Source organism: Herbaspirillum sp. C7C2 (assembly GCF_022627865.1).
GTDB classification, from domain to species: domain Bacteria; phylum Pseudomonadota; class Gammaproteobacteria; order Burkholderiales; family Burkholderiaceae_D; genus Herbaspirillum; species Herbaspirillum frisingense.
This window is the reverse complement of record NZ_JABXGI010000011.1, coordinates 1-113,053: the sequence shown is the minus strand read 5'-3', so window position 1 is coordinate 113,053 and position 113,053 is coordinate 1. Positions and strand designations below refer to the sequence as shown.

The window sequence follows — 113,053 nt, the reverse complement described above, 5'->3', positions numbered from 1 at the left end:
GTCAGGTTCTGCGCGCCCGAATCACGCAGGGCGGCGATCAACGCCTCGGGGATGCCACACAGGCCAAAGCCGCCGACCGCAATGGTCTGACCGTCCTTGACGATGTCTTTCAACGCGGTGGCCGCGTCTGGATACACTTTGTTCACGAGTCTCCTTTCGGCTCTTGTCTTGCGAGCAGGGTTGCAAGCTGCTGGTGGGGATACCAGCTCAAACAGGGATGGCATCGGAGCTTCTCTTTCGCGCTGCGCCATGGCAATGCCGGGCTCCGATTAGCGCCAATTATCATAGGTCAGGTGAAATAAGCCATACAATACGGTAAAAATACCTGGCGCAATGCAGCATAACATCGACCGCAGGGGCGGTGCGCCGGGTTCGAGGGACCTTGCCGGCTACTTGCGGCACATCGCGCAGCATTACTCATGACCCAGCCACTTGCCATCGACTTCGAACAGGTTTTCATGCACGCGCCCATCGGCATGTGCGTCTCGCACAATCGCATCATCCAGCAGGGCAACCTGGCGATGGCGGCGATGTTCGGCTACGAGGTGGAACAGTTGCGGCAGACGTCCTTCCAGGAAATCTATCCCACCGCCGACGAGTTCGAACGCACCGGCCTGCGCCTGGTCCCCATCCTCAATGAAAAGGGGTTCTATTCGGACGAGCGCATCATGAAGCGTTCCAACGACGAGATGTTCTGGTGCCATGTCACCGGCCACGCCCTGAACCGCGACAACCCGCATGCCGCCGGCATCTGGACCTTCGAGGACGTGAGCGCCAAGCGCCCCATCGCGCCCGGCCTGACGCCACGCGAACGCGAGATCGCCGCGCTGCTGGTGGAAGGCAAGACCAGCAAGCTCATTGCCCGCCAGGTGGAACTGAGCCCGCGCACGGTGGAAATGCATCGCGCCCGCCTGATGCGCAAGTTCGCCGCCTCCACCTCCTCCGAACTGGTACACAAGCTGCTCAGCATCACCCCCTGAACGGGTCCGACCCTGGTCTGACCTGCTCCGCTCAGAACGGTTGCCCGGCGAAGCGCTGGGCCAGGAAATCAAGCATGGTGCGCAAGGTCGCCGGCATATGCTTGCGCGAGGCGTAGACGCCATACATCCCCAACTGCAGCGGCTCGAAGTCCGGCAGCAACTGCACCAGCCGGCCACTGGCCACCAGCGGCGCCACCGCATAGGCCGGCATGTGGCCGATACCGACTCCGGCCAGCACCGCCTGCAGCAGTACCGTCACTTCATTGGCACTGATGCTGCCGCCCACGGCCACGCTCTGGCTCTGCGGCGCTGTCCTTTTCTTGCCGCCCTTTCCAGTTGCCTTCTTCGGATCGAACTGCCACAGGCTACGCCCCACATAGGAGTGGGTCAGGCAATTGTGCAGGGCCAGTTCTTCCACCTTGCGCGGGGTGCCGTGGTGGGCCAGGTAATCCGGCGCGGCGCAGATGATCGAGCGGCACACGCCCAGCGGTCGGGCAATGAGGTTGGGTTCCAGCCGGTTGGTCATGCGGATGGCCAGGTCGATGCGTTCTTCCACCAGGTTCACCGTGCGGTCCAGCGCCAGCAGGTCCACCGCCACACCGGGATAGCGGCGCCCGTAGTCGACCACCGCCTGGATCAGCTGGGTCTGCGCAAAGGAGGTGCTGGCGGTGATGCGCAAAAGCCCACGCGGGGTTTCGTCGGGCGTGTCCAGCGCGTGGCGCATGTCATCGGAAAACTCCAGCATCTGGCGGCAACGCGGCAATATCTCGTTGCCGGCCGGCGTGAGCGACAGGCGCCGCGTGGTCCGGTGCAGCAGGCGCGCCCCGACCCAGTCCTCCAGCTCGGCGACATAGCGCGACACCACCGGCCGCGACAGGTCCAGCTGCCCGGCCGCCGCCGACAGGCTGCCGCCGTCCACCACCGCCACGAATACCTGCATGGCCATCAAGCGATCCATGGTGCCGCCTTTCGATCTGCACGTTTTTGGAAACAAATTGTGATCGATTATGCTGTTTTTCGAAAACAAAAGCGATCCTATGATGGCGACTGTGCGACACCCTGTGCCGCTCCTCGTGCTCCCATCACCACCTCGAAAGGAAACCTCATGAAAATCGCACTCATCGGCGCCTCCGGCAATGTCGGCAGCCGCATCGTGGACGAAGCCCTGCGTCGCGGCCACAATCTCGTCGCCATCGCCCGCGATGCCGGCAAGATCGCCCAGCGCACCGGCGTGACCGTGGTCGCGGCCGACGTCAAGGACGCCACCAGCCTGGCATCGGCCATCAAGGGCGCCGACGTGGTCGTCTCCAGCGGCCGTTTCACCAGCTTCGGCGCGGCCGACCTGCTGCCGGCCGTGAAGGCGGCGGGCGTCAAGCGCCTGGCCATCGTCGGCGGCGCCGGCAGCCTGGAAATCGCGCCTGGCAAAGCCCTGATCGACACTCCGGAATTCCCGGAAGAATACAAGCCGGAAGCCGCCGGCGGCCGTGACTTCCTGAACGCCCTGCGCGGCGAGCAGGAACTGGAGTGGAGCTTCCTGTCGCCCTCGGCCCTGTTCATCGCCGGCGAACGCACCGGCCAGTTCCGCCTGGGCCAGGACCAGTTGCTGGTCGGCGCCGATGGCAAGAGCTGGATCTCCTATGAAGACTTCGCCGTCGCCCTGCTGGACGAACTGGAACAACCGAAGCACGTCCGCGCGCGTTTCACGGTAGGCTACTAAGCCAGGCAATACCCCGGGCCTGATGGTGAAACATCCTCAGGCCCGACATCGATTCATCCAAGAGGAACCCCATCATGACCACCCCCGCCACCGCTCACGACACCGTGCTCCACTACATCCACGATCCGCTGTGCGGCTGGTGCTATGGGGCTGCGCCGCTGGTGGCCGCAGCCCGCGCCGTACTGCCGGTGCAGGCGCATGGTGGCGGCATGATGGCCGGCCGCAACCGCCGCCGTGTCGACGCGCAGTTGCGCGACTACGTGATGCCGCACGACCATCGCATCGCGCAGATGACCGGACAGGCATTCGGCGAGGACTATTTCAATGGACTGCTCAAGGACACCGATGCCGTCTTCGATTCGGCGCCACCGATAGCCGCCGTGCTGGCGGTGCAATCCATCCAGGGCGAGACAGCCGGACTGGACATGCTGGCGGCCATCCAGCGTGCGCATTACCAGCAGGGACGACGGATTTCGGAGGTGAGCACGCTGACCGAACTGGCCCAGGCGCTGGGCATTGACGCTGCTACCTTCGCTGCCGAACTGCAGCGCGTGGAGCAGGAAGAACTGGACAACCACATCGCGGCCAGCCGTGAATTGCTGAACTACGTCGGCGGACGCGGCTTCCCGACCTTCATCTTGCAGCGGGGCGATACGCTGGAAGTGCTGGACGCCGGTCGCTGGCTGGGGCAGGCCGAGCAGTGGGCCGCCTACCTGCGTGACGAAACCGGCACGACCAGCACGACATTGCCAGCGCAGGAAAGCACGCCGCCCCAATGCGATGTGCAGACCGGCCGCTGCGACTGATCACGACCGTCAGACCGGCAAGCCCAGTGCGCGCAATTGCAAGCGGGTCTGCTCCGCCTGGACGTGATGAATGCCCTGCCAGCCCAGCGCCCGGCAGGCGTCGATATTCTTTTGCGCGTCGTCGATGAAGACCAGCTGCTGCGGCTGCAGTGCCGGCAGGTGGCGTCCATAACGCTCCAGCGCGATCTCGTAGATGCGCGGCTCGGGCTTGATGCAACGCTCGTCGCCTGACACGACGATGTCCAGGAACAGCTGCATGAAGTCGTGATTGTCCCGTGCATGCGGATAGGTCTCGGCGGACCAGTTGGTCAGGCCGAATACCGGCACCTGCTGCGCATGCAGTTCACGCAGCAGCGCCACGCCCTCGGGGAGCGGTCCGCGCAGCATCTCCACCCAACGACCATAGAAGGCCCGGATCAAGGCTTCGTGCTGCGGATGCTGCCGTACCAGCAGCTCGGTCGCATCGGCCAGCGTGCGACCACCATCCTGCTGTACGTTCCATTCGGGTGAGCAGATATGGGTGAGGAAATGGTTGCGCTCTTCTTCATCGGCGATCAGCTGGCGATACAGATGCTGGGGATTCCAGTCGAACAGTACGCCGCCGAAATCGAAGACGACGGCGCGGATGCCGCTTGGTGCTGAAAAAGTCATGGTGGATGTCCTGTCAAATGGTCTGGAAGGCTTTCCGTCGCGTGGTCTGAAACGGTCCGATCACCGCACGCCGACGCCGTCGAGGAACAGGTCGATCAAATGGGCGATCCGCGATTTTGTCGCACTGCCTTGTTCGATGCTGAGGGAAATCGCAGTCACCATGCAGACGAGATCCTCGACCGAGACGTCCCGCCGAATGGCGCCCGCCTTTTGTGCGCGCAAGAGCAGGCGTTGCGCTTCCTCGCCGCTGGCGTGACAACCCGGTGTGCCGCTCTTGAGGACCGTACCCAGCGCCGCCGCCAGCCCCCGGTAGTGCGACGCATGCGCCACGAGATCCTTCACGAAGGCGCGCACGGAAGCATCGGGGTCGAGCTTGTCGTCACGTCCCCGGCTCGCCTCGGCCAGCGCCATCAGGCGCTCATCGTTGGTTGCGGCAAGCAGCGCCTCCCGGGTGGGAAAGCGGCGATACAGCGTGCCGATCCCGACTTTGGCGCGCTTGGCGATGTCGTCGAGCGAGGCATCTGCTCCCCGTTCCAGGAACACTTCTTCGGCTGCCGCAAGGATGCGCTCGCGATTGCGCGCGGCATCGGCCCTTAACGAGGGTTCTTCTGTCAGGGGGAATTTGTTCGTCATATTCAAATGCGCTTGCAAAAGTGGATGATATCTCCACATAATAAGTGGAGCAATTCTCCACTTATGAAAGGGACAAAGATGGCAAAGCGATTCGACGACAAGGTTGTGGTGGTCACCGGTGGCAGCGAAGGCATTGGCCTGGCCACCGCCAAGCTGTTTGCAGCCGAGGGCGCCCGGGTCTATGTGACCGGTCGCAGGGCCGACAAACTTGATGCGGCAGTCCGGGAAATTGGCCACGGTGCGGTCGGTGTATCAGGGGATGCTGCCAATCCAGGCGATCTGGATCGCCTCTACGCACGCATCCAGGCGGAGCAAGGAAGACTCGACGTGCTCTTCGCCAACGCCGGGACCGCCTCGGCCGATGCCAAGCCACTGGGACTGATCGATGAAGCGGACTTCGATCAGATCTTCAATCTGAATGTACGCGGATTGCTGTTCAGTGTGCAAAAGGCGCTGCCCTTGATGTCCTCAGGCGGCGCAATTGTCCTCAATGGTTCCGTGGCCGGGGTCAAAGGCTTCCCGGGACAATCGCTGTACAACGCGAGCAAGGCCGCTGTGCGCTCCTTTGCGCGCAGCTGGACCGCGGATCTGAAGGACCGTCAGATCCGCGTGAATGTGGTGGCGCCTGGAGGAACCGAGACCCGCCTGATGCGTGACTACCTTGAAGCGCGTCCTGGGGTGGAGGACGCACTCAGGCAGCTAATCCCCGCAGGACGCCTGGGGGAACCGGATGAAGTAGGACGTGCGGTACTGTTCCTGGCGTCGCCCGAGAGCAGTTACATCGCCGGTGTCGAGTTGTTCGTCGATGGTGGTTCCGTCGCCGTGTGAGACAGTTGGCTGCGCTTGTTCATCACACTTCGCCCGTCAATTCTGCGCACTTGATCCATAACTGCTCGGCACGTACCGGATCGAACGCATAGGGGCGTACGCCCGCGCTGAAAGCGCTGACGACGGCATCGTCAGCAAGCGGGGCAGCGATTGCGCAGTCTTCGCAGTAACGTCCGCCGATGGTCTCGGCATCCGCGACGACGCCGGCCCAAAGCGTCGTCGCGGCGCCTTGTGCGGGGGTCTTGACCTCGAAGGGCGCATTTCCCAGCGCCAGGTGTTGTTCATGCATCGAGGCAAAGGCACTCTCGAACACTTCAGGCGCGATATTGCGCGTCAGCTCGGTCAGGATGACACCCGGGTGGACGCTCGCCGCGCGCACGCCACGATGTCGATGCCGCGCGTCGAAGGCCACGGCCAGCAAGGCGTCGCCGGTCTTGGAGCGGCCGTATGCAAGCCAGGGATCGTAAGGGGTATGCGTGAAGTTCGGATCGTCGAGATCGACATCGCCGAACCGGTGCCCGTTGGAGGAGAGCATGATCAGTCTTGCTCCCGCTACCATCAGCGGTGCCAGCCGGTGGACCAATACGAAGTGTCCCAGGACGTTGGTGCCGAACTGGAGCTCGAAGCCATCCGGCGTCACGCCGAAGGGTGGGGCCATGATGCCGGCATTGGCAATGACGAGGTCGAAGGTTTTTCCTGCGGCGACCATGCTGTCGGTCACGGCTCGGACCGATGCCAGATCGGCAAGGTCCATCCGGATGATCTCAAGGCTGCCGCCTGAGGCTTCTGCCGCATCCCGCACCACCTGCGTGGCGCCACGTGCCTTGTCGAGGTCGCGCACGGTGCCGATGACGTCGGCGCCATGGGCCACGAGGGCGCGGGCCGTCTCGATTCCCAGCCCTGCCGAGACACCCGTGATGAAGACCCGTTTGCCGCGCAGGTCCGTGCCGGCCAATACTTCATCCGTTGTCGATTTTGCGTTGAAATGTGCGCTGTTCAAGATGTTCTCCTGTTGAGTTCAGAGGCATGCGACACCGCATGCCTCTTGCCAAGATACGCTTTGGGCTTGACGGATTTTCGCCAAAACAGCGCAATTTATCGCCTGATCCGCTCAATTCATTGAACATGTCCGATTCAGCTGGCACACTGAAGATATGAAAGATCTCCTTCATCAAATGAGCCGCCGCGTACTGCGCCACGAAGACCCGAAGAGCCTGGACACAGCCATTCCGCGACTGGCCGTCGGCGTCTTCCGGCAAGCGGAGCCGAGCATGATGGCCATCGGCGCCGGCGTATGCCTGATCTTGCAGGGCGCCAAGCAGATGATGGTGAACAAGAAGATGCTGCGCTACAGTGCGGGCGCCTGCTTCGCTTCGCTGATCGATTTACCGACGACCTGTTGCATATTCGAGATGGAGGGCGACCAGCCCTACGTCGGCACCGGCCTGACGCTGGACCACGGCATCCTCACCTCCCTGATCGCCGACATGCCGGCCGCCCCGCACAAAAAAGAGCCGGCAGCCTTCAACATCGAGCGGGTCTCGCGCGACGTACTTGAAGCCTGGGACCACTTGCTGGCCCTGCTGGATACGCCGGACGATATTGCCGTGCTGGCCGCATCGCGTGAGCGCGAGCTCATGTACCGGCTGTTGCAAAGCCCGCACGGACCGTTGCTGCGGCAAATCGGCCGCGAGGAGGGACGACTGACGCAGGTCAGAAAAGCGATCGACTGGATGCGTCATCACTACGATGAATCCTTCCCGATCAAGACCGTCGCCGACATCGCTGGCATGAGCATTGCGTCCTTCAACCGCCACTTCCGCGCGGCCACCTCGATGAGCCCCCTGCAATACCATAAGACGCTGCGACTGCAGGCGGCCCGACGTCTGCTGGCCTCTGACGTGGACGCCACCCGGACCGCCTACGCGGTGGGATATGAAAGCCCGTCGCAATTCAGCCGTGAATATTCCCGATTGTTCGGCCATCCGCCGAAACGGGATGCTTCCCGCCTGCGTGAAAATCTGGTGGATGTATCCAATGTCGTCGTTTGATGCTGCTGGCCATCCCTGGCGCATCACACTGGCCCGGCGCAGTGTGGGCATTGGCGCTGCTGGGCATGAGAGCATGGTGCCATTGGGGCAGCCGGACTTCCGCGCTATCGATCTTGCGCATGGGTGGCTGCCATGGATGAAACCCGTCGGGTCAGCCACCAGAACAGCAACGCCAGCAGGCTGACCGCGGCACCCAGCAGGCATACCGCTTGCCAGCCCGCATGGGCATAGGTGGCCGTCGCGCCGATCGCTCCCAGGCCGCTGCCGACGGCATAGAACAGCATGTAGAGACCGATCAGGCGACTGTAGGCGTCGCGCCGGGTCAGGAAAATCATGCTCTGGCTGGTGACGTGGAGCGCCTGCGCGCCTATGTCGAGCAAGATGATGCCGACCACCAGCGCCACCAGCGACCACGCCATCAAGGACAGCGGCCACCAGGCCAGCAGCAGGAGTACCAGTGCGACGGCACTGGTACGCTCTCCCTGTCCACGGTCGGCCCATTGCCCGGCACGCGCGGCGGCCAGTGCACCGATGGCGCCGACCAGGCCGAAGGCGCCGATGGCGGTATGTGAAAACCCATAGGGTGGCGCGCTCAAGGGCAGCACCAGGGCGCTCCAGAAGATATTGAGTGCGGCGAACATCAACATGGCCAGCACACCCCGGACTTGCAGGACCTTTTCCTGCAGCAGCAGCGTGAGCATGGAAGCGATCAGACGCAGATAGCCCATTTCGTCGGGCACGGCGGCCAGGGCCGGAAGCCTTCTCCACAGCGGCAGGGCAATGGCCAGCATCAGCGCGGCAGCGGTCAGGTAGACACCGCGCCAGCCTGCGAGGTCGCTGACGCCTCCCGCATAGACCCTGGCCAGCAGCAGACCGACGAACACACCGCTTTGTGCCGCGCCGACAACCCGCCCTCGTTCATGCGCAGCCGAAGCGCTGGCGGCATAGGCGATCAACCCCTGTGTCATCGCCGTACCCAGCAAGCCGACGGCGAGGACGCCGATCAACAGGACCGGCGCGCTCTGGGCCAGACCGACGACCACCAGCGCGACCACCAACGCCAATAGCTGTATCGCCATGAGACGCCGTCGATCCATCCGGTCACCCAGCGGCACCAGCAGCAACAAGGCCACCGCGCAACCGATCTGGGTCGCGGTGACGACGCCGCCGATAGCAGCGTGGCTGATGCCGAAGTCTCTCGAAAGGGCATCGAGCAGCGGTTGCGCGTAATAGACATTGGCCACGCTCAGGCCGCTGGCGATGGCGAACAGCCATAGCATGCTGCGCGGCATATCGGCGCGCCGGACCGGTGCAGCGACTCGGTTCGGCGCTGACGCCGGAGTATCCTTGATCATGGCATTCATCCAATCTGGTTGCAAATCGAAACTCATTGAATGCTAGATGATGTGGTTTTATAATGCAACCAGATTGATCACCGTCCCGGCTCGGGGAGATGCCATGCCAAACAATAGCGTCCTGACTGACGAACCCTGTCCCGTTGCGCGCAGCGTCGACGTGATCGGGGATCGGTGGTCCTTGCTGATCGTGCGCGATGCTTTCGACGGCGCTTGTCGCTTCGGCGAACTGCAGCGCAATCTGGGCGTGGCCCGCAACATCCTCTCCGACAGGCTGCGCAAGCTGGTCGAAGCCGGCATCCTCGACATGCAGGCCGCCTCGGATGGCACGGCCTATCAGCAATACGTACTCACCGCCAAGGGCGAAAGCCTGTTCCCCGTCGTGGTGGCGCTACGGCAATGGGGCGAGCAACATCTGTTCAAGCGCGGCGAACGCCATTCGGTGCTCATCGACAAACGCACCGGCAAGCCGATTCCGCTGATGAAGCCGACCGCCAGGGACGGCGGCGGATTGCCCCCCAGCGCGACCGAAGTACGAAAGCTCGCCTGAGCGAACCAAGCCATTGCTATTCGGCCCTGCTTGGACTATGGTTGTATTACGCAACTATATGAAAGCTGCGGCAACGGGCCGTCTTCATGTCGTCGAGGACTCCGCAAGGCTTCACGCATGGCCTTGCCGACCTGTTGCGCTTCAATTTGCCGCGAAACCCGATGACTGGCGGCGTCGATCAGGGAGAATCCATGCAAACGGCGAATGTGCTTTCGCGGATCGGCTTCGTGGGAGCGGGCCGCGTCGCCCAGACACTGGCGGCCGCCTTCGCCCAGGCGAGGCATCGCGTGGCGGCGGTGCATAGCAGAAGCGATGCCAATCTCGCCCAATTCCATGCGCGCTGTCCCGAGCCCATCATGGCCGGCTCGCCTCAGGAAGTCGCTGAACTATCCTCTCTTGTCTTCTTGACCGTGAGCGATGATGCGATCAGGCCGGTCTGTGAAGAGGTTTCGTGGGCAGCCGGGACAGCCGTCGTTCACTGCTCCGGCGCCACGGAAGTATCGGCCCTGGTGAGCGCCAGGCAAGCCGGCGCCCTGGTGGGAGGATTTCATCCCATGCAGATGTTCGCCAATCCCGATGTCGCTCTGGCCGGGCTGCCGGGATGCACGGTCGGGATTGAGGCCGAAGAAGGCTTGCTGGCGACATTGGAGTCCTTGGCGAAAAGTATCGGATGCGTCCCGTTGCCGCTCCCCGCCGGTATCCGCCCGCTCTATCACGCCTCGGCCTATTACGTCGGCCCCTTCCTGATCGCACTGTTGAAAGAGGGGGCCAAGCTGTGGGCGGGCTTTGGCGCATCTGAGCGGCAGTCCATGGCGGCCCTGATACCGCTTCTGCGAGGCACCGTGGCGGCCGTGCAGGATGCCGGCCTGGCCAAAGGAATGGGGGGATGCATCGCACGTGGGGATATGGGAACGATCCAGAAACATCTGGCTTCGCTGGAGCACGTGGATTCAAGCGCCGCCGACCTGTACCGCAAGCTGGCACTGCGCAACATTCCCCTGGCCTTGGAGCGCGGCAGCATCGATCCGGGACGGGCAAGGCAGATCGAGACACTGCTCGACAGCACGGACAAGCCGGTTCGATAGTGCCTTGCGGCCGGGACCGTTCTGGTTACACCCGCGGCTTCAAGTGGTGCCTGTTGCGCACGATAGAAGGCCTACAGCCCCCGCAGGAAATCAAACAACTCCGGCACATCCGCATACCCCACATTGAAACGGAAGCTGGTCTTGTCCGGTGCCGACAGATGGAAGAAATCCCCTGGCGCCAGCCAGATGCCCTTCTGCCTGGCGCGGTCGGCGATCTCGCGGGCCGACAGGTCGCAGCTCTCGATGGTGGCCCAGGTGAACATGCCGCCACGCGCCGGCGTGAAAGGTGTCAGGCCGGCGTCGCTCAACTTGGCGTTGAGAGTGGCCTGGGCGTTGAGCAGGGTCGCATTGAGGGTCTGCACATGGCGCCGGTGATGGCCTTCGGTGAGGACGTTGTGCACCAGTCGTTCGTTGATCTCCGAATTGGTCAGCGTCAGCACCATCTTGGTATGTACGATCTGCCGCGCCAGTTCGCGCTGGCAGGCGATGTAGCCCACCCGCAGCGAAGGCGCGATGGTCTTGGAATAGCTGCCCACGTAGATCACCCGCTGCAGGCCATCCAGTGCGGCCAGCATGGGGTCGGTGGCCTGGCCGAGTTCGCGGAAGATGTCGTCTTCCACCACCCAGAAGCCATGCCGCTCGGCCGCCTGCAGCACACGCATGGCGCAGGCCGGGGTGTAGGAGGTGCCGGTCGGGTTCTGCAGCACGCTGGTGGTGAAGAACATCTTGGGCCGGTGCACCCGGGCCAGCGTTTCCAGCTGCTCGGTATCGACCCCGCCCGGAGTACGCGGCACGCCGATCACGTTCAGCCCGGCCAGGCGCAGCATGGCGATCAGGTTGCAGTAGCCGGGGTCGTCGATCATGACCGTGTCGCCGGGCTGGGTCATGGTGCGGATGACCAGGTCGAGGGCCTGGGTGGCGCCGTGGGTGGTGAGCACCTGTTCGATGCCCAGCTCCAATGCCCAGTGGCCGAGGAATTGCGTGATCAGCTGGCGCAGCGGGGCATAGCCGTAGGGGTGGCCATAGCCCACCTGCTGCGCGCCGGGCGAGCGGATGATGCGACGCTCGGCCTGGTGCAGGCCTTCGTCGTTGAGCCACTTGCCGGGTAGCCAGCCGCAACCGGCCTTGATGGGCACGCGTTCATCGGCAAACATTTCCGAGAGCAGCCAGGCCGAGTCGATCACCGGTTCATGCGGGACGAACACGGCGCGAGCGCCCGTCTGGCCAGCGCGTGCGGCCACGAAGAAGCCGGCGCCACGGCGTGCCAGCAACATGCCGCGTGCCACCAGTTGTTCATAGGCTTCGACCACGGTGGAGGCACCGATGGCGTGGCTCTGGGCGAACTGACGGACCGAGGGCAGGCGTTCGCCGGAGCGCAGTTCGCCGGCCTCGATCAACCCGGCCAGGCCGTCGGCGACCTGCTCGACCAGGCGGGCCGCGGTATTGCGTTGCAGATCGAGTTGCAGGGGCGCTCGCGGGAGCTTGGCCATGCTGATCCTTTCGGGCGAGATGCCGCCCATGATGTCCACTGCATTGCTGCAATCGGAAGATGTGTGTTGTGAAAACCTGAACTGTATTGCTCCGCCGACGGCGGCGAGGCGGACTCACCATTGTGCTCCCCTCCCCTTCTGAATAAAGGCTGCTGGGCCATCGACGCCAGTCGGCCGGGCAATGTCGTTCCCGGCGGATAGCTCAATACAGTTTATCGCACTGAACAATACAGTTTCAGATCAAAATCAAAAGTGTAGCTAACAATACTGCCAGTGTCTGGCAATAATCAAGCACTCCCTGCTGGTTTCTCCTTTTACCTTTTCCATCGGTGCCTGCCATGTCCAGTCAAGACCATTCGCATCCTTCCAGCCTGTCGGCCTACTGGATGCCCTTTACCGCCAACCGCAACTTCAAGGCCGCGCCGCGCATGCTGGTCTCGGCCGAGGGCATGCATTACCGCGATGACGCCGGCAATGCCATCCTGGACGGCACCGCCGGCCTGTGGTGCGTGCCGCTGGGCCACGCCCATCCCAAGATCGTCTCGGCCGTGCAAAAGTCGGTGGCCACGCTGGACTACGCGCCCTCCTTCCAGCTGGGTCACCCCAGCGCCTTCGAACTGGCCGAACGCCTCAAGGCCTATACCGGCAACCGCTTTGCCAATGTGTTCTATACCGGCTCCGGTTCGGAAGCGGTGGATACGGCGCTCAAGATCGCGCTGGCCTATCACCGCGCCAAGGGCAATGCCACCCGCACCCGCCTGATCGGCCGCGAGCGCGGCTACCACGGCGTGGGCTTCGGCGGCATGTCGGTGGGCGGCATCGGCGGCAATCGCAAGACCTTCAGCACCGCGCTGCTGCAGGGTGTGGACCACCTGCCGCACACCCATAACCTGGAAAAGAACGCCTTCACCAAGGGCGAGCCGGAATACGGCGCGCACCTGGCCGACGAGCTGGAACGCATCGTCGCCCTGCATGACGCTTCCAACATCGCCGCCGTCATCGTCGAGCCGGTGGCAGGTTCCACCGGCGTGCTGATCCCGCCCAAGGGTTACCTCAAGCGTCTGCGCGAGCTGTGCACCAAGCACGGCATCCTGCTGATCTTCGACGAAGTGATCACCGGCTTCGGCCGCCTGGGTACGCCGTTCGCCTCCGACTATTTCGATGTCGAACCGGACATCTTCACCACCGCCAAGGGCCTGACCAACGGCGTGGTGCCGATGGGCGCGGTGTTCGTGAAGAAGGAAATCCACGACGCCTTCATGAACGGCCCGGACGGCATCGAGCTCTTCCACGGCTACACCTATTCCGGCCACCCGCTGGCCTGCGCCGCCGGCCTGGCTTCGCTGGACGTGTTCGAGACCGAAGGCGTGTTGGACAATGCCCAGGCCGTGGCCGACTACTTCCAGGAAGCGGCGCACGCGCTGCGCGGCCTGCCGCATGTGATCGACGTGCGCACCATCGGCCTGATCGCCGGTATCGAACTGTCGTCCATCCCGGGCCGCGTCGGCGCCCGTGCCTATGACGCCTTCGTGCGCGCCTTCAACGACGGCATCCTGATCCGCGTGACCGGCGACATCATCGCCCTGTCGCCGCCGCTGATCATCAACAAGCAGCAGATAGACGAACTGTTCGGCAAGCTGGCGGCCATCCTCAAGACCCTGGCCTGATCCCTCACTACGACGCAAGAAAGATTCATGGAAAAGATTGCACACTACATCGGCGGCCAGCGCGTCGATACCAAGAGCGGGCGCTACGCCGATGTCTTCAACCCGGCGCAGGGCGTGCCGGTGGCACAGGTGGCGCTGGGTACGGTCGATGAGGTCGATGCCGCAGTGAAGGCGGGCGTAGCGGCTTTCCCGGCCTGGTCCAATACGCCGCCGCTGACCCGGGCGCGGGTGCTGTTCCGCTTCCTGCACCTGATCCAGCAACGGGCCGACGACTTCGCCCGCATCATCGTGCGCGAGCACGGCAAGACCTTCTCGGATGCCCAAGGCGAGGTGGCGCGCGGCATCGAGATCGTCGAGTTCGCTGCCGGCATTCCGCAGATGCTCAAGGGGGAATACACCGACCAGATCGCCCGTGGCATCGACGCCTGGTCGATGCGCCAGGCACTGGGCGTGGTGGCCGGCATCACGCCGTTCAACTTCCCGGCCATGGTGCCGATGTGGATGTTCCCCATCGCCATCGCCTGTGGCAACTGCTTCGTGCTGAAGCCTTCCGAACGTGACCCCTCGGCCGCGCTGCTGATTGCCGACCTGCTGCAGGAAGCCGGCCTGCCGGACGGCGTCTTCAACGTCATCCAGGGTGACAAGGTGACCGTCGATGCGCTGCTGGATCACCCGCAGGTCAAGGCCATCAGCTTCGTCGGCTCGACCCCGATTGCCGAATACATCTATGCCCGTGGCTCGGCCAAGGGCAAGCGCGTGCAGGCCCTGGGCGGCGCCAAGAACCACATGGTGGTCATGCCCGACGCCGACATGCAGCTGGCCGTGGACGCCCTCATGGGTGCGGCCTATGGCTCGGCCGGCGAGCGCTGCATGGCGATCTCGGTGGCAGTCGCCGTCGGCAGCGCCGGTGACGAACTGGTGGCGGCCCTGGCCGAACGCGCTCGCAAGCTGAAGATCAACGAAGGCATGGCCGCCGGTGCCGAGATGGGTCCGGTGGTGACGGCTGCCGCCAAGGAACGCATCGAAGGCCTGATCGGCCGTGGTGTCGAAGAAGGCGCCACGCTGGTGGTGGATGGCCGTGGCTATCAGGTGCCGGGCTTCGAGAAGGGCTTCTTCGTGGGCGGCACCCTGCTCGACCAAGTCACGCCGGAGATGACGGTGTACAAGGAAGAAATCTTCGGCCCGGTGCTGTGCGTGCTACGTTGTCCCGACATCGCCAGCGCGGTGGAACTGATCAACGCCCACGAGTATGGCAATGGCGTGGCGGTCTATACCCGCGACGGTGGCGTGGCGCGCGAGTTCGTGCGCCAGATCGAGGTCGGCATGGTGGGGGTGAACGTACCGCTGCCGGTGCCGATGGCCTTCAGCAGCTTCGGCGGCTGGAAGCGCAGTCTCTTCGGCGACCATCACATGTACGGACCGGAGGGCGTGCGCTTCTACACCCGGGCCAAGGCGGTGATGCAGCGCTGGCCCAATACCGCCAGCGCAGGTGCGGAATTCGCTTTCCCGCAGATGAAATAAACAGGACAGACGGCATGAAATTTTCATGCCGTTTTTCTTTTGTGCGGACGCAGGCGCAGGTATGCTGAGGCAGCATCCAGGAATGGCATGAAGCAACTCACGCAAGCAATGGTGCAGAAAACGTCAGCCGCTGGTGCAAACAAGGAGACCCTGAACCCACAGGATAAGAATCGTCAGTGCGGCCTGCACCAAAAGCAGATACGCTGGCGAAAAGCTTAGAAAATACAGACCGTCGTGGCAGATCGGTGGACACACACCGACAGCACGGGACAACGGCAAACTATCTGGAGACACGCTCATCGGAGCGGCAGGAGGAGCCCTCATGCAGGCTCACGCCACGCGGCGCAAATGCGCGCCGCTGCTGCGTTTTTTGCAATCACGATCTCTGCTTTCCGCGCTTGTCGGAAGGCAGCACACCCCTATGGTTCCAGGCTTTTCCGCCGGTTTGTGGCGGTGGCTTCTTCACGTCTGCGCAATCCATCGATGTTCACCATTTCCTAAGTTTCATGGGAGCGATGGGCATGGAAATTGCGTTGATGGGCAGTAATGCAGTGTTGCGCATTTCCATGGATGTCATCTGTCTGTCATCTGTCAATCGTTAGCTTCGAGGGAGAAACAAGCATGATCAGCCGTCGCAATTTCCTGAAACTGTCCGCCCTGGCCGCACCCGGCGCACTGACCTACCACGATGTGTTTGCCCAGGCAGAGAGCATCGCCTTCGGTTGCCCGGTGCCGATGTCGGGCCCCTTCGCGGCCAACGGCAAGTTCGCCGACATGGGCATGAAGCTGGCCCTGCAGAAGTACGGCAAGGTGCTGGGCAAGAGCACCAGCTATACCAACCTCGACACCGAAGGCAAGCCGGCCACGGCCGTGCGCAAGATGCAGGAAACCATCGAGAAGGGCACCCGCTTCTTCGCCGGCGGCATCCTCTCCGGCGAGGCCCTGGCCATGGGCAAGGAAGCCGACAAGGCCGGTGCGGTCTTCATCACCACCGCCGGTGCCGACGAGATCACCGGCAGCGACTGCAACCGCTCCACCTTCCGCTGGTCGGTGCCGACCTTCGGTGCCATCGAGCAGACCGTGCGTCCGCTGCTGGAAAAGCTGCCCAACGCCAAGCGCTGGTACACCATCACGCCGCAGTACGTATTCGGCGAAGGCCTGCTGTCTGCGGCCAAGAACATCTTCAAGGAAAAGGGCATCGAACACGTCGGCAACAGTTACCACTCGCTGACCGAGAAGGAGTTCTCCGGCTATCTGACCAATGCCATGGCGGCCAAGCCGGACGTGCTGCTGCTGCTGAACTTCGGCTCGCAGTCCTCGGACACGCTGCGCCAGGCGGTCAGCTTCGGCATGAAGAACAACTGCACCATCCTCATGGCCTGGGCCTCGGGGCTGGAACAGTTCGAGACCCTGGGTGCGGACATCTGCGACGGCGTCTACTTCGGCGCGCAGTATTGGCATGCCATCGATTCGCCCTTCAACAAGGAATTCGTCAAGCTGGTCAACGACAACCTGAAGATCGATCCGAACTACAGCCTGGCCGGTTCCTACATCTGTACCAAGATCATCCTGGACGCCATCATCAAGGCCAACAGCACCGACCCCAAGGCCGTCATTGCGGCCATGGAAGGCATGAAGTACGAGGGCCTGACCGGTACCGAGGAAATCCGCAAGGGCGACCACCAGGTGATCAAGAACTACTACCTGCTCAAGGGCAAGGCCAAGTCCAAGATGGCCAACAAGAACGACTACGCGGATATCGTCTCCTCCGGCAAGTCCTTCCTGCCGCTGGAAAAGACGCAGTGCAAGCTGTGATGACCTTTGCCCTGAGGCTCAGCGAGTCAGAAACCGTTCGGACTGAGTAGCCGCCCTAGCGGCGTATCGAAGACGCGACACCCGGCGCAACCAGGACGGAGCGCCTTCGATACGACCCTGCGGGTCTACTCAGTCCGAACGGTGACCGAGGCATTACCGAACTTCCTTGTTCCCCTCACGAGGTTCCATGAACATCTATCTGCTGCAGATCGCCAATGGCGTAGGCATCGGCATGCTCTACTTCCTGCTGGCGGTGGGCCTGTCGATCGTCTTCGGCCTGCTGCGCTTCGTCAATTTCTCGCATGGCGCCTTCTTCCTGCTGGGCGCCTACCTGTGCTTCCAGGTCACCGACCTGGGGCTGAACTTCTGGTGGTCGCTGCTGCTGGCCCCGCTGGCCGTGGGCCTGTTCGCCTGGGTGGTGGAGCGCTTCGTGCTGCGCCACGTGTATGCACTGCCGCATCATTTCCACATCCTCTTCACGGTTGGCATGGCCCTGGTGATCCAGGAAGCGGTGATTTCCGTCTGGGGACCGCTGGGCAACAATGTCTCGCCGCCCGACGTGCTGCAGGGGGTGGTGATGTGGAGCGGTTTCGTCTATCCCAAGTACCGGCTCTTTGTCATCGGCCTGACCGCCGTGATGGCGCTGCTGCTGTGGTGGGTGCTGGAAGGTACGCGCCTGGGGTCGATCGTGCGCGCCGGTTCGGAATCGACCGAGATGGTGTCGCTGCTGGGCCTGAACATCAACCGCATCTTCAGCCTGGTGTTTGCGCTGGGGGCGGCCACCGCCGGCCTGGCGGGCGCACTGGCGGCGCCGATCCGGGGTGCTGACCCCTTCATGGGGGTGGAGGCGCTGGGGATTGCCTTCGTGGTGGTGGTGGTCGGCGGGCTGGGCAGCTTCTGGGGGGCGCTGATCGGCGGCATCCTGGTGGGCATCGTACAGAGCGTGATGAGCACGGTCTGGTCCGAGGGCGCACACCTGATGATCTATGTCGCCATGGCGGCCGTCATGCTGCTGCGTCCGAATGGCCTGCTGGGCCGGCCGGGCGCGGCCTGAGCTTTTCTGCACGGGAGTTTCCATGAAACAGATTGCGCATTTCCGTTACACCCTGCTGGCCGCCGCCGTGGTGCTGCTGTTGCCGCTGCTGCTCAGTTCCGGCACGCTGGCCACCGAAGTGCTGGTGTTCGCGCTGGCCGCGCTGGGCTGCAACCTGCTGCTGGGCTATACCGGACTGATGTCCTTCGGCCAGGGCATCTTCTTCGGCGTGGGCAGCTATACGGCCGGCGTGGTGCTGCTGCAGCTGAAGCTGGCGCTGCTGCCCTCGCTGGCGCTGGCGGCACTGGGCGGCGCCCTGGTGGCCCTGCTGGTGGGCTGGTTCTCGATCCGCCAGCGCGGCACCTACTTCGTGATGCTGACGCTGGCCTTCGCCCAGATGTTCTACTTCCTGGCCTATACGATGAAGGACGTCACCGGCGGTGACAACGGCCTGCTGGATATTCCGCGTCCGCCGCTGTCGCTGTTCGGCCTGACACTGCTGCCGACCACCTCGTCGTGGCAGTACTACACGGTGGTGGCCATCCTGTTCGTGCTGGTGTTCTGGCTGCTGCAGCGGGTGGTCGATTCGGTGCTGGGCAAGACCCTGCTGGCGGTGCGCGAGAACGAGGCGCGTGCCTCGGCGCTGGGCTATGACGTGCGGCTGCTGAAGCTGGCGGCCTTCGTCATCTCGGGTGCGGTCACGGGGCTGGCCGGTGGCCTGCACGCGATGATGACCGGGGTGGCGCCGCTGTCCAACATCGAATACCACACCAGCGAGGCGATCCTGGTGATGACCGTCATCGGCGGCACCGGCAACCTGTTCGCCTCGCTGCTGGGTGCCAGCTTCTACGTGCTGGTGGGCAACTGGCTTTCCAGCCTGTGGCCGCGCTGGCTGATGTTGCTGGGCCTGCTGCTGATCGCGGTGAGCCTGTACATGCAGAAAGGCCTGTTCGGTCTGGCGATGAAGATCATCGACAGCGTACGCGGCACCAAGGCCAGGGAGGCCGAGCCGCAGGCCGCCGTCACCCAGGAGAAGCACCCATGAGCCGCCCCATCCTGCAAGCGGTCAACGTGACCAAGCGCTACGGCAAGTTCACCGCCGTCAACGGCATCACGCTCGATATCGAAGGCGGCACCGTGCATTCGGTGATCGGCCCCAATGGCGCGGGCAAGACCACGCTGTTCCATACCCTGACCGGGACCACGCCCATCACCGAAGGCAGCATCCTGGTGGAGGGCGAGGAAGTGTCGCACCTGCCGGGCAACCGGCGCGTGCAGAAGGGACTGGCGCGCTCGTTCCAGGTGACCAGCCTGTTCCCCAACCTGAGCGTGCGCGAAAACCTGCGGCTGGCAGCACAGGGTCGCGCTCCATTGGCCGCACTCAATCCCTGGAAGCGGGCCGAGCAGTTCGAAGCGGCCTGCGCGCTGGCCGATACGCTGCTGACGCGCCTGTCGTTGCAGACGGTGGCCGAACGCGCCTGCGCCGAACTGTCGCACGGCCAGCAGCGCCGCCTGGAAGTGGGCATGGCCATGGCCGGGCGACCCAAGGTGATCTTCCTGGATGAGCCGACCTCGGGCATGGGCATCGACGACATCGCCGAGATGAAGCAGTTGATCCACGGCCTGCGCCACGACTATACGGTGGTGCTGATCGAACACAACATGGACATCGTGATGGACATTTCCGACCGCATCACCGTGATGCAGCTGGGCCAGATCCTGGCGCAGGGCAAGCCGGCCGAGATCCGCAACGACGAACGGGTAAGGCTTGCCTACCTGGGCAGCATGATCACCGGAGGCAAGGCATGATCCTGCAAGTACAAGACGTTCACGGCTACTATGGCAAGAGCCACATCCTGCAGGGCATCTCGCTGGAGGTCGATGCCGGCGAGGTGGTGACGCTGCTGGGGCGCAATGGCGCCGGCAAGACCACCACCCTGAAGAGCATCGTCGGCGTGGTGCCACCGGCGCAGGGACAAGTCCTGTTCGAGGGCCAGCGTATCAGTGGCCTGCCTTCGTACAAGATCGCCGCGCGCGGGGTATGCCTGGTGCCGGAGCATCGCGGCATCTTCAAGCTGCTGACCGTGGAAGAGAACCTGACCATGGCCGCGCGCAAGGAGTCGGCCTGGGGGCTGGAAGAAATCTACACCATCTTCCCGCGCCTGAAGGAGCGCCGCAGGAACGGCGGCGGCCAGCTCTCCGGTGGCGAGCAGCAGATGCTGGCCATCGCGCGGGCACTGATGACGCATCCCCGTGTGCTGATGCTGGACGAGCCGGTGGAAGGCCTGGCACCGGTGATCGTGGACGAGATCGTGGCGCAGATCAAGGAGATCAAGGCCACCGGGATGTCCATCATCCTGGTGGAGCAGAACCTGGAAGTCTGTACGCAACTGGCGGACCGCCATTACATCGTCGAACAGGGACGCATCGTCTATAGCGGCAGCAATGCGGACTTCCTGGCCGACGACCGCGTCAAGGACCGTTATCTGGGCGTCAATCTGGCGGCATGAATGACGATGGAGCGTCCTTCGATACGCCGCTGCGCGGCTACTCAGGTCGAACGGGGTGGGGATGGCTTTACGCACGCGTGGTGGCGTCCCCTCCTCCCGTTCGGCCTGAGTAGGCCGAAGGCCGTATCGAAGGATTGCCGGTAGCAAAATCAAACAAGGAATCCATGATGGAAATGAAGACCGAAATTACCCCCCTGCGCGTCGATGGCGCGCGACTGTGGGATTCACTGATGGAGCTGGCCAGGATCGGCGGCACGCAAAAGGGGGGCGTGTGCCGCCTGGCGCTGACCGACCTGGACAAGCAGGGCCGTGACCTGGTCACCTCCTGGGCGCGTGCCGAGGGCATGAGCGTAGTGGTGGACCAGATCGGCAACATCTTCATGCGCCGGCCCGGCCGCAACAATGCCTTGCCGCCGGTGATGACCGGTTCGCACATCGATACCCAGCCGACCGGCGGCAAGTTCGACGGCAACTATGGCGTGCTGTCAGGCATCGAGGTGATCCGCACGCTGAACCAGCACGGCATCCAGACCGAGGCGCCCATCGAGGTGGCGGTCTGGACCAACGAGGAAGGCTCGCGCTTCGTGCCGGTGATGATGGGCTCGGGCGTCTTCTGCGGCGCCTTTACGCTGGAACATGCCTACAACGCCACCGATATCGACGGCAAGAAGGTGCGCGATGAACTGGAGCGCATCGGCTACATCGGCGACCAGGTCTGCGGTGACCATCCCATCGGCGCCTACTACGAGGCCCACATCGAACAGGGGCCGGTGCTGGAAAACGCCGACACCGTCATCGGCGTGGTGCCGGCGGTGCTGGGGCTGTCCTGGTACGACTGCACGGTGACCGGCTTCGAATCGCACGCCGGTCCGACACCGATGGAAATCCGCAAGGATGCGCTGCAGGTGTCCACGTACATCATGCAGGAGGTGGTGGCCATCGCCCACCGCTACCCGCCCTATGGCCGTGGCACGGTGGGTCAGGTGCAGGTGATGCCCAACAGCCGCAACGTGATCCCGGGGCAGGTGAAGTTTTCCATCGACCTGCGCAACGTGAGCGACGAGTCGCTCAACCGCATGCATGAAGACCTGGTGGCCTACCTGGAGGCGATGCGCCAGAAGACCGGGCTGTCCATCGAGCTGGAGCGGGTGTCCTACTTCCCGCCCTGCCCCTTCCATCCGGATTGCGTAGACAACGTGCGCGCCGCCTCCGCGGCGCTGGGCTACAAGACCATGGACGTGGTCTCCGGCGCCGGCCATGACGCCATCTACGCGGCGCGCCTGGCGCCGGCCGGGATGATCTTCGTGCCGTGCAAGGACGGCGTGTCCCACAACGAGATCGAGGACGCCCGTCCCGAGCACCTCGAAGCCGGCTGCAACGTGCTGCTGCAGGCCATGCTGGCCAGTGCCGGCGTGGTCAGGGATTGATGCAGGAAAGTGATCATGAAACCGAAAATCGTCATTGCACGCATGAATCACGAGACCAATACCTTCTCGCCGATTCCCACTCCCCTGGACGCCTTCGCCCCGCAATGGGACGAGGCGGCCTACCGTGACCAGAAAGGAGCGCGCACGGCCATGGGCGCCTTCCTTGATATTGCCGAGGGGCTGGGCGCGGAGATTGTCACGCCGCTGGCAGCCTGGGCCAATCCCAGCGCCGCCGTGGCGGCCGATGCCTATACCGTGATGTGCGACGGCATCGTGCGGGCCATCGAGGCCGGCTGCGATGCCATCCTGCTAGACCTGCACGGCGCCATGGTGGCGGAGAACGCCGACGATGGCGAAGGCGTACTGCTGGAACGCATCCGCCGCATCGCCCCGCATACGCCGCTGGGGGTGGCGCTGGACCTGCACGGCAATGTCACGCCCAGGATGGTGGCCAATGCCGACGTGATCGTCAGCTTCAAGACCTATCCGCACGTCGATATGTACGAGACCGGCGAGCATGCCGGTCGCCTGCTGGTGGCCCTGCTGCAGGAGAAATCCCGCCCGCGCCTGGGCTGGCGCCAGGTGCCGGTGCTGTCGGCCACGCTGACCAGCAATACCTCGGCCTCGGCCATGCAGCGCGCGGTGGAGGCGGCCAAGCAGGCCGAGCAGCGGCCGGGCGTGCTGGCGGTCTCGGTGCTGGCGGGCTTCCCCCTGTCGGATTTCCATGATGCCGGCATGTCGGTGGTGGTGGTGGCCGAGAACGATGCTGCGCTGGCCGATGCCGTGGCCGACGAGATCGGCCGCCAGATCTGGGCTGAGCGCGATGACTTCGTCTATGACAGCCTGCCGCTGGCGCAATCGCTGGCGCAGGCCCGGCAGCTCGCCGAAGCAGCCGGCAGCGGTCCCGTGCTGTTACTGGACCATAGCGACAACGTCATGTCAGGCGGCACCTGCAACACCATGGACGTGCTGGAAGCGGCGCTGGCGGCCGGCCTGGAAGGCATTGCCGTCGGCCCCATCAGCGACCCCGAGGCGGTGGCGCAACTGGTTGCCGCCGGTGTCGGCGCGCAACTCACGCTGGCGGTGGGCAACAAGGTGGCGCTGAGCGCCCAGGGCATCACCAAGGTTCCGCCGGTCTATACCGGCAAGGTGCTGGCCATCAGCGATGGCCGCTTTACCGTCACCGGACCGATCTATACCGGCTCGACGCTGCAGATGGGACGTAGCGTGCTCCTCGATATCGGTGCGGCGCGCATCGTCATCACCGAGGAACGGGTGGAGCCCTACGACCTGGGCGTATTCACCAGCCTGGGCCTGGACCCGGCACAACAGGCCTTCCTGATCCTGAAGTCGCGCATGTATTGCCGTCCGGTATTCGTACCGATCAGCCGCGCGCTGGTGGAATGCGATTCCGACAGCGGCGGGCCGACCAGTGCCAATTTCAGGCTGTTCCCCATCAAGAAGATACGGCGTCCTATCTATCCGCTGGACGCGCGGATGGACTGGTAGCCCTCTCATCACCCCTCTGAGCATGCAGGCAGCCAGGCAGGCTGCCTGCATGCTGCAATGGCATCTCGCAACAGTCCCCCAAAAGTACATGGTGCAATCACCGCCGCCCATGGTAGGCTGACCCGCTCTGCCCGCGGATTCTGAAGGCCGGGTGCGCAGACAGGGAAATCGTTTATATCTTTATTGCATCTCCGCAGCGGCGCTCACGACGACAACTATTCACCAACGCCAGCCCGTTGCGGCAACCTTGGGAGGACGACATGAAGAACCTCAAGATCGGCGTGCGCCTGAGCATCGGATTCATATCCTTGCTGATGCTGATGGCATTGATGGTGGGGCTGGGGGTATGGCGCCTGGGCAGCATCGGCGACGCCTCCGACGACATGACCCGCGTGGCCCTGGCCAAGGAGCGCGACTCCGTGCAATGGCACGCCGCCATCAAGGAAAACGGGGTGCGCACCCTGGCGGTGATGAAATCCGACGACGATGCCTTCCAGGCTTACTTCCAGAAACAGATCGATGCCCAGTCGGCCCAGATCAGCCAGCTGCAGAAGCGGGTCGAGGCGGCCATCGTGGACCCCGAGGAAAAACGGCTGTTCGACGAGGTCGGCCGGTTGCGGGCCGCCTATCGCGCCACGCGACAGAAGATCTTCGACATCAAGACCGCCGGTGATGATGCCGGGGCGCGCGTGATGACCGATACCACGCTCATCAAGATGATGGATGACTACGCCGACGGCGTGCTGCGCTATGCCGAATTCCAGAAGAAGGCCATCGACGCGGCGGCCGCGGAGATCCATCACAACTACCGCGCCGGACGCAGCATGTTGCTGGTCCTGGGGGGCATCGAGATCGCGCTGGGGGCGCTGCTGGCCTGGGCGCTGACGCTGAGCATCACGCGGCCGCTGACGCAGGCCATCGCGGTGGCCGAGACGGTGGCCGCGGGTGACCTCACTTCACGCATCGATAGCAGCAGCCGCGACGAGACCGGCAAGCTGCTCTCCGCCCTCAAGCGCATGAATGGCAATCTGCGCGACATCGTGGCGCGCGTGCGCAGCGGGACCGACACCATCACCACCGCCTCGACCCAGATCGCCACCGGCAACCTCGACCTGTCGGCGCGTACCGAGCAGCAGGCCGGCTCGCTGGAAGAAACCGCCTCGGCCATGGAACAGCTGACCTCCACCGTCAAGCAGAATGCCGACAATGCGCGCCAGGCCAACGCGCTGGCCGCGCAGGCCTCACAGGTCGCCAGCCGGGGGGGTGCGGTGGTGGATCAGGTGGTGCAGACCATGGGGGCGATCCATGCCTCGTCGCAAAAGATTGCCGACATCATCGGCGTGATCGACGGCATCGCTTTCCAGACCAATATCCTGGCGCTCAATGCGGCGGTGGAAGCGGCCCGGGCCGGTGAACAGGGACGCGGCTTTGCGGTGGTGGCCTCGGAGGTGCGTTCGCTGGCGCAGCGCGCGGCAGCGGCGGCCAAGGAAATCAAGGTACTCATCGACGAGTCGGTGCAGAAGGTCGACGATGGCAGCCGCCTGGTGGAACAGGCCGGCGGCACCATGCAGGAAGTGGTGCAGAGCGTGGTGCGGGTGAGCGAGATCGTGCGCGAGATCACCCTGGCCAGCCAGGAGCAGAGCGACGGCATCGAACAGGTGAACCTGGCCATCACCCATATCGACGAGGCCACGCAGCAGAACGCGGCGCTGGTGGAAGAGGCCGCCGCCGCGGCGCGCTCCATGCAGGACCAGGCGAGCGCGCTGACGCAGGCGGTCAGCGTGTTCCGCCTGGACGCGACGGCACTGGTGGTGATCGATCAGCGCGGGACGTTGCCCTCGACCGTGGTGCGATAGAGCGTGCGACGCAGGTGCTGCGGGGTGATGGCGGCGTAGTGCTGGGTGCTGCGGTTGTCCCAGAACACCAGGTCATGCGCCTGCCAGTGGTGGGTGTAGACGTTGGCCGGGCGGGTGATGTGGGCGTGCAGTTCCTTCAGGAGGGCATCGCTTTCGTCACGCGGGATGCCGACGATGTGCGAGGTGAAGCCTTCGCTGACGAAGAGGATCTTGCGCCCGCTCTCGGGGTGGGTGATCACCACCGGATGCTCAACCGGCGGCACTTCGTCGATCTGCTGTTGCGTCAGCGGTGCGCGCCACGGCGAAAGCTTGCGCAGGCGCTCGTAGCGATAGACGTAGGAGTGCACGGCGCGCTTGCCGTCGAGCAGGGTCTTCAGCGCGGCCGGCAGGCTGTCCCAGGCGGCGGCGGTGTTGGCGTAGAGCGTGTCGCCCTGCTCGGCCGGCAGTTCCTGCGAATGCAGCAGGGCGCCCAGGCTGGGACGGGGCATGTAGGAAAGGTCGGAGTGCCAGTCGGCACCGGCATCCACCAGACCGATGGGCTTGCCGCCCTCGACCACGTTGGAGACGATCAGGATTTCCGGATGCCCGGCCAGGTGGAAGCGGTTCAGCACGTGCACCTGCAGCGGGCCGAAGCGGCGGCTGAAGTCGATGTGCTGCTCCGGCGTGATGCGCTGGTCGCGGAATACCACCACGCCGTGTTGCACCAGGGCGCTGCGGATGCGCGCCAGTTCGGGGTCGGAGACGGGCAGGTTCAGGTCGAGACCGAGGATTTCCGCGCCCAGCGGGGCGTCGAAGGGACGGATCTCGAATTGCTGTTGGGTCTGCTGCGTGCGTTCCGGTGTGGCGACCGACATGGGGGCTCCTCTTGCGCTCTGGCCTGACGATCCCGGACGCGGCGGCCCGGGCAGGAAAGTCCTTATTACACCCCCCGGGGCATAGACCCAGCAAGGAAGAAGAATTCATATCCTTATGCGCCGAGCGAGATACGGCATGCCATTACAATAGCCCGGATGACACAGCGCCCGCCTTTTCCTTCACATTCCCCTGAATCTGCCCCGTCAAAAACGCGCAGGCTGCCGCCGCGCGCCGACCTCACCGGGCTGAGCGTCGAGGAAGTGGCGGCGCGCAAGCAGGCGCGTGACCAGCGCGATGCGCAGATACGCGGCGTGGCCTCGGTGGCCGGGATGCGCCAGGCCATTCGCGAGGCCAGTGCCGTGCTGCCGGCGGTGCAGGCGATCCCGCGCATCGGCCCGCAGAAGACGGCGGCTTTCCGCGAGCGCGCCCGCGCCGGCCTGCCCTTCATCATGACCGGCATGGCCAGCCGCTGGCCGCTGGCGGCGATGGACATGGAGGGGCTGCGCCAGCATTTCGGGGCCTTGCCGGTACGGGCCAGGGTGGGGGACTACATCAACACCGCCTTCGCGCCGGACCGGGCCATGCAGGACATGACGCTGGTGGACTACCTGGAGCAGGCGTTGCGCGATGAGAGCGGACTTCCACCCTATCTGGGCAACCTGGAATTGCGTGCATTGAATGCGCTGTGCCACTGGCCCGGCTTCTTCGAGAAGATGGGGCCGCCACGCTTCTGGATCGGCCCGGCCGGCTGCATCACGCCGCTGCATTGCGACTATGACGACAATGTCTTTGCCCAGCTGTGGGGTCGCAAGCGGGTCTGGCTGGCACCGCCGCATCACGACCAGTATCTGTATCCGAAGGAGGCCAACGCCATCCTGTTCGGCTCGCCCTTCGATCCCGATCATCCGGACCTGGAGCGCTTTCCGCTGGCGCGCCAGGCGGCGCTGGTGTGCTGCGAGGTGCAGCCGGGGGAGATGCTCTATATCCCGGCGGGCTGGTACCACCAGGTCAGCTCACTGACGTTTTCGCTGTCCAGCAATCGCTGGGCACGGGGCCGGCCGCTGGTGTTGTCGGGCGCATGAAAAAACCCCACGCCTGTTGCCAGGGGTGGGGTTCGTTCATGGGCAGCGCAGTGCGGAAGGATCAGCCTGCCAGCTTCTTGCGCAGCAATTCGGTCAGCTGCGCCGGGTTGGCCTTGCCACGGGTGGCCTTCATGGCCTGGCCGATCAGGGCGTTGATGGCCTGCTCCTTGCCGGCGCGGAATTCGGCGACCGACTTTTCGTTGGCGGCCAGCACCTGGTCGACGATGGCTTCCAGCGCGCCGCTGTCGGAAATCTGCTTCAGGCCCTTGGCCTCGATGATGTCGTCGGCCAGGCTGTCCTTGTCGGAGCGGGCTTCCCACATGCCGGCGAAGACTTCCTTGGCGATCTTGTTGGAGATGGTGCCGTCGGCGATGCGCTTCAGCAGCAGCGCCAGTTGCGCGGCCTTGACGGGGGCGTCGGCGATGTCGGTGTCTTCGCGGTTCAGGGTCGAGGCGACGTCGCCCATGAGCCAGTTGGCGGCCGGCTTGGACTGATCCTTCCCGGCGGCGGCGACCACGGCCTCGAAGTAGGAGGCCATGCCCTTGGACTGGGTCAGCACCATGGCATCGTATTCGGGCAGGGCATAGTCGGCCACGAAACGCTCGCGCATGGCGGCAGGCAGCTCCGGCATGGTGGTCTTGACGCGGTCGATCCACTCCTGCGAGATGGCCAGCGGCGGCAGGTCGGGGTCGGGGAAGTAGCGGTAATCCTGCGCGTCTTCCTTGCTGCGCATGGAGCGGGTTTCCTTCTTGTCCGGATCGTAGAGGCGGGTTTCCTGGACCACGGTGCCGCCGTCCTCGATCAGCTCGATCTGGCGACGTACTTCGTAGTTGATGGCCTCTTCCAGGAAGCGGAAGGAGTTCAGGTTCTTGATTTCGCAGCGGGTACCGAATTCCTTCTGGCCGACCGGGCGCACGGAGACGTTGGCGTCACAGCGGAAGGAGCCTTCCTGCATGTTGCCGTCGCAGATGCCCAGCCACACCACCAGCGAGTGCAGGGCCTTGGCGTAGCCGACGGCTTCGGCGGCGCTGCGCATTTCGGGTTCGGTGACGATTTCCAGCAGCGGCGTGCCGGCGCGGTTCAGGTCGATGCCGGTCATGCCCTGGTAGTCCTCGTGCAGGGACTTGCCGGCGTCTTCTTCCAGGTGGGCGCGGGTCAGGTTGATGGTCTTGATCTCGGTCTTGCCGTCCTTCTCGACGGCAAACGACATGGTGCCACCCTGGACCACGGGGATTTCGAACTGGCTGATCTGGTAGCCCTTGGGCAGGTCAGGGTAGAAGTAATTCTTGCGCGCGAACACCGAGCGCGGCGCGATGGTGGCGCCGATGGCCAGGCCGAACTGGATGGCGCGTTCCACGGCGCCCTTGTTCAGGACCGGCAGCACGCCGGGCAGGGCCAGGTCCACCGGGCTGGCCTGGGTGTTGGGCTCGGCGCCGAAGCGGGTCGAGCTGCCGCTGAAGATCTTGGATTGGGTCGAAAGCTGCGTGTGCGTTTCCAGACCGATGACGACTTCCCACTGCATGATGTTGTCCTTGCGAATTCTGTTGTTGGTGACGAGGGCCAGGTGATCAGGCCGGTTCGCGCAGGTGCCAGTCGGTGGCCTGCTGGAACTGGTGCGCCACGTTCAGGAGGCGCGCCTCGTCGAAGTAGTTGCCGATGATCTGCAGGCCGACCGGACGCTTGCCGTTCTTTTCGCCCTGACCGAAGCCGCAGGGAATCGACATGCCCGGCAGGCCGGCCAGGCTGGTGGAGAGCGTGAAGATGTCGGCCAGGTAGTTGGCCACCGGGTCGTCGGTCTTGTCGCCGAGGTCCCAGGCGACGGTGGGCGAGACCGGGCCCATGATGACGTCGCACTGGCGGCCCGGGCCGGCCAGGGCGCTCTGGAAGTCCTGGGCGATCAGGCGGCGGATCTTCTGGGCCTGCAGGTAGTAGGCGTCGTAGTAACCGTGCGAAAGCACGTAGGAGCCCACCAGGATGCGGCGCTTGACCTCGTCGCCGAAGCCTTCGGCGCGCGACTTCTTGTACATGTCGGCCAGGTCCTTGTAGTCGGCGGCACGGTGGCCGTAGCGCACGCCGTCGAAGCGCGACAGGTTGGACGAGGCCTCGGCCGGGGCGATCACGTAATACACGGGGATCGACAGTTCGGTCTTGGGCAGGGAGATATCGACCAGGGTGGCGCCGAGCTTTTCGAATTCGGCCAGCGCGCCGCGTACGGCCGCTTCCACGTCAGCAGCCAGGCCGGCGCCGAAGAATTCCTTGGGTACGCCGATGCGCAGGCCTTGCAGGCTCTGGTTCAGCGAACGGGTGAAGTCTTCCTTGGGGCGCTGCAGGCTGGTGGAATCACGCTCGTCGAAGCCGGTCATGGCGTTCAACAGCAGGCCGCAATCCTCGGCGGTCTTGGCGATCGGGCCGCCCTGGTCCAGCGAGGAGGCGAAGGCGATCATGCCGTAGCGCGAGACGCTGCCATAGGTCGGCTTGATGCCGGTGACGCCGCACAGCGAGGCCGGCTGGCGAATCGAGCCGCCGGTGTCGGTGGCGGTGGCGGCCGGCGCCAGGCGCGCGGCCACGGCAGCGGCCGAGCCGCCCGAGGAGCCGCCGGGGATAGCGGTCTTGTCCCAGGGGTTCTTCACCGGGCCGTAGAAGGAGTTCTCGTTGCTGGAGCCCATGGCGAACTCGTCACAGTTGAGCTTGCCCAGGGTGACGGTACCGGCGGCGTTGAACTGTTCCACCACGGTTGCGTCGAAGGGGCTCACGTAGTCCTGCAGCATGCGCGAACCAGCCGTGGTGCGCCAGTTGCGGGTGACGAAGATATCCTTGTGGGCGATCGGGATGCCGGTCAGGGGGCCGGCCTCATTGCCCGCCAGGCGGGCATCGGCGGCCTGCGCCTGGGCCAGCGTCAGGGCGCGATCCACATGCAGGAAGGCATTGAGGTCACTGGCCTCGATGCGGTCCAGGAACAGGGTCGCCAGTTCGGTGGCGGAAATCTTGCGCGCTTGCAGTTGCGCGGACAGTTCTTTGAGGGTGAGCTTGTGCATGGAATTGGTTACGCTGCGGTCTTGCGGGCCGGCTGGGCCGGGAACGGTCAGGTTCGGTGAGGGCGCTGAGTGCGGTTGTGCGCCGCGCTTATTCGATCACCTTGGGTACCAGGTACAGGCCATCCTGGGTGGCCGGCGCCGGCTGCTGGTAGTCCTCGCGGCGATTGGACTCGGTGACCGCGTCCTCGCGCAGGCGCAGCGCCAGCATCGGCTCGATGGCGGCGATCGGGTGCGACAGCGGCTCTACGCCGGAGGTGTCGATGGCCTTCATCTGCTCCACCAGGGCAAAGATGCCATTGAGCTTTTCCAGCGTTTCACCGGCCTGGGCCTCGGTGAGCTCCAGTCGGGACAGGTTGGCGATGCGTTTGACGTCGGAAAGGGCTAGTGACATGGTCGAAAGGACGCGCCGGGCGCGCCGCATGATGTTGAAATTGGAAGACCCGTAGCCAGTGGGGCCAGGAGCGGTTTTCCGGGCCTCGGCAACGTCGGCGAGTGCGCTTGCGCGGCGACCCGGCCGGGTCATGGCATGTATCGCATGAAAAACGGCAAACCCGCGCCAGATGGCGGTCGGAAGGTCTCGCGATGCGGATATTTTTGGCGGTCCGGCTTGCTGGTTTCTCTGGAATTATAAGGTAGAATGTCGGATTAATGCCTTGCTGGCGCCTGATTTTCGCGTCGCCGCAGCATGAACGGACACCTCCCCCTATCAAAAAGCTAGGCGCCCCATGGCGGGCGCATCAGGACAACTCATGTTTGGATTTCTCCGCAGTTACTTTTCTAACGATCTGGCGATCGACCTGGGTACCGCGAACACGCTGATCTACGCGCGCGGCCATGGCATCGTGCTGGACGAGCCTTCGGTCGTGGCGATCCGCCAGCAAGGCGGCCCCAACGGCAAGAAGACCATCCAGGCAGTGGGCAAGGAAGCAAAGCAGATGCTGGGCAAGGTGCCCGGCAACATCGAGGCGATCCGCCCGATGAAGGACGGCGTGATCGCCGATTTCACCGTCACCGAGCAGATGTTGAAGCAGTTCATCCGCATGGTGCACGACTCCAAGCTGTTCCGCCCCTCCCCCCGCATCATCATCTGCGTGCCCTGCGGTTCGACCCAGGTGGAACGCCGCGCCATCCGTGAATCGGCGCTGGGCGCCGGTGCATCCCAGGTCTACCTGATCGAGGAACCGATGGCCGCGGCCATCGGCTCGGGCCTGCCGGTCTCCGACGCCACCGGTTCGATGGTGGTGGACATCGGCGGCGGCACCACCGAAGTGGGCATCATTTCGCTGGGCGGCATGGTCTACAAGGGTTCGGTGCGTGTGGGTGGCGACAAGTTCGACGAAGCCATCGTCAACTACATCCGCCGCAACTACGGCATGCTGATCGGCGAACAGACCGCCGAAGCGATCAAGAAGGAAATCGGCTCGGCCTTCCCGGGTTCGGAAGTCAAGGAAATGGAAGTCAAGGGCCGCAACCTGTCCGAAGGTATCCCGCGCTCCTTCACCATCTCCAGCAATGAAATCCTGGAAGCCCTGACCGATCCGCTGAACAACATCGTTTCGGCCGTGAAGAACGCGCTGGAACAGACCCCGCCGGAACTGGGCGCCGACATCGCCGAAAAGGGCATGATGCTCACCGGCGGCGGCGCACTGCTGCGCGACCTGGATCGCCTGCTGATGGAAGAAACCGGCCTGCCGGTGATCGTCGCCGAAGACCCGCTGACCTGCGTGGTGCGCGGCTCGGGCATGGCGCTGGACCGCATGGACAAGCTGGGTTCGATCTTCTCGGCCGAGTAATCCGGCATGACCCACGGCCGGCCCGGCAGCTTCAGGCCCGGCCGGCCACTGGCAGTATCAGCACGAACCGGCGGCGATGTACCGCCGGATGAGCGGGGAACCGATACGTTCGATATGACGCAGTCCACACCGACTTGTCACGCCTTGCGCACCCCATGTGCGCATCCGGGGCAGGCACGGCTGGCGCTGGGTCGGGTGAACGCCTCGGCTCCCCTTTTTGTTATCGTTTTCGACGCAGGAAGTGAGTTCTCCGCCTGCAGACGGCCGCGCCACGCGGCCCTGCCGGCGGCCTGACGCCATGGAAATCCCACCACTCTTCAAGCAGGGCGCCTCGGCCCGGGTGCGCGTGACCGTCTTCGCATTGCTGTCGGTCGTGATGCTGGTGGTCGACGCCCGCATGCACGTACTGGGTACGCTGCGCCAGGCGCTGGGCACCGCGCTCTATCCGTTCCAGACGGTGGCCATGATCCCGCGCGATGCCATCACCAATTCGAGCGACTATTTTTCCTCGATGGCCTCGCTGCAGCGGGAAAACCACGAGCTGCGCCAGCAACAGATCGTCAATGCCCAGCTGATGCAGCAGGAGCGCCTGCTGGCGGCGGAAAACGCCCAGTTGCGCAAGCTCCTGGACATGCAGCAGAAGGTGCCGGTCAAGTCCATCGTCGGCGAAATCCTGTACGACGCCCGTGACCCGTTTACCCGCAAGATCATCCTCAACCGCGGTTCACAGCAGGGCGTGACGGCGGGCCAGCCGGTGATCGACGAGGTCGGCATCGTGGGCCAGGTGACGCGGGTGTTCCCGTTCACCTCGGAGGTCACGCTGCTGACCGACAAGGACCAGGCCATCCCGGTGCAGGTCCTGCGCAATGGCCTGCGTAGCGTGGCCTACGGCCGTGGCCAGACCGGCGCGCTGGATCTGCGCTTCATGCCGGCCAATGCCGATATCCAGAAGGGCGACGTGCTGGTGACCTCGGGCATCGACGGCGTCTATCCGCCGGGCCTGTCGGTGGCAAGCGTGGCGCTGGTGGAGACGCGCTCGGCCGATTCCTTCGCCCGCATCGTCTGCCGCCCCCTGGCCGGTATCGACCGCCATCGCCAGCTGCTGATCCTGCTGGTGGAAAAGAACCTGCCGCCGCGCCCGGAACCGGACGTCATCGACGAAAAATCGGCCAAGCTGTTCAAGCGCCGCCTGCGTGACAGTACCCGCGACAACAGCGCCGACGAGGCCAATGCCACGCCCAAGGACAAGGCGACCGAGGAACGCAAGGGCAGCGCCGATGCCACGGTGCCGGCCAAGCCTGCCACCCCGGCCGCTGCCGCCACCCCTGCCGCGCCCACCGGCGCCAAGCCGGCTGCCAAGGAACCCGCACGATGAACAACCAATACATCCTCCTGCCGGCCAGTCCGCTGTTCATCGCGTTCAGCCTGATCGTGGCCTTCGTGCTCAACCTCATGCCCTGGGGGCAGATGGTGGGCGTGCCGGATTTCGTGGCGCTGGCGCTGGTGTTCTGGAACATCCACCAGCCGCGCAAGGTCGGCATCAGCGTGGCCTTCCTGATGGGCCTGCTGATGGACGTCAACGAAGCCACCCTGCTGGGCGAGAACGCGCTGGCCTATACCCTGCTGTCCTACTTTGCCATCATGATCCACCGCCGGGTGCTGTGGTTCCCGCTGCGCACGCAGGCGCTGCACGTGCTGCCGCTGATGCTGCTGGCACAGGCGGTGCAGCTGGTGATCCAGCTGCTGGTCACCGGCAAGTCGCCGGACTGGTTCTATTTCAGCGAGAGCCTGGTGTCGGCCCTGCTGTGGCCGGTGGTCAGCCTGCTGCTGCTGGCGCCGCAGCGCCGCGCCGTGAATCGCGACGAGAATCGCCCCATCTGAGGGGCCGGGTGCAAGCAGCATGACCGAATTCAAGAATACCGCGCATGAGCTGAGGCTGTTCCGCATGCGCCTGCTGGCGGCCAGCGTGCTGGTGCTGGTCTGCTTCAGCCTGCTGCTGGCGCGTTTCCTGTGGCTGCAGGTGGTGCGCCACGATGCCTACGCCGCCCAGGCCGAGGAAAACCGCATCTCGGTGGTGCCCATCGTGCCCAATCGCGGCCTGATCCTGGACCGCAACGGCGTAGTGCTGGCGCGCAACTATTCGGCCTACACGCTGGAAATCACCCCCTCCAAGATCAAGACCAACATCGATGACCTGATCGACGAGCTGGGCACGATCGTGGAAATCCAGCCGCGCGACCGGCGTCGCTTCCGCCGCCTGCAGGAAGAGTCCAAGAACTTCGAAAGCGTGCCCATCCGCACCCGCCTGACCGACGAGGAAGTGGCCAAGTTCACGGCCCAGCGCTATCGCTTTCCCGGGGTGGAGGTGCAGGCCCGCCTGTTCCGTCAGTATCCGTACGGCAAGACTGCTGCCCACGTGATCGGCTACATCGGCCGCATCAGCCAGCGCGATGCCGAGCGCATCGCCGACTCCGACGATGAAGCCAACTACAACGGCACCGACTACATCGGCAAGGAAGGCCTGGAAAAAAGCTACGAAAGCCAGCTGCACGGCACCACCGGCTACGAGGAAGTGGAAATCTCGGCCAGTGGCCGGGCGGTGCGCTCGCTCTCGCGCACCCCGGCCACGCCCGGCAAGAACCTGATCCTGTCCATCGACATCGAGCTGCAGAAGGTGGTGGAAGAAGCCTTCGGCGACCAGAAGGGTGCGCTGGTGGCGATCAACCCGGCCACGGGCGACATCCTGGCCTATGTCTCGCAGCCCTCCTATGATCCCAACCTGTTCGTGGAAGGCATCGACCAGCAAAGCTGGGACGAGCTCAACAAGTCGCCCGACCGGCCGCTGCTGAACCGCCCGCTGTCGGGGGTCTATTCGCCCGGTTCGACCTACAAGCCATTCATGGCGCTGGCCGCGCTGGAGCTGGGCAAGCGTCGCCCCCAGGACGCCATCCGCGACCCGGGCTATTTCATTCTGGGCAACCACCGTTTCCGCGATGACAAGGAAGGCGGCCATGGCATCGTCGACATGTATCGCTCGGTGGTGGTCTCCTGCGACACCTACTACTACATGCTGGCCAACGACATGGGGGTCAACGCCATCCATGACTTCATGAAGCCCTTCGGCTTCGGCCAGATCACCGGCATCGACCTGGAACACGAGAAGCGCGGCATCCTGCCCTCCACCGAGTGGAAACGCAACGCCTTCCGCAAACCCGAGCAGAAGCGCTGGATTGCCGGCGATACGGTGTCGCTGGGCATCGGCCAGGGCTACAACAGCTTCACGCCGCTGCAGATGGCCCAGGCCACCGCCATCCTGGCCAACAATGGCGTGGTGATGAAGCCCCACCTGGTCAAGATCATCGAGGATGGCGTGACCCACGAGCGCACCGAGACCGTGCCCAAGGAAAGCTACCGCATCCCGCTGAAGCAGGAAAACATCGACTTCATCAAGCGCGCCATGGTCGGCGTGGTCAAGGAAGGCACCGGCGCGGCCGCCTTCCGTGGCGCCCCCTACGACTCGGGCGGCAAGACCGGTACGGCGCAGGTGGTCAACATCGCCAAGAACCAGAAGTATGATTCGAAGAAGCTCTCCCGCATCTACCACGACAACGGCCTGTACATCGGCTTTGCGCCGGCCGACGCGCCGCGCATCGCGATTGCGGCAGTGGTCGAGAACGGCGGCTGGGGTGCCGGCGTGGCCGCACCGCTGGTGCGCAAGGCCATGGATTACTTCATGCTGGGCAAGCGCCCCAATGAGCCGATCAAGTCGGTCGCACCCGAGGCGGTGAGCCCGGATACTCCGGTCGAGGGTCCGGTCTCCGAGGACAGCGGCGGCAGCAATACGCCCACGGTCCAGCCGGACGTGCAGGAATGAAGCCGGGTCGCCCTGGCACCCTACGCCTGCGCGCGGGTTCCGCCGGCGCGCAAGGTCTGACATCGCAACAACGCAGCAAGCACCAGGAGCCGGCATGAGCCTGCAACGTCCGCCCCTTTGGCAAATCATCAAGCCGCACCTGACGGTGTTCGACGGCGCGCTGTCGCTGATCGTCTTCCTGATCCTGTCGGTAGGCATCGTCACCCTGTATTCGGCAGGGATGAACTTCCCTGGCCGGGTCGAGGACCAGTTGCGCAATATCCTGGTGGCCTTCATCGTCATGTGGGCTGCGGCCAACGTCTCCCCGCAACTGCTGCTGCGGCTGGCGGTGCCGGTCTATACGGTGGGGGTGACGCTGCTGATCGCGGTGGCGCTGTTCGGCATCATCAAGAAGGGTTCACGTCGCTGGCTCAATATCGGCATGGTGGTGCAGCCCTCGGAAATCATGAAGATCGCCATGCCGCTGATGCTGGCCTGGTATTTCCAGAAGCGGGAGGGCATGCTGCGCTGGGATGCCTTCGTGGTGGCGGCGATCCTGCTGCTGATCCCGGGCTTCCTGATCATCCGCCAGCCCGACCTGGGGACTGGCCTGCTGGTGCTGGCGGCCGGCTTCTACGTGATCTTCTTCGCCGGACTGCCGTGGAAGATCCTGCTGGGCCTGTTCGTGGCCGGTGCGGCCAGCCTGCCGGTGGTGTGGTCCTTCATGCACGATTACCAGCGCCAGCGGGTGATGATGCTCATCGACCCGACCTCGGACCCGCTGGGCAAGGGCTTCCACATCATCCAGTCCACCATCGCCATCGGCTCCGGCGGGGTGAGCGGCAAGGGCTGGCTGATGGGGACGCAGACGCACCTGGAATTCATCCCTGAACGGACCACCGACTTCATCTTCTCGGTCTATTCCGAGGAGTTCGGGCTGATCGGCAACATCGTCCTGCTGCTGCTGTACCTGCTGCTGATCGGGCGCGGACTGATGATCACCGCCAATGCCCCGACGCTCTTCACGCGTCTGCTGGGCGGAGCCATCACGATGATCTTCTTCACCTATGCCTTCGTGAACATGGGCATGGTCAGCGGCATCCTGCCGGTGGTGGGGGTGCCGCTACCCTTCATGAGCTATGGCGGTACGGCTCTGGTGACGCTGGGGCTGGGAGCAGGCATCCTCATGAGCATCCAGCGCCATCGCAAGCTGGTCCAGAGCTGAGCGGGCCGCGTGGATGCCCTTGTCCAGGGGACAAGTCCGGCAAGATCCGTGAACTTGCAGCACTGACGAGTTGTCAGCCTCGGTGCATTGCACTCTGGTATCGTTGCGAACATTCCGGCCGGGACAGGCATCACCAGGCCCGGCGCATCGACTGTTGACCAAGGACAGGCTATGGGAACACCCACTCTAGAACATCACCACCGCCTCGCCCCCCGGGGCCAGGCCCTGCGCTGGGGCGCCTTGCTGCTGCCGCTGTTGCTGGCGGCCTGCGGCACTACCCAGCAGGCAGCGCGCCAGACCGCGCAGGCGCCCTCGACACCGGTCAAGGCCGGCAGCAGCCGTCCGGCCAACGTTCCGGCACTGCCGGCAGCAGGCTCGGGACGCGGCGGCTACTACAAGGACGATGGCCCGGGCGACCACATCCCCGACGGCCTGCTCGACGTGGCCGACGCCGAACCGCAGGTGGAGCCGGTCTCGCGGGCGGCCAGCCGGCCCTATGCCGTGTTCGGCAAGACCTACGTGCCCATTACGGACAGCAACCAGCCTTTCATCCAGCGCGGCATCGGCAGCTGGTACGGCAAGAAATTCCATGGCCAGAAGACGTCCTCGGGCGAGCTTTACGACATGTACAAGATGACGGCCGCGCACCCCACGCTGCCCATTCCTTCCTATGCACGGGTCACCAATCTGAAGACCGGCAAGCAGGTCATCGTGCGCATCAATGATCGCGGCCCCTTCCACTCCAGCCGCATCATCGACCTGTCCTACACGGCCGCGCTGAAACTGGGTTATCTGGGCAGCGGCAGCAGTGAGCTGGAAGTCGAACGCATCCTGCCAGAAGAAGCACAGCGGATGGCCGATGCGCGCCGCAATGGCAGCACGCTGGCGGTCGCCGATCTGATCAACCGGGCCGCCGACAATGGCGCCGGCGTTTCCACCGGCGCGGTCGAAATCAATACCGTGAGCGCACAAGGCCTGCCGCCCCAGCCCACCGTGGCAGCAGTGCAGCCGATCAATGCCAGCACCAGCAGTGCGGCCAGTGGCGCCGGCCTGGCCGGTGGCGGCGGCATCATCAACGCCGTGGCCAGCGGTTCGGCACCCTCCCCGGCGATGCCGCAGGCGGTACCGCTGACGGCGGGTTATTACCTTCAGTTCGGCGCCTATTCGCAAGAAGCCAATGCGCTGGTGGCGCGCGACAAGCTGCTGCCCAGCCTCTCCGGCATCGTCGACAGCATGCAGGCGGTGCAGGTCAACGGCTTGTATCGCCTGTATGCCGGTCCCTATCCGACCCGGCCGGCGGCCCAGAACGCGGCCATGCTGGTGCGCCAGCGCAGTGCCGGCACACCCTTCATCGTGGAACGCTAGGGCAGCCTCACTCCCCTTCCTGATCATCTCCTTGTGCGTCCTGCCTCAGTTGCAGGGCGCGTTCATACAGGGCGTTCTTCTTCTGGCCGGTGATCTGCGCGGCCAGGGCGGCGGCCTGCTTCAACGGGAGCTCTTCCAGCAGGATGCGCAGGACGCGCTCGCCCTCGGCATCCTCGTCACCGGCCGGCGGCGCCCCTTCCAGCAAGACCACGAACTCGCCGCGCTGACGGTTGGCGTCCTGTTCCAGCCAGGCCGGTGCCTCGCCCAACGGGCAGCGATGGATATCCTCGAACAGCTTGGTCAGCTCGCGCGCCAGCACCACCTGGCGCTGCGGGCCGAACACCTGCAGCATGGACTGCACGGTCTCGACGATGCGGTGCGGAGCTTCATAGAACACCAGCGCCGCCTGCACGGCGGTGAGCTCCTGCAGGGCGGTCTCGCGCTGGCGGGTCTTGCTGGGCAAGAAGCCCACGAAATGAAAGCGCGCGTCGGTCAGGCCCGCGGCCGACAGCGCGGTGATCGCCGCCGATGCCCCGGGCAAGGGAATCACCCGGAACCCGGCGGCCCGCACCGCGTCAACCACCTTGGCACCGGGGTCGGAGACGGCGGGCGTACCGGCGTCCGACACCAATGCCACCCGTTGCCCGGCGCGCAGGCGCTCGATGATCTTGTCGGCGGCTTCGCGCTCGTTGTGTTCATGGGTGGCCAGCAAGGGGCGCGACAGACCATAGCGCTGCAGCAACTGGCTGGTGTTGCGCGTATCCTCGCAGGCCACCGCATCGGCGATGCCCAGCAGGTGCAGGCCGCGCAGGCTGATGTCGCAGACATTCCCGATGGGCGTGGCCAGCACATATAATGCCGACACCGGATAGGTTTGCTGGGCGGCATCCTGCAGGATGGAGGCAGCTACGCTGGAATTCTGATTCATTGGAGGAGGCGGGATGTTCACAGGTTCGAAGAAAATGACCGCATGCGCGGCCCTGCTGGCCGGTTTGCTGGCCCCCTGGATGGTGGCGCTGCCGGCTGCAGCAGCCGACAGTGTACCTCTGCTGGCGCAGGCCGCTACCCCTGCGCTGCCCTCCGCCACCTCCGACCCGGCCCCGCTGGCACTGCCGCCGGGGACCTCGCCGGAGATGCAGTCGGCCGCCAACGGCCCATCCATGGCACCACCAGCCGCCGCCCCGATCCGCATGGCCTTGCTGCTGCCCTCCCGTACCGGAGCCTTCGGGGCCGCCGCAGATGCAGTGCGCACCGGCTTCCTGACGGCCTATTCGCGCCAGAAGGAAAACATCCAGCTGGCCATCGTCGAGACCGGTGATTCGGCCCCGGACATGCAGCGCGCCTATGATGAAGCGTCCGGCAAGTACGACATCGTGGTCGGCCCGCTCTCGCGCAGCGCCGTCACCGCCGTGGCCCAGAGCGGTCGCGTGAGCAAGCCCACCGTCGCCCTGGCGCAGCCGGACATGAATGGCGAGGCCGACCTGCAACTGCCGGCGCAGATGCTGGCCGTGGGCCTGTCCATCGACGAAGAGGCACGCCAGGTCGCCAACTGGGTGGAAAAGGAAAAGGCACCGGGCAAGATCTTCGCCATCTCGACCAACATCGCCTGGCAAAAGCGCGCCGCCCGTTCCTTCCAGCTGCGTGCCCGGCAGCTCGGCCTGCAGGTCGAGACGCTGGAACTGAGCACTCCCGCCAATGCCCTCTCGGCACCGGGCCTGGCGCAACTGGCCAAGCGCGTGGAGCAGGAGAAACCGGCCCTGATCTTCGTCGCCCTGGATGCGGCGCAGACCGTGCAACTGCGTAGCGCTGTGGGCAACGAGCTGCCGCTGTACGGCACCTCGCAGATCAATCCCTACACCCTCAAGCGTGACAACCCCAACGACAAGCTGCCCGAGCTCGATGGGGTACGCCTGGTCGACATCCCCTGGCAACTGCAGCCCGACAACGTGGCAGTGGCGCGCTATCCGCGCCCGGCGGTCAACGACAATGAACGTCCCAGCCCGGACCTGGCGCGCCTGTATGCACTGGGCATCGATGCCTACCGGGTCGCCTATGGTATCGCGCAGAGGCAATCAGGCTTCGATATCGATGGCGTCACCGGACGCCTGACGGTGAACATGATCGGCGGCGGCACCACCTATTTCCAGCGCCAGGAGACCCAGGCGGTCTATCAGGATGGCTGGCCGGTGCCGATGGCGGACCAGTACTGACGCCGCCATGGCCCTGCGCGACCTGTTGCGGCGCACCGCACGCCAGCGTACTGGCGACGCTGCCGAGGACCAGGCCCTGGAGCATCTGCAACGCCAGGGCCTGCGCCTGGTGGAACGCAATTTCCGCTGCAAGGGCGGTGAAATCGACCTGATCCTGCGGGACGGTGCCACGGTGGTCTTCGTGGAAGTGCGCGCCCGCGCCAATGCGGCCTTTGGCGGTGCGGTGACCAGCGTGACACCGGCCAAGCAGCGACGCCTGCTGGTGGCGGCCCAGGTCTGGCTGCAAGGCCAGCGGGAGCTGCCGGCCTGCCGTTTCGACGTGATCGCAGTCGAAGGCGGCCAGTTGCAGTGGCTGCGCAACGTCATCGAGGCCTGAGCCCGGTTTGCTGCAACCGGCCGACGCTGGCGTATCATGTGCCACCGTATTGCGGAAACTTCTCTTTACCAATTGCCCGGGCTTGGCGCCGTTCAAGTCCTCTATAATCGCAGCCACTATGACAAATCCCCGTATCCTCGCCCATTTCCAGGAAAGCGCCGACCTGAAGATGAAGGCAGCCAGCGTACTGGCGCAACCGATCGAACAGGCGATTGAACTTATGTTCACCGCACTGTCGAATGGCAACAAGATTCTTGCCTGCGGCAATGGCGGATCGGCTGCCGACAGCCAGCACTTCGCAGCCGAACTGGTGGGGCGCTTCGAACGCGAGCGACTGCCACTGCCGGCCATGGCCCTGACCACCGACACCTCCATCCTGACCGCGGTGGGCAACGATTACAGCTACCAGGAAATCTTCTCGAAGCAGGTCCAGGCCTTCGGCCAGGCGGGTGACATCCTGCTGGCTTTCTCGACCTCGGGCAATTCGGGCAATATCCTGGCCGCCATCGAAGTGGCCCACGAGCGCGACATGCGCGTGGTGGCGCTTACCGGCAAGGGCGGCGGCAAGATCGGCAAGATCCTGACCGATGCCGATGTCCATATCTGTGTGCCGCATGACCGCACCGCGCGCATCCAGGAAGTGCATCTGGTATCCCTGCACTGCATTTGCGACGGTATCGACGTCGCGCTTTTTGGAGATGATGCGAATGAGTGATGCACGATCGTTGTTCACACGGCTGCGCCGCCCGCTGGCGGCAGTCGCATTGGGCGGCATGCTGGCCCTGAGCCTGCAGGGTTGTTTCGCGGTATTGGCCGGCGGTGCGCTGGCCACCACCTTCGCCGCCACCGACCGCCGTACCCTGGGCGCGCAAACGGAGGACAAATCGATCGTGGTCAAGGGCGAAGCCCGCATTCCCGAAGTGGTGGCTGCGGGTTCTCACGTCAACGTGACTTCCTTCAACCGCAAGGTGCTGCTGTCCGGCGAGGTGCCTGACGAGGCATCCAAGGCTGCCGCCGAGCGCGAGATCAAGAGTTTCCAGAACGTCGACACCGTCTATAACGAACTGCAGGTGGGCCCGTCCTCCAGCTTCGGTTCGCGCTCCAGCGATGCGCTCATCACCAGCAAGGTGCTGGCCAGCCTGGTGGATGACAAGTCGCTCTATTCCAGCGCCTTCAAGATCACGACCGAGCGTGGCATCGTCTACATGATGGGCCGCGTGACCCAGCGCGAAGGCCAGCGTGCCGCCAAGATCGCCAGCGGCGTGTCGGATGTGACCAAGGTCGTCACGCTGTTCGAATACATCAGCGAAGAAGAGCTGCAGGACTACCAGCGCAAGCCGGCCAGCGAGAACAAGTCCACCAGCTGATCGGCCATCGCTGATCGCCTCTGATGCAAGTCAAACCGCCGGCCCGTCCGGCGGTTTCCAATTGGCACGCAGCCCGCAGGATCGGGCGGTGCGGTCTATAATGGCCGGATAAGTGACCGGGGCCATGCCCCTCCCTCGAATCCGGAATGCGGAGTTTTCCATGCAAGCACAGGCAAATGCGCCCAAACGCGGCCTCATGATCAAGCTGGTTGCCCTGGTCGGGGTGGCCGCCATCGCCGCCTTCGCCTACTTCAAGGTCAATGCCGGCAACGCCGCGCCCGATGTCACCTTCACCAAGCTCGATGGCCAGCAGGTGGCCCTCAAGGACCTGCGCGGCAAGGTGGTGATGGTCAACTTCTGGGCCACCAGCTGCACCACCTGCGTGGGCGAGATGCCGCAGATGATCGAGACCTACAACAAGTTCAAGGATCGCGGCCTGGACTTCGTGGCCGTGGCCATGAGCTATGACCCGCCCAACTACGTGGTGAACTACACCGAGACCCGCAAGCTGCCCTTCAAGGTCGCCCTCGACCCGCAGGATACGCTGGCCAAGGCCTTCGGCGACGTCAAGCTGACCCCGACCACCTTCGTCATCGGCAAGGACGGCAACATCATCAAGCGCTATGTCGGCGAGCCGCAGTTCGCTGAATTGCATCAGCTGCTGGAGAAAGCCCTGGCAGCAGCCTGAGCGCGCTTCACTCCTCCGAAAAAGCCGACCATGTGTCGGCTTTTTTAATTCCGCCGAACAACTCCAAGGAACATCCCCTCTACCCAGGAAGTCCAAATGGTTCACCTTGTCGGCATGACAAGTGATTTGTCATCGTTCCGCTGCGGCCCAGCCGTGCTGAACAGTCATGCCTGCCCAATGACCGAGAACATAACAGGAGGCTGCAATGAGATTCCGGACCGTTTTCCTGATCGTGCTGCTGGCGCTGGTCGCCATCTTCGCCGCCGTCAACTGGACGGCCTTCACGGCCACCACCACCCTCTCGCTGATCTACACCGAGTTCCAGGCCCCCTTGGGTGCGGTGATGCTGGCAGTGGTGGTCGTGCTGACGGCCTTCTTCCTGCTCTACATCCTGGCCCTGCAGACCAGCGTGATGCTGGAGAGCCGGCGCCTGACCAAGCAGCTGGAAGCCCAGCGCACCCTGGCCGACCAGGCCGAGCATTCGCGCTTCAACGACCTGCGCGGCTACCTGAAAACCGAGCTGGAGCAGTTGCAGCGCCGCCAGACCGAACAACAGACCCTGCTGGCGCAGCGCCTGGATGCATTGCAGCGCGACATCCACCATCGGGTGGAGCAGACCGAGAATGCCGTGGCCGCCCAGGTCGGCGAACTTGACGACCGGCTGCAGCGCCAGCAGGTGGCGGGTGTGATCAAGCCGCTGTAATCTGTCGCCAGCAAAACAAAAAGGCTGCATCAACGAAGATGCAGCCTTTTTTTCATCTTTTGACGCTTTTTGGTGCAGCTTAGACGCCGTAACGCGTGCGGTAGGCCGCCACGGCATCCTTGTGCTGGGTCAGGCGCGCATCGCCACCGGTGGAGATGTACTCGAACAGGTCATCCAGGTTGCCGATGGAAATGACCGGCATGCCATATTCGCGTGCCACTTCCTGCACGGCCGACAGTTCGGACAGGGCGCCGTCCTTGCCCGAGCGCTCCATGCGGTCCAGCGCGATCAGCACCGCACAGGGGGTGGCGCCGGCGGCGCGGATCATGTCCACCGATTCGCGCACCGAGGTGCCGGCCGAGATCACGTCGTCGATGATGACGACCTTGCCCTGCAGCTTGGCGCCGACGATGGTGCCGCCTTCGCCGTGGTCCTTGGCTTCCTTGCGGTTGAAGGCGAACGGCACGTTGCGTCCCATGCCGGCCAGCGCCACGGCGGTGGCCGACGCCAGCGTGATGCCCTTATAGGCGGGACCGAACAACATGTCATATTCGATGCCAGAATCCTGCAGGGTCTGGGCGTAGAAACGCGCCACCTGAGCCAGCGTCGCGCCTTCGCTGAACAGACCGGCGTTGAAGAAGTAAGGCGAGGTACGACCTGCCTTGGTGACGAATTCGCCAAAGCGCAGCACGCCGGCCGACACCGCGAATTCAATGAATTCCTGTCTCAAGTTGCTCACAATGCATTTCCCGGGAAGAGTCAAAAACGGAAGGGCCGGCCTGCCCGCTTGCCACAAGGCAAGGCGAGGGAGGTGGCGAAGCCTTCATCAGGCCGCCATTTTAAATGATTCATCCTATCGGTTATGCTACCGGCCTGATTGAACACTCTCCCGCAGCAAGCAAACAGGAATCCCATGCCAAAAATCGTCTCCGCCAACCTCAACGGAATCCGCTCGGCCGCCAAGAAGGGCTTCTTCGAATGGCTGCAGAAGGAAGCGCCGGACTTCGTCTGCGTGCAGGAACTGAAGGCCCAGGCGGCCGACATGACCGATGAATTCCTGGCCCCGGCCGGTTATGTCGGGCATTTCCACTATGCCCAGAAAAAAGGCTACTCGGGCGTGGGCGTGTACAGCCGCCGCCAGCCGGATTCGGTGCGCATCGGCTTCGGCAATACCGAGTTCGATGACGAAGGCCGCTATGTGGAATGCGACTATGGCGACCTCACCGTGATTTCGCTCTACGCACCCTCGGGCTCGTCCAGCGAGGAACGCCAGGAAGCCAAGTTCCGCTTCATGGAAGCCTTCCTGCCGCACCTGATGGACCTGGAAAGGAGCGGCCGCGAAGTCGTCATCTGCGGCGACTGGAACATCGCCCACAAGGAAATCGACCTGAAGAACTGGAAGAGCAACCAGAAGAATTCCGGCTTCCTGCCGGAGGAGCGCGCCTGGATGACGCGCATCTTCGACCAGCTGGGCCTGGTGGACGTGTACCGCCGCCTGCATCCCGAGACCACCGGCGAGGCCTATACCTGGTGGAGCAATCGCGGCCAGGCCTGGGCCAACAACGTGGGGTGGCGTATCGATTACCACGTCTCCACCCCAGGCATTGCCGCCAAGGCGGTGAGCGCGGCGATCTACAAGGAGCAGCGCTTTTCCGACCATGCGCCGTTGACGGTGGTCTACGGCGACTGAACACGCGCCAGCCGACCCGCCTCCTCCCGTTCGGACTGAGTAGCGGCGTAGCCGCGTATCGAAGACGCGCCGGGCGGTGGTCCATGGAGCGCCTTCGATACGGCCCTGGCGGGCCTACTCAGTCCGAACGGGAAGCAGGTGGAAAACGTTCGCAAAAAACAAAAGCCCTCGCACTGTGACGTGCGAGGGCTTTGTCGTTTCAGACCAGCAAAAATCAGGCGTCCGGTGCTGCCGCCTTCTTCGGGGTGGCCTTGCGCAGTGCCGGCTTCTTGGCCGCTGCTGGCTTGGCTGCCGCCTTGGTCTTGGTGGCCGTGGTCTTGGTCGCCGTCTTCCTGGCGGCTGGCTTGGCTACCGCCTCATCCGCACCGTCACCGGCTTCGGCTGCAGCAGCCTTGCCCGGCGCCTTGGCTTTGCGTTCCTCGAACTCGAAGCTGATCTTGCCGTCCTTGCCGCGGACCAGGAAGGCCTTGAACGGCCGGCGGGTACGCTGCGAGATGAAGCCCGGCAGCAGGTCGGTCTTGCCGTCGTTGAGAAGCTTGGCCATCTGCTCGGGCAGGATTTCCTGTTGCAGGATGATGCGGCTGCTGCGGAAGTCGCAGGCCTTGGGCTTGGCCACGGTCTTTTCGCAGACATAGGCCAGGCCCATCTCGTAGACGCCGCTGCCGCACTTGGGGCAGGCGCCCAGCGGGGTCTGTTCGCTGAAGTCCACCGGCTCGCCGCCCTCGCCGTCGGCCTGGTCCTGGCCGAAGTCGAATTCCAGCTTGAAGTTCTTGATCTCTTCGTCACGCGAAATCTTCAGGATGGCCGCGAACGGACGGCCCATCTTCGAGCGGAAACCCTGCAGCGGGCCGATGGTGCGGTTCTGCAGCAGTTCTTCCACTTCGGCGATCTCGAACTGACGACCACCAGGCACCTTGCTCATCGAGAATTCGCACTTGGTGCAGGCGAAACGACGATAGTTTTCCTTCACCACGCCACCGCAATTGGGGCAAGGCGTCTGCAGGGTCGCGTAGTCGCCGGGGATGGTGTCGTTGTCGTATTCCTTGGCGCGCTTGACGATGATCTGGGTCATCTGCGCGATCTCGCGCATGAACTCGTCACGGCTGATCTTGCCGCGCTCCATCTGGGCCAGCTTGTGTTCCCACTCGCCGGTCAGTTCCGGTTCGGTCAGTTCATCCACGCCCAGGCCGTGCAGCAGCGTCATCAGCTGGAAGGCCTTGGCGGTGGGCATCATCTCGCGGCCTTCGCGCAGCAGGTACTTTTCGTTCAGCAGGCCTTCGATGATGGCCGCACGCGTGGCTGGCGTACCCAGGCCCTTGCCGGCCATGGCCTCGCGCAACTCGTCCGAATCCACCAGCTTGCCCGCACCTTCCATGGCCGACAGCAGCGTGGCTTCGGTATAGCGGGCGGGCGGCTTGGTGACCAGGCCGTTGGCCGTCACCTTGTCGGTCTTGACCTTCTCGCCCTGGGCCACGGCGACCAGATTGCCGCCGCCTTCCTTGTCCTTGTCGTCTTCCTCGACCTGCTTGCCGTAGATGGCCAGCCAGCCGGGGTTGATCATGACCTTGCCTTCGCTCTTGAACTGGTGGCCCGACACTTCCGTGAAGCGGGTGGTCACCTGGAACTCGGCCGGCGGGAAGAACACCGCCATGAAGCGGCGCGTCACCAGGTCGTAGAGCTTCTGTTCCGGTTCCGACAGGTTCTTGGGCACCTGGGTGGTCGGGATGATGGCGAAGTGGTCGCTGATCTTGGTGTTGTCGAAGATGCGCTTGTTGGGCTTGACCCAGCCTTGCTTGAGGATCTGCTTGGAGAACTGGTGGTAGTTGTTGTTCTCCGCCAGCGCCTCCATCGTGTCCTTGACGGTGTTGATGTAGTCCTCGGGCAGGTGGCGCGAATCGGTACGGGGGTAGGTCAGCACCTTGTGCTTTTCATACAGCGCCTGGGCCAGGCCCAGGGTGTTCTTGGCCGAGAAGCCGAAGCGCGAGTTGGCTTCTCGCTGCAGGCTGGTCAGGTCGAACAGGCCCGGCGACATCTGCGTGGTCGGCTTGGACTCCTCGGTGACATTGCCCGGCTTGTCGCGGCAGGCGGCCACGATGGAATCGGCAGCCGCACGGCTCCACAGGCGCTCGGGGCGCTTCTCGGGGTCGTTCTCGTCCTTCTTGTGGCCCTTGTCCAGCCAGCGGCCCTTGTAGATGCCGGCGGCGCAGACGAACTCGGCGTGCACTTCCCAGTAATCGCGGGGGACGAACTTCTTGATCTTCTCTTCACGCTCGACCACGATCGACAAGGTCGGCGTCTGCACGCGGCCCACGGTGGTGAGATAGAAGCCGCCTTCCTTGGAGTTGAAGGCGGTCATGGCGCGGGTGCCGTTGATGCCGATCAGCCAGTCGGCCTCGCTGCGGCAGCGCGCCGCATTGGCCAAGGGCAGCATTTCCTCGTCATCACGCAGGTGGGCAAAGCCCTCGCGGATGGCGCCCGGCGTCATCGACTGCAGCCACAGGCGCTTCACCGGCTGCTTGGCCTTGGTGTATTGCGCGATCAGGCGGAAGATCAGTTCTCCTTCGCGGCCCGCGTCACATGCGTTGATGAGGGTGGTGACGTCCTTGCGCTTGATCAGCTTGGAGAGCACCTTCAGGCGCGACTCTGTCTTGGCGATGGGGTTCAGGGCGAAGTGCGGCGGAATCATCGGCAGGTGGGTGAAGCTCCACTTGCCGCGCTTGACGTCGTATTCCTCGGGGACTGCGATTTCCAGCAGGTGGCCGACGGCCGACGACAGGATGTACTGGTCGGATTCGAAATACTCATCGTGCTTGGTGAAGCCGCCGAGCGTCTTCGCGATGTCGTTCGCGACAGAGGGCTTCTCGGCAATGATGAGGGTCTTGCTCATAAGTATGGGTCTCGGTAATGAGAGATCGGTTGCTGGCGTGTTCCAGGAGATCGGTCAGCCCCAGTTGGGGCCGGATCGCTCCGAAACAACGTCATGCCATCCCAGGGTCGAAACCGGCGGCGGCGGCGTGCGGAGCATGCGGCCGGCGTTTCATTGCCTGTGGACAACGGAATTTTTATATAGTAGCCAATATCGGGCCAATGCGGGGGAATGATAAGCGTGATGCAAACGAAACGGCAAGCACAAGGGCTTGCCGTCTCAGAGTTTCATGCATATCCAGCTTGGGATGAAGCAATAAGCTATGTCTATCGTCAGCCCACTGTCAGCATGGCAACCGTGCAGCCGCTGCAATATCAGGCTGGCAAGCCGCCGCAGCTGCCTTAGTGCAACAGGCGCGGTTCGGTGTCGTCCTCGTCGAGGAACAGCTCCTCGAACATCAGGCCGTCCGGCTCCTTGCCCTGGCTCCACAACACCATCAGCACGATCACCTTGAGCTTTTCCAGTGTGATGGGTGCTTCACCAGCGGCCAGTGCACGTTCGATGACGATCTCGCGTTGCATCGGGTCCAGCATCTTGGCCGATTCCAGGAACTGGATGAAGCCAATGGCTTCCACGCCGAGCACGTCGCTTTCCTGGCGCGCGTAGATACGGGTACCGAAGGAGAAGGCGGTCTGGCGGGGATAGTTGTCGGCGAATTCGTGATTGGCGACTTCAAGATCAGTCAGCCATCCGAGTGCCTGGGAAATTTCATCTTCTTCGAAACCGATCGCGGACAACTTCTTGACCAGGGCCTCCGGTTCGGGGCAGGCATCAGGGCGATAGTAGGTTTCGTACAGGTAAACGAGGACATCAAACATGTTCGTACTCTATCGCGAAGGTTATGAATGTACAAGTCAGCCAAGTCCAGTATGGCAGGAATTGCGGCAGCGCGGGGATTAATTTCTTCATGCTACGCACCGGTAATGTGCGCCAGGTAACACTTCTACGCGGCCCTGCAGTTCCAGTCCTAGCAAGATTGCTGCCAGTGCCGCTGCATCCAGACCGCAGCGCTGCGCCAGGGTGTCGACATCGACCGGATCATGTCCCATGGCGCGCATGACCTGCAGACTTGCCGGATCGACATCGTCCATCGCCCCGGCCGCGACAAGTGCCGATGCCACCACTGTCGGCGCAGTACCGGCAACGGCTTGCCGCTGTGGCAATTCTTCGAGAATGTCCTGCGTCGTCTCCACCAACTTGGCCCCCTGGCGGATGAGCTGGTGACAGCCCTTGGACAACGGCGCGTGGATGGAGCCGGGAATGGCGAACACATCGCGCCCCTGCTCGGCCGCCATGCGCGCCGTGATCAGCGAGCCGGAGCGGGCTGCCGCCTCCACCACCAGCACTGCCTGGGCCAACCCCGAAATCACCCGGTTGCGTCTGGGGAAATTGGCCGACAGCGGTGGCGTGCCCAGCGCATATTCGCTGACGATGCAGCCGCCCTGTGCGATGCGTTCGGCCAGATCCCGATTGCGCGGCGGATAGTCGATATCGCAGCCGGTCCCGATCACCGCCACCGTCGATCCGGCACCCCGCAGACCGCCCTCATGCGCGGCCGCATCGATGCCCAGCGCCAGTCCGGAGACGACGGTCAGCCCGGCATGGCTGAGCTCCTCGGAAAAGCGCATCGCGTGCTCGCGCCCTTGCGTCGTGGCATGCCGGCTGCCGACCACCGCCAGCGCCGGCGCGCACAGCAGCCCCGCATTGCCGCGTACGTAGAGCAACAAGGGTGGGTCGGCAATGTTGAGCAGACTGGCCGGATAGGCGGCATCGGCCAGCGTGATGATCGCCCGTCCAGGCAACTGCAACCACTCCAGCGTGGCCTCCATGCGCTCGCGCTGCCGGCCCGAGGGTGGTGCCAGCAAGGTCGCCGCCTGCCGGGGCGGCAGTACGGCGCACAGTGCGGAAAAATCCGCCTGCCAGATCTGGCCGGGCAGGCCGAAAACAGCCAGCAGGCGCCGTGCCGCCACCGGCCCGATGCCGTCGGCAAAAGCCAGTCGCAGCCAGGCCTGGAGGTGGTCGGAATCGGCCTGCGCCTCATCAAAAGGGAAATTGTTTTGCATAATTGACCGTGCCGCGCTCAACGCCGTGCGGCGCGGGCTTGCGGCGAACGGGGAGCGGGCTGTGATACACTTTTCATCTTGATCGGGAACACCACGGTGGCCACCGGGCAACAATGCACAGGCGCTGGCGACCAAGCCCACGATTGTGCTGCGGCCGCGCTTGAAGCGTCGCGCTCTGGCCACATTTAAATAACAATTCCCGAAACGAATCCCCCGGAGCCTCGCAAAATGTCGAGGTCCGGACTATCCAGGTCCACCGGGACCGAACTCCAAGATTGCCGAGAACCACGTATGGCCCAGCTCAACATCCTCCGTTATCCCGATCCGCGCCTGCACAAGATCGCCCAGCCCGTGACCGTCTTCGATGCGCGCATCAAGCAACTGGTGGCCGACATGGCCGAGACCATGTATGCCGCCCCCGGCGTGGGCCTGGCCGCGACCCAGGTCGACGTGCATGAACAGGTGGTGGTGATCGATGTGTCCGATGAGGGCAAGAACCTGCAGGTCTTCATCAATCCCGAAATCCTGTGGGCCAGCGATGAAAAGCGCGTCTACGATGAAGGCTGCCTGTCGGTCCCCGGCATCTATGATGGCGTGGAACGCCCGGCACGCGTGAAGGTGCGCGCCTTCGATGCCGACGGCAAGGCCTTCGAACTCGATGCCGACGACCTGCTGGCAGTCTGCATCCAGCACGAGATGGACCACCTCAAGGGCAAGGTCTTCGTCGAATACCTCTCGCCGTTGAAGCGCAACCGCATCAAGACCAAGCTGCAGAAGGAAGAACGCGAGATGAAGAAGAAGGCGGGCTAAGCCCGCTTGTCATCTGCAGCACAAAATCAAAACGCCGGCCAGGGGCAACCCCGACCGGCGTTTTGCATTGATGCGCCCTGCGCATCAAGCCATGGTTCTGATCAGACCGCCACGAAACGGTACACCCCGTCCTCGCCCAGCACGCGCTTCACGGCGCCGTCGTACCAGAGCTTGTGCAGATGCGCCACCGCCTCGCCCAGCGCGAAGGACAACTGGTGCGTATCCAGCGGGCGCTTGAACATCACCGGCAGAATATCCACCCCCGTCTGCGGCGTGGCGCAGGCTTCCAGCACCTCGGCCAGACGCAGGCGGTGGTGATCGTTCAACTGTTCGATGCGCGTGTGCAGGCCGCGGAAAGGCTTGCCATGCGAAGGCAGCACCAGCGCATCGGCCGGCAGGTGCGCGTACTTCTTCAGCGAATCCAAGTACTGCTGCACCGGGTTGCTCTCCGGCTCGATGGCAAACACCGAGACATTGGTGGAAATACGCGGCAAGACCATGTCACCCGAGATCAGCACGTTCAACGCACGGCAGTACAGGGACACATGCTCCGGCGCATGACCAAACCCGGTGATGACCTCCCAGTCACGCCCGTCGACGCGCACCGCCTGGCCATCCTGCATCCGGTGGTAGGCACGCGGCACCGTCGGTACCAGGTCCTGATAATAGTTATTGCGCCCCTGCAACAGGGCGACTGTTTCGGGATCGGCCAGCCCGTGGCGCTGGAAATGCGGCGTCGCCGCCGTCCCCTCGGCACCCGGCAGGGCCGCCGACATCACCCGCGCAAAGGCGTAATCGCCGGTGCTCATCCACAGCGGCACCTGCCAGCGCTGGCACAGCCAGTCGGCCAGGCCCACGTGATCGGGATGGCAATGCGTAACCAGCACCCGCACGATGGGCAGGCCATCGAGTTCCTCGGCGAAGATGGTTTCCCAGGCCTGGCGCGTCTCCTCGGTGGCGATGCCGCAATCGACCACGGTCCAGCCGCGCTGCCGGCCCTGCGGTGTGTCCACCTCGTCTTCCAGCAACCAGAGATTGATGTGGTTCAGCGCAAAGGGCAGCCCCATGCGCAGCCAGCGCACACCGGGCGCGACCTGCATGGTGCGGCCGATGTCGGGCAGGGTATCGCCGAAGGCGTAGTCGAGCTGGGATTCAAGTGCATTCATCAATGAGCCGGGCCGGGAACGTGGACAGGAACGACGCCGGACATTGCTCCAGCGACAACGAAAGACCGCCAGTCTAGCGCAAGCTGCAATTTCCGCTGGACGACAGGGCACAATATACTTTACGTTAACGTAAAGTGCCAGACCAGGCCGATCCGACTCCTTCGAGCCCCAAGTCCATCAGCGTCCACGTCGTTATGCCCACCTATACCATCACCGAACTGGCAGAAGAATTCGCGATCACGCCACGTGCGATCCGGTTCTACGAAGACCACGGCATCCTCAATCCCAAGCGCGAAGGCGTGGGGGGACGGCATCGCGTCTATCCGGCGCGCGAACGCACGCGCCTGAAGCTGACGCTGCGCGGCAAGCGGCTCGGCTTCACGCTTTCCGAGATCAAGGACCTGATCGACATGTATGAATCGCCCAAGGATACGCAGCCGCAATTGCAGCGTTTCCTGGGCCTGCTGCAGCAACATCGCGAAAAGCTGGAGCAGCAGCGCGAAGACCTGGAACTGACCCTCTCCGAGATTGCCGCCCACGAAGAGGAATGCCGGCAACTGCTGGTCGAGGGTAAATCAAGGAGCAGTAGCACCAGGACCAGACGCAAGGCCGTGGCCGCCTGAGCCCCGGCAAACCGGATTCATCTGCCGTTAACGTCAACCGGAACGCCCCCTCCGGAACACCAGAACAAATTACCCAACGAGGAGACACCCATGATCCACCTGCCCGGCCTGAGTTTCGACCACGGAGAAGACATCGCCGCCCTGCGTGAAGCAGTGGCCGCCTTCGCGCACAGCGAGATCGCCCCGCGCGCGGCCGAGATCGACCGCAGCGACCAGTTCCCCATGGACCTGTGGAAGAAGCTGGGCGAGCTCGGCGTGCTGGGCATCACCGTCTCCGAGGAATACGGCGGCGCCGGCCTGGGCTACCTGGCCCACATCATCGCCATGGAAGAAATCTCGCGGGCCTCGGCCTCGGTGGGCCTGTCCTACGGCGCGCACTCCAACCTGTGCGTGAACCAGATCAAGCGCAACGGCAACGAAGAACAGAAGCGCAAATACCTGCCCAAACTGATCTCCGGTGACTACATCGGCGCCCTGGCCATGTCCGAACCCAATGCCGGTTCCGACGTGGTGAGCATGAAACTGCGCGCCGACAAGAAGGGCGACCGCTACGTGCTCAACGGCAGCAAGATGTGGATCACCAACGGCCCCGACGCCGACGTGCTGGTGGTCTATGCCAAGACCGATCTGGATGCCGGTGCCCGTGGCATGACCGCCTTCCTGGTCGAAAAAGGCTACAAGGGATTCTCGGTGGCGCAGAAGCTGGACAAGCTGGGCATGCGCGGCTCGCACACGGGCGAGCTGGTGTTCCAGGATTGCGAGGTGCCGGAAGAAAACATCCTGGGCGGCATCGGCCGTGGCGTCAACGTCCTGATGTCGGGCCTGGATTTCGAGCGCAGCGTGCTCTCCGGCGGCCCGCTGGGCATCATGCAGGCCTGCATGGACGTGGTGGTACCGTATGTCCACGACCGCAAGCAATTCGGCCAGGCCATCGGCGAATTCCAGCTGATGCAGGGCAAGCTGGCCGACATGTATTCCACCATGATGGCCTGCAAGGCCTATGTCTATGCCGTGGGCCAGGCCTGCGACCGCGCCGACAGTGCCGACAAGGTGCGCGCACTGCGCAAGGACGCCGCCGGTGCCATCCTCTACAGCGCCGAGAAGGCCACCTGGATGGCCGGCGAGGCGATCCAGTCGCTGGGCGGCAATGGCTACATCAACGAATATCCGGTCGGCCGCCTGTGGCGCGACGCCAAGCTCTACGAGATCGGCGCCGGCACCAGCGAAATCCGGCGCATGCTGATCGGCCGCGAACTGTTTGCCGACACGCTGTAATTGCCGGCTCCCCCCTCTTCAACCGCACGGAACATCATGAGCACCTCCATCGATTTCTACTTCGACTTCAGCTCCCCCTACGGCTACTTCGGTGCCGTCGAGATCGACAAGCTGGCCGCGCGCTACGGTCGCGCCGTCAGCTGGCACCCGATCCTGCTGGGCCCCATCTTCAAGACCCTGGGCACCAATTCGCTGGTCAACATCCCGGTCAAGGGCGAGTATTCGCGCCATGACATGGAGCGCACCGCCCGCTTCCACAACATCTTCTACAAGGCCCCCAGCAACTTCCCCATCGGCAGCCAGGTCGCCGCCCGCGCCACGCTGTGGGTGCAGCAGACGCAGCCGGCCAAGGCGGTCGAGTTGATCAAGACCCTCTACAGCGCCTACTTCACCGAAGACATCGACATCAGCGTCACCGACAACGTGCTGCGCATCGCCGCCGATCTGGGCATCGACCGCGCCGCGCTGGAGGCCGCCCTGGGCTCTCCCGAACTGAAGGACCAACTGCGCCAGGCCACCGAGGCGGCCGGCAAGGCCGGTGTGTTCGGCTCCCCCTTCGTAATCGCCGATGGCGAACAATTCTGGGGCTTCGACCGCTTCGCCCAACTGGAAGCCCTGCTGAAAAACGGAAAGATCTGATGAGCAACAAGAAAGACAAGGCTGGCCCCTGCCCCTGCGGCCAGCCCAGCTTCGACAAATGCTGTGGCCGCTTCATCACCGGCGGCCAGGTGCCGGCCACGGCCGAGCTGCTGATGCGCTCGCGCTATAGCGCCTATGCCCTGCGCGACGAAGCCTACCTGCGCGCCACCTGGTTCCCCGAGACATTGCCGGACGAAGAGCTCACCAGCGAGACCGACGTCAAGTGGATCGGCCTGGAGATCAAGAAGCACCAGCACGCTGCCGGCAGCGATGCCGCCACGGTCGAATTCGTAGCGCGCTTCAAGGTGGGCGGCAAGGCCCACCGCCTGCACGAGATCAGCAACTTCGTGCGACAGCCCGATGGCGAGGGACAGATGCGCTGGTACTACGTGGACGGCAGCTTCCCCGAAGGCTGAGGTTTTCTGCACCACGGCGCCACAACAAGAAACTAAAACAGAGAGACGAGAGACCACCATGCCGCAGATTGAAAGCAAGCTCAACCCGCGCAGCGAAGAATTCCAGCACAACCGCGACGCCATGCAGCGCATCGTGGACGACCTGCGCCAGAAGGTCGCTGCCATCGCCGAAGGTGGCGGCCAGGCCGCCCGCGAAAAACACCTGGCCCGCGGCAAGCTGCTGCCGCGCGAGCGCGTGCAGATGCTGCTGGACCCCGGCACGCCCTTCCTGGAATTGTCGCAACTGGCCGCCTACGGCATGTACCGCGAGAAGGATCGCGACGGTAATCTCAAGGATGCCGCCCCCTCGGCCGGCATCATCACCGGCATCGGCCGCGTGGCCGGTCAGGAATGCGTGATCGTCTGCAACGACGCCACCGTCAAGGGCGGCACCTACTACCCGATGACGGCCAAGAAGCACCTGCGCGCGCAGGAGATCGCCGAATTCAACCACCTGCCCTGCATCTATCTGGTCGACAGCGGCGGTGCCAACCTGCCCAACCAGGATGAGGTCTTCCCGGACCGCGACCACTTCGGCCGCATCTTCTTCAACCAGGCCAACCTGTCGGCCAAGGGCATTGCCCAGATCGCCGTGGTGATGGGCTCCTGCACTGCTGGCGGCGCCTATGTCCCGGCCATGAGCGACGAGTCCATCATCGTCAAGGACCAGGCCACCATCTTCCTGGCCGGCCCGCCGCTGGTGAAGGCCGCCACCGGCGAGGTGGTCAGCGCCGAGGAGCTGGGCGGCGGCGACGTCCATACGCGCCTGTCGGGCGTGGCCGATCACCTGGCCCAGGACGACACCCACGCCCTGGCGATCGCCCGCAACATCGTCGGCCACCTCAACCGCCGCAAGCCGCAGCAACTGGCCCTGCGCGAGAGCGTGGAACCGCGCTACCCGGCCCAGGAACTGTATGGCGTCATCCCCACCGATACCCGCAAGCCCTTCGACGTGCGCGAGGTCATCGCCCGCATCGTCGATGCCAGCGCGTTCGATGAATTCAAGGCCCGCTACGGCACCACCCTGGTGTGCGGATTCGCGCACCTGCATGGCATGCCGGTAGGCATCATCGCCAACAACGGCATCCTCTTCTCGGAGGCCGCCGAAAAGGGAACCCACTTCATCGAACTGTGCTGCCAGCGCAAGATCCCGCTGATCTTCCTGCAGAACATCACCGGCTTCATGGTCGGCAAGAAGTACGAGAACGAGGGTATCGCCCGCCACGGTGCAAAAATGGTCACCGCCGTTTCCACTGCCAAGGTCCCCAAGCTGACCGTCATCATCGGTGGCAGTTTCGGTGCGGGCAACTACGGCATGTGCGGCCGCGCCTTCTCGCCGCGCTTCCTGTGGATGTGGCCCAATGCACGCATCTCGGTGATGGGCGGTGAACAGGCCGCCAGTGTGCTGGCCACCGTCAAGCGCGACGGCATCGAAGCCCGCGGCGGCAGCTGGAGCCCCGAGGAAGAGGCCGCCTTCAAGGAACCCATCCGCGCCCAGTACGAAAGCCAGGGCCATCCCTACTACGCCTCGGCGCGACTGTGGGACGACGGCGTGATCGACCCCGCCGATACCCGCCATGTGCTGGCGCTGGGCCTGTCGGCGGCGCTCAACGCCCCCATCGAAGAGACCCGATTCGGCGTCTTCCGCATCTGAGCCACGCCACCGAGGAGACACCATGTTCAACAAGATCCTGATCGCCAATCGCGGCGAAATCGCCTGCCGCGTGGCCGCTACCGCACGTCGCCTGGGCATCGCCACGGTGGCCGTCTATTCCGACGCCGACGCCCGCGCCAAGCACGTCCAGGCCTGCGACCAGAGCGTGCGCCTGGGGCCGGCTCCGGCCAAGGAAAGCTATCTCTGCGCCGACAAGATCATCGCCGCCGCCCTGGCTACCGGGGCCCAGGCGATCCATCCGGGCTACGGCTTCCTCTCCGAGAACGCCGAGTTCGCCCAGGCCTGCGCCGACGCCGGGCTGGTCTTCATCGGCCCACCGGCCTCGGCGATCCGCGCCATGGGCTCCAAATCGGCCGCCAAGGCGCTGATGGAAACCGCTGCCGTGCCACTGGTACCGGGCTACCACGGCGAGCGCCAGGAGAGCGATTTCCTGCGTGGCGAGGCCGACCGCATCGGTTACCCGGTGCTGCTCAAGGCCAGCGCCGGGGGCGGTGGCAAGGGCATGCGCGTGGTCGAGCGTTCGGAAGACTTCGAGGCCGCGCTGGCCTCCTGCAAGCGCGAGGCGATCTCCAGCTTCGGCGACGACCGCGTGCTGGTCGAAAAATACCTGACCCGGCCACGCCACATCGAAATCCAGGTCTTCGCCGACGGCCAGGGGAACTGCGTCTATCTGTTCGAACGCGACTGCTCCGTGCAGCGCCGTCACCAGAAGGTCCTGGAAGAAGCCCCGGCCCCCGGCATGAGCTGCGGCCGCCGCGCTGCCATGGGCGAAGCGGCGGTGGCCGCGGCCCGCGCCGTCGGCTATGTCGGTGCCGGCACGGTGGAATTCATCGCCGACTACAGCAGCGGCCAGGATGGCAGTTTCTATTTCATGGAAATGAATACCCGGCTGCAGGTGGAGCATCCCGTCACCGAAATGATCACCGGCCTCGATCTGGTGGAATGGCAACTGCGCGTAGCCGCAGGCAAGGCGCTGCCGCTGAAGCAGGATGCACTGCGCATCAACGGCCACGCCATCGAAGCCCGCATCTATGCGGAGAATCCCGAGAAGGGCTTCCTGCCCTCCATCGGTACCCTCACCCGCATGCGCAGCGCCGCGGCGGTGGAGTTCCGCCTGGGCGAGAATGGTGCCGGGCAGCCGGCGCCGGTACGCATCGATTCCGGCGTGCGCGAGGGCGATGCCATCTCGCCCTTCTACGACCCCATGATCGCCAAGCTCATCGTCTGGGGCGCCGACCGCGACGCCGCCCTGCGCAACATGGCGCGTGCGCTGGCGCAGTACCAGGTGGTGGGGCTGGCCACCAATATCGGCTTCCTGCAACGCCTGATTGCCGGTCAGGCCTTCGCCACTGCCGACCTCGATACCGGCCTGATCGAACGTCATCGCGACAGCCTGTTCCCGGCACCCGTGCGGCCCGGTATCGACACCCTGGCGCTGGCCACCGCCGCCATCCTGCAGCAGGAGCACCAGGCGAGCAGCGACACTGACCCCTGGGCACACACCAGCGGCTGGCGACTCAACACCCGCCTGCTGCGCAGCCTGGACTTCGAGGACGAAGCCGGACCGACGACGGTGCAACTGGACTACGCCGGCGACGGCCGGCACTGGACGCTGCTTGCCGACGGCAGCACGCATACGCTGGCCTTCGACCCCAGCGACCAGAACGGCCTACTGGTCTCGCTGGATGGCCGCACGCTGCGCGCCGAGGTCCAGCGAGAAGGCGAATGGCTGCACGTCTTCGATGGCCAGGGACAGCGCAGCCTGCGCCATCTCGACCCCATGGCCCATGCCGGCCACAGCGAAGTCGAGGGCGGCCGCCTGACCGCCCCCATGCCCGGCAAGATCGTCGCCCTGCTGGTACAGAAGGGCGCCAGCGTGGCCCAGGGTGCGCCCCTGCTCATCATGGAAGCCATGAAGATGGAGCACACCATCGCCGCGCCCTCTGCCGGTGTGGTCGAGGACCTGCTCTATGCGGTTGGCGACCAGGTGAGCGAGGGCGCGCAGTTGCTGGAATTCAAGGCCGCCTGAGCGCGCCGGGTAGCTTGCCATGAATGCTCCCGTGTTACACGTGGCCCCCTCCATCCATGTGCTGGAGCGGGGCTGGCTGTCCTCCAACAACGTGTTGCTGTTCGGCCGCGACGAAGTGGCGATGATCGACAGCGGCTACGTCAGCCATGCCGAACAGACCCTGACGCTGGTACGGCACGTGCTGTCCCAGCGCGGTCGGGACGAGCTGGCCCTGCTGGTCAACACCCATCTGCACTCCGACCACTGCGGCGGCAATGCCGCCCTGCAGCAAGCCCATGGCTGCCGCATCGCCATCCCCGCCCCCGAGGCGGACAAGGTGCGCCACTGGGACGAGGACGCCCTCAGCTACCGCGCCACCGGCCAGCGCTGCCCGCGTTTCACGGCGTCGCAGACCATCGCCAGTGGCGACGTGTTGCGCATGGGCGACCTGGACTGGCAGGCGCTGGCCGCTCCCGGACATGATCCGCATGCGCTGCTGTTCTACTGCGCGCAGGAAGGCGTGCTGATCTCGGCCGATGCCTTGTGGCGCAATGGCTTCGGCATCATCTTTCCCGAGCTGGATGGCGAATCCGGATTCGACGAAGCGCGCGCCACGCTGGAGCTGATCCGCACGCTCGACGTGCGTACCGTCATCCCCGGCCATGGCGCCCCCTTCCAGGACATCGACGACGCCCTGGACAAGGCCTTCTCGCGGCTGGACTACCTGCAGGCCGATCCCTTGCGCAACGCCCATAACGGCATCAAGGTATTGGTCAAGTTCCTGCTGCTGGAACGTGGCCGCATCCCGCTGGAGCAGTTGCCGGCGATGATGCACGACATCCCGTTGCTGCGCATCACCAATGAACGCTTCCTGCAGATGGACGACGTCGCCCTGTCGCGCTGGTGCGTGGCGCAACTGGAAAGGGCCGGCGCGGCGCACAGCGACGGCGTGTTCCTGCTGGACCGGTAAGCACGCTGACCGCCGCGGCAGCCTGAAGCGTGGCGGCCATGCTGTTATCATTTCCCGCTCCATCTACCTACCGCGTTTGATCCGATCCGACCCATGAACGACACCGCCGCACCCCTGCCCTCCTCCGCCCAACGCGTCGCCGACCTGCTGGCCGGCATGGGGCATGACAAACCGGTCGTGATGCTGCCCTCGACCGGCCGCACCTCGGCTGAAGCCGCCGCCGCCGTCGGTTGCAGCGTGGCCGAGATCGCCAAGTCCATCATCTTCCGCCGTGTGGCCGACGATGCACCGGTGCTGGTCATCGCCAGCGGCGCCAACCGCGTCGACGAAGCCAAGGTGACCGCCCTGGTCGGCCCGCTGGGCAAGGCCGATGCCCGCTTCGTACGCGACAACACCGGCTACGCCATCGGTGGCGTCTGCCCGGTCGGCCACGTCGTCAAGCCGGTGATGCTGATCGACCGCGACCTGTTCAACTACGACAGCGTCTGGGCCGCCGCCGGCCACCCGCATGCCGTCTTCAACCTGACCGCCGCCCAACTGCAGGAAATGACCGGCGGCGCCGTCAGCGACGTGCGACTGGATGCCGCGCCGACCGCAGCCTGATCCCAACTGAACCAGACCAGAACAAGAATTCCCACGAACACAGCCAACGGAGACAAGCCAGATGAACCTGCCCAAGAAAGTGAAGATCGTCGAAGTCGGACCCCGCGACGGTCTGCAGAACGAGAAGGAAACCATTTCCGCCGCGATCAAGATCGAACTGGTCGACCGTCTCACGGCGGCGGGTTTCCCGAATGTGGAAGCGGCCTCCTTCGTCTCGCCCAAATGGGTGCCGCAGATGGCGACCTCGACCGAGGTCATGCACGGCATCACGCGCAAGCCGGGCGTGGTCTATTCGGCGCTGGTGCCCAATATGAAGGGCTTCGAGGCGGCGCTGGAAGCGGGCGTGGATGAGGTGGTGATCTTTGGCGCGGCCTCGGAAGCGTTTTCGCAGAAGAACATCAACTGCTCCATCGCCGAATCCATCGACCGTTTCGCCGAAGTCGCCAAGGCCGCCAAGGCCCACCGCAAGCGCCTGCGTGCGGCGGTCAGTTGCGCCTTCGGCTGCCCGTACCAGGGCGAGGTCCCGCTGGAGGCGGTGGCCGATGTCGTCCGGCGCTTCCGCGAACTGGGCTGTGACGAGATCGACATTGCCGACACCATCGGCGTGGCCACACCGGACAAGGTACGTCCGGTGATGGAAACGGCGATCCGCGAGTTCCACATCGAAGGACTCTCCGGCCACTTCCACGATACCTACGGACAGGCGCTGGCCAACATCTACGCCAGCCTGCAGGTCGGCATCAGCATCTACCACGCCTCCGTGGCCGGCCTGGGCGGCTGCCCCTACGCCAAGGGCGCAACCGGCAATGTCGCCACCGAGGATGTGCTGTACATGATGAACGGGCTGGGGATAGAGACGGGGGTGGACCTGGATGCGGTGGTCGATGCGGGACAGTTCATCTCGCAACACCTGGGACGCAGGTCGGTCAGCCGCGCGGGCAATGCGATTGCGGCGAAGCGGGCGAGGTGAGGTGAGTGGGGTGAGGCGGGCCGGTTTGAGTCAGCGCTGTTGGACAGTCGCCTCAGCTGCAGTGGTCATACTGAGCGACTGACACCCGGCAAGCAGAATGGCGCGGGGCTGCCTTGAGCAGCCACCGCGCCATTGCCTATTCCTTATTGCGATTGCTCACAGCTCACTGCTGACGATAACGACGCAATCCGCGTACCGGCAACTTGTCGGCCTCGATCAGCGCCTTCTTCAAGGCGCGTTTGTGCAGCACAGCGCCGGCGATCAATGCGACGGCAGCCAGGACGATGATGAGGACGTTGACCAGATCGAAGTTTTGCATGATTCCCCCCTGCGACAATTGACGGCTGATGAAACTCGGGCATGGCCCTTCCGGCTGAGCCGGACCCGCAACACGCCCCCGGTGGCGCCTGCGTGGCCTGTTTTACGCCAGGCTTGTGGAAAACATAGCACATGGTCGGGATAAGACAGTAAATCATATAAATAATTTCCTGAAATTTCCCATTCGCGCAACAAAAAGCACGATCGTTATATTTTTTCGACTTTTATCCTATAATCGTCCGACAAAAGCGGCCTTGTGCCTTGATATAACGACAACCAACGAGAGACGACCATGCCACCAGCCCCTGCTTACCCCAAAGCATTGCAAGATCTGCGCCTGCCCATCATCTGCTCGCCCATGTTCATCGCCAGCGGTCCCGCGCTGGTCGCGGCCCAGTGCAAGGCCGGGCTGGTCGGTTCGTTTCCCGCGCTCAACGCCCGTCCGGCGGAGCAACTCGATGTCTGGCTGACCCAGTTGCAGGAAGAACTGGCGCAGTGGCAGGCGCAGCACCCGGAACGCAAGGTCGGTCCGATTGCGGTGAACCAGATCGTGCACCAGTCCAATGACCGTCTGGCCCAGGACGTGGCCACCTGCGTCAAGCATCAGGTCCCCATCATCATCTCCAGCCTGCGCGCGCCTCCGCAGGAGATGCTCGATGCCGTGCACAGCTATGGCGGCATCGTGCTGCATGACGTGATCTCCCTGCGCCATGCCGAAAAGGCGCTGGAAGCCGGGGTCGATGGCCTGATCCTGGTGGCGGCCGGCGCTGGCGGCCATGCCGGGACGCTGTCGCCCTTTGCGCTGGTAGGCGAGGTGCGCAAGATGTTCCAGGGGCCGCTGGTGCTGTCGGGTGCCATTGCCACGGGCGACGCCGTGCTGGCCGCGCAGGCCATGGGCGCCGACTTCGCCTACATGGGATCGCGCTGGCTGGCCACGCGCGAATCGAATGTCGATGAGGCCTATCGCCAGGCCATCGTCGACTCCTCCGCGGCCGATGTGGTGTACACCAACCTCTTCACGGGGGTGCACGGCAACTATCTCAAGAAGTCCATCGTCAACGCCGGGCTGGACCCGGACAACCTGCCCGAGGCCGACAAGACCAAGATGAACTTCGGCTCCGGCGGCGGCAGCAAGGCCAAGGCCTGGCGCGATATCTGGGGCGCTGGCCAGGGCGTGGGGCTGATGGACGACGTGCCTGGTGTGGCCGAGATGGTGGATCGGCTGGAGGCTGAATATCACGCCGCACGTACGCGACTGGCGCTGTAGGAACCTGCAACGCGACGTCGTGGTGGTTCAGGACAAGGCGGATGGGTGACTCCATCCGCCTTTCCCTTTTTGTGCAAGCCTGCACCAGCGCGGGGGAACGCGCCCAGTCCTGGCGCATCCAACGGACGAGTTCATCGCCCTGCCGCGCCCTTGCGGCGCGGCCTGTACGAATCCTCTGTCGGACAAATTCCTATTTTGCATCCTGCCTTGTAACTGGCGGCACTTCTTGTGCGAGGCCCGGTCGTATTTGTTCGCTTCGAGCATGCGCAAGGTAGCCGATGAGCTCGTGAGCCACTGTACTCAAGCTCCCCGGCGCCGGCCCTGCGGCAAAAGAAGAGTCAACCATTTGATGCGAGGACCCCAACATGACCAGCTTCCTGAGAACCAGAAAAGATCGTCATCCCAAACACGACAAACCCCGACTGCCCCATGAGCAGGACCAGAATGCAGACCGTCAGGACCCGGCGCGCAGCGGCCATGCCGTAGACCGCCCGGAAATTCGCCAGGCCTACGACGATATCCGCAAGGGCCAGGTCGATACCGACCTGCGCGGCACCGGCGGTCTGGACGAAGTCAACAAGGGTGCGGGCGGCCGGGCAGCCGGCGCCCCGCGCAAGGAGCTCGACGAAGGTTGAGCAGGCCCGAGACCAAGAGGGCCCCAGGAACAGCAGGCGGGACGAAGTGCGGGCGCAATGCCCGCATCCCGCGCATCCGGGCGGGAGCGGGACTTAGGGACTTAAGGACCTACAGTCCCGAACGCGTAATCCAGTCCGAGAGGATGGCAAACAATTCCTGCGGCTTTTCCATCGGCGTCATGTGACCGCTATCGCCGATGATCTCCAGGCGCGATTGCGGTATCCGTCGCGCCATCTCTTCCGATTCCTCCACGCTGCGCAACTTGTCTTCGTCACTACTGACGATGAGGACCGGGCACTGCAACTGCTGCAGTTCTTCCGCATTGCTGTCGCGCAGGGTCTGCAGCTGGCGCAGGAAGACTTCCTTGCCGTTGGCCAGTGCCATGGACTGCAGCCGGTCCAGCAACGTGCGATCGGTGCTCCGTGCCGGATGCAGGGACGACGCCAGCGCCCTCGAGGTCAGGCCCTTGAAGGGCGTACGCTGGGCCATGTCGAGCTGGGCCAGCGTGCCTTGCGATTCACGCTCGGTCTGCGGGCGTGAAGAGGTGTTGAGCAGCCCCAACCCCAGCACACGCTCAGGCGCCTTCAGGGCAATTGCCTGGGCCACGAAGCCGCCCATGGAAAACCCCAGCAGCACGAAGCGCTCCGGCGCCTGACGCAGGACCGCATCGGCCATGGCCTGGATGCCGATATCCTGGCCGAGGTCGCCAAAGGTCAGGGACCCCAGCGTGGCGAGATCGTCCCGCATGTCGTCCCACAGGTGTTCATTGAGCATGAAGCCCGGCAGCAGGACCAGGTTGCGCATCGTGATATTCCTTGCATCCGTTGTTTCAAGAGAGGCGCTATTGTAGGCGCCCGCGCCATCTACTGCAGCCACAGCGCGCGTCGGCTGGAGCCGGCCATGGCCAGGCACAGCACGCCCAGCAGCGCCAGCGCCGCCTGCAGACCCCAGCCATGCGCCAGGAAGCCGAACACCGGCGGTCCGATCAGGCTGCCGCTGTAGCCCAGCGTGGCCACCGCTGCCAATGCTGTCGAGCCATGTCGGCCAGCGGCACTGAAGACGAAGGGAAACACCGCCGCCACGCCGGTGCCGGCAATGGCAAACCCCAGGATGGCCACGGCCATGCCGGGCGCGACCACCGCCAGCGCGATGCCGGCGCTGGCGACCAGGGTGCCGATCCAGACCACCCGGCGCGCGTCGTAACGGGCCTTGAGACTGTCACCGACCATGCGCATGATCAGCATCATGCCGGCGAAGGCGGCATAGGCCAGCGGCGTGCTGCCATCGCTGGCGCCGATGTGGTCCTTCATGTAGATGCCACTCCAGTCGGCCACCGAACCCTCGACGATGGCCCCGCAAAAAGCGATCACCCCCAGCACCACCAGATGGCCATGCGGTACCGCGAAGAGCTTGCGCTGCGGATCGTGTTCCGGGCGGTCGTCGGGCAAGGCCACGTAGGCCGCGTACAGGGGATAGAGGAACAGCGCCGCCACCAGCAGGAAATGCCAGACCGGTGCGATGCCCAGCCCCGCCACCGCACTGGCAATCAGCGCGCCCGAGAAGGTCCCCACACAGAACCAGCCGTGCAGCATCGACATGATGGGCCGCCCGGCATCGCGTTCGGCCTGCGCACCCAGCGCATTGATGGCGACGTCGAAGCAACTGGAGGCTGCGCCGTACAGGGTGCAGATCAGCATCAGGCTCGCCAGCCCCGGCGCCAGACCCAGCAGCGGCAGCGACACCAGCAACGCCAGGCCGGCGTAGAGGGTGCTGTGGCGCGCGCCATAGTGCCCGGTGATCCAGGCCGCCAGCGGGAACGAACCGACCGCGCCAATCCCGCCGCACAACAGCACCAGCGCCAGCGTGGCCGCGTCCAGCTGCAGATGGTCCCGGATGGCGGGAATGCGTGCGGCCCAGGTGGCAAAGACGATTCCCAGCAGCAGGAAAAACAGGGGAATGGCAAACTTGCGCCAGATCAGGCGGGACGGAGAAGCAGGATGGGAAGGGGACGGCTTGGTTGTCATCGATAAGTCAGGAATGTAAACTGCGCAAAAATCATTTCTTTCCTGAAATGAGTTTCAGTATTGCAAACCGCTATTATCCGACAACCGGGAAAGCGCATCGTCATGCGCTGTCGGACACCGCGGTGCAGGGCCACCCCCAGGGTGGCCATTCAGAAGCCAACGAACCTGCCAGCTTGCAAGAAGGGCGCATGCCGCCTTGCAGATCACGGATCGAACCGCACTCTGAGCGACCGACGCTGCCGGCGGCTGCAATCTCGCAGGGACAGGAATGCCAGTTTCAGAACCGAACAAGATCTATCAGGAAGTCATCGATGCATTGATCGCCATGCATCGGCTCACTGACGGCTATACGCCCAATCACGAAGACCAGACCGCCGAGCTGGCGGTGATGATCGGGCGGCATCTGCGCCTGCCCGCCGAGCGCATCGACGTGCTGCACATGGCGGCCCAGGTGCACGACATCGGCAAGGCCAGGATACCGCTGGAACTGCTTACCAAGCCGGGCCGCATCACGGCCGACGAATATGGCGTGCTCAAGACCCACGTGCAATTCGGCTACGAGATGCTCAACAAGATCAGCTTCCCCTTCAACCTGGCCGAGATCGTCTGGTGCCACCATGAATACCTCGACGGCAGCGGCTATCCGCGTGGCATCAGCGGCGACGCCCTGCCCTTCGAATCGCGCATCCTGACCGTTGCCGACATCGTCGAATCGATGTCGGCCGACCGCCCCTACCGCAAGTCGCTGGGCATGGCCGTGGCGCTGGAAGAAATCCAGCGTCAACGCGGCAGCCGCCTGGACCCGGTGGTGGTGGATGCCTGTCTGCACGTGGTACAGGAACACAACTGGCGCCCCATCGCCAACTGAGCCAACGCCTCCGCCCGCCTCAGCGCATATCTCCCTGCTGCATCGGCTACACTGGGCGCCATAACAAGACCGCCCGGAGACGCCATCCCATGACCAGCCAAGCTGCGCATGCGCCCTCACCCTTCATCCTGCGCCACCCCATCCTGACTGCCCTGGCCCTGTCGCTTGGCACCGCCGTGGCACTGGGCCTGGCGCGCTTTTCCTACGCCCTGCTGCTGGCGCCGATGCGCGCCGACCTCGGCTGGCCTTATCTGGTGGCCGGCGGCATGAATACCGGCAATGCCCTGGGCTACCTGCTGGGGGCACTGCTGACACCCATGCTGATGCGCCGCTACCAGGCACATCGGGTGCTCATCGCGGGTGCCTTCGGAACGGCGCTGCTGTCCTTCCTGCCGGCCCTGACCACGGACACGGTGCTGCAACTGCTGCTGCGGATGGTCACCGGCGTGACCAGTGCGCTCATCTTCGTCTCGGGGGGATTGCTGGTCAGCCGCCTGGCAGCGCTGCATGCGCAACGTGCGGGCCTGCTGCTGGGGCTCTACTACGGTGGCACCGGCATCGGTATCGTCGCCGCCTCATTGCTGGTGCCGCCCGTGATGGACACCGCCCTGGCGCAGGGCGCGGCCCATCCCTGGCAATGGGCGTGGATACTGCTGGGCCTGCTGGCACTGGTGGCCAGCATCGTCATGGCCTTGCCGGCAGCACTGATGCCGACCAGCCCGGCGCAGGCGGCCGGCCCCAGTCGTTGGCGGGCGCGCTCCCTGCAGTATGGGCTGGTCGGCTATCTCTTTTTCGGGCTCGGCTATATCGGCTACATGACCTTCGTGATCGCCCTGCTCAAGGAAGAAGGCATGGCACCGGCGCGCATCACGCTCTTCTTTGCGCTGCTGGGCGCAGCCACCTTTGCATCCTCGCGCATCTGGGCGCGCATGCTGGACCGCTTCCGTGGCGGGCAGTCGCTGGCCATCCTCAACGGCCTGCTGTGCGTGGCCACGCTGCTGCCGGCCACGACGAACGCGACGGTGGCAGTGTTCGCCTCCGGCCTGCTCTTCGGGGGATGCTTCCTCTCCGCAGTGGCCTCGACCACCGCCATGGTGCGCCACAACCTGCCACCCTCGGACTGGCCGGCCGGCATCAGCGCCTTCACCATCGTCTTCGCGGTCGGGCAGATCATCGGTCCGTCCATCGTCGGCTGGATCGCCGATGGTGCCGGCGGGCTGCAACGCGGACTGGTGTTTTCCGCCCTGATGCTGCTGGCCGGGTCCCTGGTGGCGTGGCGCCAGCGGCCGCTCAGCTAAGGTTTGGGGACGGCGGACTTACTGTTGCCCCAGATGGCGCCCCAGTGCCTCCACCAGCGTGGCGCAATCCGCATCGGTACCGATGGTGATACGCAGGAACTGCTTGATGCGCTCGGTCTTGAAGTGACGCACGATGATGCCGTCGCTGCGCAGCGCCGCCGCCAGGACGGCCGCATCGTGTCGCGGATGACGCGCGAAGACGAAGTTGGCCGCCGACGGCAGGACCTGGAAACCCAGGCCTTCCAGCTGCGCCACCAGGGCGGTGCGGCTGGCGATGACCATGCCGCAGGTCTTCTGGAAGTAGTCCTCGTCCTCGATGGCGGCGGTGGCGCCGGCAATCGCCGGACGATCCAGCGGATAGGAGTTGAAGCTGTTCTTGACCCGTTCCAGTGCATCGATCAGGTCGGCGTGGCCGATGGCAAAACCGACCCGCATGCCGGCCAGCGCGCGCGACTTGGAGAAGGTCTGTACCACCAGCAGGTTGGGATAGCGCTGCACCAGCGGGATGGCGCTCTGGCCGCCGAAATCGATATAGGCCTCATCAACCACCACCACCCGCTCCGGATTGCCCTGCAGGATGCGCTCGATCTGGTCCAGTCCCAGCAGGCAGCCGGTGGGCGCGTTCGGGTTGGGGAAGATGATGCCGCCGATGGCCTCGCCCTGGCCGATGTAGTCGTCGGCGCGCAGCGTGAAATCCTCGGCCAGCGGCACGGCGCGATACTCGACCTGGTACAGGCCGGCATAGGTCGGATAGAAGCTGTAGGTGATGTCCGGGAACAGGATGGGCTTGCCATGCTGCAGCAGGGCCTGGAAGGCATGCGCCAGCACTTCGTCGGAGCCATTGCCCACGAACACCTCGCGCGCGCTGATGCCGTCGGCGGCATGGCGGCGGGCGATGGCCAGCTTGAGCGGCTCGGCATCCGGATTGGGATACAGGCGCAGGCTGTCGCTGACTTCACGGGCGATGGCCTGCAGCGCCAGCGGCGACGGACCATACGGGCTCTCGTTGGTATTGAGCTTGACCAGGCGCGCGATCTTGGGTTGTTCGCCGGGGGTGTAGGGCGTCAGGCGGCTGACGATGGGGCTCCAGAACTTGCTCATGAGAAATCGGCCCGCAGCGGGCCACACAGAATTGAGGGAAAGCGCAGATGGTAGCAAACTTGCCGCCGGGCGGCGGACTGCACCTCGGAAATCTCAGAAATAGGGGCGGTAGCGCGGCTTGCGCGCCTCGTCCTGGCGCGACGGTGCGACCTGCACGGGCGTGCTGCTGAGCAGGGAGATGGCGCGCCGGGCAATCTCCGGCGGCAACCCGATGGCTTCCTGGCAAGCCCGCTGCAGTGCCGCCAGCGAGGCAAATCCGGCCGCCGCAGGCGGTGCACCGGCATCTTCCATGCGCGCCAGCCCGGCCAGGACCCAGGCCACGCGCTGCTCGCGCACCAGGCTGCGCAACGATTCCCCTTCGGCAAAAAGCAGCGCGCGCAGGCGCGCCGGGCTCATCTGCCAATCACGGGCAATGCCCTCGGCGCGCCAGTCGGCGGCAGGTCGCGCGAAGATCGCGGCGGCCAGGCGACGTGCATGGGGCTTGCTGGCATCGGCCGCGCTTTCCATGTCGGCCGGGGATTGCGTCTCCAGCGCCAGCGACCAGACGGCCGGACGCATGCCCTGCGCCGCCATGCGCGGATGGGCCAGGCAGGAGAAGCGCACGAAGGACGGGACGGTAAAGCTCTCGCCCTCCCTCAGTTCGATAGTGACATTGCCGCTCCTGAGCGTGGCTGCGCCCTTCCACACCCGCACCCGCGCCGGCGCGGCGAAACGCAGTTCGCGCAATTGCAGGTGATGGTGGGTGACGATGGCCATGGGAATTCAGTTGCGGGAAGGTCGACCGATGGTATGCCAGGCCTGGCCGCCAGACTGTCGTTGCGGTGACAGGCTGCGCCGCCTCATAGCGAGGCCATGCCGAAGGCGCGCAGGCCATCGAGGTCGACCACGCGGATGCTCTGGTAGGAAATCTCTACCAGCCCCAGTTCGGCCAGGTGGCGCATGGCCTGGTTCACGCGCTGGCGTGACAGACCAGTCAGGAGGCCGATCTCTTCCTGCGACAGTTCCAGCACCTTGGAGGTACGTGGATACAGCATGGGATGGAAGAGTTGCGCAATCGCCTGTGCCACGCGGGCATCCACATCCAGCAGACGCTCGTTCTGCACGGTGGCGATGAACTGGCCCATGCGCTCGTTGAGCTGGCCGATCACGAAGGCATTGAAGGGCAGGCTCTCGGCCATCAGGCGATGGAAGGTATCAGCCGGCACCAGCAGGATCTGCGAGGCGCGGATGGCGATGACGTCATAACGGCGCGGCTCGCGCTTGATCACGCTGCCCTCGCCGCACCAGCCGCCCTCGGGCACGCCCGACAGCGTGCTGCTGCGGCCGTCGATGTTGTAGACCGCCAGCTTGATGAGGCCCTCATGCACGCCGATCCAGTAATCAGAGCGCTCGCCCCGCCGGGCCACGAAGGCATCGGCGGCAAAGCGCGACAATTGCGTGGTCGCGGCCGCCAGCGCACGATGTTCGGCCGACAGGGCGGCGAACCAGTCGTATTGCTGCAGAAGCTGCGCCATCTTGCTGCTCATGAGGGGCTTGGGGGAAGGAGGAAAACGCCGGACATTGTCGCATGTCAGCCTTGTCGTCGTGATGACAAAGCGCAAGCCGGCTTCAGTGCTACCCTAGAGAACTGATCTGCGGCTGATAAAAAATGCACAAGGCCGCCGCCCCACCATCCCCGCCGCTAGGAGACAGACATGGCAGATTTCGACACCGGCCTCGGCCGCAACACCGCCAATTACGCGGCCCTCACCCCCATCGATTTCATCGCGCGTGCCGCCGCCGTCTATGGCAAGCGCACCGCCATCATCCACGGCGCACTGCGCCAGGACTGGGACCAGACCTACCGCCGCACGCGCCGACTGGCCAGCGCCCTGCAAGGCCTGGGCGTGGGCAAGAACGACACCGTGGCAGCCATGCTGCCCAATACCCCGGCGATGGTGGAGGCGCACTTCGGCGTACCGATGGCCGGCGCCGTGCTCAACGCGCTCAACATCCGGCTCGACGCCGAATCCATCGTCTTCATGCTGCGCCATGGAGAAGCACGGGTACTGCTGATCGACAGCGAATTCGCCGCACTGGCACAGCAGTTGCGCACGCAATTGCCGGCGCTGAAGATCGTCGAAGTCTTTGATGAACTGGGCCCGCCACCGGTGGCGGGTGAACGCTTCGGCCACCTGGAGTACGAAGCCCTGCTGGCCAGCGGTGACGAACAGTTTGACTGGCAGATGCCGGCCGACGAATGGGATGCGATTGCCCTGAACTACACCTCCGGCACCACTGGCGACCCCAAGGGGGTGGTCTATCACCATCGTGGCGCGGCCTTGAATGCGGTGTCCAACATCCTCGAATGGGACCTGCCCAAGCACCCGGTCTACCTGTGGACGCTGCCGATGTTCCATTGCAATGGCTGGTGCTTCCCGTGGACGGTCGCCGCACGCGCGGGCGTGAACGTCTGCCTGCGCAAGTTCGATCCCAAACTGGTGTTCGACCTGATCGCCGAACATGGCATCACCCACTACTGCGCCGCGCCCATCGTCCATGCGGCGCTGGCCAATGCGCCCGAGGGCTGGCGCGCCGGCATCCGCGGTCCGGTCAAGGCGATGGTGGCCGGGGCACCGCCGCCAGCGGCCGTGCTGGCCAAGATGGAGGCCATGCAGTTCGAACTGACCCACGTCTATGGCCTGACCGAGGTCTACGGGCCGGCGGCGGTCTGCGCCGAGCAGGATGACTGGAGCGGCCTGTCGGTGGACCAGCGGGCGGTGTTGAAGTCGCGCCAGGGCGTGCGCTACCACCTGCAGAGTGGCGTGACGGTACTCTCGCCGGACACCATGGAAGCAGTGGCCGCCGATGGCGAGGAGATCGGCGAGATCATGTTCCGCGGCAACATCTGCATGAAGGGCTATCTCAAGAACGACAAGGCCACGCACGAAGCCTTCGCCGGCGGCTGGTTCCACACCGGCGACCTGGGCGTAATGAATGCCGACGGTTACATCAAGATCAAGGACCGCAGCAAGGACATCATCATCTCCGGGGGCGAGAACATCTCCAGCGTGGAAGTGGAAGACGTGCTCTACCGTCACCCGGCCGTACTGGCGGCTGCCGTGGTGGCACAGCCGGACGAGAAATGGGGCGAGACCCCCTGCGCCTTTGTCGAACTGAAGGAAGGTGCCGACATCGGCGCGGCTGAACTGGCTGAGTTCTGCCGTGGCCACCTGGCCGGCTTCAAGGTGCCCAAGGCGATCTACTTCGGGCCGTTGCCCAAGACCTCTACCGGCAAGATCCAGAAGTTCGAACTGCGCAAGCGGATGAAGTCGGACAGCGCCATCAACGTCTGAGGCGCGTCGGTACCTTCACTGAGGCTTGCATCAGGCCTTGCGCACGGCGATGTGGTACAGGCCCCACGGGCATTGGCCGAAGCGCTCCGGCAAGGGGCGCGCGGTCATCTCCGGGAAGCTGTCGGCATCATAGACGGCCCACAGCGGACCGAGCCCGCCCAGTGGAATCGGCTTGCCATCCAGGTGGGTGGCGACGATGAAGCGGTACTTGGCAATATCGGCTGCGGACACCAGCACCGCATAGCCATCCACGGCGCGCAGGGCGCAGTTCTGCAGCGCGGCGGGGGCGCCACAGACGCGCAGCACCTCCGACAACAAGGGACCGCGCAGGCTATGGCGACGGCGGTCGTATTCCAGCGTAGGGTGGATTTCCACCGAAGGCAGAGCCGAGAGGGCGGCGAAGTCGAAGGTATAGGCCTTGTCGAAACTCAGTTTCTGCTTGGCCATCATCTGGTCCAGCGCCGGATCGAGGGCGCCGCGATTGCTGTTGCCGATGTCGCCGGTGACGGTCAGCAACACCGGCCCGGACCCACCGGCCTTCTTGTCCGCAGCCAGCGCCGGCAGGGCGGCCGGTGCCGCCAGCAGAGTGGCGCCCAGGCGCATGAACTGGCGTTTTTGCATGATGGTCCCTTCCTTGGATGATGAATGTGGCCGATTGTAGGCACATAACGGCCCATGAACAACGGCCCGCTTCCATCCGGGAGCGGGCCGCGTCGTTTCAGGCGAATATCAGGCGAGTACAGTGCTCAGTCACGCGGCGGGCGACCGCGCCAGTAACCGGCCAGCAGCGAACCCGACAGGTTGTGCCACACCGAGAACAGCGCGCCCGGCAAGGCCGCCACCGGGGTGAAGTAGAGCTTGCCCAGCGCAGCCGCCAGACCGGAATTCTGCATCCCCACCTCGATGGCCAGGGTACGGCATACCGCTTCGTCGAAACCGAGCAGGCGACCACCCCAGTAGCCACCCAGCAAACCCAGGCCGTTGTGCAGGATCACGCCCACCAGTACCACCAGGCCCACCGAGGCGATGCTGGCCTGGCTGCCGGCGACCACCGCCGAGATGATCAGCAGGATCGCCACCATCGACACCAGCGAGAGGTAGGGTTCGATGCGGCGGATCAGGTTGCCGGCAAACAGGTTCAGTACCAGGCCCACGGCGATGGGCACCACCACGATCTGCACGATGGACATGAGCATGGCATGCGCGTCGAAGTGGATGGAAGCGTCCACATACAGCTCCGTCAGCAGCGGCGTGGCAAATACCGACACCAGCGCCGACAGCGTGGAAATGGTGACCGACAGCGCGACATCGCCGCGCGAGAGATAGATCATCACGTTGGAGGCGGTACCGGAGGCAACGCTGCCCACCAGCACCATGCCGGCGGTCAGGTCAGGCGGCATGCGCAGCACCTTGGCGATGACCCAGGCGGCCAGCGGCATGACCAGGTAGTGCAGGATGATGCCGGCAGCCACCGGCGCGGGGCGCTTGATGATGCGCTTGAAGTCGTCCACCGTCAGCGTCACGCCCATGGTCAGCATGATCAGGGTGAGGAGCTGGGTGATGTACTTGCCCAGGGGCGTGAAGGTCGGTGGCGAGAAATAGGCGGCGGCGGAAAGCAGCAGCGCCCACACGGGGAAGAGGCGGGTAATCGTGGCGAGCATGTCAGGGCGGATGAATGATGGATACAGTCCTGGGACCCGATGGCAAACGTAGCCCGGGGAGCCAGGTGGCGCGAATTTTTTTATCGGGTGCGCGGATGACGCGAACGAGGAAGGAGAGATCATCGCGCCCGGGATAGGACGGCGGCCTCTTCTCGACCGGGCGCCTGGTGGGCGCGAGGGCGTGATTCTACCCGCGCAGGGCGTTTTCTGCCCGCTCCCGGGCCATGGGAACCGCTCCTATGGGGATGGATCACACTTGAAGGTCAACATCACCTTGGGCGGCATCACCCCGATCACGCCATCGGAGCGCTCACTGCCGGTCACGCGTGCGCGGCGCCCGCGCTGGCGACACCAGTCGTCGGCCTGCTGCAGGCCCTGGATGGCCACGCCCTCGTTGCCGTGCCAGCGCGAACTGGCCACCAGCAGATAGGTGTCCTTGTCGATCTGCGTGACCGGTTGCGAACTGGCGCAAGCACCCAGCAGCAGACAGATGGTCAGCACCTGGCGCGTCTTCATCGACGTTTCCCCCGAGGATTCCTGTGATGCAGGGATGGTAGCCATCGGCACGGGCCACGTCATGCATCCCTACAACTCTTTACGCTCCCTCCCGGCGAAAAAAACGCCGCTGACGTCAGCGACGTCCAGCGGCGTTTCCCGGGTACGGATCGATCAGGCGATCAGCGAGCGATCAGCGCGTGACCGGCTTGTAGCGGATGCGCTTGGGCTTGGCGGCTTCTTCGCCCAGACGCTTCTTCTTGTCGGCTTCGTATTCCTGATAGTTACCGTCGAAGAAGGTGACCTGCGAATCACCCTCGAAGGCGATGATGTGGGTCGCGATACGGTCCAGGAACCAGCGATCGTGGGAGATCACCAGCACAGTGCCGGCGAATTCCAGCAGCGCGTCTTCCAGGGCACGCAGGGTTTCCACGTCGAGGTCGTTGGACGGTTCGTCCAGCAGCAGGACGTTGCCGCCCTGCAGCAGGGTCTTGGCCAGATGCAGGCGACCGCGTTCACCACCGGAGAGGTTGCCGACCACCTTCTGCTGGTCGCCACCCTTGAAGTTGAAGCGGCCCAGGTAGGCACGCGACGGCATTTCGAAGCGGCCCACGGTGAGGATGTCGGCACCGCCGGAAACGTCCTCGAAGACCGTCTTCTTGTTGCCCAGGTCTTCACGCGACTGGTCCACCAGCGACACCTTGACGGTGGGGCCGAGCACCAGTTCGCCGCTGTCCGGCGTTTCGCGACCGGCCAGCATGCGGAACAGGGTGGACTTACCGGCGCCGTTGGGGCCGATGATACCGACGATGGCACCGGCCGGAATCTTGAAGTTCAGGTCATCGATCAGCAGGCGGTCGCCATAGCCCTTGCTGACGTTCTTGAACTCGATGACTTCATTGCCCAGGCGCTCGGCCACGGGAATGAAGATTTCCTGGGTCTCGTTGCGCTTCTGGTATTCGTATTCGGACAGTTCATTGAAGCGGGCCAGACGCGCCTTGCTCTTGGCCTGACGACCCTTGGGGTTCTGGCGTACCCATTCCAGTTCCTTGGCGATGGTCTTCTGACGCGCCGATTCGCTGGCTTCTTCCTGCTTCAGGCGGGCTTCCTTCTGTTCCAGCCAGGAGCTGTAGTTGCCCTTCCAGGGGATGCCGTGGCCACGGTCCAGTTCCAGGATCCATTCGGCGGCGTTGTCGAGGAAGTAGCGATCGTGGGTGATGGCCACCACGGTGCCGGGGAAGCGCTGCAGGAACTGCTCCAGCCAGTCCACCGATTCGGCGTCCAGGTGGTTGGTCGGTTCATCCAGCAGCAGCATGTCGGGCTTGGAGAGCAGCAGCTTGCACAGTGCCACGCGGCGCTTTTCACCACCGGAGAGCACGCCGATCTTGGCGTCCCAGGGCGGCAGGCGCAGCGCGTCGGCGGCCATTTCCAGCTGCTGGTTGAGGCTGTTGCCGTCGGCGGCGGCGATGATGGCTTCCAGGCGCGCCTGCTCGGTGGCCAGGGCGTCGAAGTCGGCGTCTTCCTCGGCATAGGCGGCGTAGACGGCGTCCAGCTTGGCCTGGGCTTCGAAGACTTCGCCCAGGGCGCTTTCGACTTCCTGGCGCACGGTCTTCTCGGCGTCGAGTTGCGGTTCCTGCGGCAGGTAGCCGATGTTCAGGTTGGGCATCGGGATGGCTTCACCCTCGATTTCCTTGTCGATGCCGGCCATGATCTTGAGCAGGGTCGATTTGCCCGAGCCGTTCAGGCCGAGCACGCCGATCTTGGCGCCGGGGAAGAAGGACAGCGAGATGTCCTTGAGGATCTGCCGCTTCGGCGGCACGATCTTGCCGACGCGGTTCATGGTAAAGACGTATTGGGCCATGGTATGAGTTGCCAGTAAGAGGGAAACGATGAGCCGGTGCTCAGGCGCTGCCAGCGCCGGGCTCGGTCGAGCTTTGTGCGCGCGAGCGCAGGTAGCGCCACAAGCCTTCGGCGGAGTATACCGCGAGCGCCGCCCAGATCACGCAAAAGCCGATGGCGCGGGCGCCGGTGAAGGGTTCGCCGTAGATAAGCACCCCGCCCAGCAACTGGATGGTGGGCGAGATGTACTGCATCAGGCCCAGCATGGACAGCGGGATGCGGCGCGCACCATGGGCAAACAGCAACAGAGGTACCGCCGTGATGGGGCCGGACAGCACCAGCAGCACCTGGGCCGTGGTGGAGGCATGGGTAAAGGCATTGCTGTCGCGCACGGTATCGATGCCCAGCAACAGCAGCACCAGCGGCAGCATCAGCAGGGTTTCCAGCGACAGGCCTTCCAGCGGGCCCAGGTGGGCGGTCTTGCGCAGCAGGCCATAGAAAGCGAAGGACAGCGCGATCAGCAGCGAAATCCACGGCAGCTTGCCGTTGGCGAAGGTCAGCCACAGCACCGCACCCAGCGCCAGCAGGACCGAGAGCCATTGCAGCGGGCGCATGCGCTCCTTGAGGATCAGGTAGCCCATGAAGACGCTCATCAGGGGGCTCATGAAGTAACCCAGGCTGGTATCGACGATGCGCCCGGCATTCACCGCCCAGACATACAGGGTCCAGTTGCCGCTCAGCAGCAGTGCCGACAGCAGGCAACCGGCCACCACCCTGGGCTGACGCGCCACCTCCCCCAGCCAGCGCCACTGTCGCCGCCAGGCCAGCACACCCGCCAGGAACACGCAGGACCAGAACAGGCGCTGCACCACGATATCGAAGGAAGCAACCTCCTTCAACAACTTGAAGTAAAGCGGGAACAGGCCCCACAGGACGGAGGCGGCGACTGCGTGCAGCATGACGGTGACAGGAAAAAAGGAAGGCGGCCGCGACCAGCGCACATGGCTACCAGGCGCAAAACTGATCGGGGCGGTGACAATCCGTCATTATTGCAGGATTCGCCTGGGGCGGCTTGCCCAGGCCCAACATGAGCCGCGTCAGCCGCATCAGCCCAACCGCACTTCCACGCGCGTGGTCATGGCCATGACCTGGCAGTCCTCGCTGGCCGCCGCGCGTTCGATCACCAGGACGTCGGCCGCGCCCACCGTGATCAGCGGGTGATGCCAGACGCCGCGCCGCAGCGTCACGCCCTGGCCGGGCTCGATCATGAAGGCGACGATGGCTGCCTCGTCGGGGGTGTCGCCACTGCCGGCCAACACCGCCAGGCAGCGACTGGCCCCCAGCGGGATGAAGCTCTGGCTGCCCAGGCAATGGCGCTCGAAGGCGCGCAGGGGATAGGGCGCCCGGTGGGTCTGCGCGTCGGTGCGGAACAGGGCCACGCAGGCGCGCCCGTCCTGCTCCTCTACATCCAGCCGGGCCACGTCATCGAAACGTTGGGTGGTGCCGAAGTTGATCTCACGCCCGGCCTCGCCCGGCGCGATCAGGTCGCCGTAGGGCGCAAAGGCCCGTGCCGTCAGCGGCTGCGCCAGCACCACCCGCGGCGTGGGCTCAGGCGCACTCATGCATCAGTCTCGCGGCATAGCGGATCAGGGAACGGTCGCTGCCGACCGGTGCGATCAGCGAGAATCCGAAGGGTGCGCCATCCAGGCGCATCAGCGGCAAGGAGATCTGCGGGCAGCCCGACAGCCCGGCCAGGCAAAGCATGCGCACGGCCTGGTTGCGATAGTTTTCCAGGGACTGTTCGGAGTCGGTCAGCAGTGGCGCCACATCCGGCGCGCTGGGCAACAGCAGCACGCCATCCTGGCCCAGCAGGCGCTGGAAGACTTCGCGGAAGCCGGCGCGCACCGCACTATGCTGCTGCATCTGCTGCTGCGTGATGGTGGCCGACCAGGAGAAACGCTCGGCCACGCCCGGGCCGAGCTGGAAATCATGACGACGGATCTGCTCGCCATGGGCCTGCCAGGCTTCATAGCCCTGGATGTGGCGGAAGGCCCAGTACAGGGTATCGAAGGAAGGCGCGGCGGTCTTCACCGGTTGCGGGGTGCCGATCACGCCAGCCAGACGATCCAGCGTATGCGAGAACACCTCCTGCACACGGGGCTCCAGCAGGGCCAGCACGTCTGCCGCCACCATGGTGCGTGGCTGCTCGGGCAGGGGCGCGCTATCAGGGCCCAGCAAGACCTCGCCGGCGCGGCTGAACACCCCCATGTCGCGGGCGAACCAGCCGCAGGTGTCGAAGCTACTGGCCAGGTCCATGACCCCGGCCAGCGATACGCGCCCATGCGTAGGACGCAAGCCGATCAGGCCGCAATGGCTGGCCGGCACGCGCACCGAACCGCCGGTATCGGTCCCCAGTGCCAGATCGGCCAGGTCGTTGGAGACCGCCGAGGCCGAACCGGAACTGGAGCCACCGGGAATGCGATCGGGTGCACCGCCATTGCGCGGCGTGCCGAAGTGGGCGTTCTTGCCATTCATGGAGAAGGCCAGTTCATCGGTATAGACCTTGCCCACGAAATGGGCGCCGGCCTGCAGCAGTGCCTGCACTGCCGGCGCCGAAGAAGACTTGATGCCGGACATGGCCAGCATGTGCGGATTGCCGCAACCGGTGGGGTAGCCGGCCACATCGAAGATATCCTTCACGGCCAGGCGGACCCCGGCCAGCGGGCCGGCAGCGGCATTCTCCAGCGGCACGGGAGGATAGGGGACGAAACAGCGGGCGGAGACAGCAGCAGCGGCGTGGGCATCGGCGGTCATGCAAAGGTCCTTGTCAGGTCAGAGTGTTCGGGGTAGTCGGGATGGTCGGGATGCAGGGCAGGCAGTAGCCGGCAGTCAGGCGGCGAACTGTAGTTCCTGCGCACGCAGACAGCGTACCGCATGCTGCGCATCCAGTTTCAGCTCGGGGGGTTGCTGGTTCAGGCAATCCGGTCGGGCATGGGCGCAGCGTTCGGCGAAGGCACAGCCGGGCGGGAGATTGGCGAGATCCGGCGGCGCACCGGGAATGGTCTGCAGGCGCTGGCCCTTCTGCATGGCGCCATGACTGCGGCTTTGCAGCAGCGACATGGTGTAGGGATGGCGCGGCTGGGTCAGCAGCCGGGCGGCAGGTCCCTGTTCGACAATGCGACCGGCGTACATCACGGCGATGCGGTCGGCCACCTCGACGGCGGCGCCGATATCGTGCGTGACGAAGATGATCGACAAACCCAGCTCGCGCTGCAGTTCACGCAGCAACAGCAGGATCTGGATCTGCACCGTGGCATCCAGTGCGGTGGTGGGTTCATCGGCCAGCAAGACCTTGGGCGAGCACGACAGGGCCAGTGCGATCATGGCGCGCTGGCGCATGCCGCCCGACATCTCGTGCGGATAGGCATCCAGGCGGCGCTCCGGGCTGGGGATGCGCACCTTTTCGAACAGCGCCAGCGCCTGGGCGCGGGCCTCGGTCGCCGAGACCTTGCGATGGCGGCGGATGGTCTCGACGATCTGGGCGCCCACGGTATAGACCGGGTCCAGCGCCAGCAGCGGCTCCTGGAAGATCATGGCGACCGCATCGCCGCGCAGGGCCGAGAGCTCGCGCCCGTTCATGGCCAGCACGTCGCGGCCATCGACTTCCAGCCGGCCCTCGATGCGGGTGCGTGCTTCGGGGTGCAGGCGCATGATGGAGCGTAGCGTGACACTCTTGCCCGAACCGGACTCGCCGATCAGGGCCACCACCTCGCCCTCGGCCAGTTCCAGGTCCACGCCACTGACGGCACGGATGGTCTTGCCGGGCGCCTTGAAGCTCACGCGCAGATCCTGCAGGCGCACCATGGATTGCTTGCCTTGTTCAGCCATGTTGCGGCTCCTCGATGATCATGCCGGCCTCGAAGGCGGTGGCGTCGTAGCCACTGCCCGCTTCATAACGCAGGCAGGCCACGCCATGCCCGGGCGTCGCCTCGACGAAACTGGGAGCGCGCTGCTTGCAGACTTCCTGCGCGAACTGGCAGCGCGTATGGAAGCGGCAGCCGGAGGGCGGGTTGATGGGATTGGGTGGATCGCCCGCCAGCGGGGCTTCCTCGGTGCGGCGGGCAGGGTCCATGCTGGGCATGGACCGCAGCAGCGCCCGTGTGTAGGGATGGCGGGGCGCGTCAAACACCTGCTCGGCCGGACCGACCTCCACCACCTGGCCCAGGTACATGACCAGCACGCGGTCAGAGATGAAGCGCACCACGTTCAGGTCGTGGCTGATGAAGAGATAGGTCAGGCCGAACTCCTGCTTCAGGTCCAGCAGCAGGTTCAGCACCTGGGCCTCGACCGACTTGTCCAGGGCCGACACGGCTTCGTCCAGGATCACCAGGCGCGGCTCCAGGGCCAGGGCGCGGGCGATATTGACGCGCTGGCGCTGGCCACCGGAGAGTTCGTGCGGATAACGTCCGGCAAACCGCTCCGGCTGCAGGCCCACACGTGCCAGCAGGCTGCGGGCGCGGGCGATGGCCTGGCGTGCCGGCAGGCCGTGCACGGTGGGCGCAAAGGCAATCGAATCCTCGATGGTCATGCGCGGGTTGAGCGAGGAATAACTGTCCTGGAACACCATCTGCGCCTGGCGCCGGAACTGGCGCAGGGGCAAGGCGCGCGAACCGACGGTCTGGCCGTCGAACACCAGCTCGCCGCTGTCCTGCTGGATCAGCTGCATCAGCACGCGGGCGGTGGTGGACTTGCCGCAGCCGGACTCACCGACCACACCCAGGGTTTCGCCCTTCATGATGTCGAAGCTCACGCCATCGACGGCGCGCACGGCATTGGCCGGCCCCCGCTGGAAGGGCAGGCCCTGCTGTTTGAGCGGGAAGTGCTTGAGCAGCGCACGCACGCCCAGCAGCGGCTGGCGCGGGCCGCCGATGTCTTGCTTGTCCTCGCTCAGGAGATGGGCAGTCAGGCTCATTGTTTGACCTCCATGGCCGAACGCAGGCCGTCGGACAACAGGTTGAAGGAAATCGAAGTCACGAAGATGAAGGCACCCGGCAAGGCCGCCACCCAGGGCTGGGTATAGATGGCAGTGCGCAGGGTATTCAACATCAGGCCCCATTCCGGCTCGGGCGGCTTCACGCCCAGGCCGAGGAAGGACAGGCCCGAGGCCAGGATCATCGACACCGAGATCAGGCTGGTGGAGTACACGAAGATCGGTCCCAGCACATTGCCCAGCACATGCGCCCGTACGATGGTGAAGGCACCGGCCCCGGAGGCGCGTGCGGCATCGACATAGTCGCTGCGCCGCACCTGGGTGGTGACGCTCTCGGCGATGCGGGCGATCTGCGGCACGAAGACGATGGTCAGCGAGGTGAGCGCGTTGAAGATGCCAGCACCCAGGGCGCCGGACAGCGCGATGGCCAGCAACACCGAGGGAAAGGCGTAGAGGATGTCGATGCTGCGCATGATGGCGGTATTGGTGAAGCCGCCCGCATAACCGGCCAGGATGCCCAGGGCGCTGCCGATCACGAAGGCCAGCAGCACCGGCGTGATCCCCATGAACAGCGACAGTCGCCCGCCCAGCAACAGGCGCGAGAACAGGTCACGTCCCAGTTCGTCGGTCCCCAGCAGGTGACCGGCGGTGCCGATGGGTTTCAGGCGCGCAAACATCGAGGTGGCGAAGGGATCACTGGGCATCACCCAGGGTGCGGCGACGGCGGCGAAGATCAGCAGCAGCAGGATGCCGGCGGCGATCATGGCACCGGGGTTGCGCACCAGGCGTGCGGCGACGTTGGCCCAGTGGCCGCGCGAGCGCCGCAGGGTAGCGTCCTGCGCATCGGCAGTGTCGAGGGCGGAGACGGGGGTGGTGAGATTCATGTCAGGCTCGCTCGATACGGGGGTCGAAGATGGTTTGCAGGATATCCACCAGCAGGTTCAACGCGACGAAGAACAGGGCCAGCACCAGGATGCTTCCCTGCAGCAGCGGCAGGTCGCGCTGGAAGATCGCCTGGTTCAGCAGGAAGCCGGTGCCGGGCCAGGAAAACACGGTCTCGATCAGGATCGAGCCGCCCAGCAGGTAGCCGAGTTGCAGGCCCATCACGGCCAGCGCGGTGGGGGCGGCGTTCTTGACCACATGGCGCAGCACACCGGCATCGGACAGGCCGCGCGCCTTCAGGCCGACCACGAACTCCTGCGACAGGATGTCGGCCACGAGCGCCCGCACGGTACGGGCGATGATGCCCATGGGGATGAAGGACATGGTGACGGCCGGCATGATCAGGTACTTCATGTGTTCCAGGTCCCACACCCACGCGCCCGAACCATCGGGCCCGGCGCCGGTGGCGGGCAGCCACATCAGCTTGGACGAGAACACGATCACCAGCACCATGCCCAGCCAGTAGTGCGGGACCGAGACGCCCACCACCGAGATGAAGGAAGCCAGCCGGTCGATCCAGGAATTGCGGAAGTAGCCCGCCACGAATCCGAACAGCGAACCGAAGACGAAACCGATCAGGGTGGCCACGGCGGCCAGCATGAAGGTATTGCCGACCGCCTTGAACACTTCGGCGGCCACCGGCCGGCCGGTGGCGATCGAACTGCCCAGGTCACCATGCAGGGCGCGCCAGACCCAGCTCAGGAACTGCTCGGGATAGCTGCGGTTGAAGCCGTAGAGTTCCATCAACTGCTTTTGCAGGTCGGCCGAGGCATCCGGCGGCAGGATCGAGACCAGCGGATCACCCGGGGCGATATGGACCAGCATGAAACAGAGAAAGGCCACGCCCAGCATGATGGGCAGGGCGTAGAGGGTGCGTCGTATGAGGTAGGCGATCATGGCGGTTCCGGCGACGGGTCGGGATCAGCGGCACCAGCGCCGCAAACAAGGCAAGACAAGGGATGGTGCAGAAAACGTCAAGGTGCAAAAAACGTCAAAGTACGGGAAGCGTCAGCGGCGCCGGGTCGTGCAGGGTGGCGCCACTGACGCGGTTCAGTCTCAGTCCATGCTCATGGTGGCGATATCGATGAACCAGCTTTGCGGCTGGACCACGCCCTTGACCTTGGCGGCGATGGCACGCGGACCGGTGTCGTGGGCCACCCAGACGAAGGGCGCCTCATCCACGATCTTGGCGTGCAACTGGGCCAGCAATGCATCACGTTGCTTGGGATCGAAGGTGGTGCGGGCCTTGGCGATCAGGGCGTCCACCTCCGGGTTGCTGTAGAAGCCCCAGTTGTTGGAGGTCGGCGGCGCAGCCTTGGTATCGACGAAACGCACCATGGCAAAGAACGGGTCCATCGAGGCGAAGCTGACGTTGATCGCATTGGCACCGTGCGCGCTCGGGTCCTTCGCGCCGATGCGCCAGTTGGTATAGAGCGTGTTCCACTCGATGACGTCGAACTGCACATCGAAGAAGCAATCCTTCAGGTTCTGCTGCATGAACTCGTTCATCGGCAGCGGTTGCATCTGGCCCGAGCCAGAGGCCGAGATCTGCACCTTCACCGTCAGCGGCTTGGCCGCCGAGTAGCCGGCTTCGCTCATGAGTTTCTTGCCGGCGGCAGGGTCGTACTTGATCTGGAAGCTGGGGTTGCCACGCCACGGGTGGCCGGGTTCCACGGTACCGGTGGCTTCACCCATGAGACCGCCCAGCAGCTGCTTCATGGCCGGACGGTTCACGCACAGGTTGGCAGCATGGCGCACGCGCTTGTCCAGCCAGGGCGAACCGGGGACGAAGGAGAGTTGCCACGGCCACACGTGCGGCTGCGGATTGGAATAGATCTTGAAGCCGCGCGCCTTGATGGCGTCCAGCGCGTCAGGCGCGGGGGCCTCGATCCAGTCCACCTGGCCCGACATCAGGGCGGCAGTGCGCGAGTTGGCCTCGGGCAGGGGCAGCATCACCACGCGATCGATCTTGGGACGGCGCGCCGGGTCCCAGTAGCCGTCATTCTTGACCACTTCCAGGCGCTCGCGCGGGACGAACTTGGCCATGCGGAACGGGCCGGTGCCGGACGCGTCAGCGGCGAAAGCGGCCCAGGCCTGCTTGGAGCGCTCGGCCTTGTCGGTCACCGAGGCCGGCACGGCGGCCAGCTTCTTGTCCCACTGCGCAGGCGAGGCCATGAACAGGTTGGTCAGGTTGATCGGCAGGAAGGAATCGGGCTCGGAGGTGGTCAGTTCCACGGTCAGATCGTCGATCTTCTTGGCGCCGCGCAGGGTGGGCATGCGCGAGGCAGTCACGCCGACCTGGCTGGGGTCGAACTGGGCGGCGTTCTTGTCCAGCACCTTGTTGACGTTCCAGACCACGGCATCGGCATTGAAGGCCGAACCGTCATGGAATTTCACGCCGGGACGCAGCTTGAAGATCCACTTGGTCTTGTCCTTGGCATCGACCTGCCACGACAGGGCCAGGTCGGGAATCAGTTCACTGGCCTTGTCGGCCTTGGACAGGTCCCATTGCGTCAGGCCGTCATACATGGGGATGCCGGTGAAACGGTTGCCCTCGAAGCCCTGGTCGGGCTGGCCCAGCGTGCGCGGGATGTCGCCGGCGGTCATGGCGATGCGCAACACCTTTTCGGCGTGGGCGGGCAAGGCAGCCAGACTGGCAAAGGTACCGAAGGCCAGGGTACAGGCCAGCGTCAGGGTAGCGGTCTTGGGAAATTTCATGGCAGTGCTTTCCTTGTTGAGGGACGACGATGGAAACGACAGATGAAACGCAAAGGACTCGATGGCGACCTTGCCAGGTGAGTGCGGTTGGCCGACATCAGGACGGGGAAAAACCGAGACCGACCCGCTCGGCGGCATTGGCGATGTGTTCCTGCATGGCGCGGCGCGCACCCTCAATGTCGCCTGCCGAGATGGCAGCGGCGATGACACGGTGCTCCACGGCGGGCGCCCAGATGCGTTCGCGATCGGCAAATGGCACGCGCAGGCTGTGGCTGATGGGACGTTCGAACTGGCGCACCACCTGGACAAAGGCGGGGTTGCCGGAGAGTTCGGCGACCAGTTGATGGAATTCCAGGTCGGCATGCGAAGCACTGACCAGGTCGAGATTCTTGAGCGCATCCTCGAAGCGGGCCTGGATGCCCCAGAGGCGCGGCGTGGCATGGGCGGTGATGTGGCGCGCGGCCAGCGCGGCGGCCGCCGATTCGAGGACGTGGCGCAGCTGGAACACGGCCGCCAGATCCAGTTCGGGGGCGCTGCTGTCTTCCTCGCCCACGGAGGGTAGCGGCGGTGCGATGCGACCATCCTGGCGCTCGGCGACCAGGGTGCCCTTGCCAGGCACGGAGCGGATGAAGCCCAGCGCTTCCAGCATCGACAGGGCCTCGCGCAGGGACGCGCGGCTGATGCCCATCGACTCGGCCAGCTCGCGCTGGCTGGGCAGCATCTCACCGGCGGCATAGGTGCCGCTGAGAATCTGGCGCTGCAAGGTCTGTGCTGCGATATTGGGCATGCTCATGGTGGCGTCCTCGGATTGGCCTGACTGGTCAGACCGCGAAGACCTCTACAGCAACGAGCGTGCCACCTTCCCCCACGCAAGCCGCAAAGCCTTGCACAACAAGGCCTTGGCAGGCATGCAGGGAAACCGCACGAGGGCTGACGTGCCATGCGTCATGAGCGGTATTGATGCAGTGACGCACCTCATGCGTGAAGTGTCATCCCGAAAATCGGGCAGGCCGCGCCCAAAAAAAGACCCGGCGCATGGCCGGGTTGCATGAGTACTGCCAGCAGGATCGCGGCCTTACTGGACCGCCGGTGTCACCGGCTCATGCTTGGCCACCAGGTGATACAGCAGGAAGGCGGCGATACCGCAGATGGCCATCACCGAGACCAGCGGCAAGGCGGTGCCGTCATGCCACAGGCTCATCACCACGCCGGACAACACCCCCATGCCGAATTGCAGCGTCCCCATCAGCGCGGCCGCAGTACCGGCCTGACGGCCCTGGTGCTTCAATGCGATGGCGGTGGCGTTGGGGCCGGTGAAGCCGTAGGCGGTGAGGAAGCCGAAGAAGCCGAACAGCAGCAGCGGCAAGCTCTCCAGGCCGGCCAGTACCATCAGCGCTACCAGCAGGGAGAGGCCGGCCGGCACCCACAGCACCTTGCCCAGCACGCGCTCGGCCGAGCGCTTGACCACCAGCCGTGCATTGATCTGCGAGGCGGCAATCAGGCCGATGGCATTGGAGGCAAACACGAAGCCGAAGTATTGCGGCTTGATGCCGTGCAATTCGATCACCACGAACGGGCCGCCGGCGATGTAGGCAAACATGCCGGCCTGCACCAGGCCACCACACAACACATAGGACATGAACTGGCGATGCCGCAGCAGCCCCCAGTACTGGCGCAGCGTGCGTCCCAGGTGCAGCGGTTCGGCACGAGTGACATCCACGGTTTCGGTCAGGTATTTGCGTGTACCTGCCATGCACAGCAGCCCGAAGATGGTCAGCACCACGAAGATGCCGCGCCAGCTGGCGAAGACCAGCATCAGGCCACCGATGAAGGGAGCGAGGATGGGCGCCAGGCCAAACACCAGCATCAGCATCGAGAAGGCCTTGGCCGATCCTTCCGCGCCCATGCGGTCGCGCACCATGGCCCGCGGGATCACCATGCCGGCACTGCCGCCCAGGCCCTGGAACAGGCGCAGCACGATCAGGGTCTCGATGTTCTGGGCGAAGATGCACAGCAGCGAACAGACGAAGTACAGCGCGATACCGAAGAACAGCGGCGGCTTGCGCCCGAAGCGGTCCGACAACGGGCCATAGAACATCTGGCCCACCGCCAGGCCGATCAGGAAGGAGGCCAGGGTGAGCTGCACCAGGTTGGTCCCCACACCCAGGTCCTGGGCGATGGCGGTGAAGCTGGGCAGGTACATGTCGATGGCCAGGGCGCCCATCGCGGTGAGCGCGGCCAGGACTGCCAGCCATGGAGGAAATTTGCCCGTCGAGAGCGATTGATCGTTGTTGTGCATGTGGAATTGTCGAGGCAGCCGCATTGCGCGCGAAGGCGTGGATCATTCGAAGTGAACCGCTGCGGCCTGATGGCGTGAGGGCCGTATTATAAAGTGCCGGCTTGCTTCCATCAGCGGACTGCATCAAGTAATGCGAGCTTGCCGCCAAGAAAAAACTGAGCCCGGACAATAAAATCAAACAGCGCTCGTGCAGGTTCGCACAAAAGCTGGCACACTCGTTCGCATCGTTTTCAGATCACGGGACTCCATGCAGGGAGCGGCAGGTAGGCGCAGTGCGAGCCTCACGCCGGCGATACGGTGCGGCACGTTGCTGTAGAACAAAAAAGATCTTTGCCGCAGGGGAAATCAATGCGTGGCCGATTTACGCCATCAATTACACGCGCGCCCGTCGGAAGCCGTCGATCAGGCGGCTGGCCGGCGGACTTGACAGGACAGACCCTCGCCGGCCTCAAGCTCGTCATTGCCAGGGTGGCTGCGGCATTGCTGCTGGCCGCCTGCGGAGGCGGCGATGATGGCGCTGCCGAGCCGGCGGCCAGCCAGACGGTCGATCGCGCCGAGTCGTCCGGACCGCTGGTGCTGACGGCACTGGTGTGGGCGCCGGACTGGTCGGAGGAAATGCATCGGGTGGCCGATGCATTTGTCCGCGATCATCCCGATGTGCGCATCGACCTGCAGTTCATGATCGGCAATTCCGTCGAGGAAAATCTCAAGCCCCGTGCGGCCACCGACAGCCTGCCCGACATCATCTCCGTCAACGCCAGCCCCTACACCGCCGAGCTGGCCGATCAGGGCATGCTGGCCGACCTCGGGCAGACACGCGCCTGGAACAATCTGCTGGACATCCTGCAACGCGAGTGGACCGCGCCGGGCGGCCGGCGCTACGGCATCCCCTCGGGTATCGCCACCACGCTGATCTACTACAACCGCGAGATGTTCGAGCGCGCCGGCATCACCGCGCCGCCAACCGACTTCGAGGCCTTCCTGGCAACCGGTGCGACGCTGCGAAAGGCCGGCTTCACGCCCCTGGCCCTGTCGGGCGCCTTCCCCAACATGTTGGGCAATGGGCCGTTCAGCTATGGCTTTGCCAATGCCATTGCGGCCAATGTCCCAGACTGGCGCGCCCGTATCGCCGATGGCAGCTTGCAGCTGGACAACCCGCAGGGCATTTCCATCTTCAGTCGCCTGCGTACGCTGGTGGAGCAGAAGATGGTCCAGGCCGACTGCCTGCGCGCCGGATACGATGCCACCCTGAACCAGTTTGCCGAGGGCCGTGTGGCGATGACCTTCCAGGGAACCTGGGCGGCAGGCATGCTGATGCATGGGCGCGGGATGCGGGTGGGCGTCTTCGTGCCACCGTGGAACGACAAGGGCCAGCCCATCAGGCCGGTCATCGGCAGCGAGACCGGTTTTGCCGTGGCCCAGGGCAGCAGCGCGCGGCACCGGGAAGTCGCGGCGCAGTTCCTGGATTTCCTGTATGGCCCGGGCATGAGCATCTGGCAGGGCAAGCGCCAGAACATCCCGCCCTTCCGCGTGATCGCAGGCGACGTCAAGGGCGACCGGGCGCTGTTTGCGCTGTTGGACGAGATGACACGCGACGCGGCGCGCACCAATGCGCCCGGTCTGTACTACTCGCTGTTACCGGTCAATACCATCGAGGTCTTGCATAAGCAGCTGCAGGCAGTCCTGGCGGGCAGCTCCATGCCGGCGCAGGCCGCGCGTGCACTGCAGGATTCCATCGCCGAACAGGCCGGCCTGGCGGGCAAGTGAGGCGGGAGACAGGATATGTTCCATGCATAGACGGCTAGACTTCCTCTCCCTGGGTTTCCTGCGCAGGATCGAGATCCGCTATCGGCTGATCAATTCCTTCATCCTGGTGTCGCTGGTGCCGCTGTTGATCTCGGGGCTGCTGGCCTACCGTGAGACCAGCCGCGCGACCCAGGACAAGGTGCGCGCCTACTCGGTGCAGGTAGCCCGGCAGATTTCACAGAACCTGCTGCTGCGCATGGAAAAGATCGAGGACACCAGCGAGGAACTGGCGCTCTCGGACAAGCTACAGCGCCTGCTGGGCGATTATTACAGCGGCCATGAGGCCGCCAGTGCGGCGGCCCGCAGCGGCGTAGCTCGGGTGCTGCTCGATACCTATGGGGCCTTGCCTGACGTCAACCAGAAATACCTGCTGGACCGGCGGCGCCAGGTCATCGATCCGCAGATCTTCGCGCCGCTGGCCGGCAGCATCAGCCGCGTGGCCGAAGAGGCCCCCGACCTGGGTGGGCGCGCCTGGTGGACGCTCTATCACGCCGGCCACGGCCAGAAGAGCGTGGCCATGCTGCGTGAGATCCGCTTTACCGGCAACAACCGTCCGGCCGGCTATCTGTTCGTGGGAGTGAGGCCGAGCTATTTCTTCAGCATCTTCGAGGGCGTGGAACTGGGCTATGACTCCAGCATCTTCATCGTCGACGCCAGCGATGGCACGGTGGTGGTGCAGGGGCGCGACGGCAGCGCCAGCACCGCCGATCCGGCCTTGCTGAGCGGCATCTCGGAAAGCCTGTCGCAACGGCGCACCAGCGACTTCATCGCCTATACCGGGCTGGACAAGACACGCTACTACGCCGCCATCGCCAAGCTGCCACACTCGTCGTGGTGGGTGGTCAGTACCACGCCCAGCGACAAGCTCAACGCCGACACCCGTTCGGTACGCGACAAGATCATCGCCATCGGCCTGGGCTGCTTTGCGGTCTCGCTGCTGCTCTCGGCGCTGATCGCGCGCAGCATCAGCGTACCGCTGCAGCGGCTGGTCGGTGCCATGAAGGAAGCCGGCAGCGGCGATACCACGGTGCGGGTGGCGCAGGAAGGGGGCGACGAGATCGCCGTGCTCTCGCGCAAGTTCAATGAGATGGCCGGCAAGCTGCAGCAGAACAAGGAAGAACTGGAACAGCAGGTGGCGCTGCGCACGCACGAGCTGGAGCGCGCCAACCGGAAGCTGGAAGCGCTCTCGGCCACCGATGGGCTGACCGGCGTGGCCAATCGGCGACGCTTCGACGAGGTGCTGGTCAATGAGCTGCGGCGCTCGGTGCGCTCCGGTCATCCGCTGGCCTTGCTGATGCTGGACGTGGATTACTTCAAGAAATACAACGACCGTTATGGCCATGTGGCCGGCGACGAATGCCTGCGCATCGTGGCGCGGGTGCTGCAGAAGAGTTCACGCCGGGCGACCGATTTGGTGGCCCGCTACGGTGGCGAGGAGTTCAGCGTCATCATCGCCGAGAGCGATACCGCGCATGCCCTGCAGCAGGCCGAGAACATCTGCCAGGCCATCTTCGAACTGAAGCTGCCGCATGCCGATTCGCCCTCCGGCTACATCACCGCCAGCATCGGCGTGGCCGCCCTGCAGGCCGACGACAGCACCACCGCCGAGCAGGTGGTACGCATTGCCGACCAGGCGCTGTATCACGCCAAATACCAGGGCCGCAACCGGGTGGTGCTGGGCAGCGATGCCACACGCAACCTGTGAGTCCGACTCCTGCCTGCTGACAAAGCGCTGACGATGGAAGTCCCTTTGTAAAGTTTGATAAAGCGCGGCTATTCCGCCCTGAACCATTGACCGTGCGCTGCATCATACCGCTATGCCAACCCGTCACCCTTGAGAGAGGTATAGCAGATGAACCCGAGTCGCCAAGAAAAAAAACACTGGACCATCGAAGACATCGACCTGAACCGCATTGACCTGGAGCGCGTACGCCACGATGAAGACCTGTTCTATCTGGTCGCCTGTGCCTCCTTCGTGGAAAGCGGTTCGGACCTTTACACGCACAACCTGGTGGAATACTACAAGGGCGATGCCGAGGTCGAGAGCTGGCTGCGCGAACAATGGGAAAAGGAAGAACTGCAACACGGCGCGGCGCTGCGCGCCTATGTCGAACACGTCTGGCCGGAGTTCGACTGGCAGCGTGCCTATCAAAGCTTCCTCGACGAGTATTCCGGTTACTGCAAGGTCGAGCTGCTCGAACCCACCCGCGCCCAGGAGCTGGCGGCGCGCTGCGTGGTCGAGACCGGGACCTCCACCTACTACCGCGCCCTGGCGCGTGCCACGGACGAGCCGGTACTCAAGCACCTGGCGGGCCTGATCGCCACTGACGAGGTCAACCACTACAAGCACTTCTACCAGTACTTCCGCCGTTACCGCCGCCAGGAAAACATCGGCCGCTCGCGCGTCTTCGGCACCCTGAGCCGGCGTACGCTGGAACTCAAGAACGAGGACGCCGACTGCGCCATCCGCCATGTGGTGATGATGCACAAGCCGGAGCTGGCAGCCGACCCGGTGCGGCTCAAGGAACTGGCCTCGCGCATGAGCCGCACGGTGCGCGTGAATCTCAAACCCGAGACCACCATCAAGATGATCATGCGGCCGCTGGAGCTGCCGGTAGCGCTACAGAACATGATCGAATTTCCCCTGCGGCAATTCATGCAGCACGTGCTGTTGCGCTGAACGCCCTGCAATGGATGGTCCGGCTGCAGGGGCCGCAAGGAGCCCATGAAGTGCAGTACCCCGCATCCGGCCGGATCCCATTGTTAACAATCCTGACGGCCCGCCTGCTGCCCGGTGCGATCCTCTCCAAATCACGCCAAACCCGCCTGGGCTGGCGCCTGGCGACTTGCCCCAAGATCGGGCATCAAGAAGCGCCAGCTTGGTGAATATTGCCGTTGCACCATGACGCTGTCGACAATTGCGCTCACCTTTGGTGCGCAAATCTGTTCCGGCTGACAACATTTCTCCCTCCCGCCGTCTCGTCCCGCCCCGCTTTGATGCAGGCCTGCGCCCGTGGCGCGCCATTGGCACGCATTCTGCTAAAGCGACTGGGCAGTGAAAAAAATCTTCCAAAACTTTTCTCGAGGGAGCACCACATGTCACGTCGTACCGTACTGAAAGCCACCGCACTGGGCGCATTCGCACTGGCCGCATCCTCCTGGCTGCCCTCCGCCTTCGCGGCCGACACCATCAAGGTCGGTATCCTGCACTCGCTGTCGGGCACCATGGCCATCTCCGAAACGTCCCTGAAGGACGTGGCCCTGATGACCATCGACGAAATCAACGCCGCCGGCGGCGTGATGGGCAAGAAGCTGGAACCGGTGATCGTTGACCCCGCTTCCAACTGGCCGCTGTTCGCAGAAAAGGCTCGCCAGCTGATTTCGCAGGACAAGGTGTCGGTGGTGTTCGGTTGCTGGACCTCGGTGTCGCGCAAGTCGGTGCTGCCGGTCTTCAAGGAACTGAACAGCCTGCTGTTCTACCCGGTGCAATACGAAGGTGAAGAGCTGGAGAAGAACGTCTTCTACACTGGTGCTGCGCCCAACCAGCAGGCCATCCCTGCGGTCGAATACCTGATGTCCAAGGAAGGTGGCGGCGCCAAGCGCTTCGTGCTGCTGGGTACCGACTATGTCTACCCGCGCACCACCAACAAGATCCTGCGCGCCTTCCTGCACAGCAAGGGCGTGAAGGACTCCGACATCGACGAGGTCTACACCCCCTTCGGTCACTCCGACTACCAGACCATCGTGGCCAACATCAAGAAGTTCTCGGCCGGTGGCAAGACCGCTGTGATCTCGACCATCAACGGCGACTCCAACGTGCCCTTCTACAAGGAACTGGGCAACGCCGGCCTGAAGGCGACCGACGTGCCGGTGGTGGCATTCTCTGTGGGTGAAGAAGAACTGCGTGGCGTGGATACCAAGCCGCTGGTAGGCCACCTGGCTGCCTGGAACTACTTCGAGTCGGTGAAGAACCCGGTCAACACCGCCTTCATCAAGAAGTGGAAGGAATACGCCAAGGCCAAGAACCTGCCCAACGCTGATACCGTCGTGACCAACGACCCGATGGAAGCCACCTACGTGGGTATCCACATGTGGGCACAGGCCGTGGAAAAGGCCAAGTCCACCGACACCGACAAGGTGATCGCGGCCATGGGCGGCCAGACCTACAAGGCACCGTCGGGCTACACGCTGGAAATGGACAAGACCAACCACCACCTGCACAAGCCCGTGATGATCGGCGAAATCAAGGCCGACGGTCAGTTCAACGTGGTCTACAAGACCAAGACCACCATCCGCGCGCAACCGTGGAGCCCGTATATCCCGGGTAACGAAAGCAAGCAGAAGAACTAAGCTTGTTGTAGTTGCAAGGCGTTCTTTCGGAGCGCCTTCGATACGCCGCGTTGCGGCTACTCAGTCCGAACGGGTCCTTGTTGCACAACCCACGGACCGTCCGATCTGAGTAGCCGCGTGGGCGGCGTATCGAAGGCGCTCCAACCGCCGCACGTTCCTCCCTCCACAAGAAGAACGCCCGACGATGCGCATCGGCCACGGCTTCGTGTCCGGCTCGCGCTTCGAGGCGCACACCATCATGACACCAGCCATCCAGTTCCTACGCGGGCTCCTCGCGACCTGGCTTTGCGTCCACGCCCTGACGGCGGGCGCGGCCATCGCACCGGACCTGCTCAAGCCCCTTGGCGGAGACGACCCCGACGCGCGCATCGCCGCCGTCAACCAGATTGCGGCGCTGGCCAACGACGACGCCCTCAAGATTCTCAATGCCTTGAACAGCGACGCGCTCTATGTCACCCCTGCCGGTGACGTGCTCATCGTCGATGATGCCGGCAAGGCCTTCAACCCGGCCACCGACCAGACCGGCCCGGCACCCGATGATGCAGAGGGCATCACCGTCAACAACCGCCTGCGTGGCGCCGTCGACGGCGCCCTGTCGGGCTTGAAGCTGCTCTCGCCGCAACGCGACCAGCGCCTGGCCGCCGCCAGCGAGCTCCTGAAGAATGCCGACCCGGCGCAGATCCCGCTGATCGAAAAGGCGCTGGCCAAGGAGAGCGATCCCCAGATCAAGGACGTGCTGCTGCAGGTGCAGGCCACTGCCAACCTGCATGCCACCGACCCGGCCGCGCGCCGTGCTGCGGTGAAGACGCTGGCCGAGACCACCAATGCCTCACTGAAGCCGGCGCTGGAAAACATGCTGGCCAAGAATCCGGATGGCTCCTATGTCGAACCCGATGAAGGCGTGCGGGTGGAAGCCGTGCGCACCCTGTCGGCGCTGGACCGCCACCTGGCCATCGTGGACTTCGCCGGCAAGCTGTTCTATGGCGTCTCACTGGGCAGCGTACTGCTGCTGGCCGCGCTGGGCCTGGCCATTACCTTTGGCCTGATGGGCATCATCAACATGGCCCATGGTGAATTGCTGATGATCGGCGCCTATACCACCTATGTGTGCCAGCTGGTGTTCCGCAAGTTCTTCCCGGGCGCCATCGATGCCTATCTGGTGGTGGCCCTGCCGGCGGCCTTCATCGTCGCCGCGGCCGTCGGTATCGCGCTGGAACGGCTGGTGATCCGCTGGCTCTACGGCCGTCCGCTGGAGACCCTGCTCTGCACCTGGGGCATCAGCCTGATGTTGATGCAAGGCGTGCGCTCCATCTTCGGCGCCCAGAACGTGGAAGTGGCCAACCCGAGCTGGATGTCGGGCGGGGTCACCGTGTTGGGCTCGCTGGTACTGTCCTATAACCGCATCGTGATCGTGTTCTTTGCGCTGTTCGTAGTGTTTGCGGTGTGGCTGATCCTGAACAAGACCCGCCTGGGCCTGTTCGTGCGCGCCGTCACGCAGAACCGCCGTATGGCCGATTGCGTGGGCGTGTCCACCGGCAAGATCGACATGATGACCTTCGGCCTGGGCTGCGGCATCGCCGGTCTCGGTGGCGTGGCGCTCTCGCAGCTGGGCAACGTCGGCCCCGACCTGGGCCAGGGCTATATCGTGGACTCCTTCATGGTGGTGGTGCTGGGTGGCGTGGGCCAACTGGCCGGTACCGTGATCGCCGCCTTCGGCCTGGGCGAAGTCAACAAGTTCCTGGAGCCGATGGCCGGCGCCGTGCTGGCCAAGATCGCCATCCTGGTCTTCATCATCGTATTCATCCAGAAGCGTCCGCAAGGTCTCTTCGCACTCAAGGGAAGGAGCGTCGAATGAGCACTATGATCATGCGCCCCTCGCTGTTCAATCGCCCGGCCTGGGCCGGGATCGTCATCTGCACCGTGGTATTGGCGCTGCTGCCGATCTGCAACCTGCTGTTCCCGGCGGACAGCAGCCTGCACGTGTCGTCCTATACCATCGCGCTGGTCGGCAAGTTCATGTGCTACGCCATGGCGGCGCTGGCGCTGGACCTGGTCTGGGGTTACACCGGCATCCTGTCGCTGGGCCATGGCGTGTTCTTCGCGCTGGGTGGTTACGCGCATGGCATGTACCTGATGCGCGCCATCGGCCGTGACGGCGTCTATCAAAGCGACCTGCCGGACTTCATGGTGTTCCTGAACTGGAAGGCCTATCCCTGGTACTGGTGGATGACGGACCATTTCTGGTTCTCCATGCTGCTGGTGGTGCTGGTGCCGGGTCTGCTGGCCTTCGTGTTCGGGTACTTCGCGTTCCGCTCGCGTATCAAGGGGGTGTATTTCTCCATCATCACGCAGGCCATGACCTTCGCCTTCATGTTGCTATTCTTCCGCAACGATACCGGCTTCGGCGGCAACAACGGCTTTACCGACTTCAAGCGCATCCTGGGCTTCACCATTACCGCACCGTCCACCAAGGCAGTGCTGTACCTGGTGACGCTGGCACTGCTGGTGGGCGCACTGCTGGTCTGCCGCATGATCGTCACCTCCAAGCTGGGCCGGGTGCTGCAGGGCGTGCGCGATTCCGAATCGCGCCTCATGTTCATCGGCTACAACCCGCTGTGGTTCAAGCTCTTCGTGTGGACGCTGTCGGCCGTGATCTGCGGTATCGCCGGTGCGCTGTATGTGCCGCAGGTGGGCATCATCAATCCGTCCGAAATGTCGCCGGCCAACTCCATCGAGATGGTGATCTGGGCCGCCGTCGGTGGCCGCGGCACGCTGATCGGCCCCATCATCGGCGCCTTCACCGTCAATGGCCTGAAGAGCTGGTTCACCGCGGCCTTCCCCGACCTGTGGCTGTATGCACTGGGCCTGATCTTCATCCTGGTGACGCTGTTCCTGCCGCAGGGCATCCTGGGACTGGTACAGAAACTCAAGAAACGCGCTGCCTCGGCGGCTGAAGCGAGCGCATCCAAGGAGGCCGCATGAGCGCCATCGAACCTGGCAAGAGCATGGGCAAAAACGCCGTCGCCATCGGCGGCCTGGGCGGCAATGTCGATACGCCGCGCGCCGACCATGGCACGTCCTACGATCGCATCAAACCCGAGGGCGTCGATACCACCCACGGGGCCATCCTCTACCTGGAAAACATCACGGTGTCCTTTGACGGCTTCAAGGCCATCAACAACCTGAACCTGGATATCTCGGTGGGCGAGCTGCGCTGCATCATCGGTCCCAACGGCGCGGGCAAGACCACGATGATGGATGTCATCACCGGCAAGACCCGGCCCACCGCCGGCACCGCCTTCTTCGGCCAGACCATCGACCTGACCAAGATGACCGAGTATGAAATCGCGCACGCCGGCATCGGCCGCAAGTTCCAGCGTCCTACCGTGTTCGAGCAGCACACCGTGTTCGAGAATCTGGAACTGGCGATGAAGATGGACAAGCGCGTCAAGACCACGCTCTTTGCGCGCCTGTCGTCGGAACAGATCGGCAAGATCGAGGAGATTCTCAAGCTGATCCGTCTGAACGGCCAGGAACATCGCATCGCCGGCCTGCTCTCGCACGGCCAGAAGCAGTGGCTGGAGATCGGTATGCTGCTGATGCAGGAGCCGCAGCTGCTGTTGCTGGATGAACCGGTGGCCGGCATGTCCGACGCCGAGACAGCGCGCACGGCAGAGCTCTTGAACGAGCTGCGCGGCAAGCATTCCATCATGGTGGTGGAACACGACATGGGCTTCGTCGAAGAGATTGCCCAGGGTGGCAAGGTGACCGTGCTGCACGAGGGATCGGTACTGGCCGAGGGCAATATGCGCCAGGTGCAATCCAACGAGCGCGTCATCGAAGTCTACCTGGGACGATAAGAGCGGAGACCATCATCCATGCTGCAAGTCAATGAACTGAACCAGTACTATGGCGCCGCGCATACGCTGCGCGGGGTCTCCCTCGATGTGCAGAAGGGAAAGGTATTGTCCCTGCTGGGCCGCAATGGCGTGGGCAAGACCACGCTGCTGAAATGCCTGATGGGCGTGCTGCCGGTGGCCAAGGGTAATGTCATGTTCGAGGGCCACGACATCACCAAGTTGAAGCCCCACCAGCGCGCCCGGCTGGGCATCGCCTATGTGCCACAGGGGCGCGAAATCTTCGCGCGCCTGACGGTGGAAGAGAACATGCTCATGGGCATGGCCACGCTGTCGGGTCGCCGTGCCTCTACCATCAAGGGCGAGGTCTATGAACTCTTTCCTGTCTTGAAGGAAATGCTGCACCGTCGTGGCGGTGACCTCTCCGGCGGCCAGCAACAGCAACTGGCGATTGCCCGGGCGCTGTTGGCCGAGCCCAAGCTGATCATCCTGGATGAACCGACCGAGGGCATCCAGCCCTCCATCATCAAGGACATCGGCCGCGTCATCAGCCTGCTGCGCCAGCGCGGTGATATCGGCATCCTGCTGTGCGAGCAGTATTTCGATTTCGCCCGCGAACTGGCCGATACCTTCGTCGTCATGTCGCGTGGCGAGGTGGTCGCGGCCGGTACGCAGGACCAGATGGATGGTGATGATGTGAGGAAGCATCTGGCGGTCTGAAGTGCCTCAGCTGTCTGAGAAGCCCCGTCCACCAGATACCGTTCGGACTGAGTAGCCGCAAAGCGGCGTATCGAAGGCGCGCCCGCGTTGACAAGCAGGTCAGCGCCTTCGATACGACCCTGCGGGTCTACTCAGTCCGAACGGGGAGCGAAGCACGAGACGAGGCTGCGCATTTGCGGCGGGTCTGCTATAAAGTCGCATGTTCGCGGCCGGCAGACCCGGCGCACGCTGCCCACCACGCAATGAAGAACCAGGTATGAAACGACTCCCCGGCCATCCGGAACCCGCCAGCATGCCGGCCCCTGCGACCCCGGGCGCGCCCCTGCGGCATGCGCCGGACCAGGCACGCCTGACGCTGGGCTTTGCCGACGATGGCGGCACTACGCGCCTGCTGCGACGCCAGCACTTCGGCCCCTTGCGCGTGCAGAAACCGCTCTACCCCGAAGACCCTTCCATCTGCCATGCCATCATCGTCCATCCCCCGGGCGGGATCGTGGGCGGCGACCAGCTCTCCATCACGGCCGAGGTGGGCGAACGCGCCCATGCCCTGCTGACCACGCCGGGTGCGGGAAAATGGTATCGCGCCAACGGCCAGCATTCGCGCCAGGTGGTGCGCCTGGACGCCGGCGCAGGTGCGAAGCTGGAATGGTTGCCGCAGGAAACCATCTTCTTCGATGGCGCCGATGTGCGCATGGAACACGAGGTGACGCTGGCGGCCGACGCCGCTTACCTGGGTGCGGAGATTCTCTGCTTTGGTCGCACCGCCTCCGGCGAAACCTTCACCACCGGCGCGGTGAGCCAGCGCACCAGCATTCGCCGTGGCGGCAAGCTGGTCTGGTTCGAGCAGGGCCGCCTGCAGGCTGAGGCGGGCGCCATGCAGGGACCGCTGGCACTGGACGGACAGACCATCTGCGGTACCCTGATCGCCGTGGGTGATGGCATGGATGCCGCCCTGCTGGGCCGCCTGCGCGAGACCATCGGTGCGCTGCAACTGGAAGGGCGCAGCGGCGCCACCCTGATGAAGCAGGTGCTGATCGCCCGCTACATGGGCCAATCCAGCCTGGTGGCGCGGCAATGGCTGCATACGGCCTGGCAGATGCTCAGGCCTGCGGTCACGGGCAAGCAGGCGGCGATCCCGCGCATCTGGAATACCTGAGCGACACAAGAAAACCGAATCAAGCGAAGTCCCAGCAAGTGATAGAAACTGAAGGCCGCCAGCCGGCCGGGAGCCAACATGGAACTGACACCAAGAGAAAAAGACAAGCTGTTGATCTTCACCGCCGCGCTGCTGGCCGAACGCCGCAAGGCGCGTGGCCTGAAGCTCAACTATCCGGAAGCGGTGGCCCTGATCACGGCCGCCATCATGGAAGGCGCACGCGACGGCAAGACCGTGGCCGAGCTGATGTCCGAGGGCACCACCATCCTGACCCGCAACGATGTGATGGAAGGCGTGCCGGAGATGATCCCCGACATCCAGGTCGAAGCCACCTTCCCCGACGGCAGCAAGCTGGTCACCGTCCACCATCCGATTCCTTGAGGAGCGCGTCATGATTCCAGGCGAAATGCTGGTCGAACCCGGCGACATCGAACTCAATACCGGCCGCCCCACGGCCACCGTGACGGTGGCCAACAGCGGCGACCGGCCCATCCAGGTGGGTTCCCACTTCCATTTCTACGAGACCAATCCGGCGCTGCGCTTCGAGCGCTCCGTGGCCTATGGCATGCGCCTGAACATCGCCGCCGGCACGGCAGTGCGTTTCGAGCCGGGCCAGGAGCGCACGGTGGAACTGGTGGCGCTGGCGGGGGACCGCCGCGTCTATGGTTTCAATGCACTGGTGATGGGCAAGCTGAAAGCCAATGTCGGCACGGAGAAGAAGGGGCAGACCAAATGAGCAAGATTTCCCGCTCGGCCTATGCCGAGATGTTCGGCCCCACCGTCGGCGACCGCGTGCGCCTGGCCGATACCGCGCTGTTCCTGGAGGTGGAGAAGGACTATACAGTCTACGGCGAGGAAGTGAAATTCGGCGGCGGCAAGGTGATCCGCGATGGCATGGGCCAGTCGCAGCGCGCCCACGCCGACGTGATGGACACCGTCATCACCAATGCGCTCATCGTGGACCACTGGGGCATCGTCAAGGCTGACATCGGCATCAAGTCGGGCAAGATCGCCGGCATCGGCAAGGCCGGCAATCCGGACATCCAGCCCGGCGTGACCATGGCCATCGGCGGCGCGACCGAAATCATTGCGGGCGAAGGCATGATCGTCACCGCCGGCGGCATCGACAGCCACATCCACTTCATCTGCCCGCAGCAGATTGAGGAAGCGCTGATGAGCGGCGTGACCACCATGCTGGGCGGCGGCACCGGTCCGGCCGTCGGCACGGCGGCGACCACCTGCACGCCCGGCCCCTGGCACATCCATTCGATGCTGGCAGCCGCCGATGCCTTCCCGATGAATCTGGGCTTCCTCGGCAAGGGCAACGTCAGCCTGCCGCTGCCGCTGGAGGAACAGATCCGCGCCGGTGCCATCGGCCTGAAACTGCACGAGGACTGGGGCTCCACGCCGGCCGCCATCGACAACTGTCTGACGGTGGCCGACCGCATGGATATCCAGGTGGCCATCCACACCGATACCCTGAACGAAGGTGGCTTCCTGGAGCACACCCTGGCGGCCTTCAAGGACCGTACCATCCACACCTTCCACACCGAAGGCGCGGGTGGTGGTCACGCACCGGACATCATTGCGGCCGTGGGCGAAGGCAACGTGCTGCCGTCCTCCACCAACCCGACGCGCCCGTTCACGGTCAATACGCTGGACGAGCACCTGGACATGCTGATGGTCTGCCATCACCTGGACCCGGCCATTGCCGAGGATATCGCCTTCGCCGAATCGCGCATCCGCCGCGAGACGATTGCGGCCGAGGATATCCTGCATGACATCGGCGCGATCTCGATGATGTCTTCCGACTCGCAGGCCATGGGCCGCGTGGGCGAGGTGATCCTGCGCACCTGGCAGACCGCGCACAAGATGAAGGTGCAGCGCGGTTCGCTGAAGGAAGATACGTCGCGCAACGACAACTTCCGCATCAAGCGCTACATCGCCAAGTACACCATCAACCCGGCCATCACCCACGGCATCTCGCACGTGGTGGGGTCGCTGGAGGTGGGCAAGATCGCCGACATCGTGCTGTGGAAGCCAGCCTTCTTCGGCGCCAAGCCCTCTATGATCCTGAAGAGCGGCATGATCGCGGCGGCCCAGATGGGTGACCCGAATGCCTCCATCCCGACGCCGCAGCCGGTGCATTACCGGATGATGTTCGGCGCCTATGGCGGTGGCCTGAAGACGTCCATGACCTTCGTTTCGCAGGCCGCCTTCGACGCCGGTATCGGCGAGCAACTGAAGCTCAACAAGCCGGTAGTGGCGGTGAAGAACATGCGTAACCTGCGCAAGCGCGACATGATCCACAACGGCGCCACACCGAAGATGGAAGTCGATTCCGAGACCTATGAAGTGCGCGCCGATGGCGAGCTGCTGGTGTGCGAGCCGGCGGTGTCGCTGCCACTGGCGCAGCGTTATTTCCTGTTCTGATTTCTTTAGAATTTTTCATGCTGACTCTCAATACCAAGATAGACCAGGCCGCGCAGATCGACGGTGAACTGGAACTGCCCTACGACCAGCGCGAGAAAAGCCGCCTGCGCGCCACGCTACGCTCGGGCGAGGATGTGGCGGTGTTCACCGTGCGCGGTACCGTGCTGCGCGATGGCGACCTGCTGCGCGGCGACGATGGCCGCGTAGTGAAGATCATCGCCAAGGCCGAGGCCACCTACCGGGTCGATGCGGCCGACGCGCACCTGCTGCTGCGCTGCGCCTTCCACCTCGGCAATCGTCACACCCAGGCGCATATCGGCCATACGGGTGGCGTGGGCTTCCTGCGCATCCGCAAGGACCCGGTGCTCAAGGAAATGCTGGAGGGGCTCGGCGCACGCGTGTCGGAAGAAGAAGCCGCCTTCGAACCGGAAGCCGGGGCCTATGGCGGTGGTCATCACCATCATGGTGACGACCATCATCACAATCCGCTGGCGCCGATTCCGCTGCGTCAGAAGATCCACCGGCCCAGCGACAAGAAGGACGAGGGCTGATCCATGCACGCCAGCGCCTTGCTGCATCTGCTGCAACTGAGCAGCCCGTCCCTGCCGATCGGTGCCTACAGCTATTCGCAAGGGCTGGAGGCGGCCATCGAGAATGGGCGGGTCAACAGCGAAGCGGCGGCACGCGACTGGATCGGCCATGCGCTGCATGAGGTGGTGGCACGCTTCGAGGCGCCTATCTTTGCGCGACTGGTGGCAGCCTTTGAATCTCGCGATGCCGAGGCGGTCACGCGCTGGACCGAGCGCTTCGTGGCGGCGCGCGATACCTCGGAGTTCCGCGCCGAGACCATCCAGATGGGTTATTCGCTGGGCAAGCTGGTCGCCGACCTGAAGCTGGGCGACGCCGGGCTGCTGGCGCTGTTGCAGGCACAGCCGGAAGTGCCGCTGCCTACCGCACTGGCCTTTGCCACGGTGGCGCTGCAGGTGCCACGGGAGGCGGCGGTGCTGGGCATGCTCTTCGCCTGGGCCGAGAACCAGGTGCTGGCCTGCGTGAAGACGGTGCCGCTGGGGCAGGTGGCGGGGCAGCGCATCTTGCTGTCGTTGCAGCCGGAGCTGGAGCAGGCGGCCGCGACCGCGCTGACGCTGGAGGACGATGATCTGTGCAACTGGGCGCCGGGACTGTCGCTGCTGTCGATGCAGCATGAGGTGCAGTACAGCCGCATCTATCGCTCCTGATCATTTATATCATTAACGTAGCTACACGAACCAAGAGACAACCATGAGCAATTCCACTTCCAATCCGCTGCGCGTGGGCATCGGCGGCCCGGTCGGTTCCGGCAAGACGGCGCTGTGCGAAATGCTGTGCAAGCGCATGCGCGACCATTACGACATGGCCGTCATCACCAATGACATCTACACCAAGGAAGACATGGAGATCCTGCTGCGCGCCGATGCGCTGCCGGCCGATCGCCTGATGGGGGTGGAGACCGGTGGCTGCCCGCACACGGCCATCCGCGAGGATGCCTCGATCAACCTGGAGGCGATCGCCCGCATGAGCGCTGACTTCCCCGACCTGGACCTGATCCTGGTGGAGTCCGGTGGCGACAACCTGGCGGCCACTTTCAGCCCCGAGCTGTCGGACCTGACCATCTACGTCATCGACGTGGCCGGTGGCGAGAAGATCCCGCGCAAGGGCGGACCCGGCATCACCCGCTCCGACCTGCTGATCATCAACAAGACCGACCTGGCACCCTATGTGGGCGCAAATCTCGATATCATGGCGGCCGATGCCAAGCGCATGCGTGGCGAACGCCCCTTCGTGTTCACCAACCTGCGCAGTGGCGATGGGGTGGAGAAGGTGATCGAGTACATCCGCAAGCAGGGCTTGCTGGACCAGAAGCCAGTTCAATGAACGCGGCTTGAATCAATGACTACCGTTCGGACTGAGTAGGCCCGACAGGGCCGTATCGAAGACGTTACGACCGAGCGCCTTCGATACGCGACAGAGCCGCTACTCAGTCCGAACGGATAGCGCATCGTATCGACTGTGCGACGCTGCCCCTACAACTTAGACCCGCCTGTCATTTTTTGCAGAATCTGCCCAAGGAGAAATCATGTTTGCACTCACCACCAAGACCCGCGCCCGCCTGGGCGTGCTGGCCGTCACCGCACTGGCGGCCGGCTCCGCGCTGGCTCACCCGGGCCATCCCGGTTCGACCATGGATGCCACGGCCAGCATGGCCGCCGGCTTCGCCCACCCGTTCTCGGGCGTGGATCACCTGCTGGCCATGCTGGCCGTGGGCCTGTGGGCGGCACAAAGCAAGCAGCGTGCCCTGTGGGTGCTGCCGCTGGCCTTCCCGCTGATGATGGTGGTGGGTGCGCTGCTGGCCTTCACTGGCCTGCAGGTGCCGGCCGTGGAAACGGGGATTGCTGCTTCGGTGGCGGTGCTGGGTCTGCTGATCGCGTTTGCGGTACGCATGCCGCTGTGGGGCAGCACGCTGGTGGTATCGCTGTTCGCCATGTTCCATGGCTATGCCCACGGTGCAGAACTGCCGCACGGTAGCTCGGCCGCCCTGTATGGCGCCGGCTTCATTGCCGCGACCGCGCTGCTGCATGCGGCCGGTCTGGGTATCGGCCTGGTGGCCGGCCAGAAGATGGCCGACCGCGTGGTGCGCATCGGCGGCGTGGGTATCGCCGCCGTGGGTGCCTACCTGCTGGCGGCCTGAAGCGCTTGTTCTGCCTCCGGCTGGCCGCCGCGCGCGGCCAGCCAGGCGTCCAGCACGGCCTCGCTGCCCTTGGGGAAATGCAGGCCGAGCTTGGAACGCCGCCACAGGATGTCGGCTGCGCTGGTGGCCCATTCGTGGCGCAACAGATAGTCCACCTCGGCGGCGTACAGCCCGCCCAGAATCTCTTCTCCCATCTCTTCCAAGCTCTTCTTTCCTTCCAGCAGCCCATGCGTGCGGCTGCCGTAGGCGCGCGCGTATCGCTGCAATAGTGATGCCGGCAGCCAGTGGTACTGCTGCTGCAGACTTGAAACGTATTGATCGAACTCGCGCACAGAACGGTTGGCCGGCTTCGTGCCGAACAGGTCGCCGCCCGGCAGGCAGCCGCCCTCGGTCCAGGCGCCGCGCTGGTTGCCCAGTGTGGGGGCGATCATGTCCACCGCCTCCTCAGCCAGCTTGCGGAAGGTGGTGATCTTGCCGCCGAAGACGGAGAGCAGCGGGGCGCCCTGGGTGTTCAGGTCGAGCTGGTAGTCGCGGGTGACGGCCGAGGCGTCGGCGGCGGCATCCTCCAGCAATGGACGCACGCCGGAGTAGGACCAGACCACGTCGGCCGGGGTAATGGGCTGGTCGAAATAGCGATTGGCGAGCTGGCACAGATAGCCGATCTCGTCCTCGGAAATGGCGACGTTTTCCACCTTGCCTTTGTATTCGATATCGGTGGTGCCGATCAGGGTGAAGTCGCGTTCGTAGGGGATGGCGAAGACGATGCGGCCATCCGGATTCTGGAAGATGTAGGCATGATCGTGGTCGAACAGGCGCTTGACCACGATGTGGCTGCCCTTGACCAGACGTACCGATTTGCTGGAGTGCACGTGGGCTGCGTCGCCCAGGAACTGGGCCACCCAGGGACCGGCGGCGTTGACCACGCAACGTGCGCGCACCTGCATGGCATGACCATCGGCGCGCCGCAGCACGGCTTGCCAGCCCTGGTCCTGGCGGCTCAGGGATTCACAGCGGGTGCGGGTCATGATGTGGGCGCCTTTTTCGGCGGCGTCCATGGCGTTCAATACCACCAGGCGCGCGTCGTCCACCCAGCCATCGGAATAGACGAAGCCACGGGTGAACTGCGACTTCAGGGGCGCCCCCGAGGGGTGGCGGCGCAGGTCCAGCGCACGCGAGCCGGGCAGCAGTTCGCGCCGGGCCAGGTGGTCGTAGAGGAACATGCCCAGGCGGATCAGCCAGGCCGGGCGCTGGCCCTGGTCGTGCGGCATGACGAAGCGCAAGGGCCACATGATGTGGGGAGCGCTGCGCAGGAGCACTTCGCGTTCGATCAGGGCCTTGCGCACCAGGCCGAACTCGTAGTGCTCCAGGTAGCGCAGACCGCCGTGTATCAGTTTGCTGGAGGACGACGAGGTGTGCTGCGCTAGGTCGTGCTGCTCGCACAGCGCCACCGAGAGGCCGCGTCCGGCGGCGTCACGGGCGATACCGGCGCCGTTGATGCCGCCGCCGACCACCAGCAGGTCGTATTGCGGGGGATAGGTGATGCCTTCGGTGCCACGTGCTTTCATGCAGGCCTCGCTTCAGGATTAGAGAATGCGCTTGCGGATCTGGGTCACCACCACCTCGGTGACGATCACGATGGCGAAGATGGAGACCAGTACGGTGGCCACGCGCGGCCACTGGAACAGGTTCAGGGCAGTGTCCAGCACCATGCCCACGCCACCGGCGCCGACGATGCCCAGCACGGCCGATTCACGCACATTGATATCCCAGCGCAGCAGCACGATGGACATGAAGGCGGGCTTCAGCTGAGGCCAGTAGCCGTACCAGATTTCGGAGAACTTGCTGGCACCCGAGGCCTGCAGGGCTTCGATGGGACCACGCGGCATCTGCTCGATGGTTTCGCCGGCCATCTTGCCGACGAAGCCGATGGAGCGGAAGGCGATGGCCAGGGTACCCGCCAGCGGGCCAGGTCCGAAGATGGCCAGGAACAGCAGCGCCCAGACCAGCGAATTGACCGAGCGGCTGGCCACCAGCACGATGCGTGCGAACAGATTCAAGGCACGGTTGCGGGTCAGGTTGGGCGCGACCAGCAGACCGAAGGGAATGGCCAGGACGATGGAGAGCAGGGTGCCGAGGGTGGCGATGTGCAGGGTTTCGATCAGGCCGGCCTTCACGTCGGTGCCGAAGTATTCCCAGTCGACGGGCCACATGCGGGAGAGCATGTCGCTCATCTGTTCCGGTGCATCGTAGAGGAACTCGGGGATGATTTCGATATAGCGCAGCGACTGCACCACGGCCAGCGCAATGACCAGCCACACCGTGAAGCGCAGCACGCGCTGCAGCGGCGTGTGACGCTGCCATTCGCGCTCGGCCGGAGTGAGCGCGGCCGGGGGACGGGAGAGGACGGTATCAGACATTGAAGACCTTCTTGACCGAGTTCGCCAGCAGTTCGCCGACGACGATGATGGTGATGATGGTGACCAGGATGGTGAGCACGAAGTCGTAGTCGAAGCGCTGGAAGGCGGAGAACAGCACGCCGCCCACGCCACCGGCGCCGACGATACCGACCATGGTGGAGTTGCGCAGGTTGGAATCGAGCTGATAGGTGGAGAAACCGACGAAGCGCGACATCACCTGCGGCAGTACGCCGAACAGGATCACGTTCATGAAGGACGCACCGGTGGCGCGGATGGCTTCAACCTGCTTGATGGAGATTTCCTCGATGGCTTCGGCGAAGAGCTTGCCGATGAAACCGATGGACGCGACGATCAACGCCAGCACGCCGGCCAGGGCGCCAAAGCCGACCGCCTTGACGAACAGGATGGCCACGATCACCGGGTGCAGCGAACGGCAGACCGACACCAGTGCGCGTGCGGGCCAGGAGATCCATGCCGGCATCAGGTTGCGTGCCCCCATGAGGCCGATGGGCAGCGACAGCAGGATACCGAAGAGCGAGGCCAGCACGGCGATCTGCAGGGTTTCCTTGATGCCGCCCCAGAGGATGTCGCCCTTGGACAGGTCAGGCGGGAACATGCGGCCGAGGAACTTGGCGCCATTGCCCAGGCCGGACGAGAAGCGCTCCCAGGAGAATCCCAATTGGGTGGCGGCGTAGATCGCGTAGAGGGCGATCAGCCAGATCACCACGCGGGTGACCAGCTGCGGCTTGAAGGCCAGGCTCACGCGGGCGCCGGCGTTCTGTGGGGTGGGGGGAGTTGCGGTCGTCATGCCAGCCAGTCCTCGCCACCGTAGATTTGCTTGAGGAAGTCATCCGACAGGTTCTCGGCATTGCCGTCATAGATCACGTGGCCGCCGGACATGCCGATGATGCGGTCGGCGTAGCGCTTTGCCAGTTCGACATCATGGATGTTGACGATGACGGGGATCTTCTGGGCGCGACCTTGTTCCTTGAGCAGCGAGATGATCTCGAAGGAGGTCTTGGGGTCCAGCGAGGAGGTCGGCTCGTCGGCCAGCAGCAGGCGCGGGCGCTGCATCAGGGCGCGGGCGATGCCCACGCGCTGGCGCTGGCCACCGGAAAGCGCATCGGCGCGCTGGTTGGCGAAATTACCCAGGCCGACGGTATCCAGCAGCTCGAAGGCGTGGGCGATGTCTTCCTTGCTGAAGTTGCGGCGCCAGGCGGTGAACGCGTTGACGTAGCCCAGGCGTCCGCACAAGAGATTTTCCATCACGGACAGGCGCTCGACCAGGTTGTATTCCTGGAACACCATGCCGATGTGGCGGCGTTGCTCGCGCAGGGCGCGACCGCGCAGCTCGGCCAGGTTCACGCGCTTGCCTTCGCCTTCGAACCAGATCGCGCCGCGGCTGGGGTCGACCAGGCGGTTGATGCAGCGGATCAGGGTCGACTTGCCGGTGCCGGAAGGGCCGATGATGGCGACCAGGCCGGCATCGCCGATCTTCAGGTCGATGCCCTTGAGGATGGGATGGCCGGGCTTGTATTCCTTGACCAGGCCCTGGATTTCGATGGCGTGTGACATGGGAGGCGCTTTCTCTGGTGATGCGCGGCCATTCGCGGGATGCGAGGGGCCGCAGCCCGTGCGGTGGGCACGGGCCGTGTTGCTTGGTTCGGTGTAGGACGGGTACTGCGGCACCCGGGCCAGGACGGCCACGGGTGGGAGGCTCAGGCCACGTGCTTACTTCTTGCCGGCGTTCTGCTTGTCGTAGGCGGCGCGGTTGAAGGATTCACCTGCGGAATGGGCGACGAAGCGCACCATTTCGAAGTCCTTCTTGTAGTTGATCGGGTAGAAGCGATCGGAACCGGCGAAGGCCTTCTTCAGCTCATCGGTGAAGCGGTAGTCGTAGAAGCACTTGAGCATCTTGTCGCGGAAGTTCGGCTCCAGGTCATGCGCGTAGGCGAAGTCCTGGGTCGGGAATTTCTCGCTGTGCCAGATGACGCGGAAGTTCTCAGCCTTGATCACGCCGCGCTCGACCATGCGGTCGAAGACGTCGGAGGCGATGGCGGCTGCGTCGTAGTCACCCGAGTTCACGCCCAGGATGGACTGGTCGTGCTTGCCGGAGAAGATGACCTTGTAGTCCTTGTCCGGGGTCACGCCCAGCTTAGGGAACAGGGCCATCGGTGCCATGTGGCCGGAGTTGGAGGAGGGTGCGGTGTGCGCGACCTTCTTGCCCTTCAGATCGGTCATCTTCTGGATGGGGCTGTCCTTGCGCACGATCACGTTCAGGGTATAGCCCTGGTAGCCCTTGGCGTCGCCAATGACAGCGAACGGCACGGCGCCAGCGATGTTGACGGCGAAGTTGGTGGGGCCGGGCGAGAAGCCGCCGACGTGCAGGCGACCGGAGCGCATGGCTTCGATTTCAGCGGCATTGGACTGGACCTGGAAGAACACCACCTTCTTGGCGGTGCACTGCGACAGGTAGTCGGTGAAGGGCTTGAAGATCTTGTCGTAGACGGCCGGGTCTTCCACCGGGGTGAAGGTGAAGACCAGGGTATTGGGGTTCTTCAGCTTCTTGGGATCGGTGGGGGTGTCGGCCGTGAGGTCGTTATTGGCGTCGCAGTATTGCTGGTCGAGGTCACCGCGGTTGGTGCAGGTGTCCTGGGCGAAGGCGATGGCCGGTGCGGCCAGGGCGAGTGCCAACAGGGTCTTGATCAGACGCTGGGTCATGCTGTCTCCTAGAGATGGTTTTGGTCTTGGTGCCGGTCGCGACGGCTGACAAAATCAGGTGCTGGCCGGCGATGTGCGGGAGTGTAGGCGAGGGGCGCGGCTTTTACTACTGCGGGACCTTGCCAAAGCGGGGGTTTCCTTGCAGCTGCCTTTCCGGTGGCTTTCAATCTGCTTTCAAAGCCCATCCGCACAGGGCTCGCGCTGGGGGAGGTTTGGCGGTATAAAGGCGGCTTACCAACGATAACGATATGGGACATCATGCATATCCTGCTGGTGGAGGACGACATCGACATGTCGCGTGCGCTGCTCAGGGCGCTGGAGCGACGGGGTTTTCAGGTCACGCATTGCGGCGACGGCATCAGTGCGTTGTCGCACATCAAGGATGGGGTCGGCGACCTGGTGGTACTGGACCTCAACATTCCCGGGCTGGACGGCCTGCACCTGCTGCAGCGGATCCGCTCGCAGGATATCGGCACGCCGGTGATCGTGCTGACCGCGCGCGGCGCGGTGGGCGATCGCGTGGTGGGTCTGAACGCGGGCGCCGACGACTACCTGGCCAAGCCCTTCGATCTCGATGAACTGGATGCGCGCATCCGTGCCTTGCTGCGGCGGCGCACCAATGCCGATGATGGCGTGCAGCGTTGTGGCGGACTGCGCTTCGATCGTGGATCGGGAGCCTTCTATCGTGGTGACGATCCGCTGGAGTTGACGCCGCGCGAGCATACGCTGCTCAAGGCGCTGATTGCCAAGCCGGGACATGCGGTGACCAAGGAAAAGCTGTTCCGGCTGGTATTCCCGATGGAAGAGAATACGCAACTGGAGGCCATCGAAGTGGTGGTGCATCGGGTGCGCAAGAAGCTCATGGAGACCGGTGCGGAGATCATGACCTTGCGCGGTCTGGGTTATCTGTTGCGCGACAGGCAGCAGCAGGGCGGCGGGGACTGAGGACGTGGCGCATCTGTTTTCGCGGCGCCGCTCGGTGCGCGCCTATCTGCTGGCGTGGATCATCTCGCCGATCGCCCTGTTCATCATCATTGATTCCTTCTCGTTGTATCGCAATACGCTGGAGTCGGTGAACACGGCCTATGACCGCATGCTGATCGCCTCGGTACATTCCATCGGTGATCTGCTGCGTATCGAGAATGGCGAGCTGAAGGCCTCGCTACCGTATGCTGCGCTGGAAATCTACGAGGCGGATTATTCGAGCCGGATGATCTATCGCATCAATGACCTGGAAGGCAAGTTCTTCGACGGTGATGCTGACTTGCCATCCTATAAGGGCAAGGCGGACAAGGAAGCCATCTATCCGGCGTTGGCGCATATCTACGAAGATAATTACAACGGCGTCCCGGTGCGGGTGGCCGCACTGTTCCAGCCAGTAGTGACCAATGACCCGCGTGGCGCGGCCCTGGTGCAGGTGGCGGAGACCATGGAGAACCGCAGTGCATTGGCCCGCAAGATCTTCTGGGAAACGCTGATCCGACAGGCGGCCTTGCTGGTGGTGATCGTGTCGGTGACCCTGTATGTGGTGCGGCGTGCCTTGCAACCTGTGGATGCCTTGCGCCGTCAGCTGGATGAACGGCCTGCAGACGATCTGTCTCCGGTGGCGCCGCCGATGGCGCCGCGTGAGTTGCAGCCGTTCATCAATGCACTGAACCAGTTGATGGCGCGCTTGCGGCGCCTGCTGGACCACCAGCAGCGCTTTGTGGCGAATGCATCGCACCAGTTGCGTACTCCGCTGGCAGTATTGAAGACCCAGTTGCAGTCTGGCTTGCGCGGGGATGCACCGGCGCAGGAGATCCTGCAGGAGATGTCGGGAACGGTGGAGCGGGCGACCAACCTGGCCAACCAGTTGCTATCGTTGGCCAAGGTCGAGCAGATACGGGGACGGGGTGCGCAGGAGGTGTGTGATCTGGGCATGCTGGCGCGTGAGACGGCTGTGGACCTGTCGCCGCTGATTGCGGAGAAGGACCTGGACTTTGAGCTGGAAGCCGAGAAGATACTGGTGATGGGACATCCGTGGATGATCGGCGAGCTGATATCCAATCTCTTGCACAACGCCATACGGCATACGCCGGTGCGGGGACGGTTGGGGATTCGCATCAGCGCAAGGGACGAGGTGGCGGAGTTGCTGATCTGGGATAGCGGGGAGGGTATCGAAGCACCGGCCATGGAAAATGTCTTCAAGGCGTTTTCCTCGAATGGATCTTCGTCAGGTGGACTGGGACTGACGATCTGCGGTGAGATCGTGGACTCGATGCAGGCGACCATCAGCTTGCGCAATCGGATGGGCGATGCTGGCCAGGTCGAGGGGCTGGATGCGTTGGTGCATTTCAGAGCGGTGACTGGCTGAGTTTGAGAGGGCTGTGGAAAACTTAGATTTTTCCCCGCTCTGGGCTGCAAAGTGCTCTGGTTGCAGGTCGTTGTCGAAGATGCTGTGTATAAGTATTTCTCTTACCTGGGTTCTTGTGCCTGTTGTGGACAACTTGGCTGGAATCCAGTCTGGAGGCGGACTTGTGGATGGATCAACGTGATACTGTTGATCTGCTTATGCGTGTGAATTGTTAGAGATGCCGGTCATGCCGGCATTTTTATTGTCTTGCGAGATTAGGGGCTTGATGGGCGGGTGTTAGTAATGTCGGTGCTGTGGTCGTATAGGAAGACTATGCGAACGCTATTTATTTTTGCCTGTGCATAAGATGATCGAGCGGGCGTGCCAGATCATTCTGGCTGTGGATAGGACATCGACGCAGGTGCAACGGACGAGATGCTCGTCATCAATCACTGTGTATAAGTCTGATCGACCACGTTGGCCCTGGTTGTTGCGAACTGTGGAATAACTCAGCAGGAAGTCGCATCGGTGGGTTGATGGACGGGAAGCAAGCTTGGCTGCATGCTGATAGGATTGGGACATCGCCAGGGAGTGTTGGCGGTGATATCCCCAGTGCTTGTGGATGATATTTTGTCCCGCGCACTCGCGGTGTAGCGCAATGGGTAGGGCACTACTAACACAAAGGCATGGCCTCTTACAGCGCAACGCCAGCTGATCAGTAGGCGGTCGGCGGAGTGTCCGCGCCTTACCAGCTCTTCAATCCGCGTCACTGGAACCCCAGTCGAAGTCAGCCTAATGAGAGCAGGGAACGCGATGCTCATCAGCCCGGGCCTGTT

General features: G+C 64.3%; 106 protein-coding genes (1 of these 106 cut by a window edge). 64 read left to right on the top strand and 42 right to left on the bottom strand.

Annotated features, from left to right (window positions below; translation table 11 throughout):
* Window positions 1–146, bottom strand: partial view of a CoA transferase subunit A gene (locus HWE04_RS15635; protein ID WP_006461144.1) — the start only. The gene continues 550 nt to the left of window position 1, outside the view; 146 of the gene's 696 nt are visible here — the first part of the coding sequence; the start codon lies at window positions 144–146; the stop codon falls past the left edge of the window.
* 273 nt (window positions 147–419) lie between these two features.
* On the opposite strand from HWE04_RS15635, the gene HWE04_RS15630 reads away from it, so the two are divergent.
* Window positions 420–980: a PAS and helix-turn-helix domain-containing protein gene (locus HWE04_RS15630; protein WP_006461143.1), complete on the top strand. Its 561-nt coding sequence runs from the start codon at window positions 420–422 to the stop codon at window positions 978–980.
* A gap of 31 nt (window positions 981–1,011) precedes the next feature.
* Here the strand turns inward: HWE04_RS15630 and HWE04_RS15625 are convergent, their stop codons facing one another.
* Window positions 1,012–1,938 (bottom strand): LysR family transcriptional regulator, encoded by a 927-nt coding sequence (locus HWE04_RS15625; RefSeq protein WP_241812973.1) that lies wholly within the window; start codon window positions 1,936–1,938, stop codon window positions 1,012–1,014.
* Between the two features lie 147 nt (window positions 1,939–2,085).
* Here HWE04_RS15625 and HWE04_RS15620 point away from each other — a divergent pair, with 147 nt between their 5' ends.
* Window positions 2,086–2,697, top strand: coding sequence for an NAD(P)-dependent oxidoreductase (locus HWE04_RS15620; protein ID WP_241812972.1), 612 nt, complete (start codon window positions 2,086–2,088; stop codon window positions 2,695–2,697).
* A gap of 74 nt (window positions 2,698–2,771) precedes the next feature.
* On the top strand, window positions 2,772–3,503 hold the full coding sequence (locus HWE04_RS15615) for a DsbA family protein (protein ID WP_241812971.1): 732 nt from the start codon (window positions 2,772–2,774) through the stop codon (window positions 3,501–3,503).
* 9 nt (window positions 3,504–3,512) lie between these two features.
* Here the strand turns inward: HWE04_RS15615 and HWE04_RS15610 are convergent, their stop codons facing one another.
* Window positions 3,513–4,154: an HAD family hydrolase gene (locus tag HWE04_RS15610; protein ID WP_166757992.1), complete on the bottom strand. Its 642-nt coding sequence runs from the start codon at window positions 4,152–4,154 to the stop codon at window positions 3,513–3,515.
* Between the two features lie 60 nt (window positions 4,155–4,214).
* Window positions 4,215–4,787 (bottom strand): TetR/AcrR family transcriptional regulator, encoded by a 573-nt coding sequence (locus HWE04_RS15605; protein ID WP_006461138.1) that lies wholly within the window; start codon window positions 4,785–4,787, stop codon window positions 4,215–4,217.
* Window positions 4,788–4,865: 78 nt separating this feature from the next.
* On the opposite strand from HWE04_RS15605, the gene HWE04_RS15600 reads away from it, so the two are divergent.
* Window positions 4,866–5,615 (top strand): SDR family NAD(P)-dependent oxidoreductase, encoded by a 750-nt coding sequence (locus HWE04_RS15600; protein WP_241812970.1) that lies wholly within the window; start codon window positions 4,866–4,868, stop codon window positions 5,613–5,615.
* Window positions 5,616–5,637: 22 nt separating this feature from the next.
* Here the strand turns inward: HWE04_RS15600 and HWE04_RS15595 are convergent, their stop codons facing one another.
* Complete coding sequence (locus HWE04_RS15595; RefSeq protein ID WP_241812969.1) at window positions 5,638–6,615, bottom strand: SDR family NAD(P)-dependent oxidoreductase; 978 nt, start codon at window positions 6,613–6,615, stop codon at window positions 5,638–5,640.
* A 154-nt stretch (window positions 6,616–6,769) separates the two neighbouring features.
* Between HWE04_RS15595 and HWE04_RS15590 the strand changes: the two genes are divergently transcribed.
* Entirely contained in the window at window positions 6,770–7,666 is an 897-nt protein-coding gene (locus HWE04_RS15590; protein WP_039873686.1) for an AraC family transcriptional regulator, read from the top strand.
* A gap of 104 nt (window positions 7,667–7,770) precedes the next feature.
* On the opposite strand, the gene HWE04_RS15585 is transcribed toward HWE04_RS15590, so the two are convergent.
* On the bottom strand, window positions 7,771–9,030 hold the full coding sequence (locus tag HWE04_RS15585; protein ID WP_446719235.1) for an MFS transporter: 1,260 nt from the start codon (window positions 9,028–9,030) through the stop codon (window positions 7,771–7,773).
* Window positions 9,031–9,124: 94 nt separating this feature from the next.
* Here HWE04_RS15585 and HWE04_RS15580 point away from each other — a divergent pair, with 94 nt between their 5' ends.
* The gene (locus tag HWE04_RS15580; protein ID WP_006461133.1) at window positions 9,125–9,571 is read left to right on the top strand and encodes a winged helix-turn-helix transcriptional regulator; all 447 of its coding nucleotides are present in this window, start codon (window positions 9,125–9,127) and stop codon (window positions 9,569–9,571) included.
* Between the two features lie 86 nt (window positions 9,572–9,657).
* Entirely contained in the window at window positions 9,658–10,656 is a 999-nt protein-coding gene (locus HWE04_RS15575; RefSeq protein ID WP_241812968.1) for a Rossmann-like and DUF2520 domain-containing protein, read from the top strand.
* A gap of 71 nt (window positions 10,657–10,727) precedes the next feature.
* On the opposite strand, the gene HWE04_RS15570 is transcribed toward HWE04_RS15575, so the two are convergent.
* Window positions 10,728–12,146 carry an aminotransferase-like domain-containing protein gene (locus tag HWE04_RS15570; RefSeq protein WP_241812966.1) on the bottom strand — a complete coding sequence of 473 codons (1,419 nt, stop codon included), beginning with the start codon at window positions 12,144–12,146 and terminating at the stop codon, window positions 10,728–10,730.
* 338 nt (window positions 12,147–12,484) lie between these two features.
* On the opposite strand from HWE04_RS15570, the gene HWE04_RS15565 reads away from it, so the two are divergent.
* The 10 genes from HWE04_RS15565 (at window position 12,485) to HWE04_RS15520 (ending at window position 25,484) form a co-directional block, all read left to right on the top strand.
* Window positions 12,485–13,813: an aspartate aminotransferase family protein gene (locus tag HWE04_RS15565; protein WP_006461130.1), complete on the top strand. Its 1,329-nt coding sequence runs from the start codon at window positions 12,485–12,487 to the stop codon at window positions 13,811–13,813.
* Between the two features lie 27 nt (window positions 13,814–13,840).
* A complete protein-coding gene (locus HWE04_RS15560; RefSeq protein WP_241812965.1) occupies window positions 13,841–15,334 on the top strand; it encodes a CoA-acylating methylmalonate-semialdehyde dehydrogenase in 1,494 nt (497 codons plus the stop codon).
* Window positions 15,335–15,955: 621 nt separating this feature from the next.
* Entirely contained in the window at window positions 15,956–17,149 is a 1,194-nt protein-coding gene (locus tag HWE04_RS15555; protein ID WP_006461127.1) for an ABC transporter substrate-binding protein, read from the top strand.
* A gap of 187 nt (window positions 17,150–17,336) precedes the next feature.
* Window positions 17,337–18,203 carry a branched-chain amino acid ABC transporter permease gene (locus tag HWE04_RS15550; protein ID WP_006461126.1) on the top strand — a complete coding sequence of 289 codons (867 nt, stop codon included), beginning with the start codon at window positions 17,337–17,339 and terminating at the stop codon, window positions 18,201–18,203.
* Between the two features lie 22 nt (window positions 18,204–18,225).
* Entirely contained in the window at window positions 18,226–19,227 is a 1,002-nt protein-coding gene (locus tag HWE04_RS15545; protein ID WP_077234847.1) for a branched-chain amino acid ABC transporter permease, read from the top strand.
* Entirely contained in the window at window positions 19,224–19,991 is a 768-nt protein-coding gene (locus HWE04_RS15540) for an ABC transporter ATP-binding protein (protein WP_241812963.1), read from the top strand. Before HWE04_RS15545 ends, HWE04_RS15540 begins: the two co-directional genes overlap by 4 nt.
* Window positions 19,988–20,692 (top strand): ABC transporter ATP-binding protein, encoded by a 705-nt coding sequence (locus HWE04_RS15535; RefSeq protein ID WP_241812961.1) that lies wholly within the window; start codon window positions 19,988–19,990, stop codon window positions 20,690–20,692. The genes HWE04_RS15540 and HWE04_RS15535 overlap by 4 nt, the downstream gene beginning before the upstream one ends.
* Window positions 20,693–20,859: 167 nt before the next feature.
* Window positions 20,860–22,119, top strand: a complete 1,260-nt coding sequence (locus tag HWE04_RS15530) for a Zn-dependent hydrolase (RefSeq protein ID WP_241812960.1) — start codon at window positions 20,860–20,862, stop codon at window positions 22,117–22,119.
* 15 nt (window positions 22,120–22,134) lie between these two features.
* A complete protein-coding gene (locus tag HWE04_RS15525) occupies window positions 22,135–23,628 on the top strand; it encodes a M81 family metallopeptidase (RefSeq protein ID WP_241812959.1) in 1,494 nt (497 codons plus the stop codon).
* A 260-nt stretch (window positions 23,629–23,888) separates the two neighbouring features.
* The gene (locus HWE04_RS15520; RefSeq protein WP_241812958.1) at window positions 23,889–25,484 is read left to right on the top strand and encodes a methyl-accepting chemotaxis protein; all 1,596 of its coding nucleotides are present in this window, start codon (window positions 23,889–23,891) and stop codon (window positions 25,482–25,484) included.
* Here the strand turns inward: HWE04_RS15520 and HWE04_RS15515 are convergent.
* Complete coding sequence (locus tag HWE04_RS15515) at window positions 25,448–26,338, bottom strand: TauD/TfdA dioxygenase family protein (RefSeq protein ID WP_241812956.1); 891 nt, start codon at window positions 26,336–26,338, stop codon at window positions 25,448–25,450. The two genes, HWE04_RS15520 and HWE04_RS15515, sit on opposite strands and share 37 nt — an antisense overlap.
* 156 nt (window positions 26,339–26,494) lie before the next feature.
* Between HWE04_RS15515 and HWE04_RS15510 the strand changes: the two genes are divergently transcribed.
* A complete protein-coding gene (locus tag HWE04_RS15510) occupies window positions 26,495–27,421 on the top strand; it encodes a cupin-like domain-containing protein (protein WP_241812954.1) in 927 nt (308 codons plus the stop codon).
* Window positions 27,422–27,482: 61 nt separating this feature from the next.
* On the opposite strand, the gene gatB is transcribed toward HWE04_RS15510, so the two are convergent.
* The 3 genes from gatB to gatC form a co-directional block, all read right to left on the bottom strand.
* Window positions 27,483–28,946, bottom strand: a complete 1,464-nt coding sequence (gene gatB, locus HWE04_RS15505; protein WP_342222438.1) for an Asp-tRNA(Asn)/Glu-tRNA(Gln) amidotransferase subunit GatB — start codon at window positions 28,944–28,946, stop codon at window positions 27,483–27,485.
* Between the two features lie 43 nt (window positions 28,947–28,989).
* Complete coding sequence (gene gatA / locus HWE04_RS15500) at window positions 28,990–30,456, bottom strand: Asp-tRNA(Asn)/Glu-tRNA(Gln) amidotransferase subunit GatA (protein ID WP_241812952.1); 1,467 nt, start codon at window positions 30,454–30,456, stop codon at window positions 28,990–28,992.
* Between the two features lie 88 nt (window positions 30,457–30,544).
* On the bottom strand, window positions 30,545–30,847 hold the full coding sequence (gene gatC, locus HWE04_RS15495; protein WP_006465687.1) for an Asp-tRNA(Asn)/Glu-tRNA(Gln) amidotransferase subunit GatC: 303 nt from the start codon (window positions 30,845–30,847) through the stop codon (window positions 30,545–30,547).
* 358 nt (window positions 30,848–31,205) lie between these two features.
* Between gatC and HWE04_RS15490 the strand changes: the two genes are divergently transcribed.
* The 6 genes from HWE04_RS15490 (at window position 31,206) to HWE04_RS15465 (ending at window position 38,692) form a co-directional block, all read left to right on the top strand.
* The gene (locus tag HWE04_RS15490; protein WP_006465688.1) at window positions 31,206–32,249 is read left to right on the top strand and encodes a rod shape-determining protein; all 1,044 of its coding nucleotides are present in this window, start codon (window positions 31,206–31,208) and stop codon (window positions 32,247–32,249) included.
* 298 nt (window positions 32,250–32,547) lie between these two features.
* Window positions 32,548–33,624, top strand: a complete 1,077-nt coding sequence (mreC, locus tag HWE04_RS15485; protein WP_241812950.1) for a rod shape-determining protein MreC — start codon at window positions 32,548–32,550, stop codon at window positions 33,622–33,624.
* On the top strand, window positions 33,621–34,130 hold the full coding sequence (gene mreD, locus HWE04_RS15480; RefSeq protein WP_077234836.1) for a rod shape-determining protein MreD: 510 nt from the start codon (window positions 33,621–33,623) through the stop codon (window positions 34,128–34,130). The genes mreC and mreD overlap by 4 nt, the downstream gene beginning before the upstream one ends.
* A 19-nt stretch (window positions 34,131–34,149) precedes the next feature.
* A complete protein-coding gene (mrdA, locus tag HWE04_RS15475) occupies window positions 34,150–36,123 on the top strand; it encodes a penicillin-binding protein 2 (protein WP_077234835.1) in 1,974 nt (657 codons plus the stop codon).
* Between the two features lie 94 nt (window positions 36,124–36,217).
* Window positions 36,218–37,327: a rod shape-determining protein RodA gene (rodA, locus tag HWE04_RS15470; RefSeq protein WP_006464572.1), complete on the top strand. Its 1,110-nt coding sequence runs from the start codon at window positions 36,218–36,220 to the stop codon at window positions 37,325–37,327.
* Window positions 37,328–37,498: 171 nt separating this feature from the next.
* Entirely contained in the window at window positions 37,499–38,692 is a 1,194-nt protein-coding gene (locus tag HWE04_RS15465) for a septal ring lytic transglycosylase RlpA family protein (RefSeq protein WP_241812948.1), read from the top strand.
* Window positions 38,693–38,699: 7 nt separating this feature from the next.
* On the opposite strand, the gene rsmI is transcribed toward HWE04_RS15465, so the two are convergent.
* A complete protein-coding gene (rsmI, locus tag HWE04_RS15460; protein ID WP_241812947.1) occupies window positions 38,700–39,620 on the bottom strand; it encodes a 16S rRNA (cytidine(1402)-2'-O)-methyltransferase in 921 nt (306 codons plus the stop codon).
* Window positions 39,621–39,633: 13 nt separating this feature from the next.
* Here rsmI and HWE04_RS15455 point away from each other — a divergent pair, with 13 nt between their 5' ends.
* The 6 genes from HWE04_RS15455 to HWE04_RS15430 all read left to right on the top strand — a co-directional run bounded on the left by HWE04_RS15455 (window position 39,634) and on the right by HWE04_RS15430 (window position 44,036).
* Window positions 39,634–40,902, top strand: a complete 1,269-nt coding sequence (locus tag HWE04_RS15455; RefSeq protein WP_077234831.1) for a penicillin-binding protein activator — start codon at window positions 39,634–39,636, stop codon at window positions 40,900–40,902.
* 7 nt (window positions 40,903–40,909) lie between these two features.
* Window positions 40,910–41,278, top strand: coding sequence for a YraN family protein (locus HWE04_RS15450; protein WP_006464576.1), 369 nt, complete (start codon window positions 40,910–40,912; stop codon window positions 41,276–41,278).
* Window positions 41,279–41,396: 118 nt separating this feature from the next.
* Window positions 41,397–41,993 carry a phosphoheptose isomerase gene (locus HWE04_RS15445; protein WP_102664169.1) on the top strand — a complete coding sequence of 199 codons (597 nt, stop codon included), beginning with the start codon at window positions 41,397–41,399 and terminating at the stop codon, window positions 41,991–41,993.
* A complete protein-coding gene (locus HWE04_RS15440) occupies window positions 41,986–42,645 on the top strand; it encodes a BON domain-containing protein (protein WP_077234829.1) in 660 nt (219 codons plus the stop codon). The genes HWE04_RS15445 and HWE04_RS15440 overlap by 8 nt, the downstream gene beginning before the upstream one ends.
* A gap of 160 nt (window positions 42,646–42,805) precedes the next feature.
* Window positions 42,806–43,333 (top strand): peroxiredoxin family protein, encoded by a 528-nt coding sequence (locus HWE04_RS15435; RefSeq protein ID WP_006464579.1) that lies wholly within the window; start codon window positions 42,806–42,808, stop codon window positions 43,331–43,333.
* Between the two features lie 205 nt (window positions 43,334–43,538).
* Window positions 43,539–44,036 carry a Signal transduction histidine kinase gene (locus HWE04_RS15430; protein ID WP_077234827.1) on the top strand — a complete coding sequence of 166 codons (498 nt, stop codon included), beginning with the start codon at window positions 43,539–43,541 and terminating at the stop codon, window positions 44,034–44,036.
* Window positions 44,037–44,115: 79 nt separating this feature from the next.
* Here the strand turns inward: HWE04_RS15430 and pyrE are convergent, their stop codons facing one another.
* Window positions 44,116–44,775: an orotate phosphoribosyltransferase gene (pyrE, locus tag HWE04_RS15425; protein WP_077234826.1), complete on the bottom strand. Its 660-nt coding sequence runs from the start codon at window positions 44,773–44,775 to the stop codon at window positions 44,116–44,118.
* Window positions 44,776–44,949: 174 nt separating this feature from the next.
* Here pyrE and HWE04_RS15420 point away from each other — a divergent pair, with 174 nt between their 5' ends.
* Entirely contained in the window at window positions 44,950–45,726 is a 777-nt protein-coding gene (locus tag HWE04_RS15420) for an exodeoxyribonuclease III (protein WP_241812946.1), read from the top strand.
* A gap of 214 nt (window positions 45,727–45,940) precedes the next feature.
* Here the strand turns inward: HWE04_RS15420 and HWE04_RS15415 are convergent, their stop codons facing one another.
* From HWE04_RS15415 to dprA, 3 genes are all read right to left on the bottom strand, one after another.
* Window positions 45,941–48,613 (bottom strand): DNA topoisomerase III, encoded by a 2,673-nt coding sequence (locus tag HWE04_RS15415; protein ID WP_241812944.1) that lies wholly within the window; start codon window positions 48,611–48,613, stop codon window positions 45,941–45,943.
* A 380-nt stretch (window positions 48,614–48,993) separates the two neighbouring features.
* Window positions 48,994–49,470 (bottom strand): DUF494 family protein, encoded by a 477-nt coding sequence (locus HWE04_RS15410; protein WP_006464584.1) that lies wholly within the window; start codon window positions 49,468–49,470, stop codon window positions 48,994–48,996.
* A gap of 87 nt (window positions 49,471–49,557) precedes the next feature.
* Complete coding sequence (gene dprA / locus HWE04_RS15405; protein WP_241812942.1) at window positions 49,558–50,715, bottom strand: DNA-processing protein DprA; 1,158 nt, start codon at window positions 50,713–50,715, stop codon at window positions 49,558–49,560.
* A 291-nt stretch (window positions 50,716–51,006) separates the two neighbouring features.
* Between dprA and def the strand changes: the two genes are divergently transcribed.
* Complete coding sequence (def, locus tag HWE04_RS15400; protein ID WP_182993352.1) at window positions 51,007–51,525, top strand: peptide deformylase; 519 nt, start codon at window positions 51,007–51,009, stop codon at window positions 51,523–51,525.
* Window positions 51,526–51,626: 101 nt separating this feature from the next.
* Here the strand turns inward: def and HWE04_RS15395 are convergent, their stop codons facing one another.
* Window positions 51,627–52,691: an MBL fold metallo-hydrolase gene (locus tag HWE04_RS15395; RefSeq protein ID WP_241812940.1), complete on the bottom strand. Its 1,065-nt coding sequence runs from the start codon at window positions 52,689–52,691 to the stop codon at window positions 51,627–51,629.
* Window positions 52,692–52,885: 194 nt separating this feature from the next.
* Between HWE04_RS15395 and HWE04_RS15390 the strand changes: the two genes are divergently transcribed.
* The 9 genes from HWE04_RS15390 (at window position 52,886) to HWE04_RS15350 (ending at window position 61,909) form a co-directional block, all read left to right on the top strand.
* Entirely contained in the window at window positions 52,886–53,314 is a 429-nt protein-coding gene (locus tag HWE04_RS15390) for a MerR family transcriptional regulator (RefSeq protein WP_077234820.1), read from the top strand.
* A 90-nt stretch (window positions 53,315–53,404) separates the two neighbouring features.
* A complete protein-coding gene (locus HWE04_RS15385; protein ID WP_006464589.1) occupies window positions 53,405–54,589 on the top strand; it encodes an isovaleryl-CoA dehydrogenase in 1,185 nt (394 codons plus the stop codon).
* Between the two features lie 36 nt (window positions 54,590–54,625).
* Window positions 54,626–55,228, top strand: a complete 603-nt coding sequence (locus tag HWE04_RS15380) for a 2-hydroxychromene-2-carboxylate isomerase (RefSeq protein ID WP_077234819.1) — start codon at window positions 54,626–54,628, stop codon at window positions 55,226–55,228.
* Complete coding sequence (locus HWE04_RS15375; RefSeq protein ID WP_241812938.1) at window positions 55,228–55,644, top strand: YchJ family protein; 417 nt, start codon at window positions 55,228–55,230, stop codon at window positions 55,642–55,644. Before HWE04_RS15380 ends, HWE04_RS15375 begins: the two co-directional genes overlap by 1 nt.
* A gap of 58 nt (window positions 55,645–55,702) precedes the next feature.
* Complete coding sequence (locus tag HWE04_RS15370) at window positions 55,703–57,337, top strand: carboxyl transferase domain-containing protein (protein ID WP_241812936.1); 1,635 nt, start codon at window positions 55,703–55,705, stop codon at window positions 57,335–57,337.
* Window positions 57,338–57,359: 22 nt separating this feature from the next.
* Entirely contained in the window at window positions 57,360–59,387 is a 2,028-nt protein-coding gene (locus tag HWE04_RS15365; RefSeq protein WP_241812935.1) for an acetyl/propionyl/methylcrotonyl-CoA carboxylase subunit alpha, read from the top strand.
* 19 nt (window positions 59,388–59,406) lie between these two features.
* Window positions 59,407–60,336: an MBL fold metallo-hydrolase gene (locus HWE04_RS15360; protein WP_241812934.1), complete on the top strand. Its 930-nt coding sequence runs from the start codon at window positions 59,407–59,409 to the stop codon at window positions 60,334–60,336.
* A 93-nt stretch (window positions 60,337–60,429) separates the two neighbouring features.
* Complete coding sequence (locus tag HWE04_RS15355) at window positions 60,430–60,939, top strand: YbaK/EbsC family protein (protein ID WP_006464595.1); 510 nt, start codon at window positions 60,430–60,432, stop codon at window positions 60,937–60,939.
* A gap of 61 nt (window positions 60,940–61,000) precedes the next feature.
* Window positions 61,001–61,909: a hydroxymethylglutaryl-CoA lyase gene (locus tag HWE04_RS15350; RefSeq protein ID WP_241812933.1), complete on the top strand. Its 909-nt coding sequence runs from the start codon at window positions 61,001–61,003 to the stop codon at window positions 61,907–61,909.
* A gap of 163 nt (window positions 61,910–62,072) precedes the next feature.
* Here HWE04_RS15350 and HWE04_RS15345 read toward each other — a convergent pair whose 3' ends face one another.
* Window positions 62,073–62,228 (bottom strand): hypothetical protein, encoded by a 156-nt coding sequence (locus HWE04_RS15345; RefSeq protein ID WP_166757989.1) that lies wholly within the window; start codon window positions 62,226–62,228, stop codon window positions 62,073–62,075.
* A 291-nt stretch (window positions 62,229–62,519) separates the two neighbouring features.
* Here HWE04_RS15345 and HWE04_RS15340 point away from each other — a divergent pair, with 291 nt between their 5' ends.
* Together HWE04_RS15340 and HWE04_RS15335 are read left to right on the top strand one after the other, a co-directional pair.
* Window positions 62,520–63,494: an NAD(P)H-dependent flavin oxidoreductase gene (locus HWE04_RS15340; protein ID WP_102664155.1), complete on the top strand. Its 975-nt coding sequence runs from the start codon at window positions 62,520–62,522 to the stop codon at window positions 63,492–63,494.
* Window positions 63,495–63,859: 365 nt separating this feature from the next.
* Window positions 63,860–64,129: a hypothetical protein gene (locus HWE04_RS15335; RefSeq protein WP_241812931.1), complete on the top strand. Its 270-nt coding sequence runs from the start codon at window positions 63,860–63,862 to the stop codon at window positions 64,127–64,129.
* Window positions 64,130–64,238: 109 nt separating this feature from the next.
* Here HWE04_RS15335 and HWE04_RS15330 read toward each other — a convergent pair whose 3' ends face one another.
* Together HWE04_RS15330 and HWE04_RS15325 are read right to left on the bottom strand one after the other, a co-directional pair.
* Window positions 64,239–64,934, bottom strand: coding sequence for an alpha/beta fold hydrolase (locus HWE04_RS15330; RefSeq protein WP_241812929.1), 696 nt, complete (start codon window positions 64,932–64,934; stop codon window positions 64,239–64,241).
* A gap of 59 nt (window positions 64,935–64,993) precedes the next feature.
* Window positions 64,994–66,154, bottom strand: coding sequence for an MFS transporter (locus HWE04_RS15325; protein WP_241812928.1), 1,161 nt, complete (start codon window positions 66,152–66,154; stop codon window positions 64,994–64,996).
* 268 nt (window positions 66,155–66,422) lie between these two features.
* Between HWE04_RS15325 and HWE04_RS15320 the strand changes: the two genes are divergently transcribed.
* The gene (locus HWE04_RS15320) at window positions 66,423–67,022 is read left to right on the top strand and encodes an HD-GYP domain-containing protein (RefSeq protein WP_006464601.1); all 600 of its coding nucleotides are present in this window, start codon (window positions 66,423–66,425) and stop codon (window positions 67,020–67,022) included.
* 89 nt (window positions 67,023–67,111) lie between these two features.
* Window positions 67,112–68,320 carry a YbfB/YjiJ family MFS transporter gene (locus HWE04_RS15315; protein ID WP_241812926.1) on the top strand — a complete coding sequence of 403 codons (1,209 nt, stop codon included), beginning with the start codon at window positions 67,112–67,114 and terminating at the stop codon, window positions 68,318–68,320.
* Window positions 68,321–68,338: 18 nt separating this feature from the next.
* Here HWE04_RS15315 and hisC read toward each other — a convergent pair whose 3' ends face one another.
* From hisC to HWE04_RS15300, 3 genes are all read right to left on the bottom strand, one after another.
* Window positions 68,339–69,421, bottom strand: coding sequence for a histidinol-phosphate transaminase (gene hisC, locus HWE04_RS15310; protein ID WP_241812925.1), 1,083 nt, complete (start codon window positions 69,419–69,421; stop codon window positions 68,339–68,341).
* A 93-nt stretch (window positions 69,422–69,514) separates the two neighbouring features.
* A complete protein-coding gene (locus HWE04_RS15305) occupies window positions 69,515–70,177 on the bottom strand; it encodes a hypothetical protein (RefSeq protein ID WP_241812924.1) in 663 nt (220 codons plus the stop codon).
* Between the two features lie 83 nt (window positions 70,178–70,260).
* A complete protein-coding gene (locus HWE04_RS15300) occupies window positions 70,261–70,935 on the bottom strand; it encodes a Crp/Fnr family transcriptional regulator (protein ID WP_077237306.1) in 675 nt (224 codons plus the stop codon).
* Between the two features lie 180 nt (window positions 70,936–71,115).
* Here HWE04_RS15300 and HWE04_RS15295 point away from each other — a divergent pair, with 180 nt between their 5' ends.
* The gene (locus HWE04_RS15295) at window positions 71,116–72,756 is read left to right on the top strand and encodes an acyl-CoA synthetase (RefSeq protein ID WP_241812922.1); all 1,641 of its coding nucleotides are present in this window, start codon (window positions 71,116–71,118) and stop codon (window positions 72,754–72,756) included.
* Between the two features lie 30 nt (window positions 72,757–72,786).
* Here the strand turns inward: HWE04_RS15295 and HWE04_RS15290 are convergent, their stop codons facing one another.
* The 14 genes from HWE04_RS15290 to HWE04_RS15225 form a co-directional block, all read right to left on the bottom strand.
* On the bottom strand, window positions 72,787–73,377 hold the full coding sequence (locus HWE04_RS15290) for a hypothetical protein (protein ID WP_006464608.1): 591 nt from the start codon (window positions 73,375–73,377) through the stop codon (window positions 72,787–72,789).
* Window positions 73,378–73,502: 125 nt separating this feature from the next.
* Window positions 73,503–74,417 carry a ketopantoate/pantoate/pantothenate transporter PanS gene (gene panS / locus HWE04_RS15285; RefSeq protein WP_006464609.1) on the bottom strand — a complete coding sequence of 305 codons (915 nt, stop codon included), beginning with the start codon at window positions 74,415–74,417 and terminating at the stop codon, window positions 73,503–73,505.
* A gap of 237 nt (window positions 74,418–74,654) precedes the next feature.
* Complete coding sequence (locus HWE04_RS15280; RefSeq protein WP_006464610.1) at window positions 74,655–74,933, bottom strand: hypothetical protein; 279 nt, start codon at window positions 74,931–74,933, stop codon at window positions 74,655–74,657.
* Between the two features lie 172 nt (window positions 74,934–75,105).
* Complete coding sequence (gene ettA / locus HWE04_RS15275) at window positions 75,106–76,773, bottom strand: energy-dependent translational throttle protein EttA (RefSeq protein WP_077237293.1); 1,668 nt, start codon at window positions 76,771–76,773, stop codon at window positions 75,106–75,108.
* Between the two features lie 40 nt (window positions 76,774–76,813).
* Window positions 76,814–77,710, bottom strand: coding sequence for an EamA family transporter RarD (rarD, locus tag HWE04_RS15270; RefSeq protein ID WP_241812921.1), 897 nt, complete (start codon window positions 77,708–77,710; stop codon window positions 76,814–76,816).
* A gap of 147 nt (window positions 77,711–77,857) precedes the next feature.
* Window positions 77,858–78,373 (bottom strand): ureidoglycolate lyase, encoded by a 516-nt coding sequence (locus tag HWE04_RS15265; RefSeq protein ID WP_241812919.1) that lies wholly within the window; start codon window positions 78,371–78,373, stop codon window positions 77,858–77,860.
* The gene (locus tag HWE04_RS15260; RefSeq protein ID WP_241812918.1) at window positions 78,360–79,565 is read right to left on the bottom strand and encodes an amidase; all 1,206 of its coding nucleotides are present in this window, start codon (window positions 79,563–79,565) and stop codon (window positions 78,360–78,362) included. The genes HWE04_RS15265 and HWE04_RS15260 overlap by 14 nt, the downstream gene beginning before the upstream one ends.
* Window positions 79,566–79,640: 75 nt before the next feature.
* Window positions 79,641–80,639: an ABC transporter ATP-binding protein gene (locus HWE04_RS15255; protein WP_241812915.1), complete on the bottom strand. Its 999-nt coding sequence runs from the start codon at window positions 80,637–80,639 to the stop codon at window positions 79,641–79,643.
* Complete coding sequence (locus HWE04_RS15250) at window positions 80,632–81,723, bottom strand: ABC transporter ATP-binding protein (protein ID WP_241812914.1); 1,092 nt, start codon at window positions 81,721–81,723, stop codon at window positions 80,632–80,634. Before HWE04_RS15250 ends, HWE04_RS15255 begins: the two co-directional genes overlap by 8 nt.
* The gene (locus tag HWE04_RS15245) at window positions 81,720–82,625 is read right to left on the bottom strand and encodes an ABC transporter permease (protein ID WP_006464617.1); all 906 of its coding nucleotides are present in this window, start codon (window positions 82,623–82,625) and stop codon (window positions 81,720–81,722) included. The genes HWE04_RS15250 and HWE04_RS15245 overlap by 4 nt, the downstream gene beginning before the upstream one ends.
* A gap of 1 nt (window position 82,626) precedes the next feature.
* Window positions 82,627–83,580: an ABC transporter permease gene (locus HWE04_RS15240; protein WP_006464618.1), complete on the bottom strand. Its 954-nt coding sequence runs from the start codon at window positions 83,578–83,580 to the stop codon at window positions 82,627–82,629.
* A gap of 159 nt (window positions 83,581–83,739) precedes the next feature.
* A complete protein-coding gene (locus tag HWE04_RS15235; RefSeq protein WP_006464619.1) occupies window positions 83,740–85,401 on the bottom strand; it encodes an ABC transporter substrate-binding protein in 1,662 nt (553 codons plus the stop codon).
* A gap of 97 nt (window positions 85,402–85,498) precedes the next feature.
* Window positions 85,499–86,194 (bottom strand): FadR/GntR family transcriptional regulator, encoded by a 696-nt coding sequence (locus tag HWE04_RS15230; RefSeq protein ID WP_241812913.1) that lies wholly within the window; start codon window positions 86,192–86,194, stop codon window positions 85,499–85,501.
* A 282-nt stretch (window positions 86,195–86,476) separates the two neighbouring features.
* Window positions 86,477–87,700: a Bcr/CflA family multidrug efflux MFS transporter gene (locus HWE04_RS15225; RefSeq protein ID WP_234295087.1), complete on the bottom strand. Its 1,224-nt coding sequence runs from the start codon at window positions 87,698–87,700 to the stop codon at window positions 86,477–86,479.
* Between the two features lie 480 nt (window positions 87,701–88,180).
* Between HWE04_RS15225 and HWE04_RS15220 the strand changes: the two genes are divergently transcribed.
* The 16 genes from HWE04_RS15220 to HWE04_RS15145 all read left to right on the top strand — a co-directional run bounded on the left by HWE04_RS15220 (window position 88,181) and on the right by HWE04_RS15145 (window position 104,747).
* Window positions 88,181–89,467, top strand: coding sequence for an ABC transporter substrate-binding protein (locus HWE04_RS15220; RefSeq protein ID WP_446719236.1), 1,287 nt, complete (start codon window positions 88,181–88,183; stop codon window positions 89,465–89,467).
* A 22-nt stretch (window positions 89,468–89,489) separates the two neighbouring features.
* Window positions 89,490–91,211 carry a sensor domain-containing diguanylate cyclase gene (locus HWE04_RS15215; protein ID WP_006464623.1) on the top strand — a complete coding sequence of 574 codons (1,722 nt, stop codon included), beginning with the start codon at window positions 89,490–89,492 and terminating at the stop codon, window positions 91,209–91,211.
* A 147-nt stretch (window positions 91,212–91,358) separates the two neighbouring features.
* Window positions 91,359–92,186, top strand: a complete 828-nt coding sequence (locus HWE04_RS15210) for a ferritin-like domain-containing protein (RefSeq protein ID WP_241812910.1) — start codon at window positions 91,359–91,361, stop codon at window positions 92,184–92,186.
* Window positions 92,187–92,602: 416 nt separating this feature from the next.
* Entirely contained in the window at window positions 92,603–93,856 is a 1,254-nt protein-coding gene (gene urtA / locus HWE04_RS15205; RefSeq protein ID WP_241812909.1) for an urea ABC transporter substrate-binding protein, read from the top strand.
* Window positions 93,857–94,094: 238 nt separating this feature from the next.
* Window positions 94,095–95,711 (top strand): urea ABC transporter permease subunit UrtB, encoded by a 1,617-nt coding sequence (urtB, locus tag HWE04_RS15200; protein WP_102664178.1) that lies wholly within the window; start codon window positions 94,095–94,097, stop codon window positions 95,709–95,711.
* Window positions 95,708–96,838 carry an urea ABC transporter permease subunit UrtC gene (urtC, locus tag HWE04_RS15195; RefSeq protein ID WP_077237282.1) on the top strand — a complete coding sequence of 377 codons (1,131 nt, stop codon included), beginning with the start codon at window positions 95,708–95,710 and terminating at the stop codon, window positions 96,836–96,838. Before urtB ends, urtC begins: the two co-directional genes overlap by 4 nt.
* Window positions 96,835–97,716, top strand: coding sequence for an urea ABC transporter ATP-binding protein UrtD (urtD, locus tag HWE04_RS15190; RefSeq protein ID WP_006464628.1), 882 nt, complete (start codon window positions 96,835–96,837; stop codon window positions 97,714–97,716). The genes urtC and urtD overlap by 4 nt, the downstream gene beginning before the upstream one ends.
* An 18-nt stretch (window positions 97,717–97,734) precedes the next feature.
* Complete coding sequence (gene urtE, locus HWE04_RS15185) at window positions 97,735–98,433, top strand: urea ABC transporter ATP-binding subunit UrtE (RefSeq protein WP_241812907.1); 699 nt, start codon at window positions 97,735–97,737, stop codon at window positions 98,431–98,433.
* Window positions 98,434–98,689: 256 nt separating this feature from the next.
* Entirely contained in the window at window positions 98,690–99,589 is a 900-nt protein-coding gene (locus HWE04_RS15180; protein ID WP_446719234.1) for an urease accessory protein UreD, read from the top strand.
* 78 nt (window positions 99,590–99,667) lie between these two features.
* Window positions 99,668–99,970 carry an urease subunit gamma gene (locus HWE04_RS15175; protein ID WP_017452803.1) on the top strand — a complete coding sequence of 101 codons (303 nt, stop codon included), beginning with the start codon at window positions 99,668–99,670 and terminating at the stop codon, window positions 99,968–99,970.
* A 10-nt stretch (window positions 99,971–99,980) separates the two neighbouring features.
* Window positions 99,981–100,325, top strand: a complete 345-nt coding sequence (locus tag HWE04_RS15170; protein ID WP_241812906.1) for an urease subunit beta — start codon at window positions 99,981–99,983, stop codon at window positions 100,323–100,325.
* On the top strand, window positions 100,322–102,022 hold the full coding sequence (ureC, locus tag HWE04_RS15165) for an urease subunit alpha (RefSeq protein ID WP_139972619.1): 1,701 nt from the start codon (window positions 100,322–100,324) through the stop codon (window positions 102,020–102,022). The genes HWE04_RS15170 and ureC overlap by 4 nt, the downstream gene beginning before the upstream one ends.
* Before the next feature lie 17 nt (window positions 102,023–102,039).
* Entirely contained in the window at window positions 102,040–102,573 is a 534-nt protein-coding gene (ureE, locus tag HWE04_RS15160) for an urease accessory protein UreE (RefSeq protein ID WP_241812905.1), read from the top strand.
* A gap of 3 nt (window positions 102,574–102,576) precedes the next feature.
* Complete coding sequence (locus tag HWE04_RS15155) at window positions 102,577–103,257, top strand: urease accessory protein UreF (protein ID WP_241812903.1); 681 nt, start codon at window positions 102,577–102,579, stop codon at window positions 103,255–103,257.
* A 43-nt stretch (window positions 103,258–103,300) separates the two neighbouring features.
* Window positions 103,301–103,933, top strand: coding sequence for an urease accessory protein UreG (gene ureG, locus HWE04_RS15150; RefSeq protein ID WP_006464636.1), 633 nt, complete (start codon window positions 103,301–103,303; stop codon window positions 103,931–103,933).
* A gap of 202 nt (window positions 103,934–104,135) precedes the next feature.
* Window positions 104,136–104,747 carry a HupE/UreJ family protein gene (locus tag HWE04_RS15145; protein ID WP_006464637.1) on the top strand — a complete coding sequence of 204 codons (612 nt, stop codon included), beginning with the start codon at window positions 104,136–104,138 and terminating at the stop codon, window positions 104,745–104,747.
* On the opposite strand, the gene glpD is transcribed toward HWE04_RS15145, so the two are convergent.
* The 5 genes from glpD to phnD all read right to left on the bottom strand — a co-directional run bounded on the left by glpD (window position 104,729) and on the right by phnD (window position 109,885).
* A complete protein-coding gene (gene glpD, locus HWE04_RS15140) occupies window positions 104,729–106,312 on the bottom strand; it encodes a glycerol-3-phosphate dehydrogenase (RefSeq protein WP_077237276.1) in 1,584 nt (527 codons plus the stop codon). The genes HWE04_RS15145 and glpD overlap by 19 nt on opposite strands.
* A gap of 18 nt (window positions 106,313–106,330) precedes the next feature.
* The gene (gene phnE, locus HWE04_RS15135; protein ID WP_006464639.1) at window positions 106,331–107,164 is read right to left on the bottom strand and encodes a phosphonate ABC transporter, permease protein PhnE; all 834 of its coding nucleotides are present in this window, start codon (window positions 107,162–107,164) and stop codon (window positions 106,331–106,333) included.
* Complete coding sequence (gene phnE / locus HWE04_RS15130) at window positions 107,157–107,972, bottom strand: phosphonate ABC transporter, permease protein PhnE (protein ID WP_006464640.1); 816 nt, start codon at window positions 107,970–107,972, stop codon at window positions 107,157–107,159. The genes phnE (HWE04_RS15135) and phnE (HWE04_RS15130) overlap by 8 nt, the downstream gene beginning before the upstream one ends.
* Window positions 107,969–108,739 carry a phosphonate ABC transporter ATP-binding protein gene (gene phnC, locus HWE04_RS15125; protein WP_006464641.1) on the bottom strand — a complete coding sequence of 257 codons (771 nt, stop codon included), beginning with the start codon at window positions 108,737–108,739 and terminating at the stop codon, window positions 107,969–107,971. Before phnC ends, phnE (HWE04_RS15130) begins: the two co-directional genes overlap by 4 nt.
* Before the next feature lie 156 nt (window positions 108,740–108,895).
* Window positions 108,896–109,885, bottom strand: a complete 990-nt coding sequence (phnD, locus tag HWE04_RS15120) for a phosphate/phosphite/phosphonate ABC transporter substrate-binding protein (protein WP_006464642.1) — start codon at window positions 109,883–109,885, stop codon at window positions 108,896–108,898.
* A gap of 258 nt (window positions 109,886–110,143) precedes the next feature.
* Between phnD and HWE04_RS15115 the strand changes: the two genes are divergently transcribed.
* A complete protein-coding gene (locus HWE04_RS15115) occupies window positions 110,144–110,830 on the top strand; it encodes a response regulator transcription factor (RefSeq protein ID WP_077237274.1) in 687 nt (228 codons plus the stop codon).
* Between the two features lie 4 nt (window positions 110,831–110,834).
* Window positions 110,835–112,238 carry a sensor histidine kinase gene (locus tag HWE04_RS15110; protein ID WP_241812902.1) on the top strand — a complete coding sequence of 468 codons (1,404 nt, stop codon included), beginning with the start codon at window positions 110,835–110,837 and terminating at the stop codon, window positions 112,236–112,238.
* Window positions 112,239–113,053: the final 815 nt, after the last annotated feature.

What these genes read in the sequence shown, in the direction of transcription:
- gatA (WP_241812952.1), bottom strand. Translation starts at nt 30,456, where the DNA reads ATGCACAAGCTCACCCTCAAAGAACTGTCCGCGCAACTGCAAGCGCGC.
- HWE04_RS15585 (WP_446719235.1), bottom strand. Translation starts at nt 9,030, where the DNA reads ATGAATGCCATGATCAAGGATACTCCGGCGTCAGCGCCGAACCGAGTC.
- urtC (WP_077237282.1), top strand. Translation starts at nt 95,708, where the DNA reads ATGAGCACTATGATCATGCGCCCCTCGCTGTTCAATCGCCCGGCCTGG.
- HWE04_RS15520 (WP_241812958.1), top strand. Translation starts at nt 23,889, where the DNA reads ATGAAGAACCTCAAGATCGGCGTGCGCCTGAGCATCGGATTCATATCC.
- HWE04_RS15410 (WP_006464584.1), bottom strand. Translation starts at nt 49,470, where the DNA reads ATGTTTGATGTCCTCGTTTACCTGTACGAAACCTACTATCGCCCTGAT.
- urtD (WP_006464628.1), top strand. Translation starts at nt 96,835, where the DNA reads ATGAGCGCCATCGAACCTGGCAAGAGCATGGGCAAAAACGCCGTCGCC.
- HWE04_RS15145 (WP_006464637.1), top strand. Translation starts at nt 104,136, where the DNA reads ATGTTTGCACTCACCACCAAGACCCGCGCCCGCCTGGGCGTGCTGGCC.
- HWE04_RS15550 (WP_006461126.1), top strand. Translation starts at nt 17,337, where the DNA reads ATGAACATCTATCTGCTGCAGATCGCCAATGGCGTAGGCATCGGCATG.
- phnC (WP_006464641.1), bottom strand. Translation starts at nt 108,739, where the DNA reads ATGTCACACGCCATCGAAATCCAGGGCCTGGTCAAGGAATACAAGCCC.
- HWE04_RS15325 (WP_241812928.1), bottom strand. Translation starts at nt 66,154, where the DNA reads ATGACAACCAAGCCGTCCCCTTCCCATCCTGCTTCTCCGTCCCGCCTG.
- dprA (WP_241812942.1), bottom strand. Translation starts at nt 50,715, where the DNA reads ATGCAAAACAATTTCCCTTTTGATGAGGCGCAGGCCGATTCCGACCAC.
- ureC (WP_139972619.1), top strand. Translation starts at nt 100,322, where the DNA reads ATGAGCAAGATTTCCCGCTCGGCCTATGCCGAGATGTTCGGCCCCACC.
- urtE (WP_241812907.1), top strand. Translation starts at nt 97,735, where the DNA reads ATGCTGCAAGTCAATGAACTGAACCAGTACTATGGCGCCGCGCATACG.
- HWE04_RS15395 (WP_241812940.1), bottom strand. Translation starts at nt 52,691, where the DNA reads ATGAATGCACTTGAATCCCAGCTCGACTACGCCTTCGGCGATACCCTG.
- HWE04_RS15565 (WP_006461130.1), top strand. Translation starts at nt 12,485, where the DNA reads ATGTCCAGTCAAGACCATTCGCATCCTTCCAGCCTGTCGGCCTACTGG.
- HWE04_RS15535 (WP_241812961.1), top strand. Translation starts at nt 19,988, where the DNA reads ATGATCCTGCAAGTACAAGACGTTCACGGCTACTATGGCAAGAGCCAC.
- HWE04_RS15600 (WP_241812970.1), top strand. Translation starts at nt 4,866, where the DNA reads ATGGCAAAGCGATTCGACGACAAGGTTGTGGTGGTCACCGGTGGCAGC.
- HWE04_RS15280 (WP_006464610.1), bottom strand. Translation starts at nt 74,933, where the DNA reads ATGAAGACGCGCCAGGTGCTGACCATCTGTCTGCTGCTGGGTGCTTGC.
- HWE04_RS15575 (WP_241812968.1), top strand. Translation starts at nt 9,658, where the DNA reads ATGTCGTCGAGGACTCCGCAAGGCTTCACGCATGGCCTTGCCGACCTG.
- HWE04_RS15490 (WP_006465688.1), top strand. Translation starts at nt 31,206, where the DNA reads ATGTTTGGATTTCTCCGCAGTTACTTTTCTAACGATCTGGCGATCGAC.
- HWE04_RS15580 (WP_006461133.1), top strand. Translation starts at nt 9,125, where the DNA reads ATGCCAAACAATAGCGTCCTGACTGACGAACCCTGTCCCGTTGCGCGC.
- HWE04_RS15530 (WP_241812960.1), top strand. Translation starts at nt 20,860, where the DNA reads ATGGAAATGAAGACCGAAATTACCCCCCTGCGCGTCGATGGCGCGCGA.
- HWE04_RS15170 (WP_241812906.1), top strand. Translation starts at nt 99,981, where the DNA reads ATGATTCCAGGCGAAATGCTGGTCGAACCCGGCGACATCGAACTCAAT.
- HWE04_RS15450 (WP_006464576.1), top strand. Translation starts at nt 40,910, where the DNA reads ATGGCCCTGCGCGACCTGTTGCGGCGCACCGCACGCCAGCGTACTGGC.
- rodA (WP_006464572.1), top strand. Translation starts at nt 36,218, where the DNA reads ATGAGCCTGCAACGTCCGCCCCTTTGGCAAATCATCAAGCCGCACCTG.
- ettA (WP_077237293.1), bottom strand. Translation starts at nt 76,773, where the DNA reads ATGGCCCAATACGTCTTTACCATGAACCGCGTCGGCAAGATCGTGCCG.
- HWE04_RS15335 (WP_241812931.1), top strand. Translation starts at nt 63,860, where the DNA reads ATGACCAGCTTCCTGAGAACCAGAAAAGATCGTCATCCCAAACACGAC.
- HWE04_RS15370 (WP_241812936.1), top strand. Translation starts at nt 55,703, where the DNA reads ATGCCGCAGATTGAAAGCAAGCTCAACCCGCGCAGCGAAGAATTCCAG.
- HWE04_RS15380 (WP_077234819.1), top strand. Translation starts at nt 54,626, where the DNA reads ATGAGCACCTCCATCGATTTCTACTTCGACTTCAGCTCCCCCTACGGC.
- HWE04_RS15360 (WP_241812934.1), top strand. Translation starts at nt 59,407, where the DNA reads ATGAATGCTCCCGTGTTACACGTGGCCCCCTCCATCCATGTGCTGGAG.
- HWE04_RS15445 (WP_102664169.1), top strand. Translation starts at nt 41,397, where the DNA reads ATGACAAATCCCCGTATCCTCGCCCATTTCCAGGAAAGCGCCGACCTG.
- HWE04_RS15545 (WP_077234847.1), top strand. Translation starts at nt 18,226, where the DNA reads ATGAAACAGATTGCGCATTTCCGTTACACCCTGCTGGCCGCCGCCGTG.
- HWE04_RS15350 (WP_241812933.1), top strand. Translation starts at nt 61,001, where the DNA reads ATGAACCTGCCCAAGAAAGTGAAGATCGTCGAAGTCGGACCCCGCGAC.
- ureG (WP_006464636.1), top strand. Translation starts at nt 103,301, where the DNA reads ATGAGCAATTCCACTTCCAATCCGCTGCGCGTGGGCATCGGCGGCCCG.
- HWE04_RS15630 (WP_006461143.1), top strand. Translation starts at nt 420, where the DNA reads ATGACCCAGCCACTTGCCATCGACTTCGAACAGGTTTTCATGCACGCG.
- glpD (WP_077237276.1), bottom strand. Translation starts at nt 106,312, where the DNA reads ATGAAAGCACGTGGCACCGAAGGCATCACCTATCCCCCGCAATACGAC.
- HWE04_RS15180 (WP_446719234.1), top strand. Translation starts at nt 98,690, where the DNA reads ATGAAACGACTCCCCGGCCATCCGGAACCCGCCAGCATGCCGGCCCCT.
- HWE04_RS15610 (WP_166757992.1), bottom strand. Translation starts at nt 4,154, where the DNA reads ATGACTTTTTCAGCACCAAGCGGCATCCGCGCCGTCGTCTTCGATTTC.
- HWE04_RS15115 (WP_077237274.1), top strand. Translation starts at nt 110,144, where the DNA reads ATGCATATCCTGCTGGTGGAGGACGACATCGACATGTCGCGTGCGCTG.
- HWE04_RS15365 (WP_241812935.1), top strand. Translation starts at nt 57,360, where the DNA reads ATGTTCAACAAGATCCTGATCGCCAATCGCGGCGAAATCGCCTGCCGC.
- HWE04_RS15315 (WP_241812926.1), top strand. Translation starts at nt 67,112, where the DNA reads ATGACCAGCCAAGCTGCGCATGCGCCCTCACCCTTCATCCTGCGCCAC.
- HWE04_RS15615 (WP_241812971.1), top strand. Translation starts at nt 2,772, where the DNA reads ATGACCACCCCCGCCACCGCTCACGACACCGTGCTCCACTACATCCAC.
- hisC (WP_241812925.1), bottom strand. Translation starts at nt 69,421, where the DNA reads ATGAGCAAGTTCTGGAGCCCCATCGTCAGCCGCCTGACGCCCTACACC.
- HWE04_RS15235 (WP_006464619.1), bottom strand. Translation starts at nt 85,401, where the DNA reads ATGAAATTTCCCAAGACCGCTACCCTGACGCTGGCCTGTACCCTGGCC.
- HWE04_RS15375 (WP_241812938.1), top strand. Translation starts at nt 55,228, where the DNA reads ATGAGCAACAAGAAAGACAAGGCTGGCCCCTGCCCCTGCGGCCAGCCC.
- HWE04_RS15215 (WP_006464623.1), top strand. Translation starts at nt 89,490, where the DNA reads ATGCATAGACGGCTAGACTTCCTCTCCCTGGGTTTCCTGCGCAGGATC.
- HWE04_RS15540 (WP_241812963.1), top strand. Translation starts at nt 19,224, where the DNA reads ATGAGCCGCCCCATCCTGCAAGCGGTCAACGTGACCAAGCGCTACGGC.
- HWE04_RS15265 (WP_241812919.1), bottom strand. Translation starts at nt 78,373, where the DNA reads ATGAGTGCGCCTGAGCCCACGCCGCGGGTGGTGCTGGCGCAGCCGCTG.
- gatC (WP_006465687.1), bottom strand. Translation starts at nt 30,847, where the DNA reads ATGTCACTAGCCCTTTCCGACGTCAAACGCATCGCCAACCTGTCCCGA.
- urtB (WP_102664178.1), top strand. Translation starts at nt 94,095, where the DNA reads ATGACACCAGCCATCCAGTTCCTACGCGGGCTCCTCGCGACCTGGCTT.
- rsmI (WP_241812947.1), bottom strand. Translation starts at nt 39,620, where the DNA reads ATGAATCAGAATTCCAGCGTAGCTGCCTCCATCCTGCAGGATGCCGCC.
- phnD (WP_006464642.1), bottom strand. Translation starts at nt 109,885, where the DNA reads ATGACCCAGCGTCTGATCAAGACCCTGTTGGCACTCGCCCTGGCCGCA.
- HWE04_RS15560 (WP_241812965.1), top strand. Translation starts at nt 13,841, where the DNA reads ATGGAAAAGATTGCACACTACATCGGCGGCCAGCGCGTCGATACCAAG.
- HWE04_RS15245 (WP_006464617.1), bottom strand. Translation starts at nt 82,625, where the DNA reads ATGAATCTCACCACCCCCGTCTCCGCCCTCGACACTGCCGATGCGCAG.
- HWE04_RS15605 (WP_006461138.1), bottom strand. Translation starts at nt 4,787, where the DNA reads ATGACGAACAAATTCCCCCTGACAGAAGAACCCTCGTTAAGGGCCGAT.
- phnE (WP_006464640.1), bottom strand. Translation starts at nt 107,972, where the DNA reads ATGACGACCGCAACTCCCCCCACCCCACAGAACGCCGGCGCCCGCGTG.
- mrdA (WP_077234835.1), top strand. Translation starts at nt 34,150, where the DNA reads ATGACCGAATTCAAGAATACCGCGCATGAGCTGAGGCTGTTCCGCATG.
- HWE04_RS15415 (WP_241812944.1), bottom strand. Translation starts at nt 48,613, where the DNA reads ATGAGCAAGACCCTCATCATTGCCGAGAAGCCCTCTGTCGCGAACGAC.
- def (WP_182993352.1), top strand. Translation starts at nt 51,007, where the DNA reads ATGGCCCAGCTCAACATCCTCCGTTATCCCGATCCGCGCCTGCACAAG.
- HWE04_RS15525 (WP_241812959.1), top strand. Translation starts at nt 22,135, where the DNA reads ATGAAACCGAAAATCGTCATTGCACGCATGAATCACGAGACCAATACC.
- mreD (WP_077234836.1), top strand. Translation starts at nt 33,621, where the DNA reads ATGAACAACCAATACATCCTCCTGCCGGCCAGTCCGCTGTTCATCGCG.
- HWE04_RS15420 (WP_241812946.1), top strand. Translation starts at nt 44,950, where the DNA reads ATGCCAAAAATCGTCTCCGCCAACCTCAACGGAATCCGCTCGGCCGCC.
- mreC (WP_241812950.1), top strand. Translation starts at nt 32,548, where the DNA reads ATGGAAATCCCACCACTCTTCAAGCAGGGCGCCTCGGCCCGGGTGCGC.
- HWE04_RS15330 (WP_241812929.1), bottom strand. Translation starts at nt 64,934, where the DNA reads ATGCGCAACCTGGTCCTGCTGCCGGGCTTCATGCTCAATGAACACCTG.
- HWE04_RS15430 (WP_077234827.1), top strand. Translation starts at nt 43,539, where the DNA reads ATGAGATTCCGGACCGTTTTCCTGATCGTGCTGCTGGCGCTGGTCGCC.
- HWE04_RS15240 (WP_006464618.1), bottom strand. Translation starts at nt 83,580, where the DNA reads ATGATCGCCTACCTCATACGACGCACCCTCTACGCCCTGCCCATCATG.
- HWE04_RS15555 (WP_006461127.1), top strand. Translation starts at nt 15,956, where the DNA reads ATGATCAGCCGTCGCAATTTCCTGAAACTGTCCGCCCTGGCCGCACCC.
- HWE04_RS15435 (WP_006464579.1), top strand. Translation starts at nt 42,806, where the DNA reads ATGCAAGCACAGGCAAATGCGCCCAAACGCGGCCTCATGATCAAGCTG.
- HWE04_RS15255 (WP_241812915.1), bottom strand. Translation starts at nt 80,639, where the DNA reads ATGGCTGAACAAGGCAAGCAATCCATGGTGCGCCTGCAGGATCTGCGC.
- rarD (WP_241812921.1), bottom strand. Translation starts at nt 77,710, where the DNA reads ATGCTGCACGCAGTCGCCGCCTCCGTCCTGTGGGGCCTGTTCCCGCTT.
- HWE04_RS15625 (WP_241812973.1), bottom strand. Translation starts at nt 1,938, where the DNA reads ATGGATCGCTTGATGGCCATGCAGGTATTCGTGGCGGTGGTGGACGGC.
- HWE04_RS15260 (WP_241812918.1), bottom strand. Translation starts at nt 79,565, where the DNA reads ATGACCGCCGATGCCCACGCCGCTGCTGCTGTCTCCGCCCGCTGTTTC.
- HWE04_RS15455 (WP_077234831.1), top strand. Translation starts at nt 39,634, where the DNA reads ATGTTCACAGGTTCGAAGAAAATGACCGCATGCGCGGCCCTGCTGGCC.
- HWE04_RS15210 (WP_241812910.1), top strand. Translation starts at nt 91,359, where the DNA reads ATGAACCCGAGTCGCCAAGAAAAAAAACACTGGACCATCGAAGACATC.
- HWE04_RS15515 (WP_241812956.1), bottom strand. Translation starts at nt 26,338, where the DNA reads ATGTCGGTCGCCACACCGGAACGCACGCAGCAGACCCAACAGCAATTC.
- HWE04_RS15290 (WP_006464608.1), bottom strand. Translation starts at nt 73,377, where the DNA reads ATGCAAAAACGCCAGTTCATGCGCCTGGGCGCCACTCTGCTGGCGGCA.
- HWE04_RS15155 (WP_241812903.1), top strand. Translation starts at nt 102,577, where the DNA reads ATGCACGCCAGCGCCTTGCTGCATCTGCTGCAACTGAGCAGCCCGTCC.
- HWE04_RS15295 (WP_241812922.1), top strand. Translation starts at nt 71,116, where the DNA reads ATGGCAGATTTCGACACCGGCCTCGGCCGCAACACCGCCAATTACGCG.
- HWE04_RS15340 (WP_102664155.1), top strand. Translation starts at nt 62,520, where the DNA reads ATGCCACCAGCCCCTGCTTACCCCAAAGCATTGCAAGATCTGCGCCTG.
- HWE04_RS15300 (WP_077237306.1), bottom strand. Translation starts at nt 70,935, where the DNA reads ATGGCGCAGCTTCTGCAGCAATACGACTGGTTCGCCGCCCTGTCGGCC.
- urtA (WP_241812909.1), top strand. Translation starts at nt 92,603, where the DNA reads ATGTCACGTCGTACCGTACTGAAAGCCACCGCACTGGGCGCATTCGCA.
- HWE04_RS15320 (WP_006464601.1), top strand. Translation starts at nt 66,423, where the DNA reads ATGCCAGTTTCAGAACCGAACAAGATCTATCAGGAAGTCATCGATGCA.
- HWE04_RS15510 (WP_241812954.1), top strand. Translation starts at nt 26,495, where the DNA reads ATGACACAGCGCCCGCCTTTTCCTTCACATTCCCCTGAATCTGCCCCG.
- HWE04_RS15465 (WP_241812948.1), top strand. Translation starts at nt 37,499, where the DNA reads ATGGGAACACCCACTCTAGAACATCACCACCGCCTCGCCCCCCGGGGC.
- ureE (WP_241812905.1), top strand. Translation starts at nt 102,040, where the DNA reads ATGCTGACTCTCAATACCAAGATAGACCAGGCCGCGCAGATCGACGGT.
- HWE04_RS15385 (WP_006464589.1), top strand. Translation starts at nt 53,405, where the DNA reads ATGATCCACCTGCCCGGCCTGAGTTTCGACCACGGAGAAGACATCGCC.
- HWE04_RS15305 (WP_241812924.1), bottom strand. Translation starts at nt 70,177, where the DNA reads ATGGCCATCGTCACCCACCATCACCTGCAATTGCGCGAACTGCGTTTC.
- HWE04_RS15225 (WP_234295087.1), bottom strand. Translation starts at nt 87,700, where the DNA reads ATGCACAACAACGATCAATCGCTCTCGACGGGCAAATTTCCTCCATGG.
- HWE04_RS15175 (WP_017452803.1), top strand. Translation starts at nt 99,668, where the DNA reads ATGGAACTGACACCAAGAGAAAAAGACAAGCTGTTGATCTTCACCGCC.
- HWE04_RS15355 (WP_006464595.1), top strand. Translation starts at nt 60,430, where the DNA reads ATGAACGACACCGCCGCACCCCTGCCCTCCTCCGCCCAACGCGTCGCC.
- HWE04_RS15590 (WP_039873686.1), top strand. Translation starts at nt 6,770, where the DNA reads ATGAAAGATCTCCTTCATCAAATGAGCCGCCGCGTACTGCGCCACGAA.
- panS (WP_006464609.1), bottom strand. Translation starts at nt 74,417, where the DNA reads ATGCTCGCCACGATTACCCGCCTCTTCCCCGTGTGGGCGCTGCTGCTT.
- HWE04_RS15570 (WP_241812966.1), bottom strand. Translation starts at nt 12,146, where the DNA reads ATGGCCAAGCTCCCGCGAGCGCCCCTGCAACTCGATCTGCAACGCAAT.
- HWE04_RS15440 (WP_077234829.1), top strand. Translation starts at nt 41,986, where the DNA reads ATGAGTGATGCACGATCGTTGTTCACACGGCTGCGCCGCCCGCTGGCG.
- HWE04_RS15390 (WP_077234820.1), top strand. Translation starts at nt 52,886, where the DNA reads ATGCCCACCTATACCATCACCGAACTGGCAGAAGAATTCGCGATCACG.
- HWE04_RS15345 (WP_166757989.1), bottom strand. Translation starts at nt 62,228, where the DNA reads ATGCAAAACTTCGATCTGGTCAACGTCCTCATCATCGTCCTGGCTGCC.
- HWE04_RS15620 (WP_241812972.1), top strand. Translation starts at nt 2,086, where the DNA reads ATGAAAATCGCACTCATCGGCGCCTCCGGCAATGTCGGCAGCCGCATC.
- phnE (WP_006464639.1), bottom strand. Translation starts at nt 107,164, where the DNA reads ATGTCTGATACCGTCCTCTCCCGTCCCCCGGCCGCGCTCACTCCGGCC.
- HWE04_RS15250 (WP_241812914.1), bottom strand. Translation starts at nt 81,723, where the DNA reads ATGAGCCTGACTGCCCATCTCCTGAGCGAGGACAAGCAAGACATCGGC.
- HWE04_RS15230 (WP_241812913.1), bottom strand. Translation starts at nt 86,194, where the DNA reads ATGAGCATGCCCAATATCGCAGCACAGACCTTGCAGCGCCAGATTCTC.